Source organism: Afipia massiliensis (assembly GCF_001006325.2).
Taxonomy (GTDB): domain Bacteria; phylum Pseudomonadota; class Alphaproteobacteria; order Rhizobiales; family Xanthobacteraceae; genus Afipia; species Afipia massiliensis_A.
Genome location: NZ_LBIA02000001.1, coordinates 1605180 through 1718554 on the forward strand (window position 1 = coordinate 1605180; position 113375 = coordinate 1718554).

110 protein-coding genes and 2 tRNA genes (2 of these 112 cut by a window edge) are annotated in these 113375 nt (G+C 62.5%); 54 read left to right on the forward strand and 58 right to left on the reverse strand.

Annotation, left to right across the window (positions count from 1 at the left end):
• Positions 1–1282, reverse strand: the 5' portion of a protein-coding gene (locus YH63_RS07595) for a YifB family Mg chelatase-like AAA ATPase (protein ID WP_046828125.1). The gene continues 257 nt to the left of window position 1, outside the view; 1282 of the gene's 1539 nt are visible here — the first part of the coding sequence; it begins with the start codon at positions 1280–1282; its stop codon lies off the left edge, out of view.
• 330 nt (positions 1283–1612) lie between these two features.
• Between YH63_RS07595 and YH63_RS07600 the strand changes: the two genes are divergently transcribed.
• Positions 1613–2479, forward strand: coding sequence for a DUF3800 domain-containing protein (locus YH63_RS07600; RefSeq protein WP_046828124.1), 867 nt, complete (start codon positions 1613–1615; stop codon positions 2477–2479).
• Between the two features lie 272 nt (positions 2480–2751).
• Here YH63_RS07600 and YH63_RS07605 read toward each other — a convergent pair whose 3' ends face one another.
• The 5 genes from YH63_RS07605 to rsmI all read right to left on the reverse strand — a co-directional run bounded on the left by YH63_RS07605 (position 2752) and on the right by rsmI (position 7216).
• A complete protein-coding gene (locus tag YH63_RS07605; RefSeq protein ID WP_046828123.1) occupies positions 2752–3732 on the reverse strand; it encodes an MBL fold metallo-hydrolase in 981 nt (326 codons plus the stop codon).
• A gap of 160 nt (positions 3733–3892) precedes the next feature.
• Complete coding sequence (locus YH63_RS07610) at positions 3893–4735, reverse strand: hypothetical protein (protein ID WP_046828122.1); 843 nt, start codon at positions 4733–4735, stop codon at positions 3893–3895.
• Positions 4736–4844: 109 nt separating this feature from the next.
• Positions 4845–5786 (reverse strand): glutathione synthase, encoded by a 942-nt coding sequence (gene gshB, locus YH63_RS07615; protein ID WP_046828121.1) that lies wholly within the window; start codon positions 5784–5786, stop codon positions 4845–4847.
• Positions 5787–5874: 88 nt separating this feature from the next.
• Positions 5875–6297, reverse strand: coding sequence for a YraN family protein (locus YH63_RS07620; protein WP_046828120.1), 423 nt, complete (start codon positions 6295–6297; stop codon positions 5875–5877).
• On the reverse strand, positions 6281–7216 hold the full coding sequence (rsmI, locus tag YH63_RS07625; RefSeq protein ID WP_046828119.1) for a 16S rRNA (cytidine(1402)-2'-O)-methyltransferase: 936 nt from the start codon (positions 7214–7216) through the stop codon (positions 6281–6283). Before rsmI ends, YH63_RS07620 begins: the two co-directional genes overlap by 17 nt.
• A gap of 335 nt (positions 7217–7551) precedes the next feature.
• On the opposite strand from rsmI, the gene YH63_RS07630 reads away from it, so the two are divergent.
• Positions 7552–8739, forward strand: a complete 1188-nt coding sequence (locus tag YH63_RS07630) for a penicillin-binding protein activator (RefSeq protein ID WP_046829682.1) — start codon at positions 7552–7554, stop codon at positions 8737–8739.
• Between the two features lie 115 nt (positions 8740–8854).
• On the opposite strand, the gene hemW is transcribed toward YH63_RS07630, so the two are convergent.
• The 3 genes from hemW to rph are packed head-to-tail and all read right to left on the reverse strand — an operon-like array spanning position 8855 to position 11404.
• On the reverse strand, positions 8855–10012 hold the full coding sequence (hemW, locus tag YH63_RS07640; RefSeq protein WP_046828118.1) for a radical SAM family heme chaperone HemW: 1158 nt from the start codon (positions 10010–10012) through the stop codon (positions 8855–8857).
• Positions 10009–10644, reverse strand: coding sequence for an RdgB/HAM1 family non-canonical purine NTP pyrophosphatase (rdgB, locus tag YH63_RS07645; RefSeq protein ID WP_046828117.1), 636 nt, complete (start codon positions 10642–10644; stop codon positions 10009–10011). Before rdgB ends, hemW begins: the two co-directional genes overlap by 4 nt.
• 43 nt (positions 10645–10687) lie before the next feature.
• Positions 10688–11404, reverse strand: coding sequence for a ribonuclease PH (rph, locus tag YH63_RS07650; RefSeq protein ID WP_046829681.1), 717 nt, complete (start codon positions 11402–11404; stop codon positions 10688–10690).
• A 268-nt stretch (positions 11405–11672) separates the two neighbouring features.
• On the opposite strand from rph, the gene hrcA reads away from it, so the two are divergent.
• A complete protein-coding gene (gene hrcA, locus YH63_RS07655; protein WP_046829680.1) occupies positions 11673–12764 on the forward strand; it encodes a heat-inducible transcriptional repressor HrcA in 1092 nt (363 codons plus the stop codon).
• Positions 12765–12853: 89 nt separating this feature from the next.
• Positions 12854–13483: a nucleotide exchange factor GrpE gene (grpE, locus tag YH63_RS07660; protein ID WP_046828116.1), complete on the forward strand. Its 630-nt coding sequence runs from the start codon at positions 12854–12856 to the stop codon at positions 13481–13483.
• Positions 13484–13485: 2 nt separating this feature from the next.
• Here the strand turns inward: grpE and YH63_RS07665 are convergent, their stop codons facing one another.
• The gene (locus YH63_RS07665) at positions 13486–14418 is read right to left on the reverse strand and encodes a hypothetical protein (protein ID WP_046828115.1); all 933 of its coding nucleotides are present in this window, start codon (positions 14416–14418) and stop codon (positions 13486–13488) included.
• 336 nt (positions 14419–14754) lie between these two features.
• On the opposite strand from YH63_RS07665, the gene dnaK reads away from it, so the two are divergent.
• The 6 genes from dnaK (at position 14755) to YH63_RS07695 (ending at position 20431) form a co-directional block, all read left to right on the forward strand.
• On the forward strand, positions 14755–16656 hold the full coding sequence (dnaK, locus tag YH63_RS07670; protein WP_046828114.1) for a molecular chaperone DnaK: 1902 nt from the start codon (positions 14755–14757) through the stop codon (positions 16654–16656).
• An 87-nt stretch (positions 16657–16743) separates the two neighbouring features.
• Positions 16744–17880: a molecular chaperone DnaJ gene (gene dnaJ / locus YH63_RS07675; protein WP_046828113.1), complete on the forward strand. Its 1137-nt coding sequence runs from the start codon at positions 16744–16746 to the stop codon at positions 17878–17880.
• Positions 17881–17971: 91 nt separating this feature from the next.
• Positions 17972–18571, forward strand: coding sequence for a class I SAM-dependent methyltransferase (locus tag YH63_RS07680; protein ID WP_046828112.1), 600 nt, complete (start codon positions 17972–17974; stop codon positions 18569–18571).
• 236 nt (positions 18572–18807) lie between these two features.
• On the forward strand, positions 18808–19389 hold the full coding sequence (locus tag YH63_RS07685) for an NADPH-dependent FMN reductase (RefSeq protein WP_046828111.1): 582 nt from the start codon (positions 18808–18810) through the stop codon (positions 19387–19389).
• 6 nt (positions 19390–19395) lie between these two features.
• Complete coding sequence (pyrF, locus tag YH63_RS07690; protein ID WP_046828110.1) at positions 19396–20103, forward strand: orotidine-5'-phosphate decarboxylase; 708 nt, start codon at positions 19396–19398, stop codon at positions 20101–20103.
• Between the two features lie 22 nt (positions 20104–20125).
• Positions 20126–20431, forward strand: coding sequence for a DUF1330 domain-containing protein (locus tag YH63_RS07695; protein ID WP_046828109.1), 306 nt, complete (start codon positions 20126–20128; stop codon positions 20429–20431).
• Between the two features lie 128 nt (positions 20432–20559).
• Here YH63_RS07695 and YH63_RS07700 read toward each other — a convergent pair whose 3' ends face one another.
• Positions 20560–21552: a membrane protein gene (locus tag YH63_RS07700; RefSeq protein WP_046828108.1), complete on the reverse strand. Its 993-nt coding sequence runs from the start codon at positions 21550–21552 to the stop codon at positions 20560–20562.
• Between the two features lie 178 nt (positions 21553–21730).
• Here YH63_RS07700 and dapB point away from each other — a divergent pair, with 178 nt between their 5' ends.
• Together dapB and YH63_RS07710 are read left to right on the forward strand one after the other, a co-directional pair.
• Positions 21731–22546, forward strand: coding sequence for a 4-hydroxy-tetrahydrodipicolinate reductase (gene dapB, locus YH63_RS07705; RefSeq protein WP_046828107.1), 816 nt, complete (start codon positions 21731–21733; stop codon positions 22544–22546).
• 141 nt (positions 22547–22687) lie between these two features.
• Positions 22688–23308, forward strand: a complete 621-nt coding sequence (locus YH63_RS07710; protein WP_046828106.1) for a 2,3-bisphosphoglycerate-dependent phosphoglycerate mutase — start codon at positions 22688–22690, stop codon at positions 23306–23308.
• Between the two features lie 243 nt (positions 23309–23551).
• Here the strand turns inward: YH63_RS07710 and YH63_RS07715 are convergent, their stop codons facing one another.
• Positions 23552–24472: a methylated-DNA--[protein]-cysteine S-methyltransferase gene (locus YH63_RS07715; RefSeq protein WP_046828105.1), complete on the reverse strand. Its 921-nt coding sequence runs from the start codon at positions 24470–24472 to the stop codon at positions 23552–23554.
• A 237-nt stretch (positions 24473–24709) separates the two neighbouring features.
• Complete coding sequence (locus YH63_RS07720; RefSeq protein WP_046828104.1) at positions 24710–25234, reverse strand: DUF2244 domain-containing protein; 525 nt, start codon at positions 25232–25234, stop codon at positions 24710–24712.
• Between the two features lie 81 nt (positions 25235–25315).
• On the opposite strand from YH63_RS07720, the gene nth reads away from it, so the two are divergent.
• Positions 25316–26062, forward strand: a complete 747-nt coding sequence (nth, locus tag YH63_RS07725) for an endonuclease III (RefSeq protein WP_046828103.1) — start codon at positions 25316–25318, stop codon at positions 26060–26062.
• 121 nt (positions 26063–26183) lie between these two features.
• On the opposite strand, the gene YH63_RS07730 is transcribed toward nth, so the two are convergent.
• Positions 26184–26936, reverse strand: coding sequence for a sulfate transporter family protein (locus tag YH63_RS07730; RefSeq protein WP_046828102.1), 753 nt, complete (start codon positions 26934–26936; stop codon positions 26184–26186).
• 199 nt (positions 26937–27135) lie between these two features.
• A complete protein-coding gene (locus YH63_RS07735; protein ID WP_046828101.1) occupies positions 27136–28020 on the reverse strand; it encodes a YiiX/YebB-like N1pC/P60 family cysteine hydrolase in 885 nt (294 codons plus the stop codon).
• Positions 28021–28213: 193 nt separating this feature from the next.
• Here YH63_RS07735 and YH63_RS07740 point away from each other — a divergent pair, with 193 nt between their 5' ends.
• Entirely contained in the window at positions 28214–29656 is a 1443-nt protein-coding gene (locus YH63_RS07740) for a flavin monoamine oxidase family protein (protein WP_046828100.1), read from the forward strand.
• Positions 29657–29738: 82 nt separating this feature from the next.
• On the forward strand, positions 29739–30647 hold the full coding sequence (locus YH63_RS07745; RefSeq protein WP_170978671.1) for an FkbM family methyltransferase: 909 nt from the start codon (positions 29739–29741) through the stop codon (positions 30645–30647).
• A gap of 161 nt (positions 30648–30808) precedes the next feature.
• On the opposite strand, the gene pheT is transcribed toward YH63_RS07745, so the two are convergent.
• The 4 genes from pheT to rpmI all read right to left on the reverse strand — a co-directional run bounded on the left by pheT (position 30809) and on the right by rpmI (position 35104).
• Entirely contained in the window at positions 30809–33229 is a 2421-nt protein-coding gene (gene pheT, locus YH63_RS07750; RefSeq protein WP_046828099.1) for a phenylalanine--tRNA ligase subunit beta, read from the reverse strand.
• Entirely contained in the window at positions 33226–34332 is a 1107-nt protein-coding gene (gene pheS, locus YH63_RS07755; protein WP_046828098.1) for a phenylalanine--tRNA ligase subunit alpha, read from the reverse strand. Before pheS ends, pheT begins: the two co-directional genes overlap by 4 nt.
• A gap of 120 nt (positions 34333–34452) precedes the next feature.
• Positions 34453–34812 (reverse strand): 50S ribosomal protein L20, encoded by a 360-nt coding sequence (rplT, locus tag YH63_RS07760; protein WP_024576740.1) that lies wholly within the window; start codon positions 34810–34812, stop codon positions 34453–34455.
• A gap of 91 nt (positions 34813–34903) precedes the next feature.
• The gene (rpmI, locus tag YH63_RS07765; RefSeq protein WP_011661951.1) at positions 34904–35104 is read right to left on the reverse strand and encodes a 50S ribosomal protein L35; all 201 of its coding nucleotides are present in this window, start codon (positions 35102–35104) and stop codon (positions 34904–34906) included.
• A 279-nt stretch (positions 35105–35383) separates the two neighbouring features.
• Here rpmI and YH63_RS07770 point away from each other — a divergent pair, with 279 nt between their 5' ends.
• Both YH63_RS07770 and YH63_RS07775 read left to right on the forward strand, forming a co-directional pair.
• Positions 35384–35746, forward strand: coding sequence for a hypothetical protein (locus YH63_RS07770; RefSeq protein ID WP_046828097.1), 363 nt, complete (start codon positions 35384–35386; stop codon positions 35744–35746).
• Between the two features lie 121 nt (positions 35747–35867).
• Entirely contained in the window at positions 35868–36287 is a 420-nt protein-coding gene (locus tag YH63_RS07775; RefSeq protein WP_046828096.1) for a hypothetical protein, read from the forward strand.
• A gap of 106 nt (positions 36288–36393) precedes the next feature.
• Here the strand turns inward: YH63_RS07775 and YH63_RS07780 are convergent, their stop codons facing one another.
• On the reverse strand, positions 36394–36807 hold the full coding sequence (locus YH63_RS07780; protein WP_046828095.1) for a DoxX family protein: 414 nt from the start codon (positions 36805–36807) through the stop codon (positions 36394–36396).
• 148 nt (positions 36808–36955) lie between these two features.
• Entirely contained in the window at positions 36956–37495 is a 540-nt protein-coding gene (gene infC, locus YH63_RS07785; RefSeq protein WP_137325297.1) for a translation initiation factor IF-3, read from the reverse strand.
• Positions 37496–37783: 288 nt separating this feature from the next.
• Here infC and YH63_RS07790 point away from each other — a divergent pair, with 288 nt between their 5' ends.
• Together YH63_RS07790 and YH63_RS07795 are read left to right on the forward strand one after the other, a co-directional pair.
• Positions 37784–38590, forward strand: a complete 807-nt coding sequence (locus YH63_RS07790) for an alpha/beta hydrolase (protein WP_046828094.1) — start codon at positions 37784–37786, stop codon at positions 38588–38590.
• Between the two features lie 57 nt (positions 38591–38647).
• Positions 38648–39118, forward strand: coding sequence for a nuclear transport factor 2 family protein (locus YH63_RS07795; protein ID WP_046828093.1), 471 nt, complete (start codon positions 38648–38650; stop codon positions 39116–39118).
• 107 nt (positions 39119–39225) lie between these two features.
• On the opposite strand, the gene queG is transcribed toward YH63_RS07795, so the two are convergent.
• Complete coding sequence (queG, locus tag YH63_RS07800; RefSeq protein ID WP_083992608.1) at positions 39226–40425, reverse strand: tRNA epoxyqueuosine(34) reductase QueG; 1200 nt, start codon at positions 40423–40425, stop codon at positions 39226–39228.
• On the reverse strand, positions 40374–41066 hold the full coding sequence (locus tag YH63_RS07805) for a glutathione S-transferase family protein (RefSeq protein WP_046828092.1): 693 nt from the start codon (positions 41064–41066) through the stop codon (positions 40374–40376). The genes queG and YH63_RS07805 overlap by 52 nt, the downstream gene beginning before the upstream one ends.
• Before the next feature lie 357 nt (positions 41067–41423).
• On the opposite strand from YH63_RS07805, the gene YH63_RS07810 reads away from it, so the two are divergent.
• Positions 41424–42230: an undecaprenyl-diphosphate phosphatase gene (locus YH63_RS07810; RefSeq protein WP_046828091.1), complete on the forward strand. Its 807-nt coding sequence runs from the start codon at positions 41424–41426 to the stop codon at positions 42228–42230.
• A 136-nt stretch (positions 42231–42366) separates the two neighbouring features.
• Here YH63_RS07810 and YH63_RS07820 read toward each other — a convergent pair whose 3' ends face one another.
• Positions 42367–43335: a complex I NDUFA9 subunit family protein gene (locus tag YH63_RS07820; protein ID WP_046828090.1), complete on the reverse strand. Its 969-nt coding sequence runs from the start codon at positions 43333–43335 to the stop codon at positions 42367–42369.
• A gap of 203 nt (positions 43336–43538) precedes the next feature.
• Here YH63_RS07820 and YH63_RS07825 point away from each other — a divergent pair.
• The 9 genes from YH63_RS07825 to ptsN all read left to right on the forward strand — a co-directional run bounded on the left by YH63_RS07825 (position 43539) and on the right by ptsN (position 50681).
• Positions 43539–43625, forward strand: a tRNA-Leu gene (locus YH63_RS07825).
• 81 nt (positions 43626–43706) lie between these two features.
• Entirely contained in the window at positions 43707–44096 is a 390-nt protein-coding gene (locus tag YH63_RS07830; RefSeq protein ID WP_046828089.1) for a DUF930 domain-containing protein, read from the forward strand.
• A gap of 91 nt (positions 44097–44187) precedes the next feature.
• Positions 44188–44802, forward strand: a complete 615-nt coding sequence (locus YH63_RS07835) for a ribonuclease D (RefSeq protein WP_046828088.1) — start codon at positions 44188–44190, stop codon at positions 44800–44802.
• Between the two features lie 182 nt (positions 44803–44984).
• A complete protein-coding gene (gene lptC / locus YH63_RS07840) occupies positions 44985–45686 on the forward strand; it encodes an LPS export ABC transporter periplasmic protein LptC (RefSeq protein WP_046828087.1) in 702 nt (233 codons plus the stop codon).
• Positions 45683–46411, forward strand: a complete 729-nt coding sequence (locus YH63_RS07845; RefSeq protein WP_052753840.1) for an LptA/OstA family protein — start codon at positions 45683–45685, stop codon at positions 46409–46411. Before lptC ends, YH63_RS07845 begins: the two co-directional genes overlap by 4 nt.
• A 110-nt stretch (positions 46412–46521) precedes the next feature.
• Positions 46522–47625, forward strand: coding sequence for an LPS export ABC transporter ATP-binding protein (gene lptB, locus YH63_RS07850; RefSeq protein ID WP_046828086.1), 1104 nt, complete (start codon positions 46522–46524; stop codon positions 47623–47625).
• Between the two features lie 129 nt (positions 47626–47754).
• Positions 47755–49395: an RNA polymerase factor sigma-54 gene (gene rpoN / locus YH63_RS07855; RefSeq protein WP_046828085.1), complete on the forward strand. Its 1641-nt coding sequence runs from the start codon at positions 47755–47757 to the stop codon at positions 49393–49395.
• 69 nt (positions 49396–49464) lie between these two features.
• The gene (hpf, locus tag YH63_RS07860) at positions 49465–50079 is read left to right on the forward strand and encodes a ribosome hibernation-promoting factor, HPF/YfiA family (protein ID WP_046828084.1); all 615 of its coding nucleotides are present in this window, start codon (positions 49465–49467) and stop codon (positions 50077–50079) included.
• Between the two features lie 140 nt (positions 50080–50219).
• Positions 50220–50681, forward strand: a complete 462-nt coding sequence (gene ptsN / locus YH63_RS07865) for a PTS IIA-like nitrogen regulatory protein PtsN (RefSeq protein ID WP_046828083.1) — start codon at positions 50220–50222, stop codon at positions 50679–50681.
• A gap of 1088 nt (positions 50682–51769) precedes the next feature.
• On the opposite strand, the gene YH63_RS07880 is transcribed toward ptsN, so the two are convergent.
• From YH63_RS07880 to YH63_RS07925, 10 genes are all read right to left on the reverse strand, one after another.
• Positions 51770–52030 carry a DUF1150 family protein gene (locus YH63_RS07880; RefSeq protein ID WP_019199340.1) on the reverse strand — a complete coding sequence of 87 codons (261 nt, stop codon included), beginning with the start codon at positions 52028–52030 and terminating at the stop codon, positions 51770–51772.
• A 49-nt stretch (positions 52031–52079) separates the two neighbouring features.
• Positions 52080–52505, reverse strand: coding sequence for an Hsp20 family protein (locus YH63_RS07885; protein ID WP_046828082.1), 426 nt, complete (start codon positions 52503–52505; stop codon positions 52080–52082).
• 157 nt (positions 52506–52662) lie between these two features.
• A complete protein-coding gene (locus YH63_RS07890) occupies positions 52663–53763 on the reverse strand; it encodes a sn-glycerol-3-phosphate import ATP-binding protein UgpC (protein WP_046828081.1) in 1101 nt (366 codons plus the stop codon).
• Between the two features lie 23 nt (positions 53764–53786).
• Positions 53787–54635 carry a sn-glycerol-3-phosphate ABC transporter permease UgpE gene (gene ugpE / locus YH63_RS07895; RefSeq protein ID WP_046828080.1) on the reverse strand — a complete coding sequence of 283 codons (849 nt, stop codon included), beginning with the start codon at positions 54633–54635 and terminating at the stop codon, positions 53787–53789.
• A complete protein-coding gene (gene ugpA, locus YH63_RS07900) occupies positions 54635–55516 on the reverse strand; it encodes a sn-glycerol-3-phosphate ABC transporter permease UgpA (RefSeq protein ID WP_046828079.1) in 882 nt (293 codons plus the stop codon). Before ugpA ends, ugpE begins: the two co-directional genes overlap by 1 nt.
• 8 nt (positions 55517–55524) lie before the next feature.
• Positions 55525–55923 (reverse strand): bleomycin resistance protein, encoded by a 399-nt coding sequence (locus YH63_RS07905; protein ID WP_046828078.1) that lies wholly within the window; start codon positions 55921–55923, stop codon positions 55525–55527.
• Positions 55924–55944: 21 nt separating this feature from the next.
• A complete protein-coding gene (gene ugpB / locus YH63_RS07910; RefSeq protein ID WP_046828077.1) occupies positions 55945–57270 on the reverse strand; it encodes a sn-glycerol-3-phosphate ABC transporter substrate-binding protein UgpB in 1326 nt (441 codons plus the stop codon).
• A gap of 232 nt (positions 57271–57502) precedes the next feature.
• A complete protein-coding gene (locus YH63_RS07915; RefSeq protein ID WP_046828076.1) occupies positions 57503–58708 on the reverse strand; it encodes a CaiB/BaiF CoA transferase family protein in 1206 nt (401 codons plus the stop codon).
• 203 nt (positions 58709–58911) lie between these two features.
• Positions 58912–58987: transfer RNA gene (locus YH63_RS07920), tRNA-Ala, on the reverse strand.
• 91 nt (positions 58988–59078) lie between these two features.
• Positions 59079–59495: a TIGR02300 family protein gene (locus tag YH63_RS07925; RefSeq protein WP_019199348.1), complete on the reverse strand. Its 417-nt coding sequence runs from the start codon at positions 59493–59495 to the stop codon at positions 59079–59081.
• Between the two features lie 163 nt (positions 59496–59658).
• Between YH63_RS07925 and aroA the strand changes: the two genes are divergently transcribed.
• The 3 genes from aroA (at position 59659) to rpsA (ending at position 63741) form a co-directional block, all read left to right on the forward strand.
• A complete protein-coding gene (aroA, locus tag YH63_RS07930) occupies positions 59659–60996 on the forward strand; it encodes a 3-phosphoshikimate 1-carboxyvinyltransferase (RefSeq protein ID WP_046828075.1) in 1338 nt (445 codons plus the stop codon).
• A complete protein-coding gene (gene cmk, locus YH63_RS07935; protein WP_046828074.1) occupies positions 60993–61631 on the forward strand; it encodes a (d)CMP kinase in 639 nt (212 codons plus the stop codon). Before aroA ends, cmk begins: the two co-directional genes overlap by 4 nt.
• A gap of 409 nt (positions 61632–62040) precedes the next feature.
• Complete coding sequence (gene rpsA / locus YH63_RS07940) at positions 62041–63741, forward strand: 30S ribosomal protein S1 (protein WP_046828073.1); 1701 nt, start codon at positions 62041–62043, stop codon at positions 63739–63741.
• 1143 nt (positions 63742–64884) lie between these two features.
• On the opposite strand, the gene YH63_RS07945 is transcribed toward rpsA, so the two are convergent.
• Positions 64885–65637, reverse strand: a complete 753-nt coding sequence (locus YH63_RS07945) for an RluA family pseudouridine synthase (RefSeq protein ID WP_046828072.1) — start codon at positions 65635–65637, stop codon at positions 64885–64887.
• Between the two features lie 52 nt (positions 65638–65689).
• Between YH63_RS07945 and ftsY the strand changes: the two genes are divergently transcribed.
• The gene (gene ftsY, locus YH63_RS07950) at positions 65690–66634 is read left to right on the forward strand and encodes a signal recognition particle-docking protein FtsY (RefSeq protein ID WP_046828071.1); all 945 of its coding nucleotides are present in this window, start codon (positions 65690–65692) and stop codon (positions 66632–66634) included.
• Positions 66634–67242 (forward strand): septation protein A, encoded by a 609-nt coding sequence (locus YH63_RS07955; protein ID WP_046828070.1) that lies wholly within the window; start codon positions 66634–66636, stop codon positions 67240–67242. The genes ftsY and YH63_RS07955 overlap by 1 nt, the downstream gene beginning before the upstream one ends.
• A 148-nt stretch (positions 67243–67390) precedes the next feature.
• On the opposite strand, the gene YH63_RS07960 is transcribed toward YH63_RS07955, so the two are convergent.
• The 7 genes from YH63_RS07960 to ccmA form a co-directional block, all read right to left on the reverse strand.
• Entirely contained in the window at positions 67391–67768 is a 378-nt protein-coding gene (locus YH63_RS07960) for a ComEA family DNA-binding protein (protein WP_046828069.1), read from the reverse strand.
• A gap of 147 nt (positions 67769–67915) precedes the next feature.
• Positions 67916–68917 carry an MBL fold metallo-hydrolase gene (locus YH63_RS07965; RefSeq protein WP_083992606.1) on the reverse strand — a complete coding sequence of 334 codons (1002 nt, stop codon included), beginning with the start codon at positions 68915–68917 and terminating at the stop codon, positions 67916–67918.
• Positions 68918–68944: 27 nt separating this feature from the next.
• Complete coding sequence (locus YH63_RS07970; protein WP_046828068.1) at positions 68945–69547, reverse strand: DsbE family thiol:disulfide interchange protein; 603 nt, start codon at positions 69545–69547, stop codon at positions 68945–68947.
• Positions 69544–69735, reverse strand: coding sequence for a heme exporter protein CcmD (gene ccmD / locus YH63_RS07975; protein ID WP_046829674.1), 192 nt, complete (start codon positions 69733–69735; stop codon positions 69544–69546). The genes YH63_RS07970 and ccmD overlap by 4 nt, the downstream gene beginning before the upstream one ends.
• A 5-nt stretch (positions 69736–69740) precedes the next feature.
• A complete protein-coding gene (locus YH63_RS07980; protein WP_046828067.1) occupies positions 69741–70472 on the reverse strand; it encodes a heme ABC transporter permease in 732 nt (243 codons plus the stop codon).
• Between the two features lie 94 nt (positions 70473–70566).
• Positions 70567–71235 carry a heme exporter protein CcmB gene (gene ccmB, locus YH63_RS07985; RefSeq protein ID WP_046828066.1) on the reverse strand — a complete coding sequence of 223 codons (669 nt, stop codon included), beginning with the start codon at positions 71233–71235 and terminating at the stop codon, positions 70567–70569.
• Positions 71232–71834: a heme ABC exporter ATP-binding protein CcmA gene (gene ccmA, locus YH63_RS07990; protein WP_046828065.1), complete on the reverse strand. Its 603-nt coding sequence runs from the start codon at positions 71832–71834 to the stop codon at positions 71232–71234. Before ccmA ends, ccmB begins: the two co-directional genes overlap by 4 nt.
• 239 nt (positions 71835–72073) lie before the next feature.
• Here ccmA and acnA point away from each other — a divergent pair, with 239 nt between their 5' ends.
• From acnA to YH63_RS08005, 3 genes are all read left to right on the forward strand, one after another.
• Positions 72074–74791 (forward strand): aconitate hydratase AcnA, encoded by a 2718-nt coding sequence (gene acnA / locus YH63_RS07995; protein ID WP_046828064.1) that lies wholly within the window; start codon positions 72074–72076, stop codon positions 74789–74791.
• 106 nt (positions 74792–74897) lie between these two features.
• Positions 74898–75671 carry a DUF1223 domain-containing protein gene (locus YH63_RS08000; protein ID WP_046828063.1) on the forward strand — a complete coding sequence of 258 codons (774 nt, stop codon included), beginning with the start codon at positions 74898–74900 and terminating at the stop codon, positions 75669–75671.
• Positions 75672–76091: 420 nt separating this feature from the next.
• Positions 76092–76460, forward strand: a complete 369-nt coding sequence (locus tag YH63_RS08005) for a DUF2794 domain-containing protein (protein WP_046828062.1) — start codon at positions 76092–76094, stop codon at positions 76458–76460.
• A 35-nt stretch (positions 76461–76495) separates the two neighbouring features.
• Here YH63_RS08005 and YH63_RS08010 read toward each other — a convergent pair whose 3' ends face one another.
• From YH63_RS08010 to YH63_RS08025, 4 genes are all read right to left on the reverse strand, one after another.
• Positions 76496–77026: a GNAT family N-acetyltransferase gene (locus tag YH63_RS08010; protein ID WP_046828061.1), complete on the reverse strand. Its 531-nt coding sequence runs from the start codon at positions 77024–77026 to the stop codon at positions 76496–76498.
• A gap of 90 nt (positions 77027–77116) precedes the next feature.
• The gene (locus tag YH63_RS08015) at positions 77117–77908 is read right to left on the reverse strand and encodes a Bax inhibitor-1/YccA family protein (RefSeq protein ID WP_046828060.1); all 792 of its coding nucleotides are present in this window, start codon (positions 77906–77908) and stop codon (positions 77117–77119) included.
• A 205-nt stretch (positions 77909–78113) separates the two neighbouring features.
• Positions 78114–80687, reverse strand: coding sequence for an ABC transporter permease (locus tag YH63_RS08020; RefSeq protein WP_046828059.1), 2574 nt, complete (start codon positions 80685–80687; stop codon positions 78114–78116).
• A complete protein-coding gene (locus tag YH63_RS08025) occupies positions 80684–81430 on the reverse strand; it encodes an ABC transporter ATP-binding protein (protein ID WP_046828058.1) in 747 nt (248 codons plus the stop codon). Before YH63_RS08025 ends, YH63_RS08020 begins: the two co-directional genes overlap by 4 nt.
• 241 nt (positions 81431–81671) lie before the next feature.
• On the opposite strand from YH63_RS08025, the gene YH63_RS08030 reads away from it, so the two are divergent.
• From YH63_RS08030 to lpdA, 11 genes are all read left to right on the forward strand, one after another.
• The gene (locus YH63_RS08030; protein ID WP_083992712.1) at positions 81672–82310 is read left to right on the forward strand and encodes an arylesterase; all 639 of its coding nucleotides are present in this window, start codon (positions 81672–81674) and stop codon (positions 82308–82310) included.
• Positions 82311–82415: 105 nt separating this feature from the next.
• On the forward strand, positions 82416–82952 hold the full coding sequence (gene thpR, locus YH63_RS08035) for an RNA 2',3'-cyclic phosphodiesterase (protein ID WP_046828057.1): 537 nt from the start codon (positions 82416–82418) through the stop codon (positions 82950–82952).
• A 61-nt stretch (positions 82953–83013) separates the two neighbouring features.
• Complete coding sequence (zapE, locus tag YH63_RS08040) at positions 83014–84195, forward strand: cell division protein ZapE (RefSeq protein ID WP_046828056.1); 1182 nt, start codon at positions 83014–83016, stop codon at positions 84193–84195.
• 188 nt (positions 84196–84383) lie between these two features.
• Entirely contained in the window at positions 84384–85352 is a 969-nt protein-coding gene (mdh, locus tag YH63_RS08045; RefSeq protein WP_019199373.1) for a malate dehydrogenase, read from the forward strand.
• A gap of 114 nt (positions 85353–85466) precedes the next feature.
• Positions 85467–86660 carry an ADP-forming succinate--CoA ligase subunit beta gene (gene sucC, locus YH63_RS08050; protein ID WP_046828055.1) on the forward strand — a complete coding sequence of 398 codons (1194 nt, stop codon included), beginning with the start codon at positions 85467–85469 and terminating at the stop codon, positions 86658–86660.
• 5 nt (positions 86661–86665) lie between these two features.
• A complete protein-coding gene (locus tag YH63_RS08055) occupies positions 86666–87004 on the forward strand; it encodes a hypothetical protein (protein ID WP_137325147.1) in 339 nt (112 codons plus the stop codon).
• Entirely contained in the window at positions 87005–87889 is an 885-nt protein-coding gene (sucD, locus tag YH63_RS08060) for a succinate--CoA ligase subunit alpha (protein ID WP_046828053.1), read from the forward strand. It abuts the gene before it with no gap.
• A gap of 136 nt (positions 87890–88025) precedes the next feature.
• Positions 88026–90977, forward strand: a complete 2952-nt coding sequence (locus YH63_RS08065; protein ID WP_046829672.1) for a 2-oxoglutarate dehydrogenase E1 component — start codon at positions 88026–88028, stop codon at positions 90975–90977.
• Positions 90978–91076: 99 nt separating this feature from the next.
• On the forward strand, positions 91077–92318 hold the full coding sequence (gene odhB, locus YH63_RS08070; RefSeq protein ID WP_046828052.1) for a 2-oxoglutarate dehydrogenase complex dihydrolipoyllysine-residue succinyltransferase: 1242 nt from the start codon (positions 91077–91079) through the stop codon (positions 92316–92318).
• Positions 92319–92331: 13 nt separating this feature from the next.
• Entirely contained in the window at positions 92332–93084 is a 753-nt protein-coding gene (locus YH63_RS08075; protein WP_046828051.1) for an SDR family oxidoreductase, read from the forward strand.
• A 33-nt stretch (positions 93085–93117) separates the two neighbouring features.
• On the forward strand, positions 93118–94521 hold the full coding sequence (gene lpdA / locus YH63_RS08080; protein WP_046828050.1) for a dihydrolipoyl dehydrogenase: 1404 nt from the start codon (positions 93118–93120) through the stop codon (positions 94519–94521).
• Positions 94522–94695: 174 nt separating this feature from the next.
• Here lpdA and YH63_RS08085 read toward each other — a convergent pair whose 3' ends face one another.
• Both YH63_RS08085 and YH63_RS08090 read right to left on the reverse strand, forming a co-directional pair.
• On the reverse strand, positions 94696–95286 hold the full coding sequence (locus YH63_RS08085; RefSeq protein ID WP_137325148.1) for a DUF4337 domain-containing protein: 591 nt from the start codon (positions 95284–95286) through the stop codon (positions 94696–94698).
• Between the two features lie 125 nt (positions 95287–95411).
• Positions 95412–96398: a tyrosine recombinase XerC gene (locus YH63_RS08090; protein WP_046828048.1), complete on the reverse strand. Its 987-nt coding sequence runs from the start codon at positions 96396–96398 to the stop codon at positions 95412–95414.
• A gap of 196 nt (positions 96399–96594) precedes the next feature.
• Between YH63_RS08090 and YH63_RS08095 the strand changes: the two genes are divergently transcribed.
• Positions 96595–98769 carry a primosomal protein N' gene (locus YH63_RS08095; RefSeq protein WP_046828047.1) on the forward strand — a complete coding sequence of 725 codons (2175 nt, stop codon included), beginning with the start codon at positions 96595–96597 and terminating at the stop codon, positions 98767–98769.
• Positions 98770–98940: 171 nt separating this feature from the next.
• Here the strand turns inward: YH63_RS08095 and YH63_RS08100 are convergent, their stop codons facing one another.
• Positions 98941–99378 carry a septal ring lytic transglycosylase RlpA family protein gene (locus YH63_RS08100; RefSeq protein WP_046828046.1) on the reverse strand — a complete coding sequence of 146 codons (438 nt, stop codon included), beginning with the start codon at positions 99376–99378 and terminating at the stop codon, positions 98941–98943.
• An 808-nt stretch (positions 99379–100186) separates the two neighbouring features.
• Between YH63_RS08100 and YH63_RS08105 the strand changes: the two genes are divergently transcribed.
• From YH63_RS08105 to YH63_RS08125, 5 genes are all read left to right on the forward strand, one after another.
• A complete protein-coding gene (locus tag YH63_RS08105) occupies positions 100187–100747 on the forward strand; it encodes a F0F1 ATP synthase subunit delta (protein WP_046828045.1) in 561 nt (186 codons plus the stop codon).
• A complete protein-coding gene (atpA, locus tag YH63_RS08110; protein ID WP_046828044.1) occupies positions 100747–102279 on the forward strand; it encodes a F0F1 ATP synthase subunit alpha in 1533 nt (510 codons plus the stop codon). The genes YH63_RS08105 and atpA overlap by 1 nt, the downstream gene beginning before the upstream one ends.
• An 85-nt stretch (positions 102280–102364) precedes the next feature.
• A complete protein-coding gene (locus YH63_RS08115) occupies positions 102365–103243 on the forward strand; it encodes a F0F1 ATP synthase subunit gamma (RefSeq protein ID WP_046828043.1) in 879 nt (292 codons plus the stop codon).
• A gap of 40 nt (positions 103244–103283) precedes the next feature.
• Positions 103284–104714, forward strand: coding sequence for a F0F1 ATP synthase subunit beta (gene atpD, locus YH63_RS08120; RefSeq protein WP_046828042.1), 1431 nt, complete (start codon positions 103284–103286; stop codon positions 104712–104714).
• 5 nt (positions 104715–104719) lie between these two features.
• Positions 104720–105130, forward strand: coding sequence for a F0F1 ATP synthase subunit epsilon (locus YH63_RS08125; RefSeq protein ID WP_046828041.1), 411 nt, complete (start codon positions 104720–104722; stop codon positions 105128–105130).
• 61 nt (positions 105131–105191) lie between these two features.
• Here the strand turns inward: YH63_RS08125 and YH63_RS08130 are convergent, their stop codons facing one another.
• The 9 genes from YH63_RS08130 to proB all read right to left on the reverse strand — a co-directional run.
• Positions 105192–105692, reverse strand: a complete 501-nt coding sequence (locus YH63_RS08130; RefSeq protein ID WP_046828040.1) for an RNA pyrophosphohydrolase — start codon at positions 105690–105692, stop codon at positions 105192–105194.
• 105 nt (positions 105693–105797) lie between these two features.
• The gene (locus YH63_RS08135; protein WP_083992605.1) at positions 105798–107009 is read right to left on the reverse strand and encodes a divergent polysaccharide deacetylase family protein; all 1212 of its coding nucleotides are present in this window, start codon (positions 107007–107009) and stop codon (positions 105798–105800) included.
• Between the two features lie 151 nt (positions 107010–107160).
• On the reverse strand, positions 107161–108504 hold the full coding sequence (locus YH63_RS08140) for a S41 family peptidase (RefSeq protein ID WP_046828038.1): 1344 nt from the start codon (positions 108502–108504) through the stop codon (positions 107161–107163).
• Positions 108501–109904: a murein hydrolase activator EnvC family protein gene (locus YH63_RS08145; protein WP_046828037.1), complete on the reverse strand. Its 1404-nt coding sequence runs from the start codon at positions 109902–109904 to the stop codon at positions 108501–108503. The genes YH63_RS08140 and YH63_RS08145 overlap by 4 nt, the downstream gene beginning before the upstream one ends.
• 17 nt (positions 109905–109921) lie before the next feature.
• A complete protein-coding gene (gene rlmH / locus YH63_RS08150; RefSeq protein WP_046828036.1) occupies positions 109922–110404 on the reverse strand; it encodes a 23S rRNA (pseudouridine(1915)-N(3))-methyltransferase RlmH in 483 nt (160 codons plus the stop codon).
• Positions 110405–110459: 55 nt separating this feature from the next.
• Complete coding sequence (gene rsfS / locus YH63_RS08155; RefSeq protein ID WP_046829671.1) at positions 110460–110846, reverse strand: ribosome silencing factor; 387 nt, start codon at positions 110844–110846, stop codon at positions 110460–110462.
• A gap of 200 nt (positions 110847–111046) precedes the next feature.
• Positions 111047–111685 (reverse strand): nicotinate-nucleotide adenylyltransferase, encoded by a 639-nt coding sequence (locus tag YH63_RS08160; protein ID WP_046829670.1) that lies wholly within the window; start codon positions 111683–111685, stop codon positions 111047–111049.
• Between the two features lie 11 nt (positions 111686–111696).
• Positions 111697–112989 carry a glutamate-5-semialdehyde dehydrogenase gene (locus YH63_RS08165; protein ID WP_046828035.1) on the reverse strand — a complete coding sequence of 431 codons (1293 nt, stop codon included), beginning with the start codon at positions 112987–112989 and terminating at the stop codon, positions 111697–111699.
• Between the two features lie 252 nt (positions 112990–113241).
• Positions 113242–113375, reverse strand: the final stretch of a protein-coding gene (gene proB / locus YH63_RS08170) for a glutamate 5-kinase (protein WP_046828034.1). It continues 1012 nt past the right edge of the window; only the last 134 of its 1146 coding nucleotides appear in the window; its start codon lies beyond the right edge, outside the window — the gene reads right to left on this strand; its stop codon occupies positions 113242–113244.

Here is a 113375-nt window from a genome sequence, read left to right on the forward strand (position 1 = left end):
CCAGTGCTGCGTAGCGCGCGATCTGAACCGCGCGGGCCGCAGCGACGCGTGCGGCGACTTCGGCGGAGCCCTCCGCAGGGGCTGGAAGAATCAGATCGGAGGCGGTGACGGCCGGCACCTCGATCCGCAGGTCGATGCGGTCCATCAGCGGGCCGGAAATGCGTCCCTGATAGTCTGCGGTGCAGCGGTCGATGCGTCCGCGCTTGCAGGAATAGCCGGGCTCGTAGGCATGTCCGCAGCGGCAGGGATTCATCGCCGCCACCAGCATGAAGCGCGCCGGATAAGTCACCCGATGGTTGGCGCGCGACACCGCGACTTCGCCGTTCTCCAGCGGTTGGCGCAGCGAATCCAGCACGCGCGCATCGAATTCGGGCAGCTCATCGAGGAACAGCACGCCGTGATGCGCCAGCGAAATCTCGCCGGGCTTGGCGCGCATGCCGCCGCCCGTCAGCGCGGCCATGCTGGCGGAGTGGTGCGGGGCGCGGAACGGACGCCGCGCTGTTAATGCACCGCCTTCGATTTCGCCCGCAACGGAGGCGATCATTGAAATCTCGAGCAGTTCGGAAGGCGACAGTGGCGGCAGGATCGAGGGCAGCCGCGCCGCCAGCATGGATTTGCCCGAACCCGGACTGCCGATCATCAGCAAATGGTGTCCGCCGGCAGCGGCAATCTCGAGCGCGCGCTTGGCGCTTTCCTGGCCCTTGATGTCGCGCAGGTCGAGCGCCGCAATCTGGCGTTCGGTGATCTTCGGTTCGGGCCGCGACAGAACCTGCGTGCCCTTGAAATGATTGGCGATCTGAATCAGCGATGCCGCGGCGACGATCTGAATCTCGGGGCTGGCCCATGCTGCTTCGGGACCACAGGCCGCGGGACAGATCAGTCCTTCGTCGCGTGCATTGGCGCCGATGGCTGCGGGAAGGACGCCGGCGACCGGCGCGATCGAACCATCGAGACCGAGTTCGCCCAGCACCGTAAAACCGTTCAGTGCATCGGGCGGGATTGCGCCGATGGCGGCCATCAGTCCGAGCGCGATGGGGAGATCGTAATGACTGCCTTCTTTGGGCAGGTCGGCGGGCGCGAGATTGACGGTGATTCGCCGGGCGGGCAGCGCCAAACCAGAGGCAATCAGGGCGGAGCGCACCCGCTCGCGTGCTTCGGAAACGGCTTTATCGGGCAGGCCGACGATGGAGAATGCGGGCAGTCCCGGCGCGACCTGAACCTGCACGTCCACCGCGCGGGCTTCGATGCCTTCAAACGCCACCGTGGATACGCGCTGAACCATTGCTCCCTCGCCCCCGCTGCAACCCTAGCAGGAACTTTTGCCAGCGCAAGAACATTTAGGGAACAGAGAATCACCAACGAATCTCCGGCAGCTGGGCGGAAGCACCATCATTACAGTTCTTGAAGGACTTTCTTGCAGCATTGGTGGATGCGCCTGTAGCGTCTGGGTCCAATCCCTGTAGTCAAATTGCACTTTGGGTTATTCGGCAAACCGCCCTCCGGTCCCCAGCCGGTAGGGCGAGTGTCGTAAGCACCGCTAGCCTGCGAGGGCGAAATCGCGTGCGCCCATTATTTTTAGAAACTTTGAGGTCACTCCATTGAGCCACAAACAATGAGCTTGGCGTTCGAAAAGCCGGACATTCGCTACGTTCTGTATGTAGATGAAGCTGGTGATCCCGGCTTGGCGAGAATCCAGCCAATGGATGCCAACGGCGCAAGTGAATGGCTGTCGATTGGAGCTGTACTCGTCAGACAAGAACGTGAACGAGATACTGTCTCCTGGGTTCAAGAAATACGGCAACTCATAAATGCAACGCAAAGACCCGATCTCCACTTCCGAGGCTTAAACGCAGCACGAAAAGCGCTGTTGTGCGATCATCTCGCTAAGCTCCCTCTTAGATGCTTCGCGTTGCTTTCTAATAAGAAGAACATGTTGCGCCATCAAAATGAGCGTGTTCAAGCGGCCCGACCGTTTAACCAAGAGTGGTTCTATAATTGGTGCATCAGGCTACTGCTGGAGCGCGTGACCGATTTCGTTGAGGCTGATGCGCTGAAGACTTATGGGAGCGCAAAGCATCTGCAAGTCGTGTTCAGCGAGCGAGGGGGTATGCGATACGGCCAAACGGCCGCGTACCATGATTTGCTCAAAGAGCAGGCGCGCTCTAACTCTACGTTGCTTAACAAGCGCACGATAAAATGGAAGGTGTTACATCCGGCGAGCAATAGGATTATAGCGCACGCGAAAAACGCCGGTGTGCAGCTAGCCGACGCCGTCGCGAGTTCGTTTTATCAGGGAGCGAATACGCTATCGGTTTCCACGTGGGACCCGGCCTTTGCGAAGATGTTGAAGCCCGTAATCCCGACCGAAAACGGTCGGCATGCTGACTATGGCGTCACACTTCTTCCAGTTTGGCACAAGGCGAAACTGACCTCAGACCAAGAACAGCTATTCAGATTCTATGGCTACCCGATCAAGTGAAGGCGGCGGGCCCCGGACTTGTTTGCGCTAGAGGCTTTCTAGGCTTCCATCCGTTGGGAAACCGTCCTGCCAGCTGCCTTGCAATCTAGTTGAAGGCCAAGTGTGTTCCAGCGTATCCCGCCTATTCCGAATCATGCCAGAATCATCGTTTTGAATCAATGTGTTACTAAGTAGCTGATAGGAATCAGCTTTCTCGAACGGGAGATAGCCTCCCGAAAAAGATTGGTGCGGCAGCGGCGATCACCGCTGCCGCTGATCGGTTCCGGGTCAGCCTAGAGATTCATGATCATCGGCTCGGCGATGTAGCGGAAGCCGTCGCCGGCCTTGACCACATGGCCGTAACCCGGCCACGGGAAATGGTAGGACATCACCGCGGTTTTGTTGGCCGCGATCATGTCCAGCAGTTTGACGCGCGTGGCGGCGGCCATCTTGGGATCGGAATCGTAGGCGAATTCCATCCGCGGCCGCTCCAGCAGCAAGATCTGATGGTGCGTGAGATCGCCGAGGAAGGCGAACGACTTCCCGTCCGACTGGATCATGAAAATGTGGTGGCCGAAGGTGTGGCCGGGTGCGGCGATGGCCGTCACGCCGGGCAGGAATTCCTGTCCGTCCTTGAAGAACACGATCCGGTCGCGCACCGGCATCAGGTTCTTGCGGGCGTGGATGATGAAATCCTTGAGCGGCCCGTCCAGCTTCTTTTCGTCGGTCCAGAATTCCAGATCGGCCTGGCTGATATAGACCTGCGCGTTCGGAAACAGCGGCTTGCCGCCCGCATCGACGATACCGCCGATATGATCGATATGCGCGTGCGAGCAAACGATCGCATCGACGTCTTCCGGCTTGAGGCCGGCTTCGGTGATGCTCTTCTGCAAACGTCCGGTGGTCGGTCCGAACAGCTTCGAGGTGCCCATGCCGGTGTCGAACAGGACCACGCGCTCGCCGAAGTTCACGATCGGCGCGTTCTGTTCGAGAACGACGTTGCTGGGGCTCAGAAAATTATCGGTCAGCATCTTCTGCACGTCTTCCTTCGGAACGCCGAGGAACGTGCCTGATGGGTCGCCGAGCGGCAGGGGTCCGTCGGACACCACGGTGACTTCCGCGCTGCCGAGCGTGAAGCGATGAAAATACGGAGCCTGCGTGCCGAGCTTGGGTGCGCGCGCCAGGGCGCTACCGCTCATCATCGTTGTGCCAAGTCCGACACCAAGTCCGGCGCCAAGAGCAAGGAGAGATCGTCGCGAAACATCTGTCGTCATGCGTTCCTCCGTTGAATTTTGTTGTTGGTCGTTGGTTGTCGCGGCGGCGATTATGCGGCTCGTTTTCGCGCACTGGCAAGCGGGTGTAGATGACCCCGCGCCGCAATGCGCCGGGCGCGCTCCAACGTTGCCAGTGATGTGAATCGAGATGACTTGAAAATCAGGCGGATTGGCTGGCGGCCTGAGTGCTCATGCCGGGAACGAGGGTTGCGGCATTGGCGTCGAGTCCGGCGAGCTTAGGCGAAATGCGTAGCCCGAACACATGCGGAAAACGCATGATCTCGACATCGAAGTCCGCCACGGTCACGGGCGTCGCCGCAGCGGCGGATTTCGGCGCGTACAACCGGCCCCAGATATCGACGCCGGCGAATTGCGGAAGCTGGGTCAGGCGGATGTTGCCGATGTTGCCGTCATAGTTCAGCAGCTGCCGTGCGCGATCGTTCATCATGACGATCCAGCCATCGACAGTATGTCCGGCGTCGTTGGTGATCGGCGATGCGATGACCATGGCGTCCGGCGCGGTGCGGAACAGATGGTCGTAGACCTCGAGCTGATAGCTGATCAGTTCCGAATAGATCACCAGCATGACGATGTTGTCGGTGACCTTGATCGGCAGCACCAGCCGCTGCCAGAGCTGACCGCTCTGCGAGCGGCCGCCGGTGTAGCGGATGAAGGCGGGGGTCATGCGCTTGGCGACTTGCCGGTACACGTCCCTGAATTCATCCCGGAGGGGATTGGTCAGCTGGGAGAGCAGGGAGCCCGCAAGCTTCTCGCGGGCCGCAGCCTGGATGGCCTCGCCGACATAGACGTAGGCGAAATCGTCGCCCACGCCGATCATGTGAATGGAATTGGCGCGCAGTTCGTAGCTGCATTCCTCGGTCAACCGCTGAAGCGTCAAATCGTTGGTATCGTTCAGAGTTTTCCATTTGACCCACAGGAATTCCAGCGCGGCCGTGGTCAGTTCACGCGGGATCGAGGTACCGTTGAAAACTTCAATTGCCATGGGTCATGCCTGTTCGGTGCACGCATACCGCGTATCCGGCAGCAGCGCACGCCTCCGGCGCCAGATTGGCAGAAGGTGGTCAGCAATTGATTAAACTGTAGTCAGGCAGTCAGGCGCGTTTGGCTGAAATCGCGTCCCAGATCATGGCCGCAACGTCGGGGCCGCCGAGCCGGGCGATGGCCCGGATGCCGGTCGGCGAGGTGACATTGATCTCCGTCAGGTGGCCGTCGATCACGTCGATGCCGACGAACAGCAGCCCGCGCTCGCGCAGCGCCGGGCCGAGCCGAGCGCAGATTTCGCGCTCGCGCGGCGACAGGTCGGTGGATTGCGCAGCGCCTCCGCGCACCATGTTGGAGCGCAGATCGTCCGCCGCCGGCACGCGGTTCACGGCGCCGGCAAATTCGCCATCGACAAGGATGATGCGCTTGTCGCCGTGTTTGACCTCGGGGAGGAAGCGCTGGATCACCCACGGTTCGCGGAACGTCACCGAGAACATGTCGTAGAGCGAGCCGAAATTCATGTCGTTCGGCGTGATGCGAAACACCGCGGCGCCGCCGTGTCCATACAGTGGCTTCATCACCACGTCGCCATGCTCGGCGCGGAAGGCGTTGATCTCGTCCTTGTCGCGCGAGATCAACGTCGGCGGCATCAGGTCCGCGAACTCCATCACGAAGATCTTTTCCGGCGCATTGCGCACGCTGGCCGGGTTGTTGACGACCAGCGTTTTCGGATGAATGCGCTCGAGGAAGTGCGTGGTGGTGATGTAGGCGAGATCGAACGGCGGATCCTGCCGAAGAAGAATCACATCGAAGGATTCGAGATCGACGCGCGTGGCATCGCCCAGCGTGAAGTGATCGCCGTCCTCGTCGCGCACTTTCAGCGGCTGCACGGTTGCGATCAACTGTTCGCCCTTCAGGGAGAGTTTCTCGGGCGTATAATAGGCCAGCGCATGGCCGCGCTTCTGCGCCTCCAGCAACAGGGCGAATGTCGAGTCGCCGCGAACATTGATCCGCGCGATGGGGTCCATCTGGACGGCGACTTTCAGCTTCATGATTCAAATCCGACTGTTGATCTGTTGCGGCGGCAATCTGTGCGATTTCAGTCCGCGTTGCCAGAGGTTTTGCACGCAACCCTGCCGTTCACCCGCTGGCGTCGAATGCCGCCATCAGGTGGCGTGGCAGGTGTTTCGGCGCAATCAGCACGACATCGAACCGCATCTCGAAAGTCGCATGTTCAGGGCGCGCCATCAGCCAGGCCTGGGCCGCGGCGACGATCCGCTGCTGCTGTTGCGGGGTCACCGAATAGGCCGCGTCGTCCAGCGTTGCGCGTGCCTTGACCTCGACGAAAGCCAGCAGGCCGCGCCTGCGCGCAACAATGTCGATCTCGCCGTAAGGGGTGCGGAAGCGCCGCGCCAGAATGCGATAGCCCTTGGCGATCAGGTAAACACAGGCGCGGCTTTCGGCGGACAGGCCGGTCTGGAACGCGGCGACGCGCGCAGGCGAGGGAATTTTTGCGCGCGCCTTCGATAATTTCGGCGGCGGATCACTATCCGTCATCGCCATCCTTCGAGAGCTCAAGCGCGCGGGCATAGATCTCGCGGCGCGGCCGCCCGGAGACTTCCACGGCGTGGGCGACGGCATCCTTGACGCTGCCGCGTGCCAGCGAGGTCCGCAACAGATCGTCGAGCGCGTCGTCGTTCATCAGCCCTGCGTCGGCGGCGGGCGGTCCGATCACCAAGACGAATTCGCCGCGCGTCTCCAGCGTATCGGAGATTGCCGCCAGTTCTGACACGGTCGCGCGGCGGACCTCTTCATGCAGCTTGGTCATTTCACGGCAGATCGCGGCGTCGCGTTCGCCCATGATGCTCGCAAGATCGTGCAGGCACTCCTGCACCCGCGCGCCGCTTTCGAACATCACCAGCGTGGCGTCGATGCGCGCAAGCTCGGCGATGCGTGTGCGGCGTGCATTTTGTTTCGACGGCAGGAAACCCTCGAAGAAAAATCGATCCGTCGGCAATGCGGCGACCGAAAGCGCTGCCAGCACGGACGATGGCCCCGGCAATGCGATCACCGGAAAACCCGCCGCGCTGACCTCGCGCACCAGCTTGAACCCGGGGTCGGAAATCAGCGGCGTGCCGGCGTCCGACACCAGCGCAATGGACGATCCGCGCGCGAGCGCTTCCAGAATTTTCGGCCGCGCCTGCTCGGCGTTGTGCTCATGATACTGTTTGAGCGTCGCGGTGATGGAGAACCGTTCGATCAGCCGCCGCGTGATTCGGGTGTCTTCGCACGCGACGATATCGACGCCCGCAAGCGTCTCCAGCGCGCGCAGCGTGATGTCGCCGAGATTGCCGATCGGCGTTGCCACCAGATAGAGCCCCGGCGCAGCCTTCGGCGCGCTGACGAGGTGCCCAGCCACCGCAAAGGTACGGGCAGGACTGTCGGGTTCGGGCGATGAGGCGGGAACATTCTTGGTGCGCATGGTGGGCAATCTAGTGTCCCGAATCCGAAGTTCGCACTAATTTCCAGCACCTTTCGTAGCGAACTTCGGATTCGAAAGGACTAGAAAGTTATAACTCCAGGGTGGCTTTGGTTCGCAAGTCCGCTACGGAGTTGCTGCCCGGCAAGGCGGACTTGCGAACCGCCACACTAGCGCCGAGGGACCGCTACGTCTTGTTCGCAGCTGCAAACAGTCCGGCGGTATTCTTGCGCGCCTGAGGGGTGCGGAAAAGCTTTTGTTCTGGTTAACTTATAGCCGACAATATGCCTGAATCCTCTTCCAGATGTGTCCGAGGATCAATGCCCGGAAGAGAAATGATGGTTGCGCCGTTCACTCCTAAGCCTTCACGCAGCGGCGCCACCCGTCGCAGCGCGGTCGGCCTGATTCTGGGTGCGCCGCTCGTGGCCGGGTGCGCCGGCATGCAATCTCCGTTCTCCGGCGGCGAGCAACCTGCCGGTCCGCAACAACAGCCGTCGGCGGTCGGAAGCGGCCAGGTCAAGGTCGGCCTGTTGTTACCGCTGTCCGCGGCCGGTAACGCCGGTCTGGCCGCGCAGTCGATGCGCAACGCCGCCGAACTGGCGCTCGCGGAATTTCAGAATCCGAATCTCCAGCTTCTGATCAAGGACGACAACGGCACGGCGCAGGGCGCGCAACAGGGTGCGCAGCAGGCGGTCGATGAGGGTGCCGAAATCATTCTCGGGCCGCTGTTCGCGCAATCGGTGCCGGGCGCGGCGCAAATCGCGCGCAACCGCGGCATTCCGCTGATCGCGTTCTCGACCGACTCGAGCGTCGCCGGGCGCGGTGTGTATCTGCTGAGCTTCCTGCCTGAATCCGACGTCAACCGCATCGTCGACTACGCCGCGGGCACCGGAAAGCGGTCCTTCGCGGCGTTCCTGCCCGAGAACGCCTACGGCAATGTGGTTGAGGTTGCGTTCAAGCAGGCGGTTGCGCGCAAGAACGGCCGCATTGTTGCGTTCGAGAAATACGGCGCCGATCGCACGCAGAGCGCGGCGACCATCGTGCAGGCGCTGGCGAGCGCAGATTCGTTGCTGCTGGCTGATGACGGCGACGCACTGGTCGGCGTCGCGGACACGCTGGCCTCCAGCGGCGCCGATCTCAAGCGCGTACAACTGCTCGGCACGGGGCTGTGGGACAATCCGCGCGTGTTCGCCAATACCAATCTGCGCGGCGGGCTCTATGCCGCGCCGGACCCGTCGGGTTTTCGCGGCTTTTCGGCGCGCTACCGCGCCAAATACGGCGGCGATCCGGTTCGCACCGCGACGCTGGCCTATGACGGCGTTGCGCTGGTCGCGGCCCTGGCGCGAACCCAGGGCGGCCAGCGTTTTTCGCCCGACGTTCTCACCAACCCGTCAGGCTTTGCGGGCATCGACGGACTGTTTCGTTTCCGCAGCGACGGCACCAACGAGCGTGGTCTCGCGGTGATGCGCGTCGGTTCGAGCGGCGGTGCGATTGCGGCAGGCTCGCCGAAGAGCTTTGGGGCGTAACAGTCCGCGTGAATTCTCAGCATCGTCATTGCGAGGAGCGCTTGCGACGAAGCAATCCAGTTCTTTATTTTTACTTCTGGATTGCTTCGCTTCGCTCGCAATGACGAGTGTGGAATTAAGCCGCCAGATCCGCCACCACGGCGTCCAGCACCGGAAAACCCTGCATCGTCACGCGTACGCGGCCATCGGGATCGACGGTGATCGCGCCTTCGTCCTGCAGGATCTCGATGCGCCTTGGGTCGAGCGAACGTCCCGACAACGCCCGGTAACGCACCGGATCGATGCCCTCCACCAGCCGCAGTCCCATCAGGAGATATTCGTCGGCACGCTCTTCGCTGTTGAGAAGCTCGTCGGTGATCACGCCATGGCCCTGCGCCTCGACGCGCATCAGCCAGGTCTCCGGACGCTTCTCGGTGGCGATGGCGTGGCGGATGCCGTCGATATCGATGCGGCCATGCGCGCCGGGACCGATGCCGGCGTATTCCTGCCCGCGCCAGTAAACCAGATTGTGCTTGCACTCCGCGCCGGGCCGCGCGTGGTTGGAAATCTCATAGGACGGCAGGCCGAGTTTGGCGCAGACATCCTGCGTCACATCGTAAAGCGCGCGCGCCACCGCTTCGTCGGGAATCTTCAGCTTGCCGGCGGCATGCAGCCCGAAGAACGGCGTCTCCGGCTCGATGGTGAGCTGATACAGCGACAGATGCTCGGCGGCTTCCGACACCGCGAGCTTCAGTTCCTCTTCCCACATCTGCGGCGTCTGGTCGGGCCGCGCATAGATCAGATCGAACGAGTAGCGATCGAACGCCGAGCGAGCGATGGCGACAGCATCCAGCGCCTCACGCGCGCTGTGCAAACGTCCGAGCGCTTTCAGCGAGGCATCGTCCAGCGCCTGCACGCCGAGTGATACGCGGTTCACACCGGCCGAACGATAACCCTTGAAACGCGTGGCCTCGACGCTGGTCGGATTGGCTTCCAGCGTCACCTCGACATCGCTGGCGACGCTCCAGTGTCGGGCGATGGAATTGAGAATCGCGCCGACGGTCTGCGGCTGCATCAGCGACGGCGTGCCGCCGCCGAGGAAGATCGATGTGACCTCGCGGCCCGGTGTGCGCGCGGCGGTGGTCTCGATCTCGCGCTCGAACGCGCGCGCGAAACGAAACTCGTCGATCGGCGCATGACGCACATGGCTGTTGAAGTCGCAATACGGGCACTTCGACAGGCAGAACGGCCAGTGCACGTAGACGCCGAACGCCTGTTTCGCAGCGGTGCTCATGTGAGGCAGATCTCCGCGAGCTTCACGAAGGCTTTCGCGCGATGCGACAGGCCCATGCCATGCGGCGGCAGGCCATGCTTCTCGATGCTGGTCATTTCGCCAAAGGTGCGGCTGTGCCCGTCCGGCAGAAACGCCGGATCGTAACCGAAGCCCGCGGTGCCGCGCGGCGGCCATACCAGCGTGCCGTCGACGCGCGCTTCGACGTCCTCAAAATGTCCGTCCGGCCATGCGACGCACAGCGCCGAGACGAAATGCGCACTTCGCTGCGCAGGCTCCTTCGCGCCGCGCTCCTGCAGCAGGCGCTCGATCTGCGACATGGCGGCGAGAAAATTCTTGTCCTCGCCGGCCCAGCGCGCCGAATAGATTCCGGGCTGTCCGTCGAGCGCATCGACCGCCAGCCCCGAATCGTCCGCGAACGCCGGAAGCTGCGTCGCCTTCGCCGCCGCCACGGCCTTGATGCGGGCATTGGCTTGGAACGTTGTGCCGGTCTCATCCGGCTCAGTGAGGCCGAGTTCCGCCGCCGACACCGCTTCCACGCCGTAAGGCGCAAGCAGTTCGCGCATCTCGGCGAGCTTGCCGGGATTGTGGGTCGCGATCACAAGGCGGCCGGTGATTCGGCGATGATCACTCATGCGCAATGCTTATCCTCAGGCGACGCAGTTGAAAGCGGTAAAATTACGCCACCGCCATTTTTTGCAGGTCCACCAGCCGGGCGATGCCCTTCTGGGCCAGCGCCATCAGGTTGAGGAATTCCTCCTGCGAGAACGGCGTCTTTTCGGCGGTGCCCTGGACCTCGATAATGCGGCCGTCGCCGGTCATGACGAAGTTCGCGTCGGTCTCGGCGTCGGAGTCTTCCGCGTAGTCGAGGTCGAGCACCGGCGTACCGTTGTAGATTCCGCACGAGATCGCGGCGACGTTGTCGCGCAGCACGTTCTCGTTCTTCAGCATGTTGCGGGCCTTCATCCACTGCAGGCAATCCGCCAGCGCGACCCACGCGCCGGTGATCGCCGCGGTGCGGGTGCCGCCGTCGGCCTGGATGACGTCGCAGTCCACCGTGATCTGGCGTTCGCCCAGGGCAACGAGGTCCACGGTGGTGCGCAGCGAGCGGCCGATCAGCCGCTGGATTTCGACGGTGCGGCCGCTTTGTTTTCCGGCGGCGGATTCACGGCGCATGCGCTCGTGGGTCGCGCGCGGCAGCATGCCGTATTCGGCGGTGACCCAGCCGCGGCCCTGACCCTTCAGCCATGGCGGCAGACGGTCTTCCAGCGTGGCGGTCACCAGCACGTGGGTGTCGCCGAACTTCACCATGCAGGAACCTTCGGCGTATTTGACCACACCCCGTTCCAGTGTGACGGGGCGCAGTTCGTCGGGCGCGCGACGGCTTGGCCGCATGGGAAAATCCTCCGAAAACATGGGAAATGTCGATTTGGCGCTGCTTTTAGGGGGTTGGGGTCGCAGCGGCAAGGGCTATGCAGCTGCGTATCCGGTCATCTCAATTGTCATTGCGAGGAGCGGGGCGACGAAGCAATCCAGTTTGTCGCCAAAGGGCTCTAGATTGCTTCGCTTCGCTCGCAATGACGCTGAACTTGCTGATAATGCCGCTTGTCATGTCGCTGTCCGAGGGACAAGTGTAGGGCGCAGAACCGATTTGGAGCCGGATTTGGCCCACCACGAGCCGACAGGTCATCTGATCACGCCGAACGCCGGGCTGGCGCAGCTCAACGAGCGGTCGCGGGATATTTTTCGTCAGATTGTCGAGAATTATCTGGCCACCGGCGAGCCGGTGGGCTCGCGCAACATCTCGCGCCTGATCACCATGCCGTTGTCGCCGGCCTCCGTGCGCAACGTGATGTCGGATCTCGAGCAACTGGGGCTGATCTACGCGCCGCATACGTCGGCGGGCCGGTTGCCGACCGAACTGGGACTGCGCTTTTTCGTCGACGCGCTGATGCAGGTCGGCGATCTGACCGAGCCGGAACGGCAGTCGATCGAGACGCAACTCAAATCCGTCGGCGGTGCTTCTTCAGTCGAAGCCGCGCTGAGCGAGGCTTTGACGCGATTGTCGGGTCTGACGCGTGCGGCTGCGGTCGTGCTGACGGCGAAGGCGAACGTGCGGCTTAAGCATATCGAATTCGTGCGGCTGGAGCCGACGCAGGCGCTGGTGGTGCTGGTGGCGGAAGACGGCCAGGTCGAGAACCGCGTGCTGCCGCTGCCCCCAGGCGTGCCGTCATCGGCACTGACCGAAGCTTCGAATTTTCTCAATGCACGGATTCGCGGACGCACGCTGGCCGAAGCGCGCAGCGAACTCGAAACCGCGCTGACAACGAGCCGCGGCGAGCTGGATCAGCTCACGCAGAAAGTCGTCGCAGCGGGCATCGCAAGCTGGTCGGGCGGCGCCAGCGACGAGCGCCAACTGATCGTGCGCGGTCACGCCAATCTGCTGGAAGATCTTCATGCGATGGAGGATCTCGAACGGGTGCGGCTGCTGTTCGACGACCTCGAAGCCAAGAAGGGTGTGATCGATCTGCTCGGCCGCGCCGAGCGCGCCGACGGCGTGCGGATTTTCATCGGCTCGGAGAACAAGCTGTTCTCGCTGTCCGGCTCCTCGACCATCATCGCACCCTATCGCGACGGCGCGGGCCACATCGTCGGCGTGCTCGGCGTGATCGGTCCGACGCGGCTGAACTACGCGCGGGTCATTCCGATGGTCGATTATGCCGCCCGGATTGTCAGTCAGCTGATCGGCAAATAGCGCGTTAGCGCTTGATTTTCCGCGCCTAAAGCACGATATGCGGGCTAACAATCCCACATGATCGAGACGATTTGCTGAAAAGGTGAGTTATGGCCAATACCAATGGGCGCAAGGAACAATCGGAGGCCGCCGCCGCGCAGGACAGCGCGAACGGTTCCGTGACCGACAAGGAGCCTGTGGTCTCAAAGCCTTACGTGATGCCTGACGATCCTGAAGAAGGGTCGGTCGAAGCGCTCACCAAGGAAGTGGCCGAGGCAAAGGATCGTATGCTGCGCACGCTTGCGGAGATGGAAAATCTGCGCAAGCGGACCCAGCGCGAAGTCACCGACGCGCGGACCTACGGCATCACCGCATTCGCGCGTGACGTGCTCGACATCGCCGACAATCTGCAGCGCGCGCTGGATGCCGTGCCGATGGAAGCACGCGAGGCGGCCGATCCCGGCCTCAAGGCGTTGATCGAGGGCGTCGAGCTGACCGAGCGTTCGCTGCACAAGACGCTGGAGAAAAACGGCGTGCAGAAGCTCGATCCGCTCGGCGAGAAGTTCGATCCGAACTTCCATCAGGCGATGTATGAGGTGCCGGATTCGTCGGTACCGACAGGCACCGTGGTGCAGGTCGTGCAGGGCGGCTACACCATCGGCGAGCGCGTGCTGCGCCCGGCGCTGGTCGCGGTCGCCAAGGGCGGCGCGAAGGTGGCGCCCGCCGCCGCGCAGGAATAGTTTTAACGCGGGTCGATGCCGTCGCGCACCGCGCGAAAGCGCGGAAACGCCTTCGGCCAATCGTCGCGCGTCGCGCTTGCGATGATGCGCAGCGACGTGCCGCCGCCGAATCTCAGCCACTGCACCACGGTGACCGGCGTGTCGTTCTTGCCGGTGACAGCCTCGATTCGCGTCTCGTACCCGGCGGAGCCGTCAATCCGCTGCGGCTCGTTCGAAATGATGCGCGCATTGCGAAGGCCCGGAATGGCGGCGGCGGTCTGTTGCGCAAAGCGTCCGCGATCGTCCGGCGACGCGGGGGCAGCCGCGGTCAGGCCGATCACCATGTAGGGTGCACCGTCGAGCGTGGTGTCTTCCGTGCCGTCGGTCAAAAGGATCGACGAGCGCGGCGCCAGCGTGCGAACGGTCTTGAAATCACTGAGTTCGCCGATCTTGAACGGCATCAGGCTGAGCTGTTCCTCGGTCGGCACGTCATTGCGCAGCTTCGCCGAGGCGAGCATCTTGCGCATGGCGTCGTCGGATAGCGGCTTCTCTGCATCCTCGCGCGCCTGCGCGATGATGTAGCCGGTGAACTTCTCGCCGGAGATGATCACCGAGTACATCTTGATCGTGGTCGCGCCGTCCTTGCCGGTATCCGAGGTAATGAACGCCTTGCCTGCCGCGGTCTCAAAGGCTTCCGGCTTGGAGCCTGCCGCGGGAGACTTGCCTTCCTTTACGGCAGTCTCGACCGTTGCAAAGGCCGCGGGCGGGATCTCGGCGAGCCCGACCTTGATCTTCTGGTCCGCGGATTCGAACCCCATAAATTCCTTGGCCACGGCGAGCCCTTCGGCGGGCACCAGCCCGACGCGCGCGCCTGAGGGGAATACGGGGTCGGCGGCAAGAGCCGGCGAGGCGGTGACAATGGAGACGATGGCGAGAACGCGGACGATCGTTTTCATGAGACCTGACTGATGTCGTATTGAGGCGGTTCAATGGTCGGACACGGCGCGAGGCGGCCCGGTCTGTTCGGGGCGTAACTGTTTCTGCGCCGGGCCAACAGATCAAGGCCCGAATCGTTGCAAATTGACGCATTCGCCGCCGTTCCCCGGAGCCTGGCGGCGGATGCGGAAATTCCATTTTCCCGGCTGTTTACAAGGGCTGGTCCTTGCAGGGGCATGCCCCCCTCCTATATGAGGCGGAGCGTCGCGACGTCGCGAATATTTGATATTGGGGGTTTGGATTGGTGCGCCGTCAGGGCCCGGCCAACCTGCCGCAAAAAGAAGGATTAGAGGACCATGGGAAAGGTCATTGGGATCGATCTCGGCACCACGAATTCGTGCGTCGCCGTGATGGATGGCAAAACACCAAAGGTAATCGAGAACGCCGAGGGCATGCGGACGACCCCGTCCATCGTTGCCCTCACCGACGATGGTGAGCGCCTCGTCGGCCAGCCGGCCAAGCGCCAGGCTGTGACCAATCCGGAAAAGACCATCTTCGCCGTGAAGCGCCTCATCGGCCGCCGTTACGACGATCCGACGGTCGAAAAGGACAAGAAGCTCGTCCCCTATAAAATCGTGAAGGCCGGCAACGGCGACGCATGGGTCGAGGCCGACGGCCAGACCTATTCGCCTTCGCAGGTCTCCGCTTTCATTCTGCAGAAGATGAAAGAGACCGCGGAAGCCCATCTCGGCCAGAAGGTCGATCAGGCGGTCATCACCGTTCCTGCCTATTTCAACGACGCCCAGCGTCAGGCCACCAAGGATGCCGGCAAGATCGCAGGCCTTGAAGTGCTGCGCATCATCAACGAGCCGACCGCGGCTGCGCTCGCTTACGGTCTCGACAAGACCAAGCAGGGCACCATCGCGGTGTACGATCTCGGCGGCGGCACCTTCGACGTGTCGATCCTCGAGATCGGCGACGGCGTGTTCGAAGTGAAGTCCACCAACGGCGACACGTTCCTCGGCGGTGAAGACTTCGACATGCGCCTCGTCAGCTATCTGGCCGACGAATTCCAGAAAGAGCAGGGCATCAACCTGCGCAACGACAAGCTTGCCCTGCAGCGCCTGAAAGAGGCCGCTGAAAAGGCCAAGATCGAATTGTCGTCGACGACGCAGACCGAAATCAATCTGCCGTTCATCACCGCGGATGCAACCGGTCCGAAGCATCTGACCATGAAGCTCACCCGCGCCAAGTTCGAAGCGCTGGTCGACGATCTGATCCAGAAGACAGTCGAGCCTTGCCGCAAGGCCCTGAAGGATGCCGGTCTGTCGGCTGCCGAGATCAACGAGGTTGTTCTGGTCGGCGGCATGTCGCGCATGCCAAAGGTGCAGGAAGTCGTGAAGCAGCTGTTCGGCAAGGAGCCGCACAAGGGCGTCAACCCGGACGAAGTCGTTGCCATCGGCGCCGCGATTCAGGCCGGCGTGCTGCAGGGCGACGTCAAGGACGTGCTGCTGCTCGACGTCACGCCGCTGTCGCTCGGCATCGAAACGCTGGGCGGTGTGTTCACGCGCATCATCGAGCGCAACACCACGATCCCGACCAAGAAGAGCCAGGTATTCTCGACTGCCGAGGACAATCAGGGTGCGGTGACCATTCGCGTGTTCCAGGGTGAACGCGAGATGGCGGCCGACAACAAGATGCTTGGCCAGTTCGACCTGATGGGAATTCCGCCCGCGCCGCGCGGCATGCCGCAGATCGAGGTCACGTTCGACATCGACGCCAACGGCATCGTCAACGTGTCGGCAAAGGACAAGGCGACCAACAAGGAACAGCAGATTCGCATTCAGGCGTCCGGTGGACTGTCTGACAGCGACATCGAGAAGATGGTCAAGGACGCCGAGGCCAATGCGGCCGAGGACAAGAAGCGCCGCGAGGCGGTCGATGCCAAGAACCATGCCGACGCGCTGGTGCATTCCACCGAGAAGGCGCTGGCCGAGCATGGTGCGAAGGTCGGCGAGCCCGAGCGCAAGGCCATCGAAGACGCGCTGGCGGATCTGAAGGAAGCCCTGAAGGGCGAAGATCCGGAAGCCATCAAGACCAAGACCAATACGCTGGCGCAGGCTTCGATGAAGCTCGGCGAAGCGATGTACACGCAGCAGGCCGAGGCGGACGCCGCCAAGGATGCCGCGAAGGACGATGTCGTTGACGCCGAGTTTACCGAAGTCGACGACGATAAGACCAACAAGAAGTCCGCGTAACCAGTCCACGATCAGCCTCCCCTTCAAGGGGAGGCTTTTCGCGGAGAACCGAACCACAGATCCAGACTCGCATGACCCAGATCAGCCATGTCTAAGGCCTGCTATTACGAGACGCTGGAAGTCGAACGTTCTATCGACGAAGCCGGACTGAAGTCGGCCTTCCGCAAGCTCGCCATGAAATGGCACCCGGACAAGAATCCGGGCGATCCGTCCTGCGAGCACAAGTTCAAGGAAATTTCCGAAGCCTACGAAATCCTCAAGGACGGCAACAAGCGTGCCGCCTACGACCGCTATGGCCATGCCGCGTTCGAGCAGGGCAACGGCGGCGGCCACGGGGCCGGGTTCGGTGCGGGCTTTGCGTCCTCGTTCTCCGACATTTTCGAAGACCTGTTCGGCATGGCCGGACAGCGCGGCGGCCGTGGCGGCCGCGAGCGCGGCGCGGACCTGCGCTACAATATGGAAATCACGCTGGAGGAAGCCTTCTCCGGCAAGACCGCGCAGATCAACATTCCGGTCGCGGTGACCTGCGAGACATGCTCCGGCACCGGCGCCAAGGCGGGCACCAAGCCGAAGACCTGCTCGATGTGCGGCGGCGCAGGCCGTGTTCGCCAGGCGCAAGGTTTCTTCACGCTGGAACGCACCTGCCCCGGCTGTCAGGGCCGTGGCCAGATGATCGAGACGCCGTGCGGCTCCTGCTCGGGGCAAGGCCGCGTGCAGAAGGAGCGCACGCTGTCGGTCAATATTCCGCCGGGCGTCGAGGACGGCACCCGCATTCGCCTTTCCGGCGAGGGCGAGGCGGGCGTGCAGGGCGGTCCTGCGGGCGATCTCTACATTTTCCTGTCGCTGGCTTCGCACAAGTTCTTCCAGCGCGACGGCGCGGACCTGCATTGCCGCGTGCCGGTGTCGATGGTGACCGCGGCGATGGGCGGCGAATTCGAAGTGCCGACCATCGATCAGGGCAAGACCAAGGTGAAAGTGCCGTCGGGCACCCAGTCCGGCCGCCGCTTCCGCGTTGCCTCGAAGGGCATGCCGGTGCTGCGTTCCCGGCAGATGGGCGACATGTACGTCCAGGTCGTGGTCGAGACGCCGCAGAACCTCACCAAGAAGCAGAAAGAGCTGCTGGCGGAGTTCGAAAAGCTGTCGTCCGGCGAAACCCAGCCCGAAGCGGCCGGATTCTTCAAAATGGTCAAGGACTTCTTCGGAACCCGCGCCAATACGCCATAGTGGGTCTGCTTGACGCTTTTTGCTTGCGTCTGTACCCATTTGTGAAGGAAATTTGACGCCTCGCCCGTCCCCGGGCTCCGTTGGAAGTATCATGGCCCCCCAGTCCACTGCGCGTGCGTTGAAAAAGCCGCTTCGTCTCGACGACGAGGTCCGCTTCCTCCGCTCCTGGATTGAAAAGCCCCTGCACATGGGCGCGGTGATGCCATCCAGCAAGGCGCTGGCGCGCACGGTCGCGCGTTACGTCGATCCGCATTCCGACGGACCTGTCATCGAACTTGGGCCCGGCACCGGCGCCATCACCGATGCGCTGATCGCGCACGGCGTTGCCGAGAAGCGTCTGGTGCTGGTGGAGTTCGATCCGGGCTTCTGTGCGCTGCTGCATGAGCGCTATCCGCAGGCGACCGTGATTCAGGGCGATGCCTATAGTCTCGACCTGACACTGGCGGAACTGAAAGAGCCCGCCGCCGCGATGGTGTCCGGCCTGCCGCTCGTCACCAAGCCGATGCTGGTTCGCCTCAAGCTGATGCGCGACGCGTTCCTGAAAATGGAAGCGGGTGCGCCCTTCATCCAGTTCACCTATTCGGTGGCGCCGCCGATTCCGAAATCCTTGCCGGGAATCCGCACCCAGGCCTCCGAGCGGGTCTGGATGAACCTGCCGCCCGCGCGGGTCTGGGTTTATCGCAAGGGCTAAATTTTCTTAGCTAGCGGGATCGGACTCCCTCTCCCCAGCGGGGAGAGGGTTGGGGTGAGGGGACCTAGATTTATCGATAGATTCTACGCCCTCACCCGGCACGCTTCGCGTGCCGACCTCTCCCCACGGGAGAGGTGACAAGAAGAGGCGAGCGGGGCCGCGCCTTTTGCGTCTCAAAATCCGCCAAGCTATAAACCTGTCGCGCCTTCGCCCTGTCCGGAGGTGACAGGGACATCATGGCCGCGCTGAAAATCCTCGTCATTCCCGGCTCGCTGCGCACTGGCTCGTTCAACGCGCGACTGGCCGCCGTGGTGGTCAAGGAACTGGCGCTGCTCGACGTCGACGTCACGCTGATCTCGCTCAGCGATTATCCGCTGCCGATCTACGACGGCGACCTTGAAGTGAAATCCGGCGTGCCGGCCAACGCCGTCAATCTCAAGCGGATGATCGGCGCGCATCACGGCGTTTTCATCGTCAGCCCGGAATACAATTCCTCGGTGCCGCCGCTGCTGAAGAACAGTATCGACTGGGTGACGCGGGTGCGCGACCGCAATGAGACGTTCGGCCAGGTGTTTCGCGAGCGCGCCTTCGCGATCGGGGCGGCGTCCGACGGAAAATTCGGCGGGCTGCGCGTGCTGATGGCGCTGCGCCAGGTTCTGGCGCTCGGCTGCGGCGCGACGGTGGTGCCGAAACAGATGGCGCTGTCGTTTGCGGGTCAGGCGTTCGACGACATGGATCGCCTGAAAGATCCGGCCGACGCCGAATTGCTGCGCGGGACCTTGCGCCAGTTGATCGACACCTCCCAACAGATGATGTGAGTCGTTATGAAGCCCACCCATGTTGAGTCCCGCGACCGGCTGATCGTTGCGCTCGATCTTTCCAGCGTCGAGGCGGCAGAAGCGCTGATCGCGCGGCTTGGCGACAGCGTGACGTTCTACAAGATCGGCTACCAGCTTGGTTATGCCGGCGGGCTTGCGCTGGTGCCGAAACTGGCGGAGCGCGGCAAGAAGGTGTTCGTCGATCTCAAGCTGCACGACATCGGCAACACGGTTGCCAAGGGTGTCGAGAGCATCGCCAAACTCGGCGCAACCTTTCTGACGGTGCATGCCTATCCGCAGACCATGAAGGCGGCGGCCGAGGCGCGCGGCTCGTCCCTGAAAATTCTCGCGGTCACGGTTCTCACGTCCTACGACGACGACGACCTGCACGCGGCAGGTTTTCGCTTCGGCGTCTCCGACCTGGTCGAGGCGCGCGCGCTGCAGGCGCAGGCGCTCGGCATCGACGGTCTGGTGTGTTCCGGCGAAGAGGCTGCGACCGTGCGCGGCATCGTCGGCGCGCAGATGGCGCTGGTGACGCCGGGCATCCGTCCCGCAGGCAGCGCGGTCGGTGACCAGAAGCGTATCATGACGCCGGGCCGCGCCATCGCGGCGGGCGCGGATTATCTTGTGGTCGGACGGCCGGTGGTGGAAGCCGCCGATCCGAAAGCGGCGGCGGAGGCCATCGTCGCCGAAATCGTTCAGGCTGGCGGCTGAAATCAAAAAAGGGAGAACAACAATGCCCAAGGGTTACTGGATCGCGCGCATCGACGTTCACGACCTCGAGGCCTATAAAAGGGATTACGTCGCGCACAACGGCGCGGTGTTCAAGAAGTACGGCGCGAAGTTTCTGGTGCGCGGCGGCATCCATGAAGCGCATGAAGGACCGGCGCGCTCGCGCAACGTCGTGATCGAGTTCAAGGACTATGAGACCGCGCTGGCCTGTTACCGCTCGCCGGAATATGCCGATCTGATCGCCAAACGCGCTCCGCATTCCAACGGCGAGATCGTCATCATCGAAGGCTATGACGGCCCGCAGCCGTAAGTGCAAATGTGATCCGTCTGAATTGATGGATGCTCTCTCCGGTCATTCCCGCGAAAGCGGGAATCCAGCAGCTCGGAACACTGGGTCCCCGCTTTCGCGGGGACGAGCGGAGATGAAAGCTAGGTAGCTTACTTCCCCATTCCGTTCTCGGGCACGATCAGCGGCACGAATCCGAACACGTGGCTGCTGTCGGGATCGACCAGCACGCGCACAGCGTGAACCAGCGTGTCGCCATAGACCATCAGCTTGTTGACGCCGGGTATCGGCTTGCCCTTACTGTTGCGCAGCGGCGCGATTGAAAAATAGTGCTCGTCGCCATGGATCAGCAGCACCGGCTTGCCGAAGCTTGTCGCGCCGGCCTCGATGGCGTCGAGCATTCTGGTAAAGCCGGACTGACGCGGCATCGCCCCGTTCGGGAATCGCGCTTCGTTGAACTCCGCCTGCATGAACAGCACCGCGGCCTTGGCGTTGTCGGCCTTGGCCTTGGCGAAGCTTGCATCGATCCAGGCGACGTTGGCCTTGTCGCGGGCGAAGAACTCCGTCACCGCTTCAGGGTCATGCGCCTCGAAGCCATTGTTGGAGCCCGGCACATTCGCCGTCAGGAACATCACGCCGTTTGTCGCGAAACGCGTGTTCTCCACGTAGGTTGAAAATTCCGGCATCAGCAGCGCCTGGCTCTCCACATCGAGCGGGGTCTTGCCCAGGGACTTCGTCGGTGTCGCGAAAAACATCTCGCGCAGCTTCATAAGCCGCTCGCGCGGATTGTAGCCGCCGGCTGCCGTGCGATGGCAGTCGATCCATTCGTTGTCGCCGATGGTGTAGACCACCGCGCCTTCGAAGGTCTGGATCTGATCGTAGGATGTTTTCAGAACCTCGTCGCTGCACGGCAGCGCCCCGGACTTGATGTCGCCCACGTGCAGGGTGAAGGCGGGCTTCAGCGCGTTGACCGCCGCGATCAGCCGGTCGAACTTCGTGGTGTCGTCCGGCAGATTGTAGGGCATGTCGCCGAGTGCCACGAACGAGAACGCGTTGTCGCCGCCGATCCGCTCCGCCGCCGACGCAGGCATCAACGAGGTTGCGATCGTGAGCATCGCGGCGGTGACGGCAGGGAGCAGGCGCATGGGTGGTTTCCTTCGGGGTGTCCCTCAATAGGTCCGTCGCGTGACCCTTGCATGACTCCCGGCAGGGCTGTCCAGCCGCGCAAGGCAGGCGGCTGCGCCGGGAGGCTGCGGTTGCCGCCGTGCCCCCGCGCCGCTATACCGCCAAAGTAGTTTCTGAAACGGGTTTTGAGGGCTGGAAATGGCCGATATGCGCCTGATCGTTGCTGGAGCCGGGGGCCGGATGGGCCGGACCCTGATCCGCGCCATTGCCGAGACGGAGGGCGTCACGCTCGCCGGCGCGCTGGAAGCGCCGGGCTCTGAGTTGCTGGGCCAGGATGCCGGCGTGCTCGCCGGGCTTCCCGCCAACGGCGTCGAACTTTCCGGCGACCTCTGGACCCTGTCGAAAAACGCCGACGGCATTCTCGACTTCACCGTGCCCGCCGCGACCATCGCCAATGTCGCCATTGCCGCCCAGCGCGGCATCGTCCACGTCATCGGCACCACCGGCCTGTCGGCGTCGGACAACGCGGTCATCAAGAGCGTGACCTCGCAGGCCATCGTCGTGCAGTCCGGTAACATGAGCCTCGGCGTCAATCTCTTGGCCGCACTGGTGAAGCAGGTATCGAAGTCGCTCGATGAGGATTTCGACATCGAGATTCTCGAAATGCACCACAGGCAGAAGATCGACGCGCCGTCGGGCACCGCTTACCTGCTCGGGCAGGCGGCGGCGGACGGACGCGGCATCGATCTCGCGCAGCGCTCGGTGCGCTCGCGCGATGGATATACCGGCGCGCGCAATCCGGGCGACATTGGTTTCGCGACACTGCGCGGCGGCACCGCCACCGGCGATCATACCGTGATCTTCGCAGGTCCCTATGAACGCATCGAGCTTGCGCACAAGTCGGAGGATCGCATGATCTTCGCGCGCGGCGCGCTGAAGGCGGCGATGTGGGCGCAGGGCAAGAAGCCCGGACATTATTCGATGACCGACGTGCTCGGTCTCAGCAGCAGCTAGGAAAATCGGATCACCGTCATTGCGAGCGCAGCGAAGCAATCCAGAAACGACAAGGCCAAGACTGGATTGCTTCGTCGCTTTGCTCCTCGCAATGACGACTGACTGTTACGGCGTCACTACTTCAACAACCGGAATCAAAGAATGAGCGACCGTCTTCTCGTCCTCGTGCGTCACGGCCAGAGCGAATGGAATCTGAAGAATCTTTTCACCGGCTGGAAGGACCCCGGCCTGACCGAACTCGGCGTCAAGGAAGCCGTCGCCGCTGGCCGCAAGCTGAAGGAACAGGGGCTGACGTTCGACGTCGCCTTCACCTCGGTGCTGACGCGCGCGCAGCACACGCTTGATCTCGCGCTTGAGGAAATGGGTCAGACCGGAATTCCGATCACGCGTCATCTTGCGCTGAACGAGCGCGATTACGGCGATCTGTCTGGCCTCAACAAGGATGACGCCCGCGCCAAGTGGGGCGAGGAGCAGGTGCTGATCTGGCGGAGGTCTTACGATGTGCCGCCTCCGGGTGGCGAAAGCCTCAAGGACACGCTGGCGCGCACGCTTCCCTACTATGTGCAGGAAATCCTGCCGTCGGTGCTGCGCGGCCAGCGCACGCTGGTGGCGGCGCACGGCAATTCGCTCCGTGCGCTGATCATGGTGCTGGAGAAGCTGACGCCGGATCAGATCCTGAAGCGCGAGCTCGGCACCGGCGCGCCGGTGGTCTACCGGCTCAACGCGGATGCCACGGTGGCGTCGGTCGTCGATCTGGCGTGATTCTTTCTTCACCCTCCCCTTGAGGGGGGAGGGTCGGCGCGAACAAAGTGAGCGACGGGGTGGGTGAAGATCGCGGGTGAATTGTTCACCCCATATTCGATGTCGTCCCCGCGAAGGCGGGGACCCATACTCCCTAGGCCATCGTTAAATCGCGATGGTCGAAAGCGACGACTTCAAGCATCGCGATCCAAGGTAAATTTTGGTGGTTATGGGTCCCCGCCTTCGCGGGGACGACGAAGCATATCATTGCCCCGCCGCCTGTCCGCTTTCCCAGCCGAGCATCGCGCGCTTGCGCGTGATGCCCCAGTGATAGCCGGTGAGCGCGCCGCTTTTGCCGATGACGCGATGGCACGGCACCACGAACGAGACCGGATTCCGGCCGACGGCGGCGCCGACGGCGCGTGATGCCTTCGGCGAGGAAATCTTGCACGCGACATCCCCGTACGTTGTGGCGCGGCCCATCGGAATCTTGAGCAGCGTTTCCCAGACCCGCACCTCGAAGTCGGTGCCGATCAGCACCACGCGCAGCGGCTGGTCCGCACGCCACTGCGAGGAATCGAAAATCCGTTTCGCGAACGGCGCGGTCTCGGCAAATGATTCGATATAGGTCGCAAGCGGCCAGCGTCGCTGCATGTCGGCCAGCGCCGGCATTTCCTCGCCCTCATCGGCGAACGCCAGACCGGCAAGGCCGCGCTCGCTGGCGATGACGATCGCCATCCCGAATGGCGAGGGGTGGAAGCCGTAACGCAGCGTCATGCCCTCGCCGCCCTTTTTCCATTCGCCCGGCGACATCGCCTCGTGGGTCACGAACAGATCATGCAGCCGTCCCGGGCCGGAGAGGCCGGAGTCATACGCCGCATCGAGCACGCTGGCGGAATCGCGCAGCAGGCGTTTGGCATGGTCGAGGGTCAGCGCCTGCATGAAGTCCTTCGGCGTCAGCCCGGCCCAGCGTCGGAACAGATGATGCAACTCGTCGGGCGTCAGATGCGCGGCGTCCGCCATCGCCTCGATGGTCGGCTGCGTGCGCCACTGCTCGGAAATGAATCCGATGGCGCGGCGCACCGAATCGTAGTCGCGCAACGCCGCGCCCTGCTTGGACGGTTTTGCGAGCCGCAGATCGGGGAGCATGGATTTCATCGCAGGCATTTTGGCGGTAGTCATCATGGCGGCGTCCGTTATGCGGTGTCCATCATGGTCTAGTGTCCTGAATCCGAAGTTCGCCTCATTCTGCAGCACGCTCCATAGCGAACTTCGGATTCAAAAGGACACTAGAAATTATGGTTCTCGTGTGGTTTTGATTCGCAAGTCCGCAAATGGACGTGCTGGGAAAATATTGCGGACTTGCGAACCACCACACGAGATGTAGGCCAGCTAGTGCTGGCGCAACCACCCGTTTCCGGATCAGGTCACCGGATTGTAGGTCGGTCCGCGTTTGGCGGCCTGGAGCGCCTCCCGTAACGCTATGGAAAAGCTGGCTTTTTCCTCCGGCCCGAGAAAGCTGCCGATGGAGAGGCGGCGGCCTCGGGAGACCAGATAGAGCTTCTCGATGCCGAACTCGGCGTGGGCCTTCTGCTCGAGCCGGACCCACAGCGGATTGAGCGTCCATTCGACGACATGGCCGCGATGGCTGACGCGGCGGACGCGAACTTCATACGGCGTGACGAGAATGTCCTCGGTGGCGGCGGCGCGGCGGAAGTTCACCTTGAACGCCCAGTAGACGATCAGGGCGTTGAGCGCGAAAAAAGCGAACACCGGCCACGCGCCCATCATCAGGAACATGACGCCCGCCGCGAAACTGACCATGGTGACAAATGCCATCAGCGCGATAAACCCGCTCCGGCTGAGCGAGCGATGCGGCGTCAGCCGCGCGCAGAACAGCGGCGTGTCCGCGATGGGTTGAGGATCGAACTCGTTGCGCTCATCCATGAGATTACTCTAGCGCATTTCGGGCATGATCGCTTCCGAAAACCGGTTTCCTCGTTTCAGGATCATGCCTATACCGGGATCATGGCGAAAAAGGCGATCACGTCCCGTTCGAAATCCCAGCCGAAGGCGCGTGCGGCTGTGCCGGTGAAGCGGACTCCCAAACCAGCGAAGCCGAAATCAATAAACTACAAGCCCTGGACCCATGCCGAAGTGGTCGAGGTCTTCAGCCGCTTTCGTGCGGCCAATCCCGAGCCGAAGGGCGAGCTGGAGCATCTCAATCCCTACACGCTTCTTGTGGCGGTCGCGCTGTCGGCGCAGGCGACCGACGTCGGCGTCAACAAGGCGACGCGTCATCTGTTTCCGGTCGCCGATACGCCCGAGAAAATGGTAGCGCTCGGCGAGGAGCGGGTGCGCGATTATATCAAGACCATCGGTCTTTATCGCACCAAGGCCAGGAATGTCATCGCGCTGTCGGAGCAGCTGATCGCGTTGCACGGGAGCGACGTGCCGCGCAGCCGCGAGGCGCTGGAAGCGTTGCCGGGCGTCGGCCGCAAGACCGCCAACGTGGTGCTCAACATCGCATTCGGCGAGTCGACGATTGCGGTGGACACCCATCTGTTTCGCGTCGGCAATCGCACGGGGCTCGCGCCCGGCAAGACGCCGCTCGCGGTCGAGCTGGGCTTGCTCAAGATCGTGCCGCCGGAGTTCGGGCGTCACGCGCATCACTGGCTGATCTTGCACGGGCGCTATACGTGCATCGCGCGCAAGCCGCGCTGCGAGGTGTGCCTGATCAACGATCTGTGCCGGTGGCCGGAGAAGACGGTGTAGACCTCATCTATCCGTCATTGCGAGGAGCGCAGCGACGAAGCAATCCAGCCCTTCCCGGGTAGCTCTGGATTGCTTCGCTTCGCTCGCAATGACGATGAACCCCGAGAAAACTGGGGGATATTTAAGCCGTCGGCACGCTCGTTCGTCGCACCGGCTCGATCAGTTCGGGCCGCGGGCCCGACAGCCGCTTGTGCATGTGGACCATGAAGGCCATGCCGAACAGCGGTGTTGCCAGATTGACGATCGGGATCGATACGAACGCGGCGATGAACAGTCCCGCCGCAAACACGGTGGCGCTGTTTTGTTTACGCATGATCTTGGCTTCCTCCGGCGTGCGGAAGCGCATCGCGGCGAGTTCGAAATACTCGCGGCCAAGCAGCCATGCAGTGGCAATGAAGAACACGATGAAGCCCGCGCCCGCGATCAGGACGAACGGCAGCGCGATCAGATAAACCAGAATCGTCAGCAGCGCGGTCTTTGAGCCTTCAGTGATGGCGCGTCCGACCGGCAGCGCCGTGCCCGGCCGCTCGGCCGGATAATGCTGGCGCTCGACGATGTCGGCGACGTCGTCGACGAACACGCTGGCGACCAGCGAGGTGATCGCAGGCATCAGGAACACCGCGCCGACGACAATGCCGAGCCCGGCGGCGATCGAGACGATCCACGCGAGGATGTTGATCAGCATGTGATAGTCGGAGCCGACCATGGTTTCCGCCCAGACCTCTCCCGATCCGGCGAGCCAGCTCAGCAGCCGCTGCAGCGCCACTGCAGCCGCGACGATCATCACCAATGCCAAGCCGACCGACTTCCACAGGATGGAGCGCATCGGCGGCGACAGGATCTGGGACAACGCCTTGAGTGCGGCGTCAAGCATGGGCCTTCCTCCAAAAAACTCCAAAAAACCTAGCGAGAGTTAGATATGAAGAAGGTGTTCGGCAAGTGGCGACCGCGTCATTGCGAGCGAAGCGAAGCAATCCACTCTTGGGCAGCAAGAACTGGATTGCTTCGTCGCAAGTGCTCCTCGCAATGACGACGGGCGGCTTTACCCGCTTCGTTCGAGATCGGACTCTCGATCAGGCCGCGAGGTCACGCGCCTTCCGGCGCCCCTGCGAAGCCTCCTCAAACGGCGCAACAGGCGCGAGCGGCGCTTCTGGCGTTTCGAAGATTCCCTCTGGAAAGGGATCAGCTTCGTCCGTCACCTCCGGGGACGGCTTTGTCGTGTCGGCCCAGTGCAGCGCCGTGTAGTCGAAGCCGCGGACGATGGTCGGCTTGACGATCTCGAAGTAGGGCGAGATGTCGAAGTCGCGCGGCATGTAGAGCGAGGAATCGCGGATGTGCAGGATTTCACGTCGCGCCTGGCGGCTCGCGGCCTGCGTGATCTTGGGCAGGATTGGATAGCGCACCGCGCCGAAGGCCTGCGCGATCAGCGCCGAGCAGATGATCTTGGTCGGATCGCCCGACCCCAGCGAGATCATGCGCCGCCGCCAGCGCTGCGGGACCGGCAGCGGGATGAGGTAGCGCATCAGGTCGAGAATATTCTTGGTGTCGTAGCCGAAGCCGATGCGGTTGATCGCATAACGGCACACCGTGGTGCGGTCCTCGTAGGACAATCCGACCGGGCGGCACAAACGAGTGTGATAGGGATAATATTTCGAGAGCGGCGCGGAGGTGACGCCTTCGCCGATATTGGCCTCGATCAGCACATGCGGCTCGCCATCGGGCTCGGTCGCGCCGTCGATCGGACCGACATAAAGCGCGGCATGAGACCACGTCGACTGCGTGAGATACTTGATGATGCCGGAGACGCGGTTGTTGCCTTCGACCAGCAGCACGTCGCCGGGCTCGACCAGTCCGCGCAGCCGCTCCGGATCGCTCGGCGTAAAGGGTTCATAGCCCGGAACCTCCTTCTGAAGGTATCCGGCGATGATCTTGCCGACGGTATCGAGCACGAAGCCCATGGTCCTCTCCCCAGGTCGCGGCACGTTCTGGCCGCTTTTGTCTTCCCTTATTGTTGTCGGAAGCGATTTCAATTTAGTTCATGCACAGAGCGGCGGAATAATCAAACATTCACCATGACCGTTGCCGCAAGGCTTCTGATGCGGCAAGTTCGCATGAAGTTCCCATTTTTGGTCGAATTTCGGAAACCATGACATGACAATTACCCGGCGCGATGTGTTGGCCGGCTCGGCAGCGCTGTCGCTGTCGCCGATCGTGTCGCGCGCATGGGCGGCTCCCGTGCCGCGCGATGCCGAGGTGGTGGTGATCGGCGCAGGCGCCGCCGGCATTGCCGCTGCGCGCCGCGTTGCCGCCGCCGGCCGCAAGGTGGTGGTGATCGAGGCGGCTTCCGCGATTGGCGGGCGTTGCGTCACCGACGCGACCGCGTTCGATGTGCCGTTCGACCGCGGTGCGCGCTGGCTTTACAACACCGAGACCAGTCCGATCGCGAAGCTGGCGCGCGGCGTCGGCATGGACCTGCTTCCTGCGCCGCGTGGTCAGCGCATCCGGATCGGCCGCCGCAACGCGCGCGCCGGCGAAGCTGAAGATTTTCTCGCCACGCTGGTGCGCGCCAACCGCGCGATGGGCGATGCCGTGCGCGGCAAGGCCGATATGCCGGCCGCAGCCGGGTTGCCGAAGGATCTGGGTGTGTGGGCGGGCACGACGGATTTCCTTCTCGGCGCTGCGGCCACCGGAAAGGATCTGAAGGATCTCTCCGCGCTCGATCTCGTGACGATGGCGCAGCGCGACGGGCCGTCGGCCTGCCGTCAGGGACTTGGCGCGCTGATCGCGAAGCTCGGCGAAGGACTCCCCGTTGTGCTGTCGACGCCAGTGACGCGCATCGTCTGGAGCGGACGGGACGCGCAGGTCGAAACATCGGGCGGCACCATCGCCGCCAAGGCCGTCATCATGACGGCGTCCACCAACGCGTTGTTGTCCGGCAAGATCAAGTTTGCGCCGGACCTGCCGAAGCGTCAGCAGGATGCGGCGTCGAAGCTCATGCTCGGCAGCTACGATCACATCGCGCTGGAGCTGCCGGGCAATCCGCTCGGCCTGTCGCGCGACGATATCGTGATCGAACAAAGCGCCGACCGCAGCACCGGCTTCCTGCTCGCCAATCTGGGCGGCTCGTCGCTGTGTCAGGTCGATGTCGCCGGTTCATTCGGCGCGGAATTGTCTGCACGCGGCGAAGCCGCGATGGTGGCATTCGCCACCGACTGGTTGACCAAACTGTTCGGCGCGGACGTCAGGAATATTGCGAAGCGCACCACTGCGACGCGCTGGAACGACATGCCTTATGTGTTCGGCGCGATGTCGGCGGCGGCGCCCGGTGGCCAGCCGGCGCGCAAGGTTCTGATGGAGCCGCTGGGCAGCCTGTTTTTTGCAGGCGACGCTGCGCATGACACCCAGTGGGGCACCGTCGGCGGTGCATGGGAATCCGGCGAGCGCGCGGCCGACGGGGCGTTGCGCAAGATCGGCGCGTTGAAGGATGCGCCGGTGGCTGAGAAATCCGGCAAGAAGCCAAAGCGCGCGCAGTCGCGCACGACGGCGAACCCGGCGTCTCCCGGCGGGCGCGGCCTGAACTGGCCGCGCAACTGAAACTTGCCCGCGCGACAGCGACGATCAGTGTATGACGGGCTGCCGTCTGGAAACGGTTTTGCAGCCGTGCCACATTCACCGCATGAAACGTCTTCGCATCGGCCGCGCTTGGCTCGACATGGTCGGGTCCGGCGACAGTGACAGGTATTTCGACGCGCTCGTCGACGACATCCATGATGATCTTGACCGGATCTGCGCGGCGCTGCTGACGGACCCGGCGGGCGTTGTGCTTGACGTTGGAGCCAATATCGGCACCACGCCCGCCGTGTTCAGCAAGCATGTCCCGAACGGACAGGTCTATGCGTTTGAGCCCGGGCCGAGCGTGTTCGCCGCGCTCAAGGCCAATGTCGCGCTGAACGGACTTAAAAATGTAAGCCCGCTGAATCTCGCGGTCGCGGCGAAGCCGGGCACGGTCAGATTTTTCGAAGACGCCGCCTACGGTCACATCACAACCGATGGCCGTGGTTGCGATGTCCCGGCGGTTTCGATCGATGACTTCGTGGCGTCGAGAGCGCTCAAGCGCGTCGATCTCATCAAAATCGATGTCGAAGGGTTCGAGAGCAGTGTTCTGGAGGGCGCGGCTCAGACAATCGAAAGGTTTGCTCCGATCATCCACATGGAGTTCAACCTGTGGTGTCTCATGGCGTACTCGAAAATCGATCCGATCGACTTCGCCGAGTCACTGGTCCGGAAATTCCGCTTCGTGTTCGCGATTGATCCCTTCTCGCCCGACCGGGCGCGAAGGATCGAGGCCGGTCAGGCCGCGCGCTTTGTGCACGACCGCATGGTCGCTCGCGGCTGCATCGATGACCTCGTCATGACAAACAACGAGCGGGTCGCCGAAATTCTCGAAGGTCTCGTCATTGTTCCGCCGGCGGACGAGATTGCTCCAGCGGAACATCATATCGGCTGGCGGCAGATCGCAACCTATGTCGGCCGGCGTCTCTCGCTTCACGCCCAAGCCTTGCTTGGGGGCCGAAACGCATCCTGATCGTCTGTTGCGACCAGCTGTTCCGTTAGCAATTTCAACCGTCATTGCGAGGAGCGTAAGCGACGAAGCAATCCAGTCTCTGGCTTTCTGGATTGCGCCTGTCATCGGGCGGCGCTTTGCGCCGACCCGTTGGCTCGCAATGACGAAACAGACAGTGCCAGTTAACCCCGCAGTACGCCGCCGGTCTTCTTGGTGACGTCGGCGACGATTTTTGAGGCGACCGCGTCGATCTCCTGATCGGTCAGGGTCTTTTCGCGCGGCTGCAGCGTGACCGCGATGGCGATGGACTTCTTCCCGTCGTCGATGCCCTTGCCTTCATAGACGTCGAATACGGTGACGCCGCTGATCAGCTTCTTGTCGGCAGCCTGTGCGGTGCGGACGATGTCGCCGGCCTTGACGCTGCGGTCGACGATGAAGGCGAAGTCGCGTGACACCGGCTGGAACGGCGACAGCTCCAGCAGCGACTTGGCGCGGGTCGGCTTGGCCTTGGCGTCGGGAATCCGCTCGAGAATGACTTCGAACGCCACCAGCGGACCGTCGGCTTTTAGCGCTTCCAGCGCGCGCGGATGCAATTCGCCGAAATAACCCAGCACGTTCTGCGGCCCGATCTGGATCGCGCCGGAGCGGCCGGGATGCAGCCATGCCGGGAAGTTCTTCGACTCACTGCTGGAGACGACCTGAAGCCCCTGCATCGGCGCGCCGGCCGCGGCCAGCACAGCGAGTGCATCAGCCTTGGCGTCGAGCGCATCGACAGTCGCCGAGCCGGACCAGTAACGGCCGGTGCCCTTTGCGGAGGCCAGCGCGCGGCGCACACCGCTCGCCGCCATGAACTGGTCTTCCGGACGGTCGCCCTTGAAGATCTGTCCGACCTCGAACAGCGCCACATCGGCGAAGCCGCGATCCGCATTGGCCTGCGCTGCTGCGACAAGTCCAGCGATCAGTGAAGGCCGCATATCGGAGAGATCCGATGCGATCGGATTGGCCAGCGTCAGTTCAGGTTGGCCGCCGCCGAACAGGTCAGCCTGCGTTTTGGAGACGAACGACCACGTGACGCCTTCGGTCATGCCGCGCGCCGCCAGCGCACGCTTGGCGCGGCGGGTGCGGAGCTGAAGCTGGGTCAGCACCGGCTTGCGCGGCGCGTCGCCGCGTTCGAACGGCGTCAGCGGCACGCTGTCGACGCCAACGATGCGCACGATCTCTTCGACGATGTCGGCCTTGCCGTGCACGTCGCTGCGCCATGACGGCACCGCGACCTTCACCACCGGGCCTGCGCCGGCGACCATGAAGCCGAGATGCGCGAGGATCCGCTTGATTTCGGGCAGCGGCACATCGATGCCGGCCAGCCGCTTCACTTCCGTAATCGGAAACTCGATGATGCGGTCGTCGCCATGCGCCCGGCCGGCAACGACGATCTCCGACGGCGAGCCGCCGCACAGATCCATCACCAGCTTGGTCGCCATCTCGAGGCCCGGCACCATGAAGGCCGGATCGACGCCGCGCTCGAAGCGATAGCGCGCATCGGAGTTGATGCCGAGCTTGCGGCCGGTCTGCGCGATGTTGATCTCGTTCCACAGCGCCGATTCGATCAGCACGTCGGTGGTGTTCTCGTCGCAGCCCGAGGCTTCGCCGCCCATGATGCCGGCGATGGATTCCACGCCGCGTTCGTCGGCGATCACGCAGATCGTGTCGTCCAGTGCGTAGGTCTTGCCGTCGAGTGCGACCACTGTTTCGTTGCGGGCGCGGCGCACGGTGAGGTTGCCCGTCACCTTTTTGGCGTCGAACACATGCAACGGCCGCGCGCGGTCGAAGGTCATGAAGTTGGTGATGTCGACCAGCGCATTGATCGGACGCAGACCGATCGAGGTCAGGCGCTGCTGCAGCCATTCCGGCGAAGGGCCGTTCTTGACGCCGCGCACCAGGCGCAGCGCGAAGCCCGGACACAGCTTCTCGTCTTCGATCTTGACCTGCACAGGGCAAGGGAATTCGCCCTTGACCTGCTTCGGGGCCGGGTCCTTGAACTTGCCCATGTCGGCGGCGGCGAGATCGCGCGCGATGCCGTGCACGCCGGTGCAGTCCTGACGATTGGGCGTCAGATTGATTTCGATCACCGCGTCGCCGAGGTTCGCCCACTGCGCATAAGGCGCGCCGAGCGGCGCATCCGCCGGCAATTCCATGATGCCGTCGTGATCTTCCGACAGTTGCAGTTCGGCGGCCGAACACAGCATGCCACGGCTTTCGACGCCGCGAATGGTGCCGATGCCGAGCGTAATGTCCTTGCCCGGAATGTAGGTGCCGGGCGGCGAGAACACGCTCACCAGTCCCGCGCGCGCATTGGGCGCGCCGCAGACCACCTGCACGGGTGCAGAGCCGTCTCCGGTGTCCACCATGCACACCCGCAGCCGGTCGGCATTGGGATGCTGTTCGGCGGAGATCACGCGCGCGATGGTGAACGGTGCCAGCGCCTTCGCCTTGTCGTCGAGATGTTCGACCTCAAGGCCGATCATGGTGAGCTTGTCGGCGATCTTTTCGAGCGGCTCGTCGGTGTCGAGATGCTCTTTCAGCCAGGAGAAGGTGAATTTCACGACGACAACCCTCCCGCCAGAGTCGGGACATCGAGCGGCTTGAAGCCGTAATGATTGATCCAGCGCGTATCGCTTTCGAACATCTGCCGCAGGTCGTTGATGCCGTATTTCAGCATCGCGATGCGGTCGATGCCCATGCCCCAGGCGAAGCCTTGATAAACGTCGGGATCAATGCCGCAGGCGCGCAGCACGTTCGGATGCACCATGCCGCAGCCGAGAATCTCCAGCCAGTCCTCGCCTTCGCCAAAGCGAATCTCGCCCTTGTCGCGGCGGCACTGGATATCGACCTCCAGCGACGGCTCGGTGAACGGGAAGAACGACGGACGGAATTTCATGTTGACGTTGTCGACTTCGAAGAACGCCTTGCAGAATTCCGCGAGAATCCATTTCAGGTGGCCGAGATGCGAGCCCTTGTCGATCACGAGGCCTTCGACCTGGTGGAATTGCGGCGTGTGGGTCGCGTCGCTGTCGATGCGGTAGGTGCGGCCCGGGCAGATCACGCGGATCGGCGGCTTCTGCGACAGCATGGTGCGGACCTGCACCGGCGAGGTGTGGGTGCGCAGCAAAAGTCGCGAACCGCCTGCCCCGGGCTCCGACCCGGGGTCTTCCTTAGCGTTGAAGAAGAACGTGTCGTGCATTTCCCGCGCCGGATGGCCTTCGGGGAAATTCAGCTTGGTGAAATTGTAGTCGTCGGTCTCGATGTCCGGACCTTCCGCGATGGAGAAGCCCATGTCGGCGAAGATCGCGGTGAGTTCGTCCATCACCTGGGTGAGCGGGTGAATGCGGCCCTGCTCGGTGGGCGTCTCGCGCGTGGGCAGCGTGACGTCGATGGTCTCGGAGGCGAGCCGCGCATCGAGGGCGGCGTTCTTCAGAATGTCGCGGCGCGCGGTGAGCGCTTCGGTGACCTTGTCCTTGGCGAGATTGATCTTCGCGCCTTCGGTCTTGCGCTCGTCCGGCGACATCTTGCCGAGCGTCGCGAGCAGCGCGGAAACCGAGCCTTTCTTGCCGAGCGCGCCGACGCGCACGGTTTCCAGCGCAGCTTCATCGGAAGCGGCGGCTATCGCGTCCAGAATTTCGGTTTCGAGTTTGGCGAGGTCGGACATTGGAAAAAGCCCCATCGGAACGGTTTCATCTAAACCGTCCGGCGGGGATCAATCAGCCCAGCCGAACGGAGCGGGGCGCTTACGCCCCGGTCGCATCGGCCTCGTCCAAGAAGGGCAAGCTTAAGCCGCGAGTGCGGCTTTGGCCTTTTCAGCAATCGCCTGGAACGCCGCCGGTTCGTGGATCGCGAGATCCGACAGCACCTTGCGGTCCACAACGACGCCCGACTTGGCGAGGCCGTTGATAAACACGCTGTAGGTCATGCCGAACGGACGCACAGCGGCGTTGAGACGCTGGATCCAGAGCGCGCGGAAGGTGCGCTTCTTCAGCTTGCGGGCGCGGAAGGCGTACTGGCCTGCCTTGTCCACGGCTGCCTTGGCGGCGCGGATGGTGTTCTTGCGGCGGCCGGAAAAACCCTTGGCGGCCTTGTAGACTTTCTTGTGCTTGGCGTGAGAGGTCACACCGCGTTTAACGCGAGACATGACGGAACTCCTTCAACTGAAAAAGTGAGAGACAGACGGCCGCGCGAACGCAGCCAGATGTGAGCTGGGCCGCGCGAACGCGGCCAGAGGATCAGGCGTTGGGCAGGAAGTACTGCTTGATGTTGTCGCCGTCCGTCTTGAACAGCACTCGCGTGCCGCGCAGCTGACGAATCTGCTTCTTTGTCCGCTTGATCATGCCGTGGCGCTTGCCTGCATGGGCGGACATCACCTTTCCGGTGCCGGTCACTTTGAAGCGCTTTTTGGCGCCCGACTTGGTCTTCAGCTTGGGCATTTGGCTCTCCTGTTGTCGCAAAACAAACGCGCCCCGAGAGGCGCTGTTGCGGCTGAAATGCTCGTTAGAGCGTTGATAATGCTCGATTTAATCCCGTATGGAGAAAATCAGCACTGGCGTCGCCACGGCAGCCCTTGATCAGCCGGGCGACGAAGGTTGCGCTTATGGCAGACGATCCACAGATTGGCAACGATTAACACCGGTTTGCGCTGTCGGCATTGGCGTTTCGTGCCAGCATTTCCGCCTGTTCCGGCTCCAAACTTTGGAGGCACCCCCGCCATGAAGGCCAGAGGTTTTGCTGTCCTTGCCCTGACGTCGCTCATTCCCGGATTTGCGGCGATTGAGCCTGCCCGGGCCGCCTCCTTCGACGGCCCCTGGACGGTGGTGATCGTCACCCAGTCGGGCAATTGCGATGCAGCCTACAGCTTTCCGCTGCGGGTCAGCGGCGGGCGGGTCGTCTCGACCGGCGGAGCCATCTTTAATGGGCGGATCAGCGGCGGAGGCGGCGTCAGCGTGGCGATTTCCAGCGGCGGCTCCTCCGGCCGGGCCAGCGGACGGCTGTCGGGGGCGTCCGGCTCCGGGCGATGGAGTGGCATCCTGAACGGTGCCCGGTGCAGCGGGCGCTGGGAAGCACACCGGTAATATATTATTGGAATAACTCAAGATTTTCGAAATATGCGGCTGCAATTACTGCGTTGCGCTGGAACTCCGGCCATAATCTAACTATATCCCTCTCAGCCTCCACCCAACGCGAGGGATACAGATGGCCGTGCGCGCCAAGACGATTGCTTTGTCCGTGAATCCTGCCGCCCGGCTGTTCGCCTTGGCTGCATTCGCCGCAGCCGCCCTGACAGCAGCTATCGTGCTGGCTGGTTCGGCCAAGGCCGGTTCCTCGTTCGATGGCGCCTGGAAGGTCACCATCATCACCCAGTCCGGCAATTGCGATCCGGCCTACAGCTATCCCGTGAAGGTCGTCGGCGGCCGCGTCAGCTATTCCGGTGACGGCAGCTTCGATATTTCCGGTCACGTCGGCGATGCCGGCGCGGTCAGCGTCGCCATTGCGCGCGGCGACCAGAAGGCCAGTGCCAGCGGCAAGCTGTCGGCCAATTCCGGCTCCGGCCAGTGGAGCGGCAAGTCGTCGAGCATGTCCTGCTCCGGGCGCTGGGAAGCGACGCGCGCGTAATTCTTCAGCGAAGTTCACCGCATGAAAAAGCGCCGCAGATCGCGGCGCTTTTTTATTTGGGCTACTCAACTCGCAAGCGCTCCCCGCAATGACGATCCAGTTCTGATCACGCGCCTTTGTGCTTCGATTGCCGCGACAGGATCGCGGCCAGCATCAACCCGCCGATCACGCTGATATGCTCGACCACGAAAAAGAATTCGAGTTGCGCGATGTGGCCTTTCTGATTCCAGAAGTCGTGGGCGATCGGAATCGTCAGCAGCGTAAAGACAGCGAGCGCGCCCGTGGCCACCCAGACGTGACGGTTGGCGATGATCAGCAGCGCGCCAGTGAGCTGGGTGACGAGCACCAGTGCGTTGACGAACGCCGGCGGGCTGAGGCCGAAATGCGCCATCTCCGCAGCGCCGCCCGAAAAATCGATCAGCTTGGACAGGCCGCTCGCCCAGAACGGAAATGTCAGAACGATACGCGCGAACAGCGCGAAATAAGACCAGTCGAGAATGCGGGCGATCCATGAGGGCATCGAATTTTCCTGAAACCGGATGAAGGCAAGCCGAAGAAAAACAAACCAAACAAAAACGGCCCGTCAGTTATCCTGACGGGCCGTCTGTTTCAATGAGATCACGATCAATCTGCAACAGTCTTCCCGACCGCGCAGCTCCCGTCGCGTCTTAACGCGGCGCCAGCACCATGACGACCTGACGGCCCTCAAAACGCGCGTCCTGTTCGACCTTCGCGACGTCGGCGACGGCGGCCTTCACCTTGTCGAGCAGCTTGGTGCCGATTTCCTGATGCGCCATTTCACGGCCGCGATAGCGCAGCGTGATCTTGACCTTGTCGCCTTCCTCGAAGAACCGCAGCATCGCGCGCATCTTCACGTCGTAGTCGTGATCGTCGATCATCGGGCGGAGCTTGATCTCCTTGATCTCGACGATCTTCTGCTTCTTGCGGGCTTCGGCGGCTTTCTTCTGCGCCGAATACTTGAACTTCCCGTAGTCCATGATCTTGCAGACGGGAGGATTGGTGTTCGGCGAAATCTCGACCAGATCCATGCCGGCCTCCATCGCCATCTTGACCGCGATCGCCGTCTCGACGGTGCCGTGGTTAAGGCCGGTTTGGTCGATCAGCTGAATGGTGAGATTGCGGATTTCATCGTTGGTGCGCGGCCCGTCTTTTGCGGCGGCGGGCGGGGCTCTGTTGGGACGGCGAATGGGTAAATCTCCGGTGTTGTGAACGAAGCAATCATTTTGAAGGATTAAGGGCCGCCGGGCAAGCGCGAGCAGGCTTTCGCATGCATTTTCCGGCGCCGCCGCAGGACATCGGGATCGGCCATAAAACCGTAAAATGCCTGACAAGTGACCCGGCCCCGGCGCGTTCCGCAGCCCGCTCCACATAGAGGTCCGGCGTCCGGTTCGCAAGCGTTACGAGCCACTTGAAGCGGCCGCGTTGACGGACGGCGCCATCGGCCGTCATAAACAGCAGGAACGGGGCAATTCTTCATGACGCATATATCGGACAGTTCCGCGGCGCCGGAGCTCAGCTTTATTGAGGTTGGCGATAGCGGGGCCAAACGGCGGATTGCCGTGCGCAAACGCACCGGCGAGGGGCCCGGCGTGTTCTGGCTCGGCGGGTTCAATTCCGACATGAAGGGAACCAAGGCGCAGGCGCTCGATGAGTGGGCGGCCGGACAGCGCCGCGCCTGCGTGCGGTTCGATTATTCCGGGCACGGCGAATCCTCAGGCAGCTTCGCCGACGGAACCATCGGGCAGTGGCACGAGGAAAGCCTCAGGGTGTTTGATACGTTCTGCGAAGGTCCGCAGATCGTCGTCGGCTCGTCGATGGGCGGCTGGATGGCCCTGTTGCTGGCGCGCGCTCTTGCGAAGCGGGGGAAAGCCGTGTCGCGCGCGACGCTCAAAGGTCTGGTGCTGATCGCGCCCGCGCCGGATTTCACCGAAGACCTGATGTGGAAAGGTTTTTCGCAGGAGATCCGCGACGAGATCATGACCAAGGGCGTCTGGCATCGGCCTTCCGACTACGGCGAGGCGTATCCGATCACCCGCAACCTGATCGAGGAGGGCCGCAACCATCTGCTGCTCGGCGGCACCATCGATGTCGGATGTCCGGTTCGTATTCTGCAGGGCGCGCAGGACCCCGACGTGCCGTGGCGTCACGCCTTCGCGCTGACGCACTGCCTGCCGAGCGACGACGTGGTGCTGACGCTGGTACAGGACGGAGATCATCGTCTGTCGCGGCCGCAGGATATTGCGCGCATGCTGGGCGCGGTGAGCGAACTGGCGGCGGCGTGATCCCGAACCGGTTTTCGGATCAGGTCACGCCGATACAAATATCTGCGGGAGAAACCGATGCAGACCGACAAACTCCTCCACGATTTCTGCCGCGCCGTCGAACAGCGCAACGGCAAGGCCCTCGCGGCCTTGTTCACGGAAGACGGCGTCTACCACGACGTGTTCTACGGCGCGTTCGAAGGCCGCGAGAACATCGCGGAACTGATCGACGACTGGTTCTATCGCACGGCGACGGACTTCCGCTGGGACATGCACGATCCGGTCAGTGACGGGCGAAAGCTCTATGCGCGCTATACCTTCAGTTATCGCTCGCTGTTGCCCGAAGCGAAAGGTGCGCGCGCGATGTTCGAGGGCGTCGCAATCATGAAACTGCGCGACGGGCTGATCGTCGAATACGGCGAGGTCGCAAATGTCGCGACCGGGTTTCTGGACATGAATTTCGCGCCGGAGCGCATCGCGAAGATTTTCGCCAGGCAGAATGCAGCGCTCAAGGCGCGGCCGGAGATGGCGCGGCACATCGCGGATTGAGCGACCGACAACAGTTCTGCGTCATTGCGAGCGAAGCGAAGCAATCCAGTCTTGGAAGCAGACAGAGCTGGATTGCTTCGTCGCAAAATGCTCCTCGCAATGACGAATTAGTTAGTTGCCGCCGCCCACTCGCTCCGCACATCCTCATCCGATTCATCGGAACGCGCGGCGAGTTCGGAAAATTCCGCATGCGGCAGCAGCCGTGACAGTGCCCACACCGCAGCGCCCCGCACCAGCGGATTTGCGTCATCGAGCAGGCGGCGCGCTTCAGGGATCAGCGCCGCATCGTTGCTGTTGCCAATGGCGGTGAGCACGTTGCGCATGAAACGATCGCGGCCGATCCGCTTGACCGGCGATTTGGTGAACAGCGTGCGGAACGCCGGATCGTCGAGCCGCGCCAACTCGGCGAGCGACGGACCGCGCAGTTCATCGCGTGCCGCGAGCCTCAGTTCGTGGCCCTCCTGCGCGAACTTGTTCCACGGACAGACGCTCAGACAATCGTCGCAGCCGTAGATGCGATTGCCGATGGCTTCGCGATGCTCGCGCGGAATCGCGCCCTTGTGCTCGATGGTCAGATACGAAATGCACTTGCGCGCATCGAGCCGATACGGCGCGGGGAAGGCGCTGGTCGGGCAGATGTCGAGACAGGCCTGGCACGATCCGCAGTGATCCACGTCGGCGTCGTCGCGCGGCAACTCCAGCGTGGTGAAGATCGCGCCGAGAAACAGCCACGAGCCGTATTCGCGCGAGACGAGATTGGTGTGCTTGCCCTGCCAGCCGAGACCGGCCGCATGGGCCAGCGGCTTCTCCATCACCGCGGCGGTATCGACAAACACCTTCACATCGCCGCCGGCGGTGGCGAGCAGCCAGCGCGCCAGCGTCTTCAGCCGCTTCTTGATCAGGTCGTGATAGTCGTCGCCGCGCGCATACACCGAAATCGCGCCGCGTGTTTTCTGCTCCAGCAGCGCCAGCGGATTTTCATCCGGGCCGTAGTTCATCCCCAGCATCACGACCGAGCGCACGTCGCTCCATAGCACCTTGGGGCTGGCGCGGCGCGCGGGCTCGTTGGCGAGCCAGCCCATGTCGCCGTGCGAACCCGCATCGAGAAAATTCTGCAGCCGGTCGTGCGCGCCTTCAATGGCGCCGGGATCGGTGATGCCGATGGTGCCAAAGCCGATGGCGCGGGCCTGTTCGATCAGCGCGGCCTTGACCGCGGCTGAATCGACATGGCTTGCGTCGACAAGAGTTGTGTTGGTCAGAAGTCGAGATCCACGTAGTGGGCCGACGCCGGGACGCCCGCCATCCACTCGCTCAGCAACGGGCGGAACGACGGGCGGGACTTGATCCGCACGTACCACGCCTTGGCTGCGTCGTCCTCGTTCCATGGCACATCGCCCAGATAGTCCAGCGCCGACAGGTGGGCTGCGGCGGCCAGATCGGCATAGGTGAGCTGATCGCCGGCGAGAAAATTCCGCGTCCGCGCCAGCCAGCCGATATAGGCCAGATGATAGCGCACATTTGCCTTGGCGGCGCGCAGAACATCGGTCGACGGCGGCCCGCCGCCATGCTCGGGTTTCATGAACCGCTTGTAGATGCGCTCAGAGACCAGCGGGTTGCTGGCCTCCTCGAAAAACTTGTCGTTGAACCACGACATCAGACGCCGCACCTCGATGCGGTCGTTCATCGCGCGCGGCAGCAACCGGTGATCGGCCAATGGCGCGCCGTGAATCTCGTCGAGGAATTCCGCGGCGAGACCGGCGCCGGGCATGGCGGGTGTGCCCTCGGCAATCAGCACCGGCGTATCGCCGGCCGGATTCAGCGCCAGAAAGGCTTCGCGGCGATCCCAGACCAGTTCTTCCACAAGCCGCGTGTCGAGTCCGTGTTCGCCGAGCGCGAGGCGCACGAAGCGCGACCGCGGGCAAAACGGATGATGAAAAAGTGTGAACATGTGGCCAGTGATAGTCCGGTTAGGTTTAACAAAGGGTCTCGAATGGCGGTTAACGCGCCAGTACCGCCTATTGGACGTTCCTGTATCGTAAGCTGCGAGTCAGGCTCAGGAACGTCCAATAGAAAGCGGTACTGGAATTATAAGCTTACGAGTACCCATAACTTTCCGAAGTTCGTGAAAGGTGGTTGCGGAAACGGATCACGAACTTCGGAAAGTGGGTACTCGCCGACAAAGCCTGATAAGCAGGCAACCGCCATTTGCCAATACTCTATTTCACGGATTTGGCGTTGCGGCGACTTTCCGAATGGGCGACAACGACGCCGCTCGCGGGGCCCTCATCCACAGCGGATCGCTTTCATGTCATTCGATCTTTTCAAGGCTTTCATCCTCGGCATCGTCGAGGGTCTGACCGAGTTCCTGCCGGTGTCTTCGACCGGGCATCTCCTTCTGCTGGAGCGGTTTTTCGGTTTCGATGACGATGCGTTCGGCAAGACCTTCGTGGTGCTGATCCAGCTTGGCGCGATTCTCGCCATCCTCTCGGTCTATTTTGCGAAATTGTGGCGAATCGCGCTCGGCATGTTTTCCGATCCGGCGGCGCAGCGGTTCGTGATCGGCGTGCTGATCGCGTTTTTGCCGGCCGCCATCATCGGTGCGATTGCGCACTCCTTCATCAAGGAGGTGTTGTTCAATCCGTGGGTGGTCTGTTTCACGCTGATCGCCGGCGGCGCCGTGCTGCTGTGGGTCGATCAGCAGGATCTGCGCCCGCGCTTTCACGACGCCACAACATTTCCGTTGCCGATGTATCTCGGCATCGGTCTGGCGCAGTGCCTGGCGATGATTCCCGGCGTCTCGCGCTCGGGGGCGACCATCGTGTCGGCGATGCTGTTTGGATCGGACAAGCGGGCGGCGGCGGAGTTTTCGTTCTTTCTCGCGATCCCGACCATGACGGGCGCGTTCGCTTACGATCTCTACAAGAATCACGGGCAGATGACGGCGAACAACACGCTGCTGGTCGCGATGGGATTCATCACCTCGTTCGTGGCGGCGATCATCGTGGTGAAGACGCTGCTCGATTATGTGTCGCGCAGCGGCTTTGCGCTGTTCGCATGGTGGCGCGTGATCGTCGGCACGCTTGGACTGATCGGTTTGGCGCTGGGGAAGTAGTCACGCGGAGTTACCGGGAATTCTCTTTCGTCATTGCGAGCGAAGCGAAGCAATCCAGAGCTACAAGCAAGAACTGGATTGCTTCGTCGCAATTGCTCCTCGCAATGACGGCGAGTTGTCTCACATGCCCGAATCTTCACGTATCCTTGTGCGCGAACTGTCCGGTCTTGCGGTAGCGCCACAGATAGGACGGCGCGACGGCTGCGAGCGAATCCGGCGTGATCCCCAAACCTTCCAGCGTCAGTCCTGCGGACTTCGCCGCATCCGACACCACGTTGTCGCTGCGCAGCAGCTCGACCTGATCCGGGGTCAGCTTGAGATCGCCCGGCGCGAACTGCAGGAAGTACGACTGGATTTTCGCGAGCGGGAACGGCAGCGACATCAGCATGCTGTTGCGCTGGGTGATCTTCACAATGAGTTCGATGATTTCCCGCATCGTCATGACCTCGGGTCCGCCGAGCTCATAGGTCGCGCCCGGCCGGGTCTTGCCGACGACCGCATTGGCGACGGCGGTGGCGACGTCGCCGACATAGACCGGCTGCATCCTGGTCAGGCCGCCACCGATCAGGGGCAGCATCGGCGAAATGCGCGCCAGTCCCGCAAAGCGGTTGGTGAACTGATCCTCCGGGCCGAACACCACCGAGGGACGGAAGATCGTGGCCGATGGCGACGCCGCCAGCACGGCGGCTTCGCCGGCTGCCTTGGCGCGGGCATAGCCAGATGCCGAATTCGCATCGGCGCCGATCGCCGAGACATGCACCACGCGCGCGCCGATCTCGGCTGCCGCGCGCGCCACAGTGTCCGCGCCCTTGGCCTGAACCGCATCGAAGGTCTGCGCGCCGCCCTCGGCGAGAATTCCCACCAGATTGACGATGATGCTGGCGCCGCGCGCCGCGGCCTGCACCGAAGCCGGGTAGCGCAGGTTGGCCTGTACCGCATGAATCTGGCCGACCCGGCCCAGCGGCTGCAGGTGCCCGGCCAATTCGGGACGGCGAACGCCGACCCTGATGCGATATTCGCGCTTGGCCAGCTCCCGGATCACGTGCCGGCCGAGAAAACCCGATCCTCCGAAGACCGTGACAAGCGTATCGATAGGGGCTGACATGCGTGGTTCCTGCGCAAAATAAACGAAGCGGGAGGGCGGTCCCGCCGATTTCCGCGATACGCCATCATCCGCGCGCTGTACAGGTCATTCCGGCGGCATCGTAGCGTTTTCGAGCGAAGCGGGGCCCGGTTCGCGTCAAGAAAACGCGTCAAGGAAAGACCAATTTGACAAGCGCGCGCCCTGTCCTTAGTAACCGCGTCAATGCCCAGGTGGCGGAATTGGTAGACGCGCTGGCTTCAGGTGCCAGTGGCTTAACGGCCGTGAAGGTTCGAGTCCTTTCCTGGGCACCACAAATTTGGAAGTGGCCTCCTCCCCGGAGGTCAGGTTTTCCGAAACGGTGCACCCTCATCGCCATCTTCAGTGGTGCTTTTGTGAAAAAATCAGCCCTTGTTCTGATCGCCATGCTGTTGCCAGCTACGTCCGTGTTGGCCATGGACGCCCGGTTCGCAGCGAGCCTGAAGAAGCTCGACCCGCAAACCCGGCTCGAGCAGGTCTGCGATCTCGAAGCGATGAGCCGCATCGCGAGGGATGCGAAACTGTACCGCCCCGACCGCGCCAAGACCGACGTGCTATCCCATCCGCTTCACGCCGGCCATACCGTCACGGGCAAGGGCGGCGCGTTCCGCAGCAAGGGACGCTGGTACTCGTTTTCCTTTACCTGTAAGGGCACGCCCGACCACATGAAGGTGCTGTCGTTCAGCTACAAGATCGGCGAGCCGATCCCTGAATCGAAGTGGGCGGCGTTGGGCCTGTGGCGCTGAAGGCGTCATTCCCCTCGTCGGCAGGGGATTTGGGCGATAGTTTAAGGCCCATCGATTCGAACAATCTGCACACCAAGGGTTTTGACAGACCATGACCATCCGCCTGCATCGCGGCGACCTGCCGGACCTTTCGCGCTACACGCAGTCGGTGGCGATCGACACCGAGACGCTGGGCCTCAACCCGCATCGCGACCGGCTGTGCGTGATCCAGTTGTCGAACGGCGACGGCACGGCGGACGTGGTGCAGATTCCGGCTGGTCACTCCGACGCGCCCAATCTGAAAAAGCTGCTCGGCGATCCGAAGATCACCAAGATTTTTCATTTCGCGCGGTTCGATCTCGCCGTGCTGTTTCATGCGTTCGGCGTGATGCCGGAGCCGGTCTACTGCACCAAGATCGTGTCACGGCTGGTGCGGACCTACACCGATCGCCACGGCCTGAAGGATCTGGTGCGCGAGGTGCTCGGCGTCGATCTGTCGAAGCAGCAGCAATCGAGCGACTGGGGCGCCGCGTCGCTGACCGATGCGCAACTGGCCTATGCGGCGTCCGACGTGCTGCATCTGCACGCGCTGCGCGAGAAGCTCGACGCGATGCTGGCGCGCGAGAACCGGGAGGCGCTTGCCGCCGCCTGTTTCCAGTTTTTGCCCACCCGCGCGAAACTCGACCTGCAGGGTTGGGAAAACGACGATATTTTCGCGCATTCGTAATTCCGCCATTTGCGGCCCAATCTCGCCTTTTGCAGCGAGGTTCGCCCGGTTTCGGTCACTTTTTTGCTCTTTGCCAAGCGCTTGGTATCAAGTGCTTGGTAAGGCGTGACAAATGCCGGGCTGCAAAAAACCGTGTCATTGGCGTAGAATGACCGGGCCACCCCGGCGCTTCGGAGCATATTTTGGTTTCGGTTCAGAGCCAGAGCTATCAGGCTGGTGCGGATGCGCGCTACGCGAAGGCGAAGCGTCACAGCCGCCGCGTGCGCCAGATGCGGTTCGCTGTGCCAGTGATGGTGGCCGCCGCGATGCTGACCATCATCGGCATCTCGCTGTTCAATCCATTCCGGATTCTGTCGAAGCTGCCGATTGACATCGGCAAGCTCGGCGTCTCCGGCACCAAGATCACGATGGACTCGCCGCACCTGGCCGGCTTCACGCCGGATCAGCGGCCCTATGAACTGTGGGCCAAATCTGCGGTGCAGGACGTGACCAATCCGAACAATGTCGAACTGCACGAACTGCGCGCCAAGGTTCAGATGGAAGACAGGACAGGCATCACCATGGACGCGCGCAACGGCCTGTTCAATACCAAGACCCAGTTGCTGGATTTGAAAGACAACATCTTACTGCAATCCACCACGGGGTATGAGGCGCGGCTGACGCAGGCTAACGTCGATCTCGGCGGCGGGACGGTGTCCTCGGATCAGCCTGTGGCGGTGAAACTGCTGAACGGCACGCTGGATGCGAATCGTCTGAGAATCACGGAAAACGGCGCGCTGGTGCGCTTCGAAGGCGGTGTCTCGATGATCCTGATTCCGGATCAGCCAGCCACCGATACATCGACAGGTAATCAGGCGCCCGCACGGGACGCCGCGGCGAAATGATTTTTCGGATGATGAAGATTCACAACGGTTTCAACGCCAACACCATCGCGCGTGTCTTGTCCGCGGCGGTGGTCGCCATTGCCCTGTGTGCGACAGACGATGCGCATGCGCAGAGTTCGGCGACGGGCGTGCCCAACGCGATGCAGGGCTTCTCGCAGAATCGCGACAAGCCGATTCAGATCGATGCCGCCTCGCTTGAGATGCGCGACAAGGACAAGGCGGCGACGTTCAGCGGCAATGTGAAGGTCGTGCAGGGCGACACCACCATGCTCTGCAAGACGCTTGTGGTGTTCTACGACAACGATCAGTCCAGCAGCCCCAAGAAGACTGCGATGAAAACATCGACGCCCGGACCCGCCGGCAGTTCGTCCATCAAACGGCTTGAGGCGCAAGGCGGCGTCGTCGTCACCCAGAAGGATCAGACCGTGACCGGCGACCGCGGCGTGTTCGACATGCGCGCCAACACGGTCACGATGCACGGCAATGTGCTGCTGACCAAGGACAAGAACGTGCTGCGCGGCGACCGCCTCGTTGTCGATCTGACCACGGGCATTTCCCGGGTCGAATCGAACAGTGGGCGCGTGCAGGGTGTGTTTCAGGCCGCGCCGAACGGGTCGCAACCGGGCGGCGCCCCAGCCGGCGCGCAGCCGTCGCCAGCGCCTGGCGGCCCCGGAAAACCGCTCAAACTCAATGACTTGTCACCTCCGCGGAAGCCCAACAGTTGAACCGGATGCTGGGAGCCTGTATCACCCAGCCCCTGAACATTTGGGGATGGGCAACGCGCCTTCGCTCCATCATGCTCAGGCAACACTCCAAGGGCTGATTTGAAGCGGGCATGGTAGATCTCCTGCGCATCTTTCGTCGTCGAGGCCCGGGGCGTGGACGGCAGGGGTTTGCGCGTTCGCGCCAGGATGATCTGCGTCAGGACATCACCGCGCTCGCGGCGCGGATGGGCGACATCTTCAAACCGGCCGCCGGCGAAAAGCCGTTAGCTGCGCGTGAGGCGTCCCGCGAGGCCGCGCCGCTCAGGCGCGAAGCCGTTGCCGCGGCAACTCCCCGCGAGCCGTCGCTCGCGCCACAAGACTCGTCGGCTTTCACGCACGATGCGCCGCCGATTCCGCGCAACCTGGCGCGGGATACTGCAAAGGAAAAGCCGCGCGAGAACCCGCAGCGCAGCCGCGCCGCAACCAACGGTACAGCGCCACGTGCGCAGCACTCGGGTTATCTCGCCGTTCACGGCGTCGAGAAGAGTTTCGGCACGCGCAAGATCGTGCACGGCGTCAGCATCTATGTCCGGCGCGGCGAGGCAGTCGGTATTCTCGGGCCGAATGGCGCCGGCAAGACCACCTGCTTCTACATGATCACCGGTCTCATCAAGCCGGATCGCGGCCGTGTCGAACTCGATGGCCACGACGTGACGCAGCTGCCGATGTATCAGCGCGCACGGCTCGGGATCGGTTACCTGCCGCAAGAAGCCTCAATCTTTCGCGGGCTGTCGGTCGAGGACAACATTCGCGCGGTGCTGGAAGTGGTCGAGCCCGACAAGCGCAAGCGCGAACGCGAACTGGATTCGCTGCTCGACGAATTCAACATCACGCGCTTGCGGAAATCGCCGTCGATCGCGCTCTCCGGCGGCGAGCGGCGGCGTGTGGAAATCGCGCGCGCGCTGGCCTCGCGTCCCAACTACATGCTGCTCGACGAACCATTCGCCGGCATCGATCCGATTGCGGTCGGCGATATTCAGCAACTGGTGCGCCACCTCACCGCGCGCGGCATCGGTGTTCTGATCACCGACCACAATGTCCGCGAGACGCTCGGCCTGACCGACCGCACCTATATTGTCTACGCGGGGGAGGTGCTGACCGAGGGCACCCCTGACGAGATCGTCAACGATCCGGACGTGCGGCGGCTCTACTTGGGTGAAGAGTTCCGGCTCTGATTCACCCTGATCGCGATCGGTGAGCGGGCGGCGCAGTATCCCGATTTTTCGAAACGTCAAGCCGTGTACAAGCTTTCAGTAAAAGTATAAGCAAGAAACGGACCAATTTTTGGACCGGATCTGGTTTTTATGGCGCTGACGCAGAGATTAGAGTTCCGCCAGTCGCAGTCGCTGGTGATGACGCCGCAGCTGATGCAGGCGATCAAGCTGCTGCAGCTGTCGAATCTCGACCTCGTGGCGTTCGTCGAGGACGAGCTTGAGCGCAACCCGCTGCTCGAGCGGGCCAATCAGGATGGCGCCCCCGATCATGGCGAGCCCTCTGCCACCCATGCGGAAGGCGACGGCGCGGATTTTTCCGACGGTGCGGAATTCTCATCGGGCGCCGACGGCGAACGCTCCGGCGATGGCTTCGAGCCCGGCGCCGAGGAATGGATGGCGCCCGATCTCGGGACCCGCACAGAGATCGAGCAGACCCTCGATACCGGCATGGAGAACGTGTTTCCGGAGGAGCCTGCGGACGCCGCCGCGCGCAACGCGCAGGATGCCGCGCCAACCGCCTATACCGAGTGGGGCGGCGGCGCGTCGAACGATGACGACTACAATCTCGAAGCCTTTGTCGCGGCAGAGACGACGCTCAGCGGGCACCTCGCCGAGCAGCTTGCGGTTGCATTTCCGGATCCGATGCGCCGCATGATCGGGCAGTATCTGATCGATCTCGTCGACGACGCCGGCTACGTCCCTGCCGATCTCGGGGACGCCGACGAGAAGCTGGGTACGTCGCGCGACGAAGTCGAGGCGGTGCTTGCGGTTCTGCAGAAGTTCGATCCGCCCGGTGTCTGTGCGCGTAACCTGAGCGAATGCCTTGCGATTCAGTTGCGCGAGCGCGACCGTTACGATCCCGCGATGCAGGCGCTGATCGAGAATCTCGGTCTGCTTGCGAAACGCGACATCGCTTCTTTAAGAAAAATCTGCGGCGTCGATGACGAAGACATCGCCGACATGATCGGTGAAATCCGCCATCTCAATCCCAAGCCCGGCCTGAAATTCGGATCGGCCAAGACCCAGAGCGTCGTGCCGGACGTCTACGTTCGCCCGGGTCCGGACGGCGGCTGGCATGTCGAGCTCAACAGCGACACGTTGCCGAAAGTTTTGGTCAATCAGGTTTACTATTCGCAACTGTCCAAAACCATCCGCAAGGATGGCGACAAGTCCTACTTCACCGATTGCCTGCAGAATGCGACGTGGCTGGTGCGCGCGCTCGACCAGCGCGCGCGGACGATCCTGAAGGTCGCGACCGAAATCGTTCGCCAGCAGGACGGGTTTTTCACGCAGGGCGTGGCGCACCTGCGTCCGCTCAATCTGAAAGCCGTCGCCGACGCCATCCAGATGCATGAATCGACCGTCTCGCGGGTAACCGCGAACAAGTACATGGCGACCAACCGGGGCACGTTCGAACTCAAGTATTTCTTCACCGCCTCGATCGCCTCGGCGGACGGCGGGGATGCGCATTCCGCCGAAGCTGTGCGGCACCGCATCAAACTGCTGATCGACGCGGAAAGCCCCACGGCCATCCTGTCGGACGATACCATCGTGGAACGATTGCATGGCGACGGCATTGATATAGCCCGGCGCACGGTAGCGAAGTATCGTGAAGCCATGCGTATTCCTTCGTCCGTGCAACGCCGCCGCGACAAGCAGAGCATGCTCGGTACAGCATTAACGTCGGCCGCTCCGGCCGTGGACAGGTCCCGCGACACAGCTACCGCTTGACTGCGACCTCAAGAAGCGGAACGCTCCTTCATCCGAACTGCAAGTCCGAAGAAGCAAGTGAGGAACGTCATGACACTCCGGGTCTCTGGAAAAAGCATCAGCGTCGGTGAAGCCCTTCGTGATCGCGTCAGCGAACGCACGGACGAAGTGCTGCGAAAATATTTCGATGGCAACTATTCCGGCCACATCACGCTCAGCAAGGACGGCTTCGGCTTTCGCACCGATTGCTCGCTTCATCTGGATTCGGGAATCACGCTTGAAGCCGATTCGATAGCCGCCGATGCTTATGTCAGTGCGGACCAGGCACTGCTGCTGATCGAGAAACGTTTGCGCCGCTACAAGAGCCGGCTGAAGGATCGCTCGGCGCGCAAGACGTATGCCGCGGCGGCCGCGGCGTTGTCGGATCTCAATGGGGCCGCGCTGGATGCGCCGAGCTATGTGATCGAGGCGCCGTCGCACGAGGACGATGTCAACGAGTTCAATCCCGTTATCATCGCCGAGGCGACGACCTCGCTGAAGCGGTACTCGGTGAGCGAAGCGGTCATGGAACTCGATTTGACCGGTGCGCCGGTCATGGTGTTCCAGCACGGCAGCAGCGGGCGGGTGAATATCATCTACAGGCGGCCGGATGGGAACGTCGGCTGGGTGGATCCCCCTGTGATCGGCGAATCGGTTCGCCATTGACGCCTTCTGCGCGCCTAACTATGGTCCGCGACCTTTCAGGAATGCGGACCATAATTTGGCACGCAGGGCTCTTGACGCCACCCGGTCTGAGACCGATTTTATAAGTTCACCAACGGCTTAACCTCACCCTCGGAACGTTCATGACGATTACCGATCTGGTCGCACCCGAGGCGATTCTTCCTGCTTTGAAGGTCAACAGCAAGAAGCAGGCGCTTCAGGAACTCAGCGCGCGTGCCGCTGTTCTCACCGGACAAAACGAACGCTCGATCTTCGAGGTGCTTCTCCAGCGCGAGAAACTGGGAACCACCGCCGTCGGTTACGGCGTGGCGATCCCTCACGGCAAACTGCCGAAGCTCGACAAGCTGTCAGGCCTGTTCGCGCGTCTGGATCGTCCGATCGATTTTGAGGCGATGGATGGCCAGCCGGTCGATCTGGTATTCCTGCTGCTGGCTCCCGAAGGCGCCGGTGCGGATCATCTCAAGGCGCTGGCGCGCATTGCGCGGCTGCTGCGCGATCAGGATATCGCCAAGAAGCTGCGCGCATCGAAGGACGCGCAGGCGCTGTATTCGGTGCTGGCGCTGCCGCCGGCGACTGCGGCCTGAATCCGGCATCGCACGCCATTTCGGAAACGAGCAAGCGTAACCGTGCTGAAGCAAGGCATCATCCGATGTCGTCCCGGCGAGGAGTGTGGCGACTTTCCCCATTCCGGGATGCGCCGCTTGGCGCAGGCCCGGGACCCATAACCACCGAACGTAGTGATGACGGCGAGAAGATCGCTCCAATACCTCCCTCAAATTGATGATTCAGGGAGTATGGGTCCCGGCCTTCGCCGGGACGACGTGGAGAGATACGAAACAGTCCGCCGAAACATTTCGTGATGGGGATACCAATCCCCGCGCTCTGAACCTCTCTTATGTTCGACCTGTCCTGCTCGTGAGGGGCGCTTTCTAGAGGCGTCTTGAAGGCGGAGCAGGATGCGGCGCCTGCACGCACGGTTCGCACCCGTTGCGTCCGGGAGGCTGGGGTCACCGTCCGGGCCAACTACGTGGCTCTGCCGTTCGCGGCTGGACGTCGGTGAGGACGAAGGCGGCGAAAGCCGGCCGGATCGGGACGTGAACGCGTCCGTCCTCACCCGGAAGTACGGTCCCCTCGCCCAAAATCGCCGGAATGGAGCGCCGCAAGGCGATGCGCTTTCGGACTTTCATCGCCTCGCACGCGATGCCGGAAGCGAAACGATACAAGGTGCGCCTCGCGGCGCTCCATGCCCCTCATTTCGGGGCACATCTAAAAGCTCACCTCGCGCGATAGCGCGAGAACGATGATGCGTGGCTGAACGGAAATGGCTGTTTGAAAATTGAATCGGAAAACGCGCCGTGGGTCGTTGAAGGCATCTATATGTCCAATATGTCCAATGTCATGGCCGGGCTTGTCCCGGCCATCTCGATAACGAGGGCACCGTGCTCACCTAACCGGGATCACCGGGACAAGCCCGGTGATGACAGGTTGAGAGCGAAGCGGGATGCCTCAAGCATCATCGGTGCGAATGCAATCTATCGGCCGGGCCGGCGAAGCCAGACAGCAACAGGAAACACCGAGCGGCGAAAGGGAGAGTCCAAAATAAAAGCGGCAGCGCACGCCGCACTGCCGCTTCGTTCATGATCGTCGCATTCCTGCGCGGCTTATGGCCGGCTCAGTGGACGCTGACGGTCTCCAATTCGTTGCTCCATGCATTCGCGATCGCCGCTTCGCGGCTGTCGGTCAGCATGATCGGCGTGCCGTCGGCAGCATGAAGCGCGAACAGCTTCAGGCCGGGCGCGATCTGCGGCGCCTGCGGGAAAAGTCCCGGCACGTCTTCCGAGCGAATCTGTTTCACGTAGGCGATGTGGCCTTCGCCCAGAGTTGCCAGCGCCTCAAGCGAGACGGCGGGTTCGAAGATGACATTACCAGTCATGGTCTCGACTCCTTACAGTTGTTAAGCGGTCGAGTCCGCTTCCGTTCCATTATTCGTGCTCATTGATGGCTATCGTCTTAACGACCCGTTCAGGCTCGGGACGAGCCAGATCGATCGACAGCAGGCCATTCTTCAGGTCAGCGCCGATGACATACATCCCGTCCGCCAGCACGAAGGTGCGCTGGAAGTGACGCGCGGCAATGCCGCGATGGATGTACTGCCGGGTCTTGTCGTCCTGCTGGCGGCCCCGGATCACGAGCTGGTTTTCCTCAGTCGTTACATCGAGTTGGTCGCGGGTAAATCCGGCGACTGCCAGCGTGATCCGCAGGCGTTCGGGCTGGCCTTCGTCACGGCCGCACCGCTCGATGTTGTAAGGAGGATAACCGTCTGCGCCTTTCACGACGCGATCGAGCGCACGCTCGATCTCGTCGAATCCCAAAAGGAACGGACTCGATAGCGACGGAACACGAGACATTCACAAAGTCCTCTCGAAGCGACTTTGGGTTGGAGCCCTTGCGGCACTCCTTCCTGGGTTCCCGGCAGCCTTGCGGCCTGCCGGTTGAAACAAATATGGCGATGTCTTTTGCGTTGTTCAAGAACCCCTAACCGCCCGTAAACAGGGATGAATCCGGCTAATCCCCGATCCGGCTGCGCCCATCTGCGCGAAACAGGTGCAGTTTGCCGCGCGCCGCCGAGACCCTGATCCGCTCGCCGATGGCGGGAGCCGCTTCTCCGGGCAGCCGGACGATGATTTCGCCGGGCGGCAATTCGCCGGGCCTGGCGCTGACGGTTGGGCCGCCGTTGGCGCGCGGTCTGGTGCCATAGACATACGTTTCGGCGCCGACCCGCTCGATAGCGTCGACCATGAGTTCAAGTGTGAGGCCCTGAGGCGCCGCTGCGCCGGCGAGTGCGAAGTCCTCCGGCCGGATTCCGAGCGTGGCGTCGCCGGGCGCCTTGATCTGCAACGCATCGAGCGACCCGCCGAGATCGTTCGCTGCCACCGGCAGCAGGTTCATCGGCGGCGCGCCGATGAACGAGGCGACGAAGGTCGTGGCCGGTTTCTTGTAGATGTCGAGCGGCTTGCCGATCTGCTCGACCTGTCCGCCGTTCATCACCACCAGAATATCGGCGAGGGTCATCGCTTCCATCTGGTCGTGGGTGACGTAGATCGACGTGGTCTTGAGGCGGCGCTGCAGCTTGCGGATTTCGACGCGCATGGCGACCCGCAGCTTCGCGTCGAGATTCGACAGCGGCTCGTCGAACAGAAACACTTTCGGTTGTCGCACGATGGCGCGCCCCATGGCGACGCGCTGGCGCTGGCCACCCGAGAGCTGCCGCGGCTTGCGATCCAGCATCGGCGTGATTTCCAGAATCTGCGCGGCTTCCCGTACCCGCACATCGATCTCCGGCCTCGGCATGCCGCGATTGCGCAGGCCATAGGCCATGTTGTTGTAGACGCTCATGTGCGGATAGAGCGCGTAGTTCTGGAACACCATCGCGATGTCGCGATCGGCCGGTTCGATCTGATTGACGACGCGGCCGCCGATATCGATTTCGCCACTTGTGACGGTCTCAAGACCCGCCACCATCCGCAGCAAGGTGGATTTGCCGCAACCGCTTGGTCCGACCAGCACGCAGAACTGCCCGTCGCCGACCTCAAAGTCGATGCCCTTGATGGCATCGACCCCGCCGGGATAGGTCTTCTTCACATCGCGCAGGACGACATTCGACATGCTCGTTCCCCAAACTCCAGAATCTACTTTTCAGTTTCGACGAGGCCGCGCACGAACAGCCGCTGCATGAAGACGACGACGGCGACCGGCGGCAGCATCGCAAGGATCGCGGTGGCCATCGCCAGCTGCCATTCCGCCAGTTCGTCGGTGGTGGTCAGCATTTTCTTGATGCCGGTCACGATGGTCTGCATCGAGTCCTGGGTGGTGATCAGCAGCGGCCACAGATACTGGTTCCAGCCGTAGATGAACTGGATCACGAACAGCGCGGCGATGGTGGTGACGGACAGCGGCAGCAGCGTATCCTTGAAGAACCGAAACGGACCGGCGCCGTCGATCTTCGAAGCTTCCAGAAGTTCTTCGGGAATGGTCATGAAGAATTGCCGGAACAGCAGCGTGCCGGTCGCTGACGCGATCAGCGGCAGGATCAGCCCGGCATAGGTGTCGAGCATGCGCAGGTCGGCGACCACCTTGTAGGTGGGATAGATGCGGACCTCGACCGGCAGCATCAGCGTAATGAAGATGATCCAGAACGCGGTTTTCCGGAACGGAAAGCGGAAATACACCACCGCAAACGCCGACAGGATGGAGATGAAGATCTTGCCGACCGCGATGCCGATGGCGGAAACGAACGAATTGATCAGCATATGCCCGACCGGCTCGCGGCTGGTGCGCGATCCGCCGACGAAGACCGCCCGGTAATAGTTTTCGAGGGTGTGGGTGCCGGGTGAGAGGGGCATATTGCCGTTGACCACGGTCGCCGCGTCGTGCGTCGAGGCGATCAGGGCGAGATAGACCGGAAATGCGACAATGAAGATGCCGAAGGTGAGAATAGCGTAGGCGACGAAATCGCGCAGAGGACGATGCTCGACCATCAGTACTGCACCTTGCGTTCGACGTAGCGGAACTGCACCGCGGTCAGCGCGATGACGATAACCATCAGCACCACGGACTGCGCCGCCGAGCCGCCGAGGTCGCCGCCGAGCCGTCCGTCCGCGTAAACCTTGTAGACCATGGTGGTCGTCGCACCCGCGGGGCCGCCGCCGGTGACTGCGTCGATGATGCCGAATGTATCGAAGAAGACGTAGACCACATTGACCACCAGCAGGAAGAACGTGGTGGGCGACAGCAAGGGAAACACGATGGTCCAGAACCGGCGCAGCGGGCCCGCGCCGTCGATTGCGCTGGCCTCGAGCACGCTTCTGGGGATCGACTGCAGGCCGGCGAGGAAAAACAGGAAATTGTAGGAGATCTGCTTCCAGACCGCAGCCATCACCACCAGCGTCATGGCGTGATTGCCGTTCAGCAGCGGGTTCCAGTCGAAGCCGAGAACGCGCAGCGGCCGCGCCAGCGTGCCGAGCGAGGGATGAAACATGAAAATCCACAACACGCCGGCGATCGCGGGCGCTACGGCGTAAGGCCAGATCAGGAATGTCTTGAAGGCCGGCGCCGCCTTCAGATTCTTGTCGGCCTGGGTCGCGAACATCAGCGCGATGCTGAGGGACAGCAATGCGACGAGGGTCGAAAACACCACCGTCGTCCATATCGCCTTGTAGTATTCAGGCTGCGCGAACAGCGCCTGATAATTCTCCAGGCCGACGAATTCCGACGTAAGGCCGAAGGCGTCTTCGCGCTTGAACGACTGCAAGACCGCCTGACTGGCAGGCCAGTAGAAAAATACGAAAGTGATGACGAGCTGCGGCGCGAGCAGCAGATACGGAAGCAGCCTGTTGTTGAAAGTGGCCGACTTTTCCATTCAGGGCGTCACTCGTGAACTGTCGGCGGATCGCTGGACTCCTGTCCGAACCAGAGCCAGTAGCCATCGGGATCGCGCAATTCGAATTCCTTCATGCCATACGCCGTGACGCGCAAATCTGTAACAGCCAGGTGGTCATCTTTCCATGCCGCGTGGAGGGCTGCGATGTCGTCGGGGTAGAGATAATAGACCTGAAAGTTCTTGGCATGCAGCGGCAGCGTCTCCATTTCCTCGCGCGGAGGCTCGTTGAGCATGATCTTGATGTCATCGCGGCCGATCATGCACCATTTCGGCTCGGGTTCACCGAATACGTTGATGACATGAAAGCCGAGCTTATCACGATAGAACGCGATGCTCCGCTTCAGGTCGGTTACGCTCAACATTGGAATCAGCGCGGTCAGTTTCATGGTGGCCGCGCTCCGGAAATCTCACTTCGCGGTTTTTTCGAACGTCCGCAGCATGGCGTTGCCGCGGCTCACGGCGGAATCGAGCGCGTCCTTGGCGGTCTTTTGGCCGGCGAGCGCGGCCTCCATCTCTTCCGCCCAGATGTCGCGCATCTGCACCATGTTGCCGAAGCGCAGGCCGCGTGAGTTTTCTGTCGGCTCCTTGTTGGTGAGCTCCTTCAGCGGGGTCTGCAGCGTCGGGTTCTTGTCATAGAAGCCGTCAGTTTTGGTCTTTTCATACGCTGCCTTGGTGATCGGCAGATAGCCGGATTCCTGATGCAGCTTGGCCTGGCGATTGGTGTCGGACAGGAAGGCAAAGAACTTGGCGACACCTTTGTATTCGTCGGGTTTCTTGCCGCCCATCACCCACAGCGATGCGCCGCCGATGATCGAATTCTGCGGCGCGCCGGCGGCGTCCGGATAATACGGCATCGGCGCGGAGGTGAATTCAAACTTGGCGGTGCCCTTGGCGGTTGCGTAGTAGCCCGACGAGGTCAGGAAAAGCGGGCATTCGCCGGAACTGAAGCGGCTTTCGCTGGCGTTGGCGCGGCCGGAATAATCGTAGGTCTTGTCTTTCTGCAGATCCATCAGGTTCTGCAGGTGCTTGATATGCAGCGGCGAGTTGAACTTCAGCACGGTGTCGAAGCCGTCGAGGCCATTCGCCTTGGTGCCGATCGCAACGTTATGCCAGGCGGAGAACTGTTCGATGTGGGCCCATGACGCCCACGCATTGGAAAAACCGCAGGTGGTGTACCCGGCCGCCTTCAGTTTCTTGGCGGCGTCGAAAACCTGCGGCCAGGTTTTCGGGATTTCCGCGATGCTGGCCTTCTTCAGCGCGTCGAGATTGACCCACATCACCATCGATGAGGAGTTGAAGGGGAACGACAGCATGTCGCCCTTCGCGGTTGAATAGTAACCGGTGATCGCCGGCAGATAGGCCTTCGGATCGAACGGCTCGTTCGCATCCTTCATGAGCTGGTAGACCGGCTTGATCGCGCCGGTGGCGCTCATCATGGTCGCGGTGCCGACCTCGAAAACCTGGATGATATGCGGGGCGTTACCGGCGCGGAACGCGGCGATGCCTGCGTTCATGGTGTCGGGATAGCTGCCCTTGAAGGAGGGGACGACCTTGTAGTCGCTTTGCGAGGCGTTGAAGTCCGTCGCCAGCTTGTTGACGATATCGTTGTTGCCGCCGGTCATGGCGTGCCACCACTGGATCTCGGTGACGGCCTGTGCGGGCGTTGCAAAAGCTAGAAGGGTCGAAGCAGCCAGGCCCAAGACAGCCTGAAAGCCCATCCGGCGAATTGTCATCGATATTTTCTCCCTGAAGCCGTCCTCATCGTTGCGCGGTAACAGCGCCGGATGACGTGCTGGTGACGCCGGATGGTAAGCGGGGAGGGTTGCCTGTGGGAAGCCTTAAATGGCTTCGACCTTGGGGGCAGACGGCTGGCCGTTGCGGCCGGAACGATCTGGTCCCGTGTGCATCAGGGGGCGACGGTGTTGCCGTCGCCCCAAAGCTTGCGTTGCAGCCGAAGGCTGCGGCCTAGCGCTTCCGCTCCGGCCCCGCGACGACGCCCGAAGCGCGCAGGTCGGCGATTTCTTTCGCCGAGTAGCCGAACTCCGCCAGCACGGTGTCGGTGTGCTCGCTGAACTTCGGCGGCACGTGACGCAGGCTGGCCTTGGTGCGGTCGAAACGGATCGGGGAGGCGACGCCCTTGTACCAATCCTTCTCGATGATATCGCCGCGATGCTTGACGTGTTCGCTCGCCAGCGCCTTGTCGATCGACTGGACCGGACCGGCAGGCAGGCCTGCCGCCAGCAGACGCCGGCACAGCGGCTCGCTGTCATGGTCCTTCAGGATATCGACGATCACGGCGCGTAGTTCGTCGCGATGGGCGATGCGGTCACGATTGCGCGCGAAGCGCGGATCGGTGCCGAGTTCGGGCTTGCCGAGTTCCTTCATCAGCTTGCGGAAGGTGCCGTCATTGCCCACCCCCATGAAGACGTCGCCGTCGCGCGCCGGGAACACCGCGTAAGGCACGAGGTTCGGATGCTCGTTGCCGGTCAGCGCCGGCGGCTTGCCGTGAAGGAAATAGTTGGCGGTGTGCGGATGCATGATCGCGAGGCCGGTTTCATAGAGCGTGGTCTCGAGGAACTGCCCCTTGCCGGATCTGGCGCGTTCCGCCAGCGCCATCAGAATGCCGACCGCGGCATAAAGTCCCGTCGTCATGTCGACGAGCGCGACGCCGATTCGGGTCGGGCCGCTCTGCGGCGATCCGGTCGAGGCCATCAGACCGACCATGGACTGAATGATCGCGTCGTAGCCCGGATGCCCGCCGTGAGGTCCGTCCGCGCCGAATCCGGAAATGCGGCAGTGGATCAACCGGGGGAATTTTTCGCGCAGAAAATCATTGCCGATGCCCCATTTGTCGAGCGTTCCCGGCTTGAAATTCTCGGTAAGAACGTCGGCGGTCTCGAGCATCTTCATCAGGACGGCGCGTCCGCCTTCCGACGCGAGGTCCAGGGCGATCGCGCGCTTGTTGCGGTTGGTGCCGATGAAATACGCCGCGTCGTCGTCGTGGAACGGAGGGCCCCAGTCCCGGGTCTCGTCACCGGCCGGCGGCTCGACCTTCACAACATCAGCGCCGTGATCGGCGAGAATCTGCGTGCAGTAGGGACCGCCGAGCACGCGCGTTAGATCGACGACGCGCAGTCCGGCCATTGCACCGGTCGCGGTTTGAGATGTCATGGGGTCAACCTTCAATCAGCGAAAATTTTGAAGACGATGCTGCAACGTTGCAGCCTGCTGTCACATTGAAAGAATTCGGACAGTGCCGTCAATACGCGCGCCGGTTGGCATCCATGCACGCGCGCATGCTGTGCGGCCCGCTCGGTTCATTGGGCGAACAGGGTCCGCAGAAAACGAGAATCATCGTTTCAATGAGAGAAGGTTGGTGGAGCCAGGCGGGATCGAACCGCCGACCTCTTGCATGCCATGCAAGCGCTCTCCCAGCTGAGCTATGGCCCCGAACACCTTGCCGCGCGGTGGGACTGCGCGGGTTACTTTGAATCGGCGCGCGTCGCGCGCCGGACCGAAAAATCACACTTGAGGATTTATCTCAAGTCTCTTCATCGCCCGACACATCACCGATGATGTCAGTAACGTCTTCGTCGTCTTCCTCGTCCTCGGCGATGAAGGTCGAATCATCATCGTCGTCGTCAGTGAGGGTCTCGTCGACTTCGATATCGTCCTCGGATTCCGGCAGCACGGCCTTGACCTTGCCGCTGTTCTCCTCGGCATCGGCCTCTTCCAGCGAGACCAATTCTTCTGCCTCGGCGGGCTCCGGCACGATGCTGGCGGCATTGGCTGCGGCAGCGCGTGCGGCAGCGTCGGCGCGCGTGCGTGGCGGCGGAACCGGCGCGATCGGCACGATCTCGCCAGTATACGGCGAAATCACCGGATTCTTGTTGAGGTCATAGAACTTTTTGCCCGTGGTCGGGCAAATACGCTTGGTTCCGAGATCGGCTTTGGCCACGGTTTATAGTCCTGAGGATGTCTTGAAAAAGCGGTGCTTCACTTGGCTAGTTGCGCCGCCGCTGTCAATAGCGGTTTGGGGGATAAATGACCGGGTCGTGACGTCGTCCAAACCCCGTGGTAGGAGCCCGCGCTGTACAAGCCCTGTACAAGGAAATGCCATCTTGACCCATTCCGACCATCCAACCCCGCTGGAATCGCGCGCCGCGGGCGCACTCAGCGGCCGCGTCCGCGTGCCGGGTGACAAATCCATCTCCCACCGGGCCCTGATTCTGGGCGCTCTGGCGGTGGGCGAGACCCGGATTTCGGGTCTTCTGGAAGGCGAGGACGTTCTCAACACCGCCAAGGCGATGGCCGCGCTCGGGGCGCGGGTCGAACGCACCGGCGAGGGGGCCTGGTCGGTTCGCGGCGTTGGGGTCGGTGGCTTCAAGGCGCCGGCCGCACCGCTCGATTTCGGCAATAGCGGCACCGGATGCCGTCTCGCCATGGGCGCGGTGGCGGGATGTCCGATTGCAGCGACCTTCGATGGCGATGCATCGCTGCGCAGCCGGCCGATGCGCCGGATTCTCGACCCGTTGGAGTTGATGGGCACGCGCGTGACGTCGAGCGCGGACGGCGGACGGTTGCCGATGACGCTGCAGGGCGCGCGCGATCCGCTGCCGGTTGTCTACCGCACGCCGGTGGCATCGGCGCAGATCAAGTCGGCGGTGCTGCTGGCGGGATTGTCCGCGCCGGGTGTCACCACGGTGATCGAACAGGAAGCCAGCCGCGACCACACAGAATTGATGCTGACGCATTTCGGCGCCCATGTGGTGACGACGAAAGAGGGGGCGCATGGCCGCAAGATCGCGCTCACAGGTCAGCCCGAACTGCGCGGCGCCAATGTGATCGTGCCGGCCGATCCGTCCTCTGCGGCGTTTCCGATTGTCGCTGCGCTGATCGTGCCGGAGTCGGATGTCACGCTGACCGACATCATGACAAACCCTTTGCGTACAGGGCTTTTTACGACGTTGCGCGAGATGGGTGCCTCGATCGAGGAGAGCCATCAGCGCAACGATGCCGGCGAGCCGATGGCGCAATTCCGTGTGCGCGCGTCGCAATTGCGCGGCGTGACGGTGCCACCGGAACGCGCGCCGTCGATGATCGACGAGTATCTCGTGCTTGCGGTTGCCGCAGCCTATGCGGAGGGCGTCACCACTATGCGCGGCCTGCAGGAATTGCGCGTCAAGGAATCCGACCGGCTTGAAGCCACCGCCGACATGCTGCGCGTCAATGGCGTCGAGGTGGAGATTTCCGGTGATGACATGATCGTGGTCGGCAAGGGGCACGTGCCCGGTGGCGGCCTCGTCGCCACCCACATGGATCATCGTATCGCGATGTCGGCGTTGGTGATGGGCACGGCGTCGGATACGCCGGTCAAGATCGACGACACCGGGTTCATCGCCACAAGCTTCCCGGACTTCATTCCGATGATGCGCGGACTGGGAGCGGATTTCTCATGATCATCGCCATCGACGGTCCGGCGGCATCCGGAAAAGGCACGCTCGGCAAGCGCTTGGCCCATCATTACGGGTACCGCCATCTCGATACCGGCGTGATCTACCGTGCGGTCGCCCAAGCGATGCTGGAAGCCGGGGCCGATCTGACCAATGAGGCGCTTGCAGTCGCCATGGCAATGGAACTCGATCCGGAAAAGTTCGGCAATCCGGTTCTGAAAACCCAGAAGGTTGGTGATGCCGCCTCGGTTGTCTCGGCAATTCCCAAGGTCAGGGAAGTACTTATCAATTTTCAGCGGCAGTTTGCTGCGGACCCGCCGGGCGCGGTGCTCGATGGTCGCGACATTGGAACCGTGATCTGCCCGGATGCCGACGTGAAGATCTTTGTGGTGGCGGACCCCCATGTCAGGGCCCGTCGCAGGACCCTGGAGGCCCGTGCCCGGGGCGAGGCCGCGGACGAGGCCGCCGTGCTGGCGGATATCCTCAAGCGCGACGAACGCGACCAGAACCGGGCGGTAGCGCCTTTAAAAGCGGCTCCGGATGCATACTTGCTGGATAACTCTCAGTTGGATATAGAGAGCGGCGTCCGGGCTGCGATCGACATTGTCGAGGCCGTCCGAGCGGGCCGGCCGAGGGCATAGTCCCCGCCGTCATTGGAGGAAAGCCCGCTCCCGGTTTTTGAGGTCGATCTTCGTCTCGGCTCCGGACACTAGTGTGGTGGTTCGCAAGTCCGCACTATCATTTACGGCGCGTCCTTTTGCGGACTTGCGAACCAAAACCACACTAGAATTATTATTCTAGTGTCCTTTTGAATTCGAAGTTCGCTATAGAACGTGCCGCGCAAATGAAGCGAACTTCGAATTCAGGACACTGACCACGCGCTTCCCGCGCGGCAATCCAATTTTGCACCGTATCGTTCGTGCAGGCACACGCCGGCCCGCTGTCGCAATTCCTCCTTGCGGAAGCGGTCGTCAAAGGTTGCGGACCTTTGGCACTGGATGCGCGATACGCCCTTAACCCTGCTGCCGGCATTCCGCATTTGGAGAACAAATGGCTTCGACTGCTACTTCATATAATCCTTCCCGCGACGATTTCGCCGCGATGCTTGATGAGTCCTTTGCAGGCGGCAACCTGCAGGAAAGCTCCGTCATCAAGGGCATCGTTGTTGCGATCGAAAAAGACATGGCCGTCATCGACGTCGGCCTGAAGACCGAGGGCCGCGTGGCTCTCCGCGAATTCAACGGCCCCGGCCGTGAGAGCGACCTCAAGGTCGGTGACGAAGTCGAGGTGTTCCTCGACCGGATCGAGAACGCGCTCGGCGAAGCCGTGCTGTCGCGCGACAAGGCGCGCCGCGAAGAAAGCTGGGGCAAGCTCGAGAAGGCCTTCAACAACAACGAGAAGGTTCACGGCGTTATCTTCAATCAGGTCAAGGGTGGCTTCACCGTCGATCTGGACGGCGCTGTCGCCTTCCTGCCGCGCTCGCAGGTCGACATTCGTCCGATCCGCGACGTCGCGCCCCTGATGAACAACTCGCAGCCGTTCCAGATTCTCAAGATGGATCGCCGCCGCGGCAACATCGTGGTGTCGCGCCGCACGGTTCTCGAAGAGACCCGCGCCGAACAGCGTCAGGAACTGGTGCAGAACCTCGAAGAAGGTCAGGTCATCGACGGCGTCGTCAAGAACATCACCGATTACGGTGCGTTCGTTGACCTCGGCGGCATCGACGGCCTGCTGCACGTCACCGACATCGCGTGGCGCCGCGTCAATCATCCGACCGAAGTGCTGGCGATTGGCCAGACGGTCAAGGTGAAGATCATCAAGATCAACCACGAAACCCACCGCATTTCGCTCGGCATGAAGCAGTTGCTGGACGATCCATGGCAGGGCATCGAGGCGAAGTATCCGCTGAACTCGCGCTTCACCGGACGCGTCACCAACATCACCGACTACGGCGCATTCGTCGAACTGGAGCCGGGCATCGAAGGCCTGATCCACGTCTCGGAAATGTCGTGGACCAAGAAGAACATGCACCCCGGCAAGATCGTTTCGACCTCGCAGGAAGTCGAAGTGCAGGTGCTCGAAGTGGATTCGGCCAAGCGCCGCATCTCGCTCGGTCTCAAGCAGACCATGCGCAATCCGTGGGAAGTCTTCGTCGAGAAGTATCCTGTGGGCGCGGTCGTCGAAGGCGAAGTCAAGAACAAGACCGAATTCGGGTTGTTTTTGGGTCTCGACGGCGAAGTGGACGGCATGGTCCACCTGTCCGACCTCGACTGGAAACAGCCTGGCGAGCAGGTCATCGACAACTTCAAGAAGGGCGACATGGTCAAGGCCGTGGTGCTCGACGTGGATGTCGAGAAGGAGCGCATCTCGCTCGGCGTGAAGCAGCTTGAGGGCGATCCGTTCGCAGAGCCAGGCGACGTCAAGAAGGGCGCCGTCGTGACCTGCGATATCATCGAGGTGAAAGAAGCCGGTATCGAAGTTCAGATCACCGGCACCGACTTCACCACCTTCATCAAGCGCTCTGAACTCGCCCGCGATCGCGGCGACCAGCGTGCCGAGCGCTTCGCGGTTGGCGAAAAGGTTGACGCCCGCGTCATCCAGTTCGACAAGAAGGCGCGCAAGGTGCAGGTCTCGATCAAGGCGCTTGAAGTCGCTGAAGAGAAGGAAGCCATCGCACAGTACGGCTCGTCCGATTCGGGCGCGACGCTGGGCGACATTCTCGGTAACGCTCTCAAGAAGCGCGACAAGTAAGCACCTTATCGCTGAAACAAATCAGGGCTCCGGAGAATTCCGGAGCCCTTTTTCGTTTGCACGTGTGATGTAACAAACAAGACGTGATCACCGGGACGATGCAGGTGATGACGATCGCGGGTATTGCGCGCATCGCGGGCAATCTTTCTCCGCGTCAATCCCGCGAAAGCGGGGATCCAAACTCCCTGAGTTCTCGAAGTGAGGGAGATGTCGGAGCAATCTTCTTGCTTCCGCCACGGTGTTCGGTGGTTATGGGTCCCCGCCTGCGCGGGGACGACATCGTGGGTGTAGCGAGCACCTTACTTACAGTTCGTCATGGCCGGGCTTGACCCGGCCATCCACGACTCTGGAGTTTGCCACGCGTTACAAGCAAGACATGGATCACCGGGACAAGCCCGGTGATGACGATTGTGGGTGTTGAAGCGCCGTGCGTCATTCCGCATTCCCGATTCAATTTTCAAACAGCCACTTTCAAACATTTCAAACAGCCATGTATCATCGCTCTCGCGCTCAATCGCGCGAGGTGAGCTTTGAGTCTCGCCCCTGAAAACGAGGGGCATGGAGCGCCGCGAGGCGCACCTTATCTTGTGTCGCTTCCGGCACCGCTTGCGACACGGTGAACCCCCGGAAGCGCATCGCCTTGCAGCGCTCCATTGCGGCGACTTTGGGCGAAGGGACCGTACTTCCGGGTGGGGACGGGGGAGCAACTCGACCCCTGATCCGGCCGGCTTTCGCCGCCTTCATCCTCACCGACGTCCAGCCGCGAACGGCAGAGCCACATAGTTGACCCGGACGGTGACCCCAGCCTCCCGGACGACGTGTGTGCGAAACACGCGTGCAGGCACCGCATCCTGCTCCGCTTCAAAAGCGCCCTCGAGAAGCGCCCCTCACGAACAGGACATCGCGAACTTAAGCGTGGTCCGGGGCATGGGGATTGCTATCCCCATCACGAAATGTTTCGGGAGGATGAGTTATCCGCTGTCATTCCGGGGGGCGCGTCTTCGCGCGAACCCGGAATCCACGGCCACGCAGGAAATTTCGCAGTCATGGATTCCGGGTCTGCGCCGAGCGGCGCATCCCGGAATGACGGAGGGAGAGTTCGCTGCACTCCGCGATGACGGACGTGGATAGGCCAGCTTTTGCCTATTCGTCCGCAGCAACAGGTTCGGCGGCCGTGGCCGCTTCCTCGCCGTTCCATCCGCACGCCCGGAGCCGTTCGTGCAGATGCGCGGGTGCAGGCGCGACAACGCGCACCGGCGGCTTGTTCTTCGACAGGGGGATGACGATTTCACGCGCGTGAAGATGCAACGTCGGTTCGCCGAATCGCGGCCCGTTGCCGTAGATGTTGTCGCCGACGATCGGCCAGCCGCTCGCCGCGCAATGCACGCGCAACTGATGGGTGCGGCCGGTGATCGGCTCCATCGCAAGCCAGGTCAGGGGCTCACCACGTCCATCTTGGCCACGTCCCATCACAGTCCATTTTGTGAGTGACGGGAACCCGTTCGGATCCGGCTTCTGCCACCAGCCGCGCTCTGCGTCCAAACGTCCCAGCGGAATATTGATTTCGCCTTCGTTCTCAGTTGGGTTGCCTTCGACCACGGCCCAATAGGTCTTGGAAATCTTGCCGTGCTTGAACAGCAGGCCGAGCGAAGCGGTGGCTTTACGGTGACGTCCCAGGACGAGGCACCCCGAGGTGTCGCGATCGAGCCGATGGGCCAGCACTGGCGGACGCGGCAGGCCGTAGCGCAGCGCGTCGAACGAGGCTTCGAGATTGGGGCCGCCTTTGGGGCCGCGATGTACGGCGATCCCGGCCGGCTTGTCGATCACCAGCATCAGCCCATCGCGGTGAAGCACGCGGGCCTGGATTTCTTCCGGGGTCGGTTGCGGCGTATCCATTGTAATTGAGCGTCTTTCGTTTGCAGCCTGAACCGGGTAACACACCCCCCGCATGAACGACAGCACGCAAGAACCCAAACAAAGCTGGTGGCGCAGGCTTTCCGCCGGCCTCAAGCGCACGTCGAGTTCGCTCGGCACCGCGGTGGCGGATCTCGTCACCAAGCGCAAGCTCGACCGCGCCATGCTCGACGATATCGAGGATGTTCTGCTGCGCGCCGATCTCGGAACCGAGGTCGCGGCACGCATCGCGGAGGCTGTCGGCAAGGGACGCTACGACAAGTCGGTCTCGGCGGAGGATGTGACAACCATTGTCGCCACCGAAGTCGAGAAGGTGCTGTCGCCGGTGGCGAAGCCGCTGGAAATCGACGCAACGCAAAAGCCGTTTGTCATTCTCGTGGTCGGCGTCAACGGCTCGGGCAAGACCACCACCATCGGCAAGCTCGCCGCGAAACTCTCTGCCGAGGGACGCAAGGTGATGCTGGCTGCGGGCGACACGTTCCGCGCCGCCGCCATCGAGCAGTTGAAGGTGTGGGGCGAGCGCAACAAGGTGCCGGTGGTGGCCCGCGCGCAAGGCTCGGATTCGGCAAGCCTCGCCTTCGAGGCGGTCGAAGCCGCAAAGGCGCAGGCCATGGACGTGCTGCTGATCGACACGGCCGGGCGTCTGCAGAACAAGAACGAGCTGATGGTCGAGCTTGAGAAAGTGCGCCGCGTGATCGGCAAGGTCGATTCGAGCGCGCCGCATGCGGTGCTATTGGTGCTCGATGCGACGGTCGGACAGAACGCGTTGTCGCAGGTCGATGCGTTTCACAAGACGGCGGGCGTCACCGGGTTGGTGATGACCAAGCTCGATGGCACGGCGCGCGGCGGCATCCTCGTGGCGCTGTCGGAGAAATACAAGCTGCCGGTGCATTTCATCGGCGTCGGCGAAGGGATCGACGATCTCGCGCCGTTCACCGCGCGGGATTTTGCCCGCGCGATCGCAGGACAGGAAAACTGATGGCGTCCGAGAGAACTGCACCGCATCCGCTGTTCAAGCTCGCGACCGAACTCGGTCCGCTGGTGATCTTTTTCGGGGCCAACGCGAAGTTCGGGCTGTTCGTCGCCACCGGCGCGTTCATGGTTGCGATCGTCGCTGCGATTATTGCGTCCTATATGGTGTCGCGCCATGTGCCGCTGATGGCCATCGTCACGGCGGTGATCGTGCTGGTGTTCGGCGGGCTGACGCTGTTCTTTCACGACGAGACGTTCATCAAGCTCAAGCCGACCATCATCTACGCGCTGTTTGCAGCCGCGCTCGGCATCGGACTGCTGCTCGGGCGCTCGTTCATCGCCATCATGTTCGACCAGATGTTCAATTTGACCCCGGTGGGTTGGCGACTGTTGACCATCCGCTGGATGGTCTTCTTCGCGGGCATGGCGGTGCTGAACGAGATCATCTGGCGCACGCAGAGCACGGATTTCTGGGTGTCGTTCAAGGCGTTCGGCGTGATCCCGATCACGGCGATCTTCGCGATGGCGCAGACCTCGCTGATCAAGCGTTACCATATCGAGCCCGCCACCGACGAGGCGAGCGACATCGAGCGCGGCGACATTACGAAGGGGTGAGTCCTCTCGTCATTGCGAGGAGCTTTTGCGACGAAGCAATCCAGCTTCTCTAAAGAGTGGATTGCTTCGCTGCGCTCGCAATGACGAAGAAAAACGCACCGGCTTTGCTGCCGGTGCGTTTCAATGGATCACGTCGCGAAAAGCAGGATTACTTCTGCTTCGCGATGATCTTGTCCTTGATCTCGGCGTAGGTCTTCTCAGGCACGATCTTCTTGTTCACGAGATCGTCCTTGCCCTTGTAGGGGCGGCCCTTGATGATCGCGGCGGAGTACGCGTCGCCGATCCCCTTGAGCGCCTTGAGCTGGTCGGCGGTCGCCGAGTTGATGTCGAGCAGTTCAGTCTTGGTGTCAGCCTTGGCCGCGGGAGCCATCTTCGAGTCGGCCTTCGGCGCCGTTGCTGCGGCAGGCGGAGGCGCCATCTTGCCACCGGTTGCCGGCTGGGTCGCCTGAGAGAACGACGGCGACGATGCGAGCAGGCCGAGGGCAAGGGTCGCGGCAGTCAATGAAAGAAGTTTCGAATAACGCATGGGTGTCCCTCCAGGACAGTGATTGCAACACGCATAGCGTATGTTCGAATTCGTGGCCGCGCCATGGCTTCAAAATGAACGGCAGATAAAAGCGCAAAATTATTTTGAGCCGCTTTGGTGCGGCGCGGCTGCGCCAAACACGCCCGGTTAGTTCTTGGCCGCAGGCAATTTCTCGAACGGATCGAAGGCGACAAAAGCCTCTGGCAACTTGACGTCGATGCCGGAGGTCCGGCCCCGCTCGTTGAGGAATTTCATCGAGACGGCAAAGTCATCGAGCAGGTTCGGCAGGGGGACCAGCGGCTGGTCCAGCGGGCGGGTGAAGTCGTCCCAGTGAATCGGAATGACGCGCCGCGCGCCCGGCTTGTCCACGACTTCCCGCCAGTAATCTTCCATGTAGCTGGCGGGGCGCTTGCCGAGTTGCCCGGTGCCCAGAAACACCACATCCGCCTTGCGTCCGTCCAATGCTCCGGGGACGAAGCCGGCGCTGGCGTTGATCAGCATGCGCCGGTCTCCGTGCTCGACAAGGACCATGAAACTGCCGCCCTCGAGATAGGCGTTGGCGCGAACCGGCGGCTTCAACGGCTCGGCGATCTCGCCTCCGGTGAAGGGCGACGGCACATGGCGGCCGGGAAGCAATGTGATGCGGAAACGCCCGAAGGTCATCACGTCGCCGGTGCGGCGCACGGCGATCTGGCTGTCCGGCAAACCCCAGCCACGCCCGACATTCGCGGTCGATTCCGATCCGACGAGAGCTGCGCCGGTGCGTGCGGCGACTTCCGGCGAATCCATCGCGTGATCGTAGTGGGAGTGATTGACGATGACCGCGGCCAGCCGCGTGACACCGGCGCGCCGCAGGGTTGTCTCGATGACAGCTTTGTCCGGCGCGATCTTCTCGAGAAGCAACTGCCGTGAGTTCGGCCGCGTGAAGAAGCCGTCGGTCAGGATCGCGGTCTCGCCATCGTCGAGCAGCAAGGTGGAAACGCCCAGGAATGTGACGCGTAGCCCCGGATCGCGGTTGGCCTTGGAGAAGGTCTTCAACGCATTGAAGGCGTCGATGTCCGGCCGGTTGCTTAGGCCGTGATAGATATAGGCGGCGGCAGCAACGATCAGCAGCAGCAGGACGGCGGCAATCCGGATCACATACTTCATGGGACCTTCCGCATCATGCCGGATATCTCAGGGTTTGCCGCGCAGCGCCTTCTCGATCTCGGCCTTCAGAACGACGTCGATATTCTGGGGCGTGATCGGGCCGATCAGCTTGTAGGCGATCGCTCCGTCGCGGCCGATGACGAATGTTTCCGGCACGCCGTAAACGCCCCATTCGATCGAGGCGCGGCCATTGGCATCGGTGCCGACTTCGACGAACGGATTGCCGTAGCGCCCGAGGAAGCGCCGGGCGTTGTCCGGGCTGTCCTTGTAGTTGATGCCGATCATGCGAATCCGCTTGTCCTGCGCGAGCTGCACCAGCAGCGGCGCTTCGTCATGGCATGGCACGCACCACGACGCCCAGACGTTGACGACGCTGACCTGGCCCTTGAACGCCGCCGGATCGAGGCCCGGCACCTGTGCGCCATTCGCAACGAGTCCATCAAGCGGGGGCAGTATCGTCTGCGGGGCGGGACGGCCGATCAGTGCCGAGGGGATGCGGGCGGGGTCGCCCGCGCCGAGCCGGAGCCAGAACAACCCGGCGAGCAGGGCGAAGGCGATCAGCGGCAATGCCACCAGCCAAGAGCGGCCTTGTGAGCGGCGCTGCGGGCGCGTTGTCCCGTTGTCGCTCATGATGTTTTTCCGGGAGGTTGTGCCGAGCGCCGGGTCACGCCGCTGGCTTCGAGATCCCGCAAGATCTGTTTCTGGCGGCGGAAGTCGAGCCCGACCCACACGATGAGCGCCGCGACCACGAGCCCGACAAGCAGGTACGACGTGACGATGAAGGATGCGTAGGGACCGAGCGATGTGAGAAACGGCATGGCGATCACGCCGCCTGCCGGCTGGCTTGCATCATCTGCAAGGTGCGCACCCGCCGCCGCAGCACCTCGTTGCGCATCGCGGCGAGATGCAGCGTCAGAAACAGCAACGAGAAAGCCACCGCCATGATGAGCAAGGGAATCAGAAACGCGCGGTCCATGCTCGGGCCGCCGGCGCGAATGACCGACGCGCCCTGATGCAGCGTGTTCCACCAGTCGACCGAGAACTTGATGATCGGAATGTTGATCGCACCGACCAGCGTCAGGATGGCGGCGGCGCGCGCGGCGCGGGACGGATCTTCCACCGCGCGCCACAGCGCCATGATGCCGAGATACATCAGAAACAGAATCAGCACGGACGTCAGCCGCGCATCCCATTCCCAATAGGTGCCCCACATCGGGCGGCCCCACAGCGATCCGGTCACGAGGGCGAGAAATGTAAACGCTGCGCCGAGCGGTGCAGCTGCTTTTGCCGCGACGTCCGCCAGCGGATGCCGCCACACCAGCGTGCCGAGCGCCGCGACGCTCATGACGCCCCAGACGAACATCGACAGCCACGCATTGGGAACGTGGATGAACATGATCTTCACGGTCGCGCCCTGCTGGTAATCGTCGGGCGCCATCGCCGCCTGATAAAGGCCGATCGCGAGCAGGATCGTTGTGACGGCGGCAAGCCACGGCAGCACGCGCGCGGTCAACGCGAGGAACCGGGTTGGATTGGCGAGGTCGATAAGGCTCATGATGGTCCTGATAATCGCCGCACGCGCAGGAGGCAATGCGCGGGGACTTTACGATGCCGCGTTTTTGCGAAAGTTGATCGGGCGCAATGTCGCATCAGTCGAGCCCATGCCGCAGACTGGCGGCCGCCGCAAACGGGCCGACCACCAGACTGACCAGCGACAACGCGCACAGGATCGAAAACGGCGTGCCGAACGGCATCGTCCCTTCGACGGCGGCGTTCGAGGCGGCGACACCGAAAATCAGCACGGGGATCGACAGCGGCAGCACCACCACCGCGAGCAGCAATCCACCTCGCCGCAGCGTGACCGCCAGCGCCGCTCCGATCATGCCGGTGAATGTGAGCGCCGGCGTGCCAACCAGCAGCGTCAGCGCAACCGCGAATGTGGCTGTCGCATCGAGGTTGAGCAGGATGCCGATCAGCGGCGTCGCCACGATCAGCGGCACGCCCGCCGCCAGCCAATGCGCCAGCGCCTTCGCCGCGCAGCTCAGTTCCAGCGGTGTGCGGCTCATCACGATCAGGTCGAGCGATCCGTCCTCCTGGTCGGCGGTGAACAGGCGATCCAGCGTCAGCAGGCTCGCCAGCATGGCGCCCAGCCACAGGATTGCCGGGCCGATACGTTTGAGCAAAGCGAGATCAGGGCCGATTGCGAATGGCATAACCACCACGACCGAGACGAAAAACAGCACGCCGATCATCGCGCCGCCGCCGGCGCGCAGCGCGACGCCGATGTCGCGGCGGACAAGTGCGGCAAGTGCGGTCACGCATCACCGCCGATCCGCAGTTCCTGTGCGGGAACCCCGAGCGGTCCATGAGTCGCGGCGAGAATGATTCCGCCGCTGCGCAAGTGCGCGCCCATCAATGCGGCCACCATGGCCTGCCCGGAGGTGTCGAGCGCCGAGGTCGGCTCGTCCAGCAGCCAGACCGGGCGATTGACAGCAATCAGCCGTGCAATCGACAGGCGCCGACGCTGTCCGGCCGAGAGGAACGCCGCAGGCAGGTGTGCCGCATGGCCAAGGCCCACGGTCTTCAGGCTCGCGGGTCCATCGATCGCTTCGCCGCCCAAAAATCCCCTCCAGAAATTGAGGTTTTCCAGCACCGTCAGGGAAGGCTTCAGCGCGTCGCGGTGGCCGAGATAATGCGCCTGCTCCGCAAGCGTGAGTTCCGCCTCGCCGCCCTCAAGTGTGATCGCGCCACCGGCGGCTGGAAGCAGCCCTGCCATCAGCCGGAGCAGCGATGACTTCCCGGCCCCGTTGATGCCGGTCACAGCCAGCGCCTGACCTGCGGGGACCGCAAGATCGAGACCGGAAAAGATGTCTCGCCCGCCCCTGACGCATTTCAGACCCTGAGCCGTAAGCCTCATGATGGATTGACCGATGGCCTGTGGCGGGGCGCTGTAGTTCCAGCCGTGACGTGCATGACAGGGAGACAATCCATAGCGGGTGTGGTGGACAGACTGGAAAGATTCTATAAAACCGGAACTTGGTGCAGCACACAATCAGCCACCGGAAACAGCACGGTTCAGCCCTGATTCCTTCGCTCTTGACGGTGTTCCGATACCTTTTGCCGGGTATCTCCAACTTCTGAACTGGGATCGTTCACATGCCCTCGCTCGACAGCTTCAAATGCCAGAAAACCCTCAAGGTCGGCGCCAAGACTTACGTGTATTACAGCCTGCCTGCGGCTGAAAAGAACGGCCTCAAGGGCATTTCGAAGCTGCCTTACTCGATGAAGGTGCTGCTCGAGAACATGCTGCGCAACGAAGACGATCGCACGGTCAAGAAGGCCGACATCGTTGCGTTCTCGCAGTGGGCGAGAAAGAAAACCCTCGAACACGAAATCGCATTCCGCCCCGCGCGCGTGCTGATGCAGGATTTCACCGGCGTGCCTGCGGTGGTCGATCTCGCCGCCATGCGTAACGCGATGAAGGCGCTCGGCGGCGACGCCGAGAAAATCAACCCGCTCGTTCCGGTCGATCTGGTCATCGATCACTCGGTGATCGTGAACTTCTTCGGTGACAACAAGGCTTTCGGCAAGAACGTCGCCGAAGAGTACAAGCAGAACCAGGAACGCTACGAATTCCTGAAGTGGGGCCAGAAGGCGTTCACGAACTTCTCCGTGGTGCCTCCCGGCACCGGTATTTGCCACCAGGTCAATCTCGAATATCTCGCGCAGACCGTCTGGACCAAGAAAGAGAAGCTCACCGTCGGCAAGAAGAAGGGCACCTTCGAAGTCGCCTACCCGGATTCGCTGGTCGGCACCGACTCGCACACCACCATGGTCAACGGTCTCGCGGTGCTCGGCTGGGGCGTCGGCGGCATCGAGGCTGAAGCCGCGATGCTCGGTCAGCCGCTGTCGATGCTGCTGCCGGACGTGGTCGGCTTCAAGCTCAAGGGCCAGCTCAAGGAAGGCGTCACCGCCACCGATCTCGTGCTGACCGTCACCCAGATGCTGCGCAAGCAGGGCGTGGTCGGCAAGTTCGTCGAATTCTTCGGCGCAGGCCTCGATTCGATGTCGGTCGCTGACAAGGCCACCATTGCCAACATGGCGCCGGAATACGGCGCGACTTGCGGCTTCTTCCCCGTCGACAAGTCCGCGCTCGACTATCTGAAGACCTCGGGCCGCAAGTCCGCCCGCGTCGCGCTGGTGGAAAAATACGCCAAGGCGCAGGGCCTGTTCCGCACCGCGGCTTCGCCCGATCCGGTGTTCACCGAATTGCTGACCCTCGATCTCGGCGACGTGGTCCCCTCGCTGGCAGGTCCGAAGCGCCCTGAGGGCCGCGTGGCGCTGCCGGCGGTCGCGGACGGTTTCGCCGCGGCGATGGAGTCGGATTACAAGAAAGCACTGGATGGTCACCGCTACGCGGTCGAAGGACGCAATTTCGATCTCGGCCACGGCGACGTAGTGATCGCTGCGATCACATCCTGCACCAACACCTCAAACCCGAACGTGCTGATCGGCGCGGGCCTGCTGGCGCGCAACGCTGCCGCCAAGGGCCTGACTGCGAAGCCATGGGTGAAGACCTCGCTCGCGCCGGGCAGCCAGGTGGTCGCAGAGTATCTTGCCAATTCCGGATTGCAGAAGGATCTCGACAAGGTCGGCTTCAACCTCGTCGGCTTCGGTTGCACCACCTGCATCGGCAATTCCGGCCCGCTGCCGGAAGAGATTTCGAAGGCGATCAACGACAACGGCATCATCGGCGCGGCGGTGCTCTCGGGCAACCGCAACTTCGAAGGCCGCGTTTCGCCGGACGTGCAGGCGAACTATCTCGCGTCGCCGCCGCTGGTGGTTGCCTATGCGCTGGCCGGCAACGTCAACATCAACCTTGCCACGGAGCCGCTCGGCACCGGCCGCGACGGCAAGCCGGTTTACCTCAAGGACATCTGGCCGACCTCGAAAGAGATCAACGCCACGATCAAGAAGTACGTCACCTCGACGATCTTCAAGAAGAAGTATGCCGACGTGTTCAAGGGCGACACCAACTGGCGCAAGATCAAGACCGTGACCAGCGACACCTACGCCTGGAACATGAGCTCGACCTACGTGCAGAACCCGCCGTATTTCGAAGGCATGAAGATGGAGCCGGAGCCGATCGTCGATGTGCTGGACGCGCGCATTCTCGCGGTGTTCGGCGACAAGATCACTACCGATCATATTTCACCCGCCGGTGCGATCAAGCTGACCTCGCCTGCCGGGAAGTATCTGTCGGAGCATCAGGTGCGGCCCGCCGACTTCAACCAGTACGGCACGCGGCGTGGCAACCACGAAGTCATGATGCGCGGCACCTTCGCCAACATCCGCATCAAGAACCACATGCTGAAGGGCGCCGACGGCAACATTCCGGAAGGCGGCCTGACCAAGCATTGGCCGGACGGCGAGCAGATGTCGATCTACGACGCCGCCATGAAGTATCAGGCCGAGCAGGTGCCGCTGGTGGTGTTCGCCGGCGCCGAATATGGCAACGGCTCGTCACGCGACTGGGCTGCCAAGGGCACGCGCCTGCTCGGCGTTCGCGCCGTGATTACCCAGAGCTTCGAGCGCATCCATCGTTCGAACCTCGTCGGCATGGGCGTGCTGCCGCTGACATTCGAAGACGGCGAGTCCTGGCAGTCGATTGGCCTCAAGGGCGACGAGAAGGTCACGATTCGCGGGCTGCAGGGCGATCTGAAGCCGCGCCAAAAGTTAACGGCGGAGATCGTGTCCTCGGACGGTTCACTGAAGCGGGTCTCGTTGCTCTGCCGCATCGATACGCTCGATGAGCTCGAATACTACCGGAACGGCGGCATTCTCCACTATGTGCTGCGCAATCTGGCCGCGTAGCGGTCTGGAAACGTATCCGTGAACGGGCTCACCGCGAAGTGAGTAGCGAAGCACCCAGGGGGCGGCCTATCAAGGGGCCGCCTTCTTGTTGATAGGGACAGACGGGATGTCTGATTTGCCAGAATCGAAAACGACAACAGCGGGCGCGTTCGCGTCGCGCCTGTCGCGTACGCTCGGCATCTGCGCGATCGTCACCGTGATCACGCCGGCATGTGCCGATGATCCGCGCGCGGTGGTCGAGCTGTTCACGTCGCAGGGCTGTTCATCGTGCCCGCCGGCGGACAAGGTTCTGGGCGAACTCGCGCAGGACAAATCCGTCATCGCACTCAGCCTGCCGATCGATTACTGGGATTATCTCGGCTGGAAGGACACGCTGGCGGATTCGCGCTTCAGCGCGCGACAGAAGGCCTATTCGCATATGCGCGGCAACCGCGGCGTCTACACACCGCAAGCCGTCGTCAACGGCACGACCGATGTTCTCGGCAGCGACCGCATCGCGATCGAGAATGCGGCGAAGGGCACCCAGAAGAACGACGGCGTGATGTCGGTGCCGATTACGATGACGACATCAGGCAGCCAGATCAATGTGTCGGTGGCGGAAGCTGGCGGCAGGAGCGGTGAAATCTGGATCTGCGCGGTGTCGAAGCAGGTTCCGATCACCATCTCGCGCGGCGAGAATCGCGGGCAGCAGATCACGTATCACAACGTGGTGCGCAACGTGCTGAAGGTCGGCGACTGGAATGGCAAGGCCGGCAGTTGGACCGTGCCGCTTGAAAACATCACGCGCGACGGCGTTGATGCGGCGGCGGTCTTCATTCAGGACGGCAATCGCGACAAGCCCGGCCCGATGCTGGGCGCAGCCTTTACCTCGCTGAACTGAAATCCCGTAATTTTGAATCAGGTCACGCCGCTGCAAGGTGGCGATACGCGATTGCGCGTCTGGTGCCAGCGCCGGCTTTCGTCATTCGAAGCAACAAACCCAACCCAAACAAAAAAGGCCAGCTCACGCTGGCCCGAAGGATGGGGGTCTCATTTGCTGCGAAGAATTAGACCCGATCCTGACGACCCCGGGGGGCTGGGGGCTGAGGAATCCGGTGCCGAAAGGACCGGGTCAACGCAGTTTCATCTTGATCGCAGTCCAGCACGGCGGTGGATTGACCGAAATCGGGCGGCATTATGATTTTGCCTGACGTCCACGTGATGCTCTGTGTCCTGTGTCCGGCGGCATAAGCGCTTGAAATCATGCTTGCAGGTGTCGCCGGACGGGGCGATCATGTCGGGTATGTGACAGGAGGCGCCGATGAATTCAGTGTCGGGCGATATCGATCCAAGCGAGAGCCGGGGGCTGGAGCGCAGCACGACGCCACTCCCGCCCCAGAGCGTTACCTTCAACCGCATCGAGCTCAATCGCATTCTCAATCTGTATGGGCGCATGGTCTCCGACGGCGAGTGGCGCGACTACGCCATCGACTTTCTGAAAGATCGTGCGGTGTTTTCGATCTTCCGCCGTGCGTCTGAAGTCCCGATCTACCGGATCGAAAAAGATCCGCGTCTCGCCCGCAAGCAGGGCGCCTACAGCGTGATTGCCGCCAGCGGACAGATTCTACGCCGCGGCCATGATCTTGAGCGCGTGTTGCTGGTGATCGACCGCAAGCTGGCGCTGGTCTAGAGCGCGATTCGGGCCGCGCTAGGCGGCCAGCTCGTTCAACTATTGGGAAGCGTCGTGCCGCCCTCGCCGAGCGCGCGCTGCATCATGACCGTGTCGAGCCAGCGGCCGAACTTGAATCCGACGGCAGCATGCGTGCCGATCATCTCGAATCCGGCCCGGGCATGGACGCCGACCGAGGCGGCATTGGCGGAGTCGCCGATCACCGCGATCATCTGGCGGTAGCCGCGCGCCTCGCACTGGGCGATCAATTCGGTCAGCAGCGCCAGTCCGATGCCGCGCCGGTGGCTGGCGGGCGCCAGATACACCGAGTTCTCCACGGTGAACCGGTAGGCCGGGCGCGCGCGGTAGAGCCCCGCATAGGCGTAGCCTTTGATGCTGCTGTCGATGGTTGCCACGAGATAGGGAAAGCCGCCGCGGGCCAGTTCGTTGAACCGCCGCGTCATCTCGGCGAGGTCGGGCGGGGTCAGCTCGAAGGTTGCGGTGCCGTGGTTGACGGCCTCGGCGTAGATATCGGTGATAGCGGGAATATCCGCGGGCATCGCGGAGCGGATCATGAGGTCTGGCATGAGGGTGCAGCTTAATGGGCTGCCCGCAAAACAAAAGCCCCGGCTTTTGGCCGGGGCTTTCGAGAGTTCACCGATCAGCCACGATCAGTTCTAGTCTCGCTGTCCGAGCAGCTGCAGCAGCAGCGTGAACAGGTTGATGAAGTTCAGGTAGAGCGAGAGCGCGCCGGTGATAGCGGCCTTCTCTGCCACGTCTCCACCCTGAGCGGCGTAGCCGTAGATGTAATCGTTCTTCAGGCGCTGGGTGTCCCAGGCGGTGAGGCCGGCGAACACGAGCACGCCGATCACCGAGACGATGAACTGCAGCATCGAGCTCGCGAGGAACAGGTTCACCACGCTCGCGAGAATGATGCCGAACAGGCCCATCATCAGGAACGATCCCATCCCGGTCAGGTCACGCTTGGTGGTGTAGCCGTACAGGCTCAGCGCACCGAACGAGGCAGCCGTGATGAAGAACACCCGCACGATCGAGGTGTGCGTGTACACCAGGAAGATCGACGACAGCGAGATGCCCATCAGCGCCGCGAACACCCAGAACAGCAACTGGGCGGTCGCCGGCTTCAGGCGATTGATGCCGAACGAGATGGCGAACACCATCACCAGCGGCGCGAGGATGAAGACCCACTTCAGCGGGCTCACGAACATCGCGACGCCGAACGACGTGAGATACTGCTTGCCGATCCGGCCGGCTGCGGCGGAGGCATCAGGCGTTACGGCGCCCATGTACACGCCGAGGGCGGCCAGACCAGTGATGGCCAGGCCGATCGCCATGTAGTTGTAGACCTTGAGCATGTACGAGCGCAGACCGGCATCGACGGTCGCGGCGTCAACGCGCCCGGCGGCCCGGCCGAAAGGTGACGTATAGTTGCGGTCCAAGTCCGACATCGTCGAAACCCCGTGGTTGACTGGCGAAAGCGAAGGGTCTGCGCCGCCAGCTATAAGCTTTTCCCAGATCCGACTGTGGGCCATCCGCTGGATGGCAACAAGCCGGAATCTGAACCCGCTCGGTATGTGGGAAACTAACACACTCGACGCAAGCATGGGCGCGCGGCTGTTTGTCGCAAAACCCTCTATCTGCTGCTACAAATTGTCATAAGTTACGGAGCACGGTCGCTGGTTTTTGGTTAAGCGCGAGTAATGTTCCGGCCAGCCCCAATCCGACCGTCACCGCGAGCGCGGCCAGCACCACGAGGGCGGCGCTGCCGGCCTGCCAGACGAAGCCCAGCGTCATCAGCCGGGTCACGATCTGCCAGGCGGCGATCGACCCAGCCGCCACCCCGAACACGGCCGTCGCCAAACCGATCAGCAGATATTCCAGCGCATAGGCGCCGAGCAGCCGCGCCCGGGTCGCGCCGAGGGTTTTGAGAATCACCGCGTCATAGACCCGGTGCCGATGCCCCGCAGCCAGTGCCCCGCCCAGCACCAGAATGGCTGAGATCAGGGTTACCGAACTGGCGCCCCGGATCGCCAGCACGAGGTTGGTCACGACCTTTCCGATCGAATCCAGGGCCTCACGCACCCGCACGCTGGTCACCATCGGGAAGGCGGCAGCGACGTCCTTGATGAGTTTGGCATCGCTTGCAGCATTTGAAGAACCGGCTTCGGTGAGTGTCGCAATGTCAGTGTGTGGGGCGCCGGCGAAGGTTTTCGGCGAGTATACCAAAACGAAATTGATGCCGAGACTCTGCCAGTCCACGGTGCGCAGATTGCTGATCTTCGCGGTGATGTCGCGGCCCAGCACATTGACGGTGATGTCGTCGCCGACCTTCACGCCGATGCCGTCGGCGATTTTCTTCTCCAGCGACACCAGCGGCGGGCCGCTGTAATCGGCACTCCACCATGTTCCGTCGACGACTGTCGAACCGCGCGGGACTTCGCCGGTGTAGGTCAGGCCGCGGTCGCTCTGCAGCACCCAGGCGGAATCCGTCGAGGGCTTGAGATCTTCGGCCCTGATGCCTTTCGCGGCGACGATGCGCCCGCGCAGCATCGGCACGGTTTCCACGTTTGCTGCCGGAGCGGCCTGTTTCAGGAACGCGCTGAACCGCGGAGCCTCGGCTGCGGGAATATCGATGAAGTAGAACGACGGCGCATGTTCGGGCAGGGCGGCCATGAATTGCCGCCGCAGGTTGCCGTCGATCTGCGTGATGGTCACCAGCACGGCGAGGCCGAGGCCGAGCGACATCACGACGGACGGCGTCAGCGCGCCGGGGCGGTGGATGTTGGCGATGGCCAGCCGCAGCATGGTGAAACGCGCGCGCGGCAGGCTTCTTGCCAAGGCCATCAGCATCGAGGCGACACCGCGCAGCACGGCGAATACGCCGACCGACGAGGCGACGAAAACGGCAGCCACACGTTTGTCATAGGCGAGCCCGATGGCGACCGCGATCAGCAGCGCGATCACCGACGCCATCAGAACGAGATAACGCCGGCGCGGCCAGTGAAATTCGTGCGCCACGCCTTCGCGGAACAAAGCCGCTACCGGCACGTCGTGGATGCGGCCAAGCGGCCATAGTCCGAACGCGAGCGCCGTCAGCAGACCGTAGACGAACGACAGCGCCAGCTCGCCGGCGTGAAATGTTGCCTCGACAGGAAGCGGCAGGATTTTTCCGAACAGGCCAACGATGATGAATGGTAATGCCGCTCCGATGGCGAGGCCGATCAATGATCCGAGAATCGCCAGCACCATGACCTGCACGAGGTAGATCGTGAACACCTCGCGGCCGGTTGCGCCGAGCGCCTTGAAGGTTGCGATCACGTCGCGCCGCTCGTCGAGATGGCTCTTGATCGCATTGGCGACACCGACTCCGCCGACCAGCAGAGCTGCAAGTCCGACCAGCGTGAGGAACTGCGTAAAGCGCGTGATGTTGCGCTCGAGTTGCGGCGACGCGTTGCCGCGGGTGCGGACTTCCCATCCTGCTTCCGGCAGCGCCTTTTGCGCAGCATTGACAACGGACTGCGTGGCGCGCTCATCGCCCGAAGCATCCGGCAGCTGCAGGCGATAGATCCAGCGCACCAGCGTGCCGGGCTGCAGCAGCCCGGTGGCGCGCAGCGCATCTTCGCTGATCAGGAATCGCGGTCCGAGACCTACGCCGCCCGCAAGCTTGTCGGGCTCGGCCTGGACGGTGGCGCGAACTTCGAATGTCGCATTGCCGACAGTCACGCGATCTCCGGCCTTGAGGCCGAGACGCGCCAGCAACACCGCGTCGGCACCCGCACCGAACGCGCCATCGCGCTGCGCCAGCAAATCCGGGACCGGCATCTTGGGCTCAAGCGAAACCGTGCCGAGCATCGGATAATTGCCATCGACGGCTTTCAGATCGACCAGCGCGAATTCGCCGCTCGGAGAGCGCGCCATGCCGCGCATGATCGCCGTGGCCGAGATCTTGCCGTGAGCATCGAGAAAGGCGCGCTCCTCTTTGGAAGCTTCCCGCTGGATCAGCGCGAAGGATGCATCGCCGCCGAGCAGTGTGCGTCCCTGATGGTCCAGTCCTGCGCTGAGGCTTCCGGCCACCGAGCCGACGCCCGCGATCGCCATGACGCCGAGCGCGATACAGGCGATGAAGACATAGAAACCGCGCAGGCCGCTACGCAGCTCGCGCAAGGCGAAGCGGACTGCCAGCGACAGTGTGCCGCCGCGCGGTGCGGTGTCGGCGGTCATGCTCATCGGGACGCCGTCTCGACCCAGTGCCGGTCGGTCGCCGGTCCGTCGATACGACCCGAGCGCAACCGCACCACCCGATCGCAGCGCTGCGCGAGTGCAGTGTCGTGCGTCACGAGTACGAGCGTCATGCCGCGCTCGAGGTGCTTGGCGAACAAGAGATCGACGATTTGCTTGCCGGTGGCCTCGTCGAGATTTCCGGTCGGCTCATCGGCCACGAGAATGGCGGGATCGGGCGCCATCGCGCGCGCCAGCGCGACGCGTTGCTGTTCGCCGCCCGAGAGTTGCGAGGGATAGTGATGCAGCCGCTCGCCCAGTCCGACGCCGGCAAGCTCTTGCGCCGCGCGCTCATTCGCATCCGCGCGGCCTGCGAGCTCGAGCGGCACCGCGACGTTCTCGAGCGCCGTCATGGTCGGGATCAGATGAAACGACTGGAACACGATGCCGACATGGCGGCCACGGAACCGTGCGAGAGCGTCCTCGTCGAGGGCATTGAACGCGGCGCCGTTGACCACCACCTCTCCGCTGTCAGGACGTTCAAGCCCCGCCATCACCATCAACAGCGTGGACTTGCCCGAACCTGATGGGCCGATCAGGCCGACGGCTTCACTGGGCGCGACGCGCAGGCTGACATCCTTGAGGATGTGAACGCGCGCAGCACCGCTGCCCAGCGAGAGATTGACGTTTGAGATGGAAATGGTGTCCGGTTCGAGACCGGCGCGCGGCGAGGGTTCAATGAGACTGTCCATGGATCTTTCATATGGGGGTTTCGGCCGCGCGGTCGAGGGGCTGGTGTCCCGAATCCGAAGTTCGCTCCATTTTGCCGCGCCTTCTGTGGCGAACTTCGGATTCGGAAGGACACCAGCAAACTGTAATTCTAGTGTGGCTTTGGTTCGCAGGTCCGCAAACGGAAGCTGTCGCAAGGAGGGTGCGGATCTGCGAACCGCCACACTAGCCCGGACGTTCATTGTCGCAGCAGCGGGGGCAATGATGGCGATGTCGGGGCCGGCCTCGGCTCAAACGGTACCTGTCAAACAAGATGTCAAAGATGTGAAGCCGATCAAGCTCGCTGTTCTGGGCGATTCCCTGACCGCCGGTTACGGGTTGCCGGCCACCGCGGCGTTTCCGGTGCGCCTGCAGAAGGCTCTCGCAGACAAGGGGATCGCGACCGATATCCATAACGCGGGTGTCTCCGGCGACACCACGACCGGCGGCCTGGCCCGTCTCGAGTGGTCGATCCCGCCCGGCACCGAAGCTGTGATCGTTGAACTTGGCGCCAACGATGCGCTGCGCGGCATCGACCCGAAGGTCTCGCGCGGCGCGCTTGACGAAATTCTCAACAAGCTGAAAGCGCGCAACATCGCTGTTTTATTGTGCGGGATGTACGCGCCGCCGAACTATGGCGCGGAGTATACGGCGACGTTCAACAGCATTTATCCCGACCTCGCCAAAAGTCACAAAGTGCTGCTTTATCCGTTCTTTCTCGACGGCGTGGCCACCGAGGCGAAGCTCACGCAGCCCGACGGACTGCATCCGACGGCTGCGGGCGTGGACATTGTGGTCGAGCGGATTCTGCCTACGGTTGAGGCGTTTTTGAAGGATCGTGCGTTACAGTCGGGCAGGCCCTGAGGGATTTGTGTAGTTCCCGCGATGGTCGCTTCGCACTGTCATCGTGCTGCGGTAAAAAAGACCTCAGGTGATTCGTGATCCTCTTTTGCATCGAGGAGATTCGTGATGCCGCGCTTGTTCACCGGGCTGGAAATCCCCCCGGACATCGGCCAGACGCTCTCGAATTTACGCGGGGGCCTGCCGGGCGCCCGCTGGGTCGATCCCGAAAATTATCACGTCACATTGCGCTTCATCGGCGACATCGATGGCCCCGCGGCCAACGAGATCGCCGCGACACTGGAGCGGATCAATCGCAAACCGTTCGAGGTCGCCCTGCAGGGCCTGTCCAGCTTCGGCGGCAAGAAACCGCGCGCCGTGGTGGCATCGGTTGTACCAAGCCGTCCGCTGATGGAGTTGCAGGCGGAGCTTGAGCGGCTGATGCAGCGATTCGGTTTCGACCCGGAGGGGCGCAAATTCATCCCCCACGTGACGCTGGCGCGGCTGCGGGATGCATCAAATCGGGATGTGGCGGACTATCTGTCGGTGCGGGGGTATTTTCCGACCCGCAGCTTCATGGCCTCCCGGTTCGTGCTGTTCTCGTCGCGCGCGTCGGTCGGTGGCGGACCTTACGTGGTTGAAGACGCCTATGCGCTGAGCGCATAGAGAGTCGTCCGGCACCTTTGTAGTCTTGCATTTTCCGCCTCGTTCTGGCGGGTAGCGGACCATGAACGCTCCCACCCCCGCCCCGTTCCGTCGGCAGTATCAGGCTCTCGTTGCCGCGGGCACCATCGAGGCTGATCCGGCGCAGGCCCGGGCCGTCGAAGCCTTCTCGGCGCTGGAGGCAAGGCTGGCCGGATACCGTCCCGGCCGTGGCGGACTGCTGCAACGCCTGTTCGCCGACAAGGACGCGGTCCCACTGCGAGGCTTCTACATCCACGGCGAGGTCGGACGCGGCAAGACCATGCTGATGGATCTGTTCTTCAGCGAAAGCACCGTCACGCACAAGCGTCGCGCGCACTTTCACGAATTCATGGCCGATGTTCACGAACGGATTCACGGCTTTCGCCAGAAGATTGCGCGGCAGGAAATCGCCGACACCGATCCGGTGCGGCTGACGGCGGCGTCGATCTTCGAGGAAGCGTGGCTGCTGTGCTTCGACGAATTTCACGTCACCGACATTGCTGACGCGATGATTCTCGGGCGGCTGTTTGGCCGGCTATTCGAACTGGGAACCGTGGTTGTTGCGACCTCGAATGTCGCTCCCGACGATCTCTATAAGGGCGGCCTCAATCGTGCGCTGTTTCTGCCGTTTGTCGGGCAGATCAAGGAGCGGATGGACGTGCTGCGGCTCGATGCGCGCACCGATTTCCGGATGGAAAAACTCGCAGGCATCAAGATGTGGCTGGTCCCGGCCGATGCGTCGGCCGATGCCGCGCTCGACAAGGCCTGGATCAAGCTCACCGGCGGTGCCGCTGACCGGCCGCGCGACATCACTGTCAAGGGGCGCGTGCTGCACGTTCCGCATTCGGCACATGGCGTTGCGCGATTCTCGTTTGCGGATTTGTGCGAGAAACCGCTCGGCGCCTCGGACTATCTGCGGCTCGCGCATGATTATCACACGCTGATCATCGACCGGATTCCGGCGATGAACTACGAGCATCGCAACTACGCCAAGCGTTTCATCACCCTGATCGACGCGCTTTACGACAATGCCGTGAAGCTGATGGCGTCAGCAGCGACCGATCCGCTGTCGCTCTACAGCGTGACCGAAGGTGTTGAAGCCAACGAATTCAAGCGGACCTCGTCGCGGCTGATCGAGATGGGCTCGGAATCCTATCTGGCGCTGCCTCACGGCCGCAGCGACTCGTCCGCCAGCGGTTCGACCACCGGTCTGGTCGAGACCTGACGGGTTCGCTTTATGTTTCGGCTCTGGACCTGGCGAAAGCCCGATACGAAACCAGCCGGCACTGCCGCCGCGGTAAGCACTGCCTCTCCATTGGGCGAACAGCGACTTGAACGCTCGCCGCGAAAGGTCTAACCAGCCGTCCAGACTTTTCCCATCCTCTCCCGTCGACATCAAAGGACAGATTTCCCATGGCGCGTGACAAGATTGCTTTGATTGGTTCAGGTCAGATTGGCGGCACGCTGGCGCACCTGGTCGGACTGAAAGAGTTGGGCGACGTGGTGATGTTCGACATCGCCGAAGGCATTCCCCAGGGCAAGTCGCTCGACATCGCGCAGTCTTCACCGGTTGACGGTTTCGACGCCAAGTTCACGGGCGCCAATTCTTACGAGGCAATTGAGGGCGCGAGCGTGGTGATCGTCACCGCCGGCGTGCCGCGCAAGCCGGGCATGAGCCGCGACGATCTTCTGAGCATCAATCTCAAGGTCATGGAGCAGGTCGGCGCGGGCATCAAGAAGTACGCCCCCGACGCGTTCGTGATCTGCATCACCAACCCGCTCGATGCGATGGTCTGGGCGCTGCAGAAGGCCTGCGGCCTGCCGCAGAAGAAGGTCGTCGGCATGGCCGGCGTGCTGGATTCCGCGCGCTTCCGTTATTTCCTCGCCGACGAGTTCAACGTTTCGGTGGAAGATGTCACCGCCTTCGTGCTCGGCGGTCACGGCGACACCATGGTGCCGCTGACCAAGTACTCCACCGTCGCCGGCATTCCGCTGCCTGATCTTGTGAAGATGGGCTGGACCTCGCAGGCCCGCATCGACGAGATCGTCGATCGCACCCGCAACGGCGGCGCCGAGATCGTCAACCTGCTCAAGACCGGTTCGGCCTTCTACGCTCCGGCAGCATCGGCCATCGCGATGGCGGAAAGCTATCTGCGCGACAAGAAGCGCGTGCTGCCTTGCGCCGCTTATCTCAACGGCGAATACGGCGTGAAGGACATGTATGTCGGCGTGCCGGTGGTTATCGGATCGAAGGGTGTCGAGCGTATCGTCGAGATCGAACTCGCCGGCAAGGATCGCGAAGGCTTCGACAAGTCGGTCGGCGCGGTGCAGGGCCTTGTCGACGCGTGCAAGAAGATCGCGCCGGATTTGCTCGGCAAGTAACGCCGCGACACCGTTACTTCACGTGCGATCCGGGAATATCCGTTTCCGGATCGCGCGTTGAAATTCTCTCTTCGTTTTCGTTTTCGATCTCCTCTCCGATCTCTGGGGCAGTCCATGAATATCCACGAATATCAGGCCAAGGCCGTGCTGAAGGAATTCGGCGTGCCCATTTCTCGCGGCGTGCCGATTCTCAAGGCATCCGACGCGGAAGCCGCGGCGAAAGAACTTGGCGGCCCGTTGTGGGTGGTGAAGAGCCAGATTCATGCCGGCGGACGCGGCAAGGGCAAGTTCAAGGAAGCTTCGGCAGGCGACAAGGGCGGCGTGCGTCTCGCCAAGTCGGTCGATGAAGTCAAGGAATTCGCCAAGCAGATGCTCGGCGCAACGCTGGTGACGATCCAGACCGGCCCCGCCGGCAAGCAGGTCAACCGCCTCTATCTCGAAGACGGTTCGGATATCGAAAAGGAATTCTATCTCTCGCTGCTGGTCGACCGCGAAACGTCGTGGGTGTCCTTCGTGGTCTCCACCGAAGGCGGCATGGACATCGAGAAGGTCGCGCACGATACGCCCGAGAAGATCGTGACGTTTTCCGTGGACCCGGCCACCGGCGTCATGGCCCATCACGGTCGCACCGTTGCGCAGGCCCTCGGCCTCAAGGGCGACCTCGCCAAGCAGGCGGAAAAGCTGGTGGCTCAGCTCTATACGGCGTTCCTCGCCAAGGACATGGAGATGCTGGAGATCAATCCGCTGATCATCTCCAAGCAGGGCGAGCTGAAGTGCCTCGACGCCAAGATGTCGTTCGATTCCAATTCGCTCTACCGTCATCCGGACGTTGTCGCGCTGCGCGACACCACGGAAGAAGACGCCAAGGAAATCGAAGCCTCCAAGTATGATCTCGCCTATATCGCGCTCGATGGCACCATCGGTTGCATGGTGAACGGCGCAGGTCTTGCGATGGCCACGCTCGATATCATCAAGCTCTACGGCGAAAGCCCGGCCAACTTCCTCGACGTCGGCGGCGGCGCGTCGGAAGAAAAGGTCACGGCGGCGTTCAAGATCATCACCGCCGATCCGAACGTGAAGGGCATTCTCGTCAACATCTTCGGCGGCATCATGAAGTGCGACGTCATCGCGCGCGGCGTCATCGCCGCGGTGAAGGCTGTCGGCCTGCAAGTGCCTCTGGTGGTGCGTCTCGAAGGCACCAATGTCGAGGAAGGCAAGAAGATCATCAACGAATCCGGCCTCAACGTACTGTCGGCGAACGATCTCGACGACGCTGCGCAGAAGATCGTGAAGGCGGTGAAGGGCTAAGCTAAGTGGGCGCGGGCAATTGGCTTCCAGCAATATTGATCGTAACCGGTTTGCTGATGCCTTTTGCTCTTGTGCGATGGATGCCGGAGATCGCAGGCAAGATGGTAGGCGACAAGGCGAAAGCGATGGTGCTGATCCTTGGTATAGGTTTACTCAGCTTTCTTGGTCTTGAGTTGTTCTTCGCGCATCGTGAGGTTTGCGTGACGCCGGATGAATTCCGGTGTGAAATTTCTTCCAGCTTGATTGTTGCAGCGTTGTCTTGGTTTGCTTTTGCTGCACTTTCTCAGACTCGCTTTATGATTGCGTCCCTCAAAGGGATCGTGAAGCAGAACCGTGAGGGTTAAATGTCCGTCCTGATCGACAAGAACACGAAAGTCATCTGCCAGGGCTTCACCGGCAAAAACGGCACCTTCCATTCGCAAGGCGCCATTGACTACGGCACCAAGATGGTCGGCGGCACCTCGCCCGGCAAAGGCGGCACCACGCATCTCGGCCTGCCGGTGTTCGATACGGTGTCTGAAGCGCGCGACAAAACCGGCGCCGATGCGTCGGTGATTTATGTCCCGCCGCCGGGCGCGGCGGACGCGATCTGCGAAGCCATCGATGCGGAAGTGCCGCTGATCATCTGCATCACCGAGGGCATTCCGGTGCTGGACATGGTGCGCGTGAAGCGCTCGCTGTCGGGATCCAAGTCGCGCCTGATCGGGCCGAACTGCCCGGGTGTCGTGACCGCAGGCGAATCGAAAATCGGCATCATGCCCGCCAACATTTTCAAGCCCGGCAGCGTCGGCATCCTGTCCCGCTCCGGCACGCTCACCTATGAAGCGGTGTTCCAGACCACGCAGGTCGGTCTCGGCCAGACCTCGGCGGTCGGCATTGGCGGCGATCCGGTCAAGGGCACTGAATTTATTGAAGTCCTCGAGCTGTTCCTGGCGGACGAGAAGACCAAGTCGATCATCATGATCGGTGAAATCGGCGGATCGGCCGAAGAGGACGCGGCGCAGTTCCTCAAGGACGAAGCCAAGCGCGGCCGCAAGAAGCCGATGGTCGGATTTATCGCCGGCCGCACCGCACCTCCGGGTCGCCGCATGGGTCATGCCGGCGCAATCGTCTCCGGCGGCAAGGGCGACGCCGAATCGAAGATCGCGGCGATGGAAGCGGCCGGAATCACGGTCTCCCCGTCGCCTGCGCGGCTCGGAACGACCCTTCTCGAAAGGCTGAAAGCGTAATTCAGTCCTTGGTTCTTTTCAGCGCGAAGTTTTGCCCTAAATAGGGTAAAAGGTGCGGCCCAAACACAAAGCCGATACCAAATCGGGCGATTTTCTCCCGATTTTTCCGCGCGATGCAATCAATCAGGACGTAACCATGTCTCGCCAGGACGCGAACGCCAACTTCGCCCTCACTTCCTTCCTCGACGGCGCCAACGCCACCTACATCGACCAGCTGTACGCTCGCTACGAGAACGACCCGTCATCGGTCGATCCGGACTGGGTTGATTTCTTCAAGACCCTGAAGGATCAGCCGGCGGACGTCGCGAAGAACGCGCAGGGCCCGTCCTGGGAAAAGGCCAACTGGCCGACCACGCCAAATGACGATCTGACCTCCGCGCTCGACGGCAACTGGGCCCAGGTCGAAAAGGCCGTCGGCGGCAAGATCGCAGCCAAGGCGCAGGCCGCCGGCGGCGGCCTGACATCGGCTGACCTGCAGCAAGCGACCCGCGATTCGGTCCGCGCGCTGATGTTGATTCGCGCCTACCGCATGCGCGGTCACTTCCATGCCAATCTCGATCCGCTCGGCATCGAAGGCCAGAAGGACCACGAAGAACTCGATCCGCGCTCCTATGGCTTCACCGACGCCGATCTCGACCGCAAGATTTTCCTCGACCATGTGCTGGGTCTTGAGACCGCGACGCTGCGCGAGATCGTTGCGATCTGTCAGCGCACCTATTGCCAGACGCTCGGCGTCGAGTTCATGCACATCTCGAATCCCGCGCAGAAGAGCTGGATTCAGGAACGCATCGAAGGTCCGGACAAGGAAATCAGCTTCACCCGCGAAGGCCGCCGCGCCATCCTGATGAAGCTGGTCGAAGCCGAAGGCTTCGAGAAATTCTGCGACATCAAGTTCACCGGCACCAAGCGCTTCGGTCTCGACGGCGCGGAATCGCTGATCCCCGCGCTGGAACAGATCATCAAGCGCGGCGGCAATCTCGGCGTGCAGGATATCGTGCTGGGCATGCCGCATCGCGGACGTTTGAACGTACTGACGCAGGTGATGGGCAAGCCGCACCGCGCGCTGTTCCATGAATTCAAGGGCGGCTCCGCCAACCCTGATGAAGTCGAGGGTTCGGGCGACGTAAAGTACCACCTCGGCGCATCGTCGGACCGCGAGTTCGACGGCAACAAGATCCATCTCTCGCTCACCGCCAATCCGTCACATCTGGAAATCGCCGATCCGGTCGTGCTCGGAAAGGTGCGCGCCAAGCAGGACCAGAACGGCGATCCGCCGGACCAGCGCATCTCGGCGCTGCCGCTGCTGCTGCATGGCGATGCCGCGTTCGCAGGCCAGGGCGTGGTGGCGGAATGTTTCGCGCTGTCGGACCTCAAGGGCTATCGCACCGGCGGTTCGCTGCATTTCATCGTCAACAACCAGATCGGTTTCACGACCTATCCGCGCTACTCGCGCTCGTCGCCGTATCCGTCCGACGTCGCCAAGATGATCGACGCGCCGATCTTCCATGTGAACGGCGACGATCCGGAAGCGGTGGTGTTCGCGGCGAAGGTGGCGATCGAGTACCGGCAGAAGTTCCACAAGCCGGTCGTCATCGACATGTTCTGCTACCGCCGCCACGGCCATAACGAGGGCGACGAACCGTCATTCACCAACCCGGTGATGTACAAGAAGATCGCGACCCATCCGACCACGCTCGACATCTACGCCAGGCGTCTGATCGCCGACGGCGTCATGACTGAGGGCGAAATCGACAAGGCGAAGGCCGATTGGCGCGCACGGCTCGATGCCGAGCTTGAGGCCGGTTCCGGCTACAAGCCGAACAAGGCCGACTGGCTCGACGGCAAGTGGGCGGGCTTTAAATCAGCCGACCTCGGTGAAGATCCGCGCCGCGGCAACACCGGCGTCGCCATCGACGAACTGAAGGACATCGGCCGCAGGATCACCAAGGTGCCCGACGGCTTCCGGCTTCACCGGACCGTGCAGCGGTTCCTCGACAGCCGCATGAAGGCGATCGAGAACGGCGAGGGGATCGATTGGGCGACCGGCGAAGGGCTGGCATTCTGCACGCTGATGAAGGAAGGCCACAACGTCCGCCTGTCGGGTCAGGATTCCGAGCGCGGCACGTTCTCGCAACGTCACTCCGTGCTGTTCGATCAGGAAGACGAAAGCCGCTACACGCCGTTCAACCACATCGGCGAGAATCAAGGACACTACGAAGTCATCAACTCGCTGCTGTCGGAAGAGGCGGTGCTTGGTTTCGAGTACGGCTATTCGCTGGCCGAACCCAATGCGCTGACGATCTGGGAAGCGCAGTTCGGCGATTTCGCCAACGGGGCGCAGGTGCTGTTCGACCAGTTCATCTCGTCGGGCGAACGCAAGTGGCTGCGCATGTCGGGCCTCGTCTGCATGTTGCCGCATGGTTATGAAGGCCAGGGTCCGGAACATTCGTCGGCGCGCCTCGAGCGCTTCCTGCAGATGTGCGCGGAAGACAATATGCAGATCGTCAATATCACGACGCCTGCGAATCTGTTCCACGCGCTGCGCCGTCAGTTGAAGCGCGAGATTCGCAAGCCGCTGATCATCATGACGCCGAAGTCGCTGCTGCGTCACAAGCGTGCGACCTCGACGCTCGAGGAGTTCGGTCCCGACACGTCGTTCCACCGCGTTCTGCTGGACGATGCGGAGAAGGGCGGCGAGATCAAGCTTGTCGCGGACTCCAAGATCCGTCGCGTCGTGATCTGCTCGGGCAAGGTCTATTACGATCTTTACGAGGATCGTGAGAAGCGCGGCGTCGACGATATCTATCTGCTGCGGGTCGAGCAGCTCTATCCGGTGCCGCTCAAGACACTGGTGCAGGTGCTCGAGCGCTTCAAGAAGGCCGAAGTGGTCTGGTGTCAGGAAGAACCCCGTAACATGGGCGGCTGGCACTTTATCGAGCCCTACCTCGAATGGGTGCTCAACCAGGTCGGCTCGGCGCACAAGCGTCCGCGCTATGCCGGACGCGCTGCTGCCGCCGCAACCGCGACCGGGTTGATGTCGAAGCATCTCCAGCAATTGAAAGCATTGCTCGACGAAGCTCTTGGCTGATCAATGGATGCCCGCAGCTCGCGGGCATTTCCATCACATTCAATTTGATTGAGGCGCTGACGGCAGAACGTGCCGCTCACGACGCAAGGGGAAAAGAAAATGGCTGAAATTCGCGTTCCGACACTGGGCGAGTCCGTCACCGAGGCCACCATCGGCCGCTGGTTCAAGAAGGCCGGCGATGCCGTCGCCGTCGACGAGCCCTTGGTTGAACTCGAAACCGACAAGGTGACCATCGAAGTGCCGGCGCCGTTCGCGGGCACCCTGGGCGAGATCGTCGCCAAGGACGGCGAGACGGTCGCGGTCGGCGCGCTGCTCGGTCAGATCACGGAAGGCGCGGGCGGCGCCAAGCCCGCCGCGGCCCCGGCCAAGGCGGCTGAACCTGCTCCGGCGAAAGCCGCGCCTGCTGCCGCAGCACCTGCGCCCGCGCAAAAATCGCCACCGGCCGATGCGCCGCAGGCACCATCGGTGCGCAAGCTTTCTGCTGAGTCGGGCGTGGATGCATCTACCGTCCCGGGCTCGGGCAAGGATGGCCGCGTCACCAAGGGTGACATGCTGGCCGCAATCGAAAAGGCTGCATCGGCGCCCACGCCAGTCAATCAGGCTGCCGTTCAGGCGCGCGCGCCGTCGCCTGCCGACGATGCAGCGCGTGAAGAGCGCGTGAAGATGACGCGGCTGCGCCAGACCATCGCGCGCCGGCTCAAGGACGTACAAAACACCGCGGCGATGCTGACGACCTTCAACGAGGTCGATATGAGCCACGTGATGGCGCTGCGCGCCCAATACAAGGATGCGTTCGAGAAGAAGCACGGTGCCAAGCTCGGCTTCATGGGCTTCTTCACCAAGGCCTGCGTACAGGCGTTGAAGGACATTCCGGCCGTGAATGCCGAGATCGACGGCACCGACCTGATCTACAAGAATTACTACCACATCGGCGTCGCTGTCGGCACCGAGAAGGGTCTCGTCGTCCCGGTGGTGCGTGACTGCGATCACAAGTCGATTGCCGACATCGAGAAGAGCATCGCCGACTACGGCAGGCGGGCCCGCGACGGCCAACTGAAGATCGAAGAGATGCAGGGCGGCACGTTCACCATCACCAATGGCGGCATCTACGGCTCGCTGATGTCGACGCCGATCCTTAACGCCCCGCAGTCCGCGATCCTCGGCATGCACAAGATCCAGGAGCGGCCGGTGGTCGTCGGCGGCAAGATCGAAGTTCGCCCGATGATGTATCTGGCGGTGTCCTACGATCACCGCGTCATCGACGGCAAGGAAGCGGTGACCTTCCTCGTTCGCATCAAGGAAAGCCTCGAAGATCCGGCGCGATTGGTTCTCGACCTCTGATCGCGAGGCGGGCATGGACAGCGTCGCCATCGTCGCCATCGTCACCGGAGGCAGCCGCGGCATCGGCCGGGCTACGGCGCTCGCCGCTGCCTCGCGTGGCTACAAGGTTGTTGTCGGCTATGCCAGTAACAAGGCCGCTGCTGACGAGGTGGTTGCGAAGATTGAGGCCAGCAATGGCAAGGCCATCGCGGTGAAGTGCGATGTCGGCAATGAGGCCGATATTCTCGCGCTGTTCAAGCAGGCGGATGCTTTCGGCAAGCTCGGCGCCCTCGTAAACAATGCCGGCGTGGTCGACGCGACGGCCCGCGTCGATGAAATGTCGGCGGCGCGGCTCGCCCGCATGATGAACGTCAACATCGTCGGCAGCATTCTGTGCGCGCGCGAGGCGGTGAAGCGCATGTCCAGCAAGCACGGCGGAACCGGCGGCGTCATCGTCAATATTTCTTCCGTTGCGGCGACGTTGGGATCGCCCGCGCAGTATGTCGACTACGCCGCCTCGAAGGGCGCGATCGATACCTTCACGGTGGGGCTTGCGCGCGAAGTCAGCACCGAGGGCATTCGCGTCAACGGCATTCGTCCGGGTCTGATCGATACCGAAATTCACGCCAGCGGTGGGGAGCCCGATCGCGCGCACCGGCTGGCGCATATGGTTCCAATGAAGCGGGTCGGCACCGCGGATGAAATCGCCAACGCCGTCGTATGGCTGATGTCGGACGAAGCGTCATATGTCACCGGCACGATCGTCGATGTGTCGGGCGGCCGCTAACTTCCATTTCTCTGTGAGTACAGGATAATCCTCATGGCTTCTTACGATCTCATCGTTATCGGCACCGGCCCCGGCGGTTATGTCTGCGCGATCCGCGCGGCGCAGCTCGGCATGAAAGTTGCGGTGGTCGAGAAATGGCCGACCTTCGGCGGCACCTGCCTCAATGTCGGATGCATTCCGTCCAAGGCATTGCTGCAGGCATCGGAGCGGTACGAGGAAGTCACGCACATGCTGCCCAAGATGGGCATCGGCGTCGGCAAGCCGAAGCTCGATCTGCCGACCATGATGAAGTTCAAGACCGACGGCGTCGACGGCAACACCAAGGGTGTCGCCTTTCTGTTCAAGAAGAACAAGATCGAGCCTTATGAAGGCACCGGCCGCATCCTCTCGGCCGGCAAGGTCGAGGTGAAGGGCAATGACGGCAAGACCCAGGTTCTTGAAACCAAGAACATCGTGATCGCCACCGGCTCCGACGTGGCCAAGCTGAAGGGCGTCGAGATCGACGAAAAGCGCATCGTCTCTTCCGTAGGCGCGCTGACGCTCGACAAGGTGCCGGAGAAGATGCTGGTGATCGGCGCCGGCGTGATCGGCCTCGAACTCGGTTCGGTGTGGCGCCGTCTCGGCGCGCAGGTCATGGTCGTCGAATTCCTCGACCGGATTCTCCCCGGCATGGATGGCGAGGTCGCAAAGTCGTTCCAGCGTATTCAGGAAAAGCAGGGCGTCGAATTCAAGCTCGGCGCCAAGGTCACCGGCGTCGATACGTCCGGCAAGAAGCTGAAGGCCAGCATTGAGCCGGCTGCAGGCGGTACGGCTGAAACCATCGAAGCGGACGTGGTGCTGGTGGCGATCGGACGCGTTCCTTACACCGAAGAGCTCGGCCTCAAGGAAGCCGGGGTCGAACTCGATCAGCGCGGCCGCGTGCAGACCGATGGACACTTCCAGACCAACGTGAAGGGCATCTATGCCATCGGCGACGTGATCGCCGGACCGATGCTGGCGCACAAGGCGGAAGACGAGGGCATCGCCATCGCCGAGATCCTCGCGGGTCAGGCGGGTCACACCAACTACGATGTCATCCCCGGCGTGGTTTACACGTTCCCGGAAGTTGCTTCCGTCGGCAAGACCGAGGAAGAGCTGAAGCAGGCGGGCGTGGCTTACACCTCAGGCAAGTTTCCGTTCACCGCGAACGCACGCACCAAGGTCAATCAGACCACCGATGGCTTTGTAAAAATCCTCGCTGACGCGAAGACCGATCGCGTGCTGGGTGTTCACATCGTCGGTGCGGAAGCCGGCGAAATGATCCACGAAGCGGCGGTGCTGATGGAATTCGGCGGTTCCGCGGAAGATCTCGCGCGCACCTGCCACGCCCATCCGACCCGCTCGGAAGCGGTCAAGGAAGCCGCGCTTGCGGTCGGAAAGCGCGCAATTCACATGTAACGATTGGCCGGTGCATGCAGGCGTCGCGGTATTCGACTTAAGAACCGCGACCCGTCATTGCGAGGAGCAAAGCGACGAAGCAATCCAGTCTGCCCTATCGCTTCTGGATTGCTTCGCTTCGCTCGCAATGACAACGGGATGCAGGTTAGTGTCACCTGAGCCCGACGCGTCTCTCTACATCAGATGCACGGCGTGGGGGGCGAACAGTCCGATCGCCGTGAACGCCAGTCCTGTCACGGCCAGTGCGCCAGCCACCCACGCCAGCGCAATCATGCCGGTGATGATGGTCGCTGAAGCCAGCACGATGCCGATCTGGAAAGCGGCGGAGGCGACCTCGTAGTGGTGATAGCGCGCCATGGCGAGATCGCGGGCCTCCTCGGCCTTCTTGGCGCGCGCGGCCAGTTGCTCGGAGCCTTCGCCGGTTTCCGGTTCGGAACGATAGCGGGCCGCGGCCTTGTTCCAGTCATCGATCTGCTTGGCCAGTGTGGCCTTCTGCGCATCGTCACCCGACAGGCCAAGGCTGAGCTTTGCATGCTCGGCCACCGCCTGCACCGTCGTGCGCCGGATGCTCTTGGCCTGGAAGAAGGCCCACAGATTTGAGGCCTCGACGTTCTTGCTGATGGATTCGGTCTGGGCGCCCTTGCCGAGCGTCTCGGAGAACGCAAGAAACAGCGCGATCACCGCGATCAGCAATGCGATCCTTTTGTTGGAGCCGGATGCATGTTCAGCATGCTCCGCGTGCTCCATGCTCTCATGTGCGCCCATATTCAGTATCCCTCCCGGTCAAAATCGGATGCCACGATTGACCGAACTGCGGTTCGCGCGCAAGGGGCGTCCGAACGACTCGGTAGGGCAAATTTTGGCACGACAAATTTATGTCACGCCATCATCTAGGCTCTCGGATGGGCCGTCTTGTAAACGTCGAGCAGCCGGTCGGCATCGACACCGGTGTAGATCTGCGTGGTCGATAGCGACGAGTGGCCGAGTAGCTCCTGGATGGCGCGCAGGTCGCCGCCTCGTGTCAGCAGATGGGTGGCGAACGAATGACGCAGCGCATGCGGCGTCGCGCTGTCCGGCAAGCCAAGCGCACCGCGCAGCCGCTCCATCGTCAACTGGATGATGCGCGGTGAGAGCGGGCCGCCGCGCGCGCCGACAAAGATCGAGCCGTCCGCCGCGATGGTGTGCGGACACACCGCGACATAGTCCTGGATCAAGGCCAACACGTTCTGCAGCACTGGCACCATGCGGGTCTTGTTGCCTTTGCCGGTGACGACGATCACATCGCCTTTGCCGGGCAACGGCACGTCGCGCCGCTTGAGGCCGAGGGCTTCGGAAATGCGCAGGCCCGATCCGTAGAGCAGCGCCATCACCGCGGCGTCGCGCGCCCAGATCCACGGCTCGCGGTTCTCCCCCGCTCGAATGTCTGCATCGGTCATCTGCCGTGCGGAGGTCATCTGAATTGGTTTCGGCAGGCTCTTGCCGATTTTCGGGGCGCGGATCGCGGACAGCGCGCCGACCTTGCCCATGCCTTCGCGTTCCAGAAATCGCCCGAACGAACGCAATCCCGCCAGTGCGCGCATCAGGGAACGCCCGCCCACGTCATCGGCGCGCCTTGACGACATGAAGGCGCGCACGTCTGTGGCTTCGATGGCGGCAAATTGCTTCAAGGTGACGAGGCCGCCCCAATGCTCGCTCAGAAAGACGAGGCACTGGCGCAGGTCGCGCGCATAGGCCTCCAGCGTCTTGGGCGACAGCCGGCGCTCGGAGCGCAGGTGGGACAGCCACTGCGTGATCTCGGCCAGCAGGTCAGGTGCTGCGCAGGTCAGCGGCGCGGCCTCTGTCTCGGCCTTGGTTGCAGCGGCGGCTTTGGCCATCATATGTCTCGCGGGGCGCCTGCGCTTGACAGGAATCGGTTTATCGCACCCTTTTCAGGGAGCATGTTCCGGCAAAGTGGACACCGGTTTGCCGGAAGAACATGCTCCCAAATAGTAAACTGCGCGTATTCTGATCGCAAAACCGGTATCCACTTTTGCGGAATACGCGCTATCCTCCTTAATCCGGGCCCCTCTCACCATGGCAAGACGAGTCGTCGACGTTCTTGTCCCGGTGGCCCTGAACCAGACCTATTCCTATCGCGTTCCCGACGGCGTCGAACTGAAGCCGGGGGATGTGGTCAGTGTTCCGCTCGGGCCGCGCGACGTCACCGCCGTGGTCTGGGCCGACAATCCCAACCCCGATCCCCGGCTGCACAACCGCCTGAAAGACACCGGCGATAGACTCGACGTGCCGCCGCTGAAACCGGAGCTGCGCAGCTTCGTCGACTGGGTCGCCAACTACACGCTGTCCGCACGCGGCATGGTGCTGCGGATGACGCTGCGCATGGGCGAGCATCTTGGACCCGAGCGTGCGCGCATGGGGGTGCGGCTGGTCGGTACGCCGCCGCAGCGCATGACCAGCGCGCGGCGTCGCCTGATCGATATTCTGTCGGACGGGTTGCTGCACGCAAAGTCCGAGGCTGCAAAGGAAGCCGGCGTCAGCCCCGGCGTCATCGATGGGCTTGTCGACGAAGGCACGCTCGCCATCGAGCCGTTGCCGCGCGATCTCGCGCCGCCGTCACCCGATCCGTCGTTCTCGGTGCCGGACTTTTCGCCCGAGCAGCGGATCGCCGCCGACGCGATGAAAGACCTCGCCTCGAAGGATGAATTTCAGGTCGCGATGCTCGATGGTGTCACCGGCTCCGGAAAAACCGAAGTCTATTTCGAGGCGGTGGCCGAGAACATTCGCCGTGGCCGGCAGACCATGATCCTGATGCCGGAGATCGCGCTGACCGGACAGTTTCTCGACCGCTTTGCCGCGCGCTTCGGCGTGCGGCCGATCGAATGGCACTCGGAACTGACGCCGCGTACCCGCGCGCGCAACTGGGCCGCGGTCGCGGCCGGCGATGCGCCGGTGGTGGTCGGCGCACGTTCGGCGCTGTTTCTGCCTTACGCCAATCTCGGTCTCATCATCGTCGATGAAGAGCACGATCAGGCCTACAAGCAGGATGAGGGCGCGCATTATCATGCGCGCGACATGGCGGTGGTGCGCGGATCGATCGCGAAGATTCCGGTCGTGCTGTGTTCGGCAACGCCCTCGGTCGAGTCCGAAGTCAACGCACGCAAGGGGCGCTATCGCCGCGTCGCTCTGCCGTCGCGGTTCGGCGGCCAGCACATGCCGCAGATCGAGGCCATCGATCTGAAGCGCGAAGGCCCGCAGCGCGGCCGGTTCATTTCGCCGCGTCTCGCAGAAGAGATCAAGATCGCAATCGAGCGCAAGGAACAGGCGCTGCTGTTTCTCAATCGTCGCGGCTACGCGCCGCTGACTTTGTGCCGCGCTTGCGGTCATCGGTTCGCCTGCACCATCTGCGATGCGTGGCTGGTCGATCATCGCTTTCGTCAGCGCCTTGTTTGCCATCACTGCGGCTTCTCGATGCCGCGTCCGCATCAATGCCCGCATTGTGGGGCGGAGGAATCGCTGGCGGCCATCGGTCCCGGTGTCGAGCGCCTGCAGGAAGAAGCCGCAAACCTGTTTCCTGATGCGCGCACCATGGTGCTGTCGAGCGATCTGATCACCGATATCGAGACGATGCGGTCGGAACTGAACGAAATCGCCGAGGGCCGCGTCGACATCATCATCGGCACGCAACTGGTGGCGAAGGGGCATAACTTCCCGCGCCTCAATCTGGTCGGCGTGATCGATGCGGATCTGGGGCTGGGCAACGGCGATCCGCGCGCCGCCGAGCGCACATTTCAATTGCTCAACCAGGTGATCGGCCGCGCGGGGCGTGAGCAGGGCCGCGGCGTCGGCTACCTGCAGACCCATCAACCCGAGCATCCGGTGATGAAGGCGCTGGTCGCGTCGGATCGCGAAGCGTTTTACGCCAGCGAGATCGAAGCGCGCGAACGCGCACTGTATCCGCCGTTCGGGCGGCTGGCGTCGCTGATTATTTCAGCGGGCGATCGTCCTACCGCGGAAGGTTTTGCGCGCAAGCTTGCGGCCGCCGCGCCGCTCGACGAACGGGTTCAGGTGCTCGGTCCCGCGGAGGCGCCGCTCGCCGTCATCAAGGGCCGCTACCGGTTTCGCATTCTTGTGAAATCACTGCGCGGCATCGACTTGTCGGCCTATATGCGGGACTGGCTCGCGGCCGGCCCGAAGACCAAGGGCAATCTCAAGCTTGAGATCGATATCGATCCGCAGAGTTTTTTGTGAAACTCGTCATTGCGAGCGAAGCGAAGCAATCCAGAAGCAACAGGAATCTGGATTGCTTCGTCGCTACGCTCCTCGCAATGACGAGATTTGCTGGCAGCCCAATGAAAAAGGCCGGTGCAATTGGCACCGGCCTTTTCAACGCAACTTACGCAACGCAACTATACGCAACGCTTACTGAACTTCTGCAACCACGTGACCGACGCCGCGGCTGGTGAGGCCGACCGCGCGGGCAGCGCCCTTCGACAGATCGAGCACGCGACCCTTGATGAACGGGCCGCGGTCATTGACGGTGACGACGACGCTGCGGCTGCCGTGGGTGACCTTGAGACGCGTCCCGAACGGCAGGGTCCGGTGGGCGGCGGTCATGGCCTCCTGATTGAAGCGCTGGCCCGAGGCGGTCTTGCTGCCCGACTCGTTGCCGTAGAATGAGGCCTTACCGGAAAAGCTGCGGCCGGAGCCGACAGAGGCATTGGCGTCGCGCCAGGATTTGCGCTGGCCGGCTTCGCTCGCGGTAGCGCCAAGCGCCAAAATTCCGACTGCAACCAACGCGATCGAGGTATTCCGATTCGCAGCGGGTCGCCCCGGCACGCGCTTAATAGCGGCGATCATATAGTTGTCCCTCACAATTGGTATATCCATCCAACGGCTGGCTAAATCGAGCCAGCGTCTACGTAGCGGGACGGTTCATCCAATAATGAGGCATAAGCGCGGCGAGCGATTTGTTCCAAAGTCGCTGAAATTTTTTGAAAGCAATAGAAACTAGCCAAAGTTTCTTGCGGAATATTTTGGTGAAAGAGATTATGAGCCATATTATACATATCTATACTTAATAGTTTTCATAAGTATAGATTTCGTCTAGTAAAAACGAAGCTGCCAAATTCGTTACTGGAATGCGATTATTGCAATGCTGCATGCGTAAGGCGGGCAGCTCTTCGCCCAATTTTGGCGATTCTTCAGCCGAATCGCGGGGTTGAGGGCGCCTGTGGCCGAATCGGGCTGCGCTGGCGAATGTGCCAACCGGTTCCTCAACATGAGCCGTAGTTTCGGTGGCGTAGAAGGCAAGGTGGTTTTCGCCGGAGCGGGCATGAGGATTGGCGGCAGGTTGCGGCCCTGCTGCCGCTCTCCGCTTGCGAAGTTATTTCGACCAAGCTCCTGCAAGACGTGCTGCTCAAACTACGCGATGCGCGCATGCGACAAACCGGCGCCGCCAAAAACGCGTTCGCAATCGTCGTCATGTTGCACCTGCGCGCGCCCTATGTTAGCAAAACCGCGATTTTAGGCTGCTGGGCATGTCGCTCCGGCCAGAAATCGAAGTCCCGCTTGAATTCCAAGGGCTTGGATCGCTTGGTGTCGCACTGACACCAGACTGCAGCGATGAACTTACCCTTGGGCATTCGACAGCTTAGAAGAGATATTTGTGGCAGCTGAAGATCCCTCAGTATCTGGCGTGTCTGGCCGTTATGCGACGGCGCTTTTCGAACTGGCGCGCGACCAGAAATCCGTCGACGCCGTCAAGGCGGACCTCGACAAGTTCTCCGCCCTGCTGGCCGACAGCCCGGACCTCCTGAGGCTGGTGCGCAGCCCGGTGTTCACCGCCGATGCGCAGGCCAAGGCGCTCGACGCCGTGCTGGCAAGGGCCGGCATCAGCGGTATCGCCGCGAATTTCCTCAAGGTCCTGACCGCCAATCGCCGGCTGTTTGCCGTGGCTGATGTCATCAGGGCGTTCCGCGCGCTGGTCGCCAAGTTCAAGGGCGAGGCCACCGCAGAAGTCACCGTCGCTGAACCCCTCAGCGATACCAATCTCGACGCTCTCAAGGCCGCACTGAAATCAGTGTCGGGCAAGGACGTCGATCTCAACGTGAAGATCGATCCGTCGATCATCGGCGGGCTTGTCGTCAAGCTCGGCAGCCGCATGGTCGACAGCTCGCTTCGCACCAAACTCAATTCGATCAAGCACGCGATGAAAGAGGCAGGCTGATGGACATCCGCGCCGCGGAAATTTCCGCAATCCTCAAGGACCAGATCAAGAATTTCGGCCAGGAAGCCGAAGTCTCTGAAGTCGGTCAGGTTCTCTCGGTCGGCGACGGCATTGCCCGCGTCTATGGTCTGGACAACGTCCAGGCCGGCGAAATGGTCGAGTTCGAGAACGGTACGCGCGGCATGGCGCTCAACCTTGAAAGCGACAACGTCGGCATCGTTATTTTCGGCGCCGACCGCGAGATCAAGGAAGGCCAGACCGTCAAGCGCACCCGCGCCATCGTGGACACACCGGTCGGCAAGGGACTTCTGGGCCGCGTCGTTGACGCGCTCGGCAATCCGATCGACGGCAAGGGCCCGATCCAGGCGACCGAACGCAAGCGCGTCGACGTCAAGGCGCCCGGCATCATTCCTCGCAAGTCGGTGCATGAGCCGATGGCAACCGGCCTCAAGGCGATCGACGCCCTGATCCCCGTCGGCCGTGGCCAGCGCGAGCTGATCATCGGCGACCGTCAGACCGGCAAGACCGCGATCGCGCTCGACACCATTCTGAACCAGAAGCCGCTCAACGCCGCCGGCGCGCCGGAAGGCCAGAAGCTGTATTGCGTCTACGTCGCGATCGGCCAGAAGCGTTCGACCGTCGCGCAGTTCGTGAAGGTTCTCGAAGAGCAGGGCGCGTTGGAATACTCCATCGTCGTCGCCGCAACCGCTTCCGATCCTGCTCCGATGCAGTATCTCGCGCCGTTCACCGGCTGCACCATGGGCGAGTACTTCCGTGACAACGGCATGCACGCCGTCATCATCTATGACGACTTGTCCAAGCAGGCCGTCGCCTATCGCCAGATGTCGCTGCTGCTGCGCCGTCCGCCGGGCCGCGAAGCTTATCCTGGCGACGTGTTCTATCTGCATTCGCGCCTGCTCGAACGCGCTGCGAAGCTCAACGACGATCAGGGCAACGGTTCGCTGACCGCTCTCCCGGTCATCGAAACCCAGGCCAACGACGTGTCGGCCTACATTCCGACCAACGTGATTTCAATCACCGACGGCCAGATCTTCCTCGAAACCGATCTGTTCTTCCAGGGCATCCGTCCTGCGGTGAACGTCGGTCTGTCCGTGTCGCGCGTCGGATCGTCGGCGCAGACCAAGGCGATGAAGAAGGTCGCCGGCAAGATCAAGGGCGAGCTCGCGCAGTACCGCGAAATGGCGGCGTTCGCGCAGTTCGGCTCCGACCTCGATGCCTCGACCCAGCGCCTTCTCGCGCGTGGTTCGCGCCTGACCGAACTCCTGAAGCAGCCGCAGTTCTCGCCGCTGAAGATGGAAGAGCAGGTCGTGGTGATTTACGCCGGCGTCAACGGCTACCTCGACGGCATTCCGGTCAACAAGGTCCGCGCCTTCGAGGACGGCCTGCTGTCGCTGCTGCGCGGCAAGCATGTCGACATCCTCAACGCCATCCGCGACTCGCGTGATCTGTCGGACGACGTTGCCGGCAAGCTCAAGGGCGTGGTCGAAGGCTACACCAAGACGTTCGCTTAAAGATCGTCGCCGCGCCGATTTGCGCGCGCGGCGAAACTGGGGTTGCGATCCGGCGTGAGGCTGGATCGTCAGGGTGAGATAAAGAATGGCGTCTCTTAAGGACATGCGTGTCCGCATCGCCTCGACCAAGGCGACGCAGAAGATCACCAAGGCCATGCAGATGGTTGCGGCGTCGAAGTTGCGCCGTGCCCAGACCGCGGCCGAAGCGGCGCGTCCCTATGCCGAGCGCATGGACGCTGTGATCAGCAACATCGCGGGTGCTGCGGCCGGATCCGGCAACGCGCCGGCATTGCTTGCCGGCACCGGCAACGACAAGGTTCACCTGCTGCTGGTGTGCACCGGCGAGCGCGGCCTGTCGGGCGCCTTCAACTCCTCCATCGTGCGCCTGGCGCGCGAGCGGGCCCTGTCGCTGATGAGCCAGGGCAAAGAGGTCAAGTTCTTCTGCGTCGGACGCAAGGGTTACGAGCAGCTTCGCCGCCAGTTCGACAAGCAGATCGTCGGCAACGTCGAACTGCGCTCGGTGAAGGTGCTCGGCTTCAGGAATGCCGAAGACGTCGCCAAGCAGATCGTCGCGATGTTCGAGGCGGGCGACTTCGACGTCTGCACGCTGTTCTACTCGCGCTTCAAGTCGGTGATCGCGCAGATCCCGACCGCCCAGCAGATCATTCCGCTCGTGCTCGAAGAAAAAGAAGCCACGAACGGCGCGACCGCGGTTTACGATTACGAACCGGCTGAAGACGAAATTCTCTCGAGCCTGCTGCCGCGCAACCTCGCGGTGCAGATTTTCCGTGCGCTGCTCGAAAACAACGCGTCGTTCTACGGCGCGCAGATGAGCGCCATGGACAACGCGACCCGCAACGCCGGCGACATGATCCGCAAGCAGACGCTGATCTACAACCGCACCCGCCAGGCGATGATTACCAAGGAACTGATCGAAATCATCTCCGGCGCCGAGGCCATCTAGGCCAACCGCCGCATAGACCGAGTTTTAAGGAGACTATCCCATGGCATCACCCGCCAACCAGACCGGACGCATTGCACAGGTTATCGGCGCCGTCGTCGACGTGAAGTTCGACGGCTATCTGCCGGCCATTCTCAACGCGATCGAAACCACCAATCAGGGCAATCGCCTTGTGTTGGAAGTCGCGCAGCACCTCGGTGAATCCACCGTGCGCGCCATCGCGATGGACACCACCGAAGGTTTGGTGCGCGGTCAGGAAGTGAAGGACACCGGCGCGCCGATCACGGTGCCGGTCGGTGCCGGAACGCTCGGCCGCATCATGAACGTCATCGGCGAGCCGGTGGACGAGCAGGGTCCGGTGAAAGCCGAAACCACCCGCGCAATCCATCAGGAAGCGCCGCTCTACACCGATCAGTCGACCGAGGCTGAAATTCTCGTCACCGGCATCAAGGTCGTCGATCTGCTCGCGCCTTACGCCAAGGGCGGCAAGATTGGCCTGTTCGGCGGCGCCGGCGTCGGCAAGACCGTGCTGATTCAGGAGCTGATCAACAACGTCGCGAAGGCGCACGGCGGTTACTCGGTGTTCGCAGGCGTCGGCGAGCGAACCCGCGAAGGCAACGACCTCTATCACGAGTTCATCGAATCCGGCGTCAACAAGAAGGGCGGCGGCGAAGGCTCGAAGTGCGCTCTCGTGTACGGCCAGATGAACGAGCCTCCGGGCGCGCGCGCCCGCGTCGGCCTCACCGGTCTGACCGTCGCAGAACATTTCCGCGATCAGGGCCAGGACGTGCTGTTCTTCGTCGACAACATCTTCCGCTTCACTCAGGCTGGTTCGGAAGTGTCCGCTCTGCTCGGCCGTATTCCGAGCGCCGTGGGCTATCAGCCGACGCTCGCGACCGACATGGGCGCGCTGCAGGAGCGCATCACCACCACGCACAAGGGTTCGATCACCTCGGTGCAGGCCATTTACGTTCCGGCCGACGACTTGACCGATCCGGCGCCGGCCACCTCGTTCGCCCACTTGGACGCGACGACCGTGTTGAACCGCGCGATTTCGGAAAAGGGCATCTATCCCGCGGTGGATCCGCTGGATTCGACCTCGCGCATGCTTTCGCCGCTGATCGTCGGCGAGGAGCATTACCTCACCGCGCGCATGGTTCAGCAGGTGCTGCAGAAGTACAAGTCGCTTCAGGACATCATCGCCATTCTCGGCATGGACGAACTGTCGGAAGAGGACAAGATCGCCGTGGCACGCGCCCGCAAGATCGAGCGCTTCCTGTCGCAGCCGTTCTTCGTCGCTGAAATCTTCACCGGTTCGCCGGGCAAGTTCGTCGACCTCGCCGATACCATCAAGGGCTTCAAGGGCCTTTGCGAAGGCAAGTACGATCACCTGCCGGAAGCGGCCTTCTACATGGTCGGCACGATCGAAGAAGCCGTCGAGAAGGGCAAGAAGCTCGCAGCAGAAGCGGCGTAATCACGATGGCCACCTTTCACTTCGATCTCGTATCACCTGAAAGAATCGCCTTCTCGGGCGAAGTCGAGCAGGTCGATATTCCCGGCGTCGAGGGTGACCTCGGCGTGATGGCTGGCCATGCGCCGCTGGTGGCGAGCATTCGCCCCGGCATCATGACCGTGACCGTCGGCGGCAAGCACGAGAAGATCATCGTGCTCGGCGGCCTTGCGGAAATCTCCGAGAAGGGTTTGACGGTTCTTGCCGATACCGCAACGTCGGTGGCGGAACTCGACGCAGCTGCCTTCGCCGACAAGATCGCTCAGATGGAAGAGGATCTGAAGGAAAAGGAAGGTTCGGTCCTCGATCAGGCGATCGAGCGGCTCGATCACTTCAAGACCATCCAGCGGCAGATCGTCAATTCAACAGCGATGCATTGAGCGTTGTTACATCGAAGTCAAAAAGCCCTGCACTGCAGGGCTTTTTTGCATTCTGGACTTATTATTTCCCGGCGAACCTGGTGAATTCCTTGACCACGCGCTCATAGACCGGCCGCTTGAACGGCACGATCAGCTCGGGAAGATTCTTCATCGGCTCCCAGCGCCAGTCGATGAACTCCGGCTTGTGGCCGGCCGGTGAAGCGACGTTGATCTCGCTATCCTTGCCGGTGAACCGGAGCGCGTACCACTTCTGCTTCTGTCCGCGAAACCGGCCCTTCCAGGCGCGGCCGGCGACGGTGCGCGGAATATCGTAGGTCAGCCATTCCGGCACTTCGCCCAGCTTCTCCACCGAGCGGGCGTTGGTCTCCTCATAGAGTTCACGCTTGGCGGCGGCCCATGTGTCTTCGCCGCTATCGACGCCGCCCTGCGGCATCTGCCAGACATGGGTTTGATCGACATGCTCCGGACCGCTGGCGCGGCGGCCGATGAACACGAGTCCGTCCGGATTGATCAGCATGATGCCGACGCAGGTCCGGTAGGGCAGATCGTCGTAACGCGCCATCCTGCTTAAGCCTTTGATCCAGCCGTCCAAGCGCGCCAGCCGCACTCTATTCGTTCGTTCACGCGAGAGCGCCGGAACACCCGGTTCCGGCTTTGCCGATCACGCCTAGCTTGATTTTGGTTTCAGCATCGCCGTTGTCAACGGCACCAGCGCGATGCCGCGGGCCTCGAGTTGCTTTGCCCAGGTTCCGATCCGCTCGATCGAAATCGGCAAGGCGGATGCGATGCCGACGGCCGATCCGCGTTCCTTCGCCAGTGTTTCCAGCCGCGTCAGCGCCCGGTCGATTTCGGCCGGTGTCGGCACGGTGTCGATGCTGACATCGGCTTTCGCAAACGGCATCGCCTGTCCTTCCGCGATCACGCCCGCAACGCTGCGCGGCGCGCTGCCGTCGTCGAGCCATGCGAGACCGCGCCGGGCCGCTTCCTTGACGAGCGGCTGCATCGCCGCGTCGGTCGCGACGAAGCGCGATCCCATGAAATTGGCAATGCCGACATAGCCCTGAAAGCGACTCATATGCCAGGCGAAGCGGTCAGCGTTCTGCTCGGCGGACAATGTGGTGAGCAGCGTCTGCGGTCCGGGATCGTTATCCGGATAGTCGAATGGCTCCATCGGAACCTGCAGCAGCACTTCGTGCTTTTGCGCGCGGGCGCGCTCGACCAGTTTGCCGGGGTCCGAACCGTAAGGCGTGAAGGCGAGCGTCACGGCGCCCGGGAGCTTGGTGATGGCGTCAGCGGTTTTCGCGGCGCCAACGCCGAGGCCGGTAACAACGATGGCGATCGTCGGCTTCTTGGCCGCGCTGGCGCGTTCGGCATCGCTGCCGGCGGCATAGACGCGAAAGGACTTCAATCCATCGGCGGTGACGGGGATCATGCCGTAGCGTGACGGCTCGAGCAGCTTTGGATTGACGCCGGCCATCACTGCGGTCTGGGTATCGGTCTTCGCCGCGGCGTCGGATCCGGCGCCGACCATCACGTCCTGTCGTGCGCCGCTGGAACCATCGATGATGGTCACTGTCTGACGGCCGGTGGCGGGCTCCTTCGCGGCAGCGGTAGCCTCCTTGGGCATTGCAGGCGCAGGGCCGGCAGATTTCGCTGCGCCCTCGCCGGGCAGCGTGGCGGGATCGTAGGACACCCGCGCCAATGGCTCGCCGCCCATCGGGTTATGGTTGAAAATTGCAAAGCCGAGGAAGGTCGTCAGAAACAGGCCGCACAGCCCCGCGATCGCCTGTGGCGCGCTAAACGGAAGCCTGTATTGCCGCTTGCGCGGCCGATCTTGTCCGAGCGGTGCGCTCAGATCGTCGGTTGTCACTGCGCTCAACCCCCGCGAATCAATCCGCGAATCCTACCACGGCCCCGGCAGGGCGGGACGTCAAGGCTTGGGTTCCAAGCGCCCAAGGCGGCCAAAGCCGCAACGAAAAAGGGCGGCCCGGAAGCCGCCCTTGATCAGATAAAGGAACTTGTCTGCGGTGTTAGTTCGCAGCCTTGTTCGAGGCCTTGTCGGTCGGCGCCGGAGCCGACGTGGTCTGCTTGATGCCATGGAGGAGATCGGCGGCCATCTTGAGCGCCTTGTCGTTCTTGGCATCCGGCGGAACATAGGACTGCGATCCGGTTTCTTCCTGGCCCTCGGCCTTGAGATGACCGCGCAGCGAGGCTTCACCCTTGGTGTCGGTCTTCGACTTGAGTTCGTCGGGGACATCCTGCAGGACTTCGATATCCGGAATGATGCCCTTGGCCTGGATCGACTTGCCCGACGGCGTGAAGTAACGCGCCGTGGTCAGCCGCAGCGCGCCGTTGCCCGAGCCGAGCGGGATGATGGTCTGCACCGATCCCTTGCCGAACGAGCGGCTGCCGAGCAGCGTCGCCCGCTTGTGATCCTGCAACGCGCCGGCGACGATTTCCGACGCCGATGCCGAGCCGCCGTTGATCAGCACGATCACCGGCTTGCCCTTGGCGAGGTCGCCGGGCTTGGCGGTGCGGCGCTGGGTTTCCTCGGCGTTGCGACCACGGGTCGAAACGATCTCGCCGCGATCCAGGAATGCGTCGGAGACCGACACGGCCTCTTCAAGCAAGCCGCCCGGATTGTTGCGCATGTCGAGGATGTAGCCCTTGATCTTGTCCGGACCGATCTGCGTGGTCAGGTTCGCCATCTCGCGCTTCAGGCCTTCGGTGGTCTGCTCGTTGAAGGTGGTGATGCGGATATAGGCGATGTCGTCGCTTTCGACGCGGGCGCGCACCGAGCGGACGCGGATGTTGTCGCGCACCAGCGTAACTTCGATCGGCTTGTCCTGGCCCTTGCGAATGATCTTGAGCTTGATCTTGGTGTTGACCGGGCCGCGCATTTTCTCGACGGCCTGATTCAGGGTGAGACCCTGCACCGCTTCATCGTCGAGATAGGAAATGATGTCGTTGGCCATGATGCCGGCCTTGGAGGCGGGCGTCTCGTCGATGGGCGACACAACCTTGATGAGGCCGTCTTCCATCGTGACCTCGATGCCGAGGCCGCCGAATTCGCCGCGCGTTTGCACCTGCATGTCGCGGAAGCTCTTCGCATCCATGTAGCTGGAGTGCGGATCGAGACCGGTGAGCATGCCGCTGATCGCGGTCTCGACCAGTTTGCTGTCGTCCGGCTTCTCGACGTAATCGCTGCGAACGCGTTCGAACACATCGCCGAACAGGTTGAGCTGGCGGTAGGTGTCAGACGACGCAGCGCGCGCCGTCGATCCGACCAACGCCGAGCGGGGCTGGGTGAGGAAGAGAGTGGCCGCCGCGCCTGCTGCGACGCTGAGGAGAACCAGGGAAGTCTTGCGCATCATCCGCGAACCTTTTGGCCTTCACTTGCGGCCCACCATGGACCAGAATCGATTGGAGTGCCGTCCTTACGGAACTCGATATAGAGCACAGGCTGGCTAGACGTTGCCGCCAGAATTGACGCGACCTGAGACGTGGTGCCCATGGTCGCGACCGGTTCTCCTGTCAGAACAAACTGCCCGATCGTGACCGAAATACGTTCCATCCCGGCGATCAGGACATGATACCCGCCGCCCGCATTGAGGATCAAGAGTTGTCCGTAGCTCCGGAACGGACCTGAGTAAACAACCCAACCATCACAAGGCGTTGTGACCTGCGCTCCGGGCCGGGTGGCGATGGAAATGCCCTTTTCCTGGCTTCCGGCCCCGTCGGAACCGCCAAAACTGCGGATCCGGGTGCCGTTAACCGGGATTGGCAAAAGCCCCTTGGCGGAACCGAAGGCGATCGCCGGGCTCAATCGCGCCGGGTCCTTCAAGGCGCCCAGATTGGGTTTGCCGTTCAGCGATGCCGGCGTGCCCTTCAGTTCGGCCGCAGCCGCAGCCTTCGCGGCTGCCTTCACGTCCTGCTCCATCTTGGCGATCAGGTCCTGAAGATTCTCGGTCTGCTTCGACAGCGCGATGGCGCGCTGCCGCTCCGCTTCCATGTCCTTCTCGGTGTCGGTCTGCTTTTTCTGCCGCTCCTGCACCAGTGCGGCGAGTCGTGTGCGATCTTCATTGAGCTTGTCGCGGTCGACCGCCAGCCGGTCGCGCTCTTCCGCGATATTCTTGCGCAGGCTCACCAGTTCGCCGAGGTCACTGGCGAGCTTGGCGGCGCGGGTCCGCATTTCCGGAACGACAGCGCCGAGCAGCATTGCGGTGCGCAGCGATTGCAAGGCGTCTTCAGGCCTCACGAACAGCGCAGGCGGCGCGCGGCGTCCGGCGCGCTGCAAGGCCGCGAGCACCTCGGAGATTTCGTCCCGGCGCGATTCGAGCGCGGCGCGAATCTGAAGCTCCCGCGCATCGAGCGGGCGCAGCCGGCCTTCGGTGTCGGCCATCTTGCCTTCAACGTCGCGCACCTGCCCGGCGATGCCGATCAGTTGCTGGTTGAGCTTGGTACGGTCCTGGCCGATGGCGGCGAGATCGGCTTTCAGCTTCTGCTCGAGTTCGGCAGTCTTCTTCTGTTGCTCACGGGCGGCTTCGAGTTCCTGCGTGCGCTGCTTGATCGTTTCAGCATCCGGCGCAGCGGCCTGCTTGACGGCGGTTTGTGCGCGGGCCGGCGCAATCCCGCCCGCGACATGAAGCGCTGATATCACCAGAGACAGCGGCAGCGCTGTGCCGCGCGCCAGTCTGCGTGCCGTCAGCAGAGTTGTGTTGCCTGTCGCGTCGGTCACGGGCAGTTCGATCTTTCGCGATCCTGGGGTGATCATGATCTCGGGATCATGTCTTACGCGCGATGGTACGGGTGGCCGGATAAGATCGTCGCGGCCCGGTAAATCTGTTCCAGCAGCATGACGCGCACCATCTGATGCGGCCAGGTCGCTTTGCCAAACGCAACGCTGATTTTCACCTTGCGCCGCAATTCTGGCGAAAGTCCGTCCGCGCCGCCGATTAAAAAAACAGCGGTTGGAACCGATTCGTCACGCCAGCGGCCAAGATGCCGCGCGAATGCGGCGCTGTCGATGGTTTCGCCGCGCTCGTCGAGCGCGATGATGGACGATTTGTCAGGAATCAGCGCCGAGATCGCGGCGGCTTCGTCAGCCATCCGCGCGGCCACATCGCGCGCGCGGCTTTCGGGAATTTCGTGAATCTCAAGGCCGCGAAAGCCAAGCTTGCGGCCAATGTCGTCGAACCGCTCTCGGTAACGGTCGGCAAGCTCCCGTTCCGGGCCTTGCTTCAGGCGGCCAATGGCGATGACAACGATGCGCATGGCGCGCAAACTAACATGCGCGCAAGCACATGAATACGCGCCAGCTCACCGCGTCTTAGCGTGCCTTTGCCGCCGGCTTGTCCGAGGTCCACATCTTTTCGAGATTGTAGAACTCACGGACTTCCGGCCTGAACACATGAACGATCACATCGCCGGAATCGATCAGCACCCAGTCGCAGTTGGGCAATCCCTCGACGTGAGGGGCTGCAATTCCGCTTTCCTTGAGACCTTTCGCGACGTTCTCCGCGATCGCGCCGACGTGGCGGTTGGCCCGCCCCGAGGTCACGATCATGTAGTCGGTGATGGAGGATTTGCCGCGGAGGTCGATGGTGACCGTTTCTTCCGCCTTCATATCGTCAAGGCGGGAGAGGATCAGGTTCAGCGTTTCGTCGGCATCAGGTCGCGCCTTGAGGGCGGGAACGAGGTCGACGGACGCAGGCATCGCTTTGGCACGAGGCTTTGAAGCAGTGGCCTTGGACGAAGCAGCCTTGGACAATACAGATGTGGTCAGGGACCATTCCTTTCACTGTATCGCGAGCGCCGAATCCTGGCGCCCACGTTCATCATACGCATGTGGGGTTAACTGTTTCAATCTTCCAGATGCCGCCGCGATGATTTGGGGCGCGCTGTTGCCGGAAAACGTCATCGTGGATTGGCGTCCTTCCAGCTTCCGTCCGGGTTCCTCAGTCGGGTCGACGACAGACTGGATTTCAGTCCGGTAAGGAACGTCCAGGCCGGTGCACGTCGGCTCGCCAGTGTTCCCGCAGCGCGCTCGTCGATGCGATAGGGCATCAGCGTCTGTGCGGCGGTGGAGGATAAGGCGCGGAAGCTGTCGGGCGGTCGGTCGACCACGGCGATCGGAACCATGCTGGCGATGTGCTGCCAGTTCTCCCAGCGGTTGAACTGCGCGAGATTGTCAGCGCCCATGATCCATACAAAGCGTACGCCGGAGCAGCGGCGCCGCAGATACGAAATCGTATCCGCAGTGTAGCGGGTGCCAATGACGGTTTCGAGACAACTGACGTCGATGCGCGGATGATGCGCGACCTTCTCGGCTGCGATCATGCGTTCGCGCAGGGCGTGCAGCGAACCGTTGTTCTTGAGGGGATTGCCGGGCGACACCAGCCACCAGATGCGGTCGAGCCGCAATCGCTTCAGCGCAAACAGGCTGATGGCGCGGTGGGCTTCGTGGGGCGGGTTGAACGATCCGCCGAGCAAGCCGATGCGCATGCCGTCGGCATGGGTCGGGATCGCGCGAGGCAGATGAACGGAGTCGCTCACGGGCGCGCAATTCACGGACGTGTCTGTCCGGTGCCGCGAACGCGATACTTGAAGCTGGTCAACTGCTCGGCGCCGACCGGGCCGCGGGCGTGGAATTTGCCGGTGGCGATTCCGATTTCCGCGCCGAAGCCGAACTCGCCGCCGTCGGCGAACTGCGTCGAGGCGTTATGCAGCACGATGGCGGAATCCACTTCGTTGAGAAATTTCTCGGCGATCGCCGCGTCCTCGGTGACGATGGCGTCGGTGTGATGCGAGCCGTAGCGCGCGATATGCGCCAACGCGTCGTCCACGCCATTCACCAGTTTTGCGGAAATGATGGCGTCTTCGTATTCTGTGGCCCAGTCCTCGTCGGTGACAGGCTTCACGCGTGGATCGGCGCGCTGAATATCGTCACCGCCGCGCACTTCGCAACCGGCATCGAGCAGCATCATCACCAGCGGCTTGAGTTGCGTCTCCGCAGCCGCCTTGTCGATCAGCAGCGTTTCGGCCGCGCCGCAGACTCCGGGTCGTCGCATCTTGGCGTTGAGAACAATCGTTTTTGCCATGTCGAGCGAAGCTGCCTTATCGACATAGACGTGATTGACGCCTTCGAGATGCGCGAACACCGGCACGCGCGCTTCATCCTGTACGCGGGCGACGAGATTCTTGCCGCCGCGCGGCACGATGACATCGATCGCGCCGTTCAAGCCGCCGAGCATCAGGCCGACCGCCGCGCGGTCGCGGGTCGGTACCAGCGCAATCGACTCTTCGGGGAGCCCTGCCTTGCGCAAGCCTTCGACAAGGCATTGATGGATCGCGCGGCACGAGCGGAAACTGTCCGAGCCGCCGCGCAGGATCACGGCGTTGCCGGATTTGAGGCACAGCGCACCGGCGTCGGCCGCAACGTTGGGACGGCTTTCGAAGATCACGCCGACGACGCCGAGCGGCACGCGCACGCGCTCGATGGTCATGCCGTTGGGGCGCGTCCAGCTTTCGGTGACGATGCCGACGGGATCCTTGATGGCGCGGACCACGTCGATGCCGTCGGCCATCGCATTGATGCGCGACTCAGTGAGCGCGAGCCGATCCACGAAGGCGCTGCTCGACCCGTTGGCCTTTGCTTCGGCGACATCCTCGGCATTGGCGGCCAGTATTTCTTTTGCGCTGGCGCGAATCGAGGCCGCCATGGCGGCCAGTGCCGCGTCCTTCTGTTCGCCCGAGGCAAGCGCCAGCACGCGCGCGGCGCGGCGCGCACCGGCGCCGAGATCGGTCATCAGCGCGGTCAGGTCGGGTGTGCCGTCGAGAGCTTTAAGCGGAGCAGACATATCGGTCTATGTGGGGTTGGATGCTTGTAAGGCCATGCCCTAGCACAGAAATCCGGCCCCGGCGAGGCGCCGGGAACATGGCTGCCCGGCGGGTAGGCCAGTGGCCGATAGGATCGGCCGCTAGGTCATTGGCCGCGCTGTCATTCCGGGACGCGCTCTTGGCGCGGACCTGGAATCCAGCAGATGACTAAAACGATAGAGATTCCGGATCAGCCCGCTGCGCGGTCCGTCCGGAATGACGTATGCGACCCGCTATTTGGCGCTGTCGGTGCCGCGTGGTCCGCCGACCACGAGGTCGTCGCGATGGATCATTTCCGCGCGCCCGGTGATACCGAGAATTTGCGCCGCATCCGAAGACGAGCGGCCCTTGATCTGCTCGGCGTGGT

Coding starts and splice junctions, on each gene's coding strand:
- YH63_RS08015 (WP_046828060.1), bottom strand. CDS start 77,908: ATGTCGGACTTGGACCGCAACTATACGTCACCTTTCGGCCGGGCCGCC.
- YH63_RS07780 (WP_046828095.1), bottom strand. CDS start 36,807: ATGCCCTCATGGATCGCCCGCATTCTCGACTGGTCTTATTTCGCGCTG.
- rpoN (WP_046828085.1), top strand. CDS start 47,755: ATGGCGCTGACGCAGAGATTAGAGTTCCGCCAGTCGCAGTCGCTGGTG.
- YH63_RS08095 (WP_046828047.1), top strand. CDS start 96,595: ATGGCAAGACGAGTCGTCGACGTTCTTGTCCCGGTGGCCCTGAACCAG.
- YH63_RS08090 (WP_046828048.1), bottom strand. CDS start 96,398: ATGATGGCCAAAGCCGCCGCTGCAACCAAGGCCGAGACAGAGGCCGCG.
- YH63_RS07960 (WP_046828069.1), bottom strand. CDS start 67,768: ATGCGTTATTCGAAACTTCTTTCATTGACTGCCGCGACCCTTGCCCTC.
- YH63_RS07970 (WP_046828068.1), bottom strand. CDS start 69,547: ATGAGCGACAACGGGACAACGCGCCCGCAGCGCCGCTCACAAGGCCGC.
- YH63_RS07965 (WP_083992606.1), bottom strand. CDS start 68,917: ATGAAGTATGTGATCCGGATTGCCGCCGTCCTGCTGCTGCTGATCGTT.
- ugpA (WP_046828079.1), bottom strand. CDS start 55,516: ATGGAAAAGTCGGCCACTTTCAACAACAGGCTGCTTCCGTATCTGCTG.
- YH63_RS08100 (WP_046828046.1), bottom strand. CDS start 99,378: ATGATCGCCGCTATTAAGCGCGTGCCGGGGCGACCCGCTGCGAATCGG.
- rpsA (WP_046828073.1), top strand. CDS start 62,041: ATGGCTTCGACTGCTACTTCATATAATCCTTCCCGCGACGATTTCGCC.
- dnaJ (WP_046828113.1), top strand. CDS start 16,744: ATGTCTAAGGCCTGCTATTACGAGACGCTGGAAGTCGAACGTTCTATC.
- YH63_RS08130 (WP_046828040.1), bottom strand. CDS start 105,692: ATGGCGCGTTACGACGATCTGCCCTACCGGACCTGCGTCGGCATCATG.
- atpA (WP_046828044.1), top strand. CDS start 100,747: ATGGACATCCGCGCCGCGGAAATTTCCGCAATCCTCAAGGACCAGATC.
- YH63_RS07610 (WP_046828122.1), bottom strand. CDS start 4,735: ATGGCAATTGAAGTTTTCAACGGTACCTCGATCCCGCGTGAACTGACC.
- YH63_RS08085 (WP_137325148.1), bottom strand. CDS start 95,286: ATGGGCGCACATGAGAGCATGGAGCACGCGGAGCATGCTGAACATGCA.
- YH63_RS07740 (WP_046828100.1), top strand. CDS start 28,214: ATGACAATTACCCGGCGCGATGTGTTGGCCGGCTCGGCAGCGCTGTCG.
- YH63_RS07810 (WP_046828091.1), top strand. CDS start 41,424: ATGTCATTCGATCTTTTCAAGGCTTTCATCCTCGGCATCGTCGAGGGT.
- pyrF (WP_046828110.1), top strand. CDS start 19,396: ATGAAGCCCACCCATGTTGAGTCCCGCGACCGGCTGATCGTTGCGCTC.
- YH63_RS08010 (WP_046828061.1), bottom strand. CDS start 77,026: ATGCCAGACCTCATGATCCGCTCCGCGATGCCCGCGGATATTCCCGCT.
- hpf (WP_046828084.1), top strand. CDS start 49,465: ATGACACTCCGGGTCTCTGGAAAAAGCATCAGCGTCGGTGAAGCCCTT.
- YH63_RS07720 (WP_046828104.1), bottom strand. CDS start 25,234: ATGGATGAGCGCAACGAGTTCGATCCTCAACCCATCGCGGACACGCCG.
- thpR (WP_046828057.1), top strand. CDS start 82,416: ATGCCGCGCTTGTTCACCGGGCTGGAAATCCCCCCGGACATCGGCCAG.
- YH63_RS07880 (WP_019199340.1), bottom strand. CDS start 52,030: ATGACTGGTAATGTCATCTTCGAACCCGCCGTCTCGCTTGAGGCGCTG.
- sucD (WP_046828053.1), top strand. CDS start 87,005: ATGTCCGTCCTGATCGACAAGAACACGAAAGTCATCTGCCAGGGCTTC.
- lptB (WP_046828086.1), top strand. CDS start 46,522: ATGGTAGATCTCCTGCGCATCTTTCGTCGTCGAGGCCCGGGGCGTGGA.
- YH63_RS07775 (WP_046828096.1), top strand. CDS start 35,868: ATGGCCGTGCGCGCCAAGACGATTGCTTTGTCCGTGAATCCTGCCGCC.
- ugpE (WP_046828080.1), bottom strand. CDS start 54,635: ATGGTCGAGCATCGTCCTCTGCGCGATTTCGTCGCCTACGCTATTCTC.
- YH63_RS08025 (WP_046828058.1), bottom strand. CDS start 81,430: ATGGACAGTCTCATTGAACCCTCGCCGCGCGCCGGTCTCGAACCGGAC.
- YH63_RS07605 (WP_046828123.1), bottom strand. CDS start 3,732: ATGACGACAGATGTTTCGCGACGATCTCTCCTTGCTCTTGGCGCCGGA.
- YH63_RS07730 (WP_046828102.1), bottom strand. CDS start 26,936: ATGCTTGACGCCGCACTCAAGGCGTTGTCCCAGATCCTGTCGCCGCCG.
- YH63_RS07845 (WP_052753840.1), top strand. CDS start 45,683: ATGATTTTTCGGATGATGAAGATTCACAACGGTTTCAACGCCAACACC.
- YH63_RS07685 (WP_046828111.1), top strand. CDS start 18,808: ATGGCCGCGCTGAAAATCCTCGTCATTCCCGGCTCGCTGCGCACTGGC.
- mdh (WP_019199373.1), top strand. CDS start 84,384: ATGGCGCGTGACAAGATTGCTTTGATTGGTTCAGGTCAGATTGGCGGC.
- YH63_RS08165 (WP_046828035.1), bottom strand. CDS start 112,989: ATGTCTGCTCCGCTTAAAGCTCTCGACGGCACACCCGACCTGACCGCG.
- hemW (WP_046828118.1), bottom strand. CDS start 10,012: ATGAGCACCGCTGCGAAACAGGCGTTCGGCGTCTACGTGCACTGGCCG.
- rpmI (WP_011661951.1), bottom strand. CDS start 35,104: ATGCCCAAGCTGAAGACCAAGTCGGGCGCCAAAAAGCGCTTCAAAGTG.
- YH63_RS07710 (WP_046828106.1), top strand. CDS start 22,688: ATGAGCGACCGTCTTCTCGTCCTCGTGCGTCACGGCCAGAGCGAATGG.
- YH63_RS07890 (WP_046828081.1), bottom strand. CDS start 53,763: ATGTCGAATGTCGTCCTGCGCGATGTGAAGAAGACCTATCCCGGCGGG.
- YH63_RS07955 (WP_046828070.1), top strand. CDS start 66,634: ATGGCGTCCGAGAGAACTGCACCGCATCCGCTGTTCAAGCTCGCGACC.
- YH63_RS07630 (WP_046829682.1), top strand. CDS start 7,552: ATGGTTGCGCCGTTCACTCCTAAGCCTTCACGCAGCGGCGCCACCCGT.
- YH63_RS07770 (WP_046828097.1), top strand. CDS start 35,384: ATGAAGGCCAGAGGTTTTGCTGTCCTTGCCCTGACGTCGCTCATTCCC.
- YH63_RS07905 (WP_046828078.1), bottom strand. CDS start 55,923: ATGAAACTGACCGCGCTGATTCCAATGTTGAGCGTAACCGACCTGAAG.
- ftsY (WP_046828071.1), top strand. CDS start 65,690: ATGAACGACAGCACGCAAGAACCCAAACAAAGCTGGTGGCGCAGGCTT.
- YH63_RS08020 (WP_046828059.1), bottom strand. CDS start 80,687: ATGAGCATGACCGCCGACACCGCACCGCGCGGCGGCACACTGTCGCTG.
- YH63_RS07745 (WP_170978671.1), top strand. CDS start 29,739: ATGAAACGTCTTCGCATCGGCCGCGCTTGGCTCGACATGGTCGGGTCC.
- YH63_RS07795 (WP_046828093.1), top strand. CDS start 38,648: ATGCAGACCGACAAACTCCTCCACGATTTCTGCCGCGCCGTCGAACAG.
- zapE (WP_046828056.1), top strand. CDS start 83,014: ATGAACGCTCCCACCCCCGCCCCGTTCCGTCGGCAGTATCAGGCTCTC.
- YH63_RS07980 (WP_046828067.1), bottom strand. CDS start 70,472: ATGAGCCTTATCGACCTCGCCAATCCAACCCGGTTCCTCGCGTTGACC.
- rph (WP_046829681.1), bottom strand. CDS start 11,404: ATGCGGCCAAGCCGTCGCGCGCCCGACGAACTGCGCCCCGTCACACTG.
- odhB (WP_046828052.1), top strand. CDS start 91,077: ATGGCTGAAATTCGCGTTCCGACACTGGGCGAGTCCGTCACCGAGGCC.
- rsmI (WP_046828119.1), bottom strand. CDS start 7,216: ATGCGCACCAAGAATGTTCCCGCCTCATCGCCCGAACCCGACAGTCCT.
- YH63_RS07885 (WP_046828082.1), bottom strand. CDS start 52,505: ATGTCTCGTGTTCCGTCGCTATCGAGTCCGTTCCTTTTGGGATTCGAC.
- YH63_RS08030 (WP_083992712.1), top strand. CDS start 81,672: ATGGCGATGTCGGGGCCGGCCTCGGCTCAAACGGTACCTGTCAAACAA.
- YH63_RS07665 (WP_046828115.1), bottom strand. CDS start 14,418: ATGAAAACGATCGTCCGCGTTCTCGCCATCGTCTCCATTGTCACCGCC.
- YH63_RS07820 (WP_046828090.1), bottom strand. CDS start 43,335: ATGTCAGCCCCTATCGATACGCTTGTCACGGTCTTCGGAGGATCGGGT.
- YH63_RS08000 (WP_046828063.1), top strand. CDS start 74,898: ATGTCTGATTTGCCAGAATCGAAAACGACAACAGCGGGCGCGTTCGCG.
- YH63_RS07835 (WP_046828088.1), top strand. CDS start 44,188: ATGACCATCCGCCTGCATCGCGGCGACCTGCCGGACCTTTCGCGCTAC.
- YH63_RS08125 (WP_046828041.1), top strand. CDS start 104,720: ATGGCCACCTTTCACTTCGATCTCGTATCACCTGAAAGAATCGCCTTC.
- YH63_RS07700 (WP_046828108.1), bottom strand. CDS start 21,552: ATGCGCCTGCTCCCTGCCGTCACCGCCGCGATGCTCACGATCGCAACC.
- YH63_RS07680 (WP_046828112.1), top strand. CDS start 17,972: ATGGCCCCCCAGTCCACTGCGCGTGCGTTGAAAAAGCCGCTTCGTCTC.
- YH63_RS08115 (WP_046828043.1), top strand. CDS start 102,365: ATGGCGTCTCTTAAGGACATGCGTGTCCGCATCGCCTCGACCAAGGCG.
- atpD (WP_046828042.1), top strand. CDS start 103,284: ATGGCATCACCCGCCAACCAGACCGGACGCATTGCACAGGTTATCGGC.
- YH63_RS07695 (WP_046828109.1), top strand. CDS start 20,126: ATGCCCAAGGGTTACTGGATCGCGCGCATCGACGTTCACGACCTCGAG.
- YH63_RS07945 (WP_046828072.1), bottom strand. CDS start 65,637: ATGGATACGCCGCAACCGACCCCGGAAGAAATCCAGGCCCGCGTGCTT.
- YH63_RS08145 (WP_046828037.1), bottom strand. CDS start 109,904: ATGATCACCCCAGGATCGCGAAAGATCGAACTGCCCGTGACCGACGCG.
- YH63_RS08005 (WP_046828062.1), top strand. CDS start 76,092: ATGAATTCAGTGTCGGGCGATATCGATCCAAGCGAGAGCCGGGGGCTG.
- ugpB (WP_046828077.1), bottom strand. CDS start 57,270: ATGACAATTCGCCGGATGGGCTTTCAGGCTGTCTTGGGCCTGGCTGCT.
- pheS (WP_046828098.1), bottom strand. CDS start 34,332: ATGTCCGACCTCGCCAAACTCGAAACCGAAATTCTGGACGCGATAGCC.
- lpdA (WP_046828050.1), top strand. CDS start 93,118: ATGGCTTCTTACGATCTCATCGTTATCGGCACCGGCCCCGGCGGTTAT.
- dnaK (WP_046828114.1), top strand. CDS start 14,755: ATGGGAAAGGTCATTGGGATCGATCTCGGCACCACGAATTCGTGCGTC.
- YH63_RS07600 (WP_046828124.1), top strand. CDS start 1,613: ATGAGCTTGGCGTTCGAAAAGCCGGACATTCGCTACGTTCTGTATGTA.
- grpE (WP_046828116.1), top strand. CDS start 12,854: ATGGCCAATACCAATGGGCGCAAGGAACAATCGGAGGCCGCCGCCGCG.
- acnA (WP_046828064.1), top strand. CDS start 72,074: ATGCCCTCGCTCGACAGCTTCAAATGCCAGAAAACCCTCAAGGTCGGC.
- YH63_RS07790 (WP_046828094.1), top strand. CDS start 37,784: ATGACGCATATATCGGACAGTTCCGCGGCGCCGGAGCTCAGCTTTATT.
- ptsN (WP_046828083.1), top strand. CDS start 50,220: ATGACGATTACCGATCTGGTCGCACCCGAGGCGATTCTTCCTGCTTTG.
- cmk (WP_046828074.1), top strand. CDS start 60,993: ATGATCATCGCCATCGACGGTCCGGCGGCATCCGGAAAAGGCACGCTC.
- YH63_RS07715 (WP_046828105.1), bottom strand. CDS start 24,472: ATGATGACTACCGCCAAAATGCCTGCGATGAAATCCATGCTCCCCGAT.
- YH63_RS08065 (WP_046829672.1), top strand. CDS start 88,026: ATGTCTCGCCAGGACGCGAACGCCAACTTCGCCCTCACTTCCTTCCTC.
- gshB (WP_046828121.1), bottom strand. CDS start 5,786: ATGAAGCTGAAAGTCGCCGTCCAGATGGACCCCATCGCGCGGATCAAT.
- YH63_RS07915 (WP_046828076.1), bottom strand. CDS start 58,708: ATGACATCTCAAACCGCGACCGGTGCAATGGCCGGACTGCGCGTCGTC.
- sucC (WP_046828055.1), top strand. CDS start 85,467: ATGAATATCCACGAATATCAGGCCAAGGCCGTGCTGAAGGAATTCGGC.
- rlmH (WP_046828036.1), bottom strand. CDS start 110,404: ATGCGCATCGTTGTCATCGCCATTGGCCGCCTGAAGCAAGGCCCGGAA.
- ccmD (WP_046829674.1), bottom strand. CDS start 69,735: ATGCCGTTTCTCACATCGCTCGGTCCCTACGCATCCTTCATCGTCACG.
- rsfS (WP_046829671.1), bottom strand. CDS start 110,846: ATGCCTGCGTCCGTCGACCTCGTTCCCGCCCTCAAGGCGCGACCTGAT.
- YH63_RS08140 (WP_046828038.1), bottom strand. CDS start 108,504: ATGATGCGCAAGACTTCCCTGGTTCTCCTCAGCGTCGCAGCAGGCGCG.
- rplT (WP_024576740.1), bottom strand. CDS start 34,812: ATGTCTCGCGTTAAACGCGGTGTGACCTCTCACGCCAAGCACAAGAAA.
- nth (WP_046828103.1), top strand. CDS start 25,316: ATGGCGAAAAAGGCGATCACGTCCCGTTCGAAATCCCAGCCGAAGGCG.
- YH63_RS07620 (WP_046828120.1), bottom strand. CDS start 6,297: ATGGCGATGACGGATAGTGATCCGCCGCCGAAATTATCGAAGGCGCGC.
- YH63_RS07735 (WP_046828101.1), bottom strand. CDS start 28,020: ATGGGCTTCGTGCTCGATACCGTCGGCAAGATCATCGCCGGATACCTT.
- ccmA (WP_046828065.1), bottom strand. CDS start 71,834: ATGAGGCTTACGGCTCAGGGTCTGAAATGCGTCAGGGGCGGGCGAGAC.
- dapB (WP_046828107.1), top strand. CDS start 21,731: ATGGCCGATATGCGCCTGATCGTTGCTGGAGCCGGGGGCCGGATGGGC.
- YH63_RS08075 (WP_046828051.1), top strand. CDS start 92,332: ATGGACAGCGTCGCCATCGTCGCCATCGTCACCGGAGGCAGCCGCGGC.
- YH63_RS07805 (WP_046828092.1), bottom strand. CDS start 41,066: ATGTTCACACTTTTTCATCATCCGTTTTGCCCGCGGTCGCGCTTCGTG.
- rdgB (WP_046828117.1), bottom strand. CDS start 10,644: ATGAGTGATCATCGCCGAATCACCGGCCGCCTTGTGATCGCGACCCAC.